Origin of the sequence: Ancylobacter crimeensis, assembly GCF_023016805.1 — a bacterium.
GTDB classification, from domain to species: domain Bacteria; phylum Pseudomonadota; class Alphaproteobacteria; order Rhizobiales; family Xanthobacteraceae; genus Ancylobacter; species Ancylobacter crimeensis.
The window spans coordinates 1-110386 of record NZ_JALKCH010000007.1; the positions used below are offsets into that span (position 1 = coordinate 1).

109 protein-coding genes, 1 tRNA gene and 2 pseudogenes (1 of these 112 cut by a window edge) are annotated in these 110386 nt (G+C 67.2%); 55 read left to right on the forward strand and 57 right to left on the reverse strand.

Going from position 1 to position 110386, the window contains the following annotated elements:
- Positions 1-85: 85 nt before the first annotated feature.
- Positions 86-698, forward strand: a pseudogene (locus tag MWN34_RS11620) (IS3 family transposase); the annotation flags it as partial.
- A gap of 99 nt (positions 699-797) precedes the next feature.
- Here MWN34_RS11620 and MWN34_RS19620 read toward each other — a convergent pair.
- Positions 798-1121, reverse strand: coding sequence for an Arc family DNA-binding protein (locus MWN34_RS19620; protein ID WP_281502989.1), 324 nt, complete (start codon positions 1119-1121; stop codon positions 798-800).
- A gap of 68 nt (positions 1122-1189) precedes the next feature.
- On the opposite strand from MWN34_RS19620, the gene MWN34_RS11630 reads away from it, so the two are divergent.
- From MWN34_RS11630 to MWN34_RS11640, 3 genes are read left to right on the forward strand one after another with little or no spacing between them, the layout of a single operon-like run.
- On the forward strand, positions 1190-1426 hold the full coding sequence (locus MWN34_RS11630; RefSeq protein ID WP_247029397.1) for an Arc family DNA-binding protein: 237 nt from the start codon (positions 1190-1192) through the stop codon (positions 1424-1426).
- A complete protein-coding gene (locus tag MWN34_RS11635) occupies positions 1426-1608 on the forward strand; it encodes a hypothetical protein (RefSeq protein ID WP_247029399.1) in 183 nt (60 codons plus the stop codon). The genes MWN34_RS11630 and MWN34_RS11635 overlap by 1 nt, the downstream gene beginning before the upstream one ends.
- A 4-nt stretch (positions 1609-1612) precedes the next feature.
- On the forward strand, positions 1613-2692 hold the full coding sequence (locus MWN34_RS11640; RefSeq protein WP_247029401.1) for a tyrosine-type recombinase/integrase: 1080 nt from the start codon (positions 1613-1615) through the stop codon (positions 2690-2692).
- Positions 2693-2717: 25 nt separating this feature from the next.
- Here MWN34_RS11640 and MWN34_RS11645 read toward each other — a convergent pair.
- Positions 2718-2802: transfer RNA gene (locus MWN34_RS11645), tRNA-Leu, on the reverse strand.
- A gap of 166 nt (positions 2803-2968) precedes the next feature.
- Here MWN34_RS11645 and lipB point away from each other — a divergent pair.
- Positions 2969-3751, forward strand: a complete 783-nt coding sequence (gene lipB / locus MWN34_RS11650) for a lipoyl(octanoyl) transferase LipB (RefSeq protein WP_425532097.1) — start codon at positions 2969-2971, stop codon at positions 3749-3751.
- Between the two features lie 200 nt (positions 3752-3951).
- On the opposite strand, the gene MWN34_RS11655 is transcribed toward lipB, so the two are convergent.
- Positions 3952-4245: an acylphosphatase gene (locus tag MWN34_RS11655; RefSeq protein ID WP_247029403.1), complete on the reverse strand. Its 294-nt coding sequence runs from the start codon at positions 4243-4245 to the stop codon at positions 3952-3954.
- 268 nt (positions 4246-4513) lie between these two features.
- Here MWN34_RS11655 and mgtE point away from each other — a divergent pair, with 268 nt between their 5' ends.
- The 3 genes from mgtE to MWN34_RS11670 all read left to right on the forward strand — a co-directional run bounded on the left by mgtE (position 4514) and on the right by MWN34_RS11670 (position 9179).
- Positions 4514-5914, forward strand: a complete 1401-nt coding sequence (gene mgtE / locus MWN34_RS11660) for a magnesium transporter (protein ID WP_247029406.1) — start codon at positions 4514-4516, stop codon at positions 5912-5914.
- A gap of 141 nt (positions 5915-6055) precedes the next feature.
- Positions 6056-8278: a putative bifunctional diguanylate cyclase/phosphodiesterase gene (locus tag MWN34_RS11665; protein WP_247029408.1), complete on the forward strand. Its 2223-nt coding sequence runs from the start codon at positions 6056-6058 to the stop codon at positions 8276-8278.
- Positions 8279-8381: 103 nt separating this feature from the next.
- Positions 8382-9179, forward strand: a complete 798-nt coding sequence (locus MWN34_RS11670; RefSeq protein WP_247029410.1) for a YdcF family protein — start codon at positions 8382-8384, stop codon at positions 9177-9179.
- Positions 9180-9225: 46 nt separating this feature from the next.
- Here MWN34_RS11670 and MWN34_RS11675 read toward each other — a convergent pair whose 3' ends face one another.
- Together MWN34_RS11675 and MWN34_RS11680 are read right to left on the reverse strand one after the other, a co-directional pair.
- Positions 9226-9591: a DUF3253 domain-containing protein gene (locus MWN34_RS11675; protein WP_247029412.1), complete on the reverse strand. Its 366-nt coding sequence runs from the start codon at positions 9589-9591 to the stop codon at positions 9226-9228.
- The gene (locus MWN34_RS11680) at positions 9588-10286 is read right to left on the reverse strand and encodes a DUF599 domain-containing protein (protein WP_247029722.1); all 699 of its coding nucleotides are present in this window, start codon (positions 10284-10286) and stop codon (positions 9588-9590) included. The genes MWN34_RS11675 and MWN34_RS11680 overlap by 4 nt, the downstream gene beginning before the upstream one ends.
- Before the next feature lie 223 nt (positions 10287-10509).
- On the opposite strand from MWN34_RS11680, the gene MWN34_RS19625 reads away from it, so the two are divergent.
- The 4 genes from MWN34_RS19625 (at position 10510) to MWN34_RS11695 (ending at position 12312) form a co-directional block, all read left to right on the forward strand.
- A complete protein-coding gene (locus MWN34_RS19625; protein ID WP_281502990.1) occupies positions 10510-10635 on the forward strand; it encodes a hypothetical protein in 126 nt (41 codons plus the stop codon).
- A 191-nt stretch (positions 10636-10826) separates the two neighbouring features.
- A complete protein-coding gene (locus tag MWN34_RS11685) occupies positions 10827-11501 on the forward strand; it encodes a glutathione S-transferase family protein (RefSeq protein ID WP_247029414.1) in 675 nt (224 codons plus the stop codon).
- Positions 11502-11555: 54 nt separating this feature from the next.
- On the forward strand, positions 11556-11993 hold the full coding sequence (locus MWN34_RS11690) for a DUF1489 family protein (RefSeq protein WP_247029416.1): 438 nt from the start codon (positions 11556-11558) through the stop codon (positions 11991-11993).
- 88 nt (positions 11994-12081) lie between these two features.
- Positions 12082-12312: a hypothetical protein gene (locus MWN34_RS11695; RefSeq protein WP_247029417.1), complete on the forward strand. Its 231-nt coding sequence runs from the start codon at positions 12082-12084 to the stop codon at positions 12310-12312.
- A 39-nt stretch (positions 12313-12351) separates the two neighbouring features.
- On the opposite strand, the gene panC is transcribed toward MWN34_RS11695, so the two are convergent.
- Complete coding sequence (panC, locus tag MWN34_RS11700) at positions 12352-13209, reverse strand: pantoate--beta-alanine ligase (protein ID WP_247029418.1); 858 nt, start codon at positions 13207-13209, stop codon at positions 12352-12354.
- Positions 13210-13320: 111 nt separating this feature from the next.
- On the opposite strand from panC, the gene MWN34_RS11705 reads away from it, so the two are divergent.
- A complete protein-coding gene (locus MWN34_RS11705; RefSeq protein WP_247029420.1) occupies positions 13321-14043 on the forward strand; it encodes a VWA domain-containing protein in 723 nt (240 codons plus the stop codon).
- Positions 14040-14750, forward strand: coding sequence for a DnaJ domain-containing protein (locus MWN34_RS11710; protein ID WP_247029422.1), 711 nt, complete (start codon positions 14040-14042; stop codon positions 14748-14750). The genes MWN34_RS11705 and MWN34_RS11710 overlap by 4 nt, the downstream gene beginning before the upstream one ends.
- An 8-nt stretch (positions 14751-14758) precedes the next feature.
- Here MWN34_RS11710 and MWN34_RS11715 read toward each other — a convergent pair whose 3' ends face one another.
- On the reverse strand, positions 14759-16507 hold the full coding sequence (locus tag MWN34_RS11715; protein WP_247029424.1) for a serine hydrolase: 1749 nt from the start codon (positions 16505-16507) through the stop codon (positions 14759-14761).
- Positions 16508-16833: 326 nt separating this feature from the next.
- Between MWN34_RS11715 and MWN34_RS11720 the strand changes: the two genes are divergently transcribed.
- From MWN34_RS11720 to MWN34_RS11740, 5 genes are all read left to right on the forward strand, one after another.
- Positions 16834-17169: a phasin family protein gene (locus tag MWN34_RS11720; RefSeq protein ID WP_247029426.1), complete on the forward strand. Its 336-nt coding sequence runs from the start codon at positions 16834-16836 to the stop codon at positions 17167-17169.
- Between the two features lie 311 nt (positions 17170-17480).
- Positions 17481-17852 carry an ATP-dependent Clp protease adapter ClpS gene (gene clpS, locus MWN34_RS11725; RefSeq protein ID WP_425532098.1) on the forward strand — a complete coding sequence of 124 codons (372 nt, stop codon included), beginning with the start codon at positions 17481-17483 and terminating at the stop codon, positions 17850-17852.
- A 31-nt stretch (positions 17853-17883) separates the two neighbouring features.
- The gene (clpA, locus tag MWN34_RS11730; protein WP_247029428.1) at positions 17884-20307 is read left to right on the forward strand and encodes an ATP-dependent Clp protease ATP-binding subunit ClpA; all 2424 of its coding nucleotides are present in this window, start codon (positions 17884-17886) and stop codon (positions 20305-20307) included.
- Positions 20308-20421: 114 nt separating this feature from the next.
- The gene (locus tag MWN34_RS11735; protein WP_247029429.1) at positions 20422-21174 is read left to right on the forward strand and encodes an AzlC family ABC transporter permease; all 753 of its coding nucleotides are present in this window, start codon (positions 20422-20424) and stop codon (positions 21172-21174) included.
- A complete protein-coding gene (locus MWN34_RS11740) occupies positions 21171-21518 on the forward strand; it encodes an AzlD domain-containing protein (RefSeq protein WP_247029431.1) in 348 nt (115 codons plus the stop codon). Before MWN34_RS11735 ends, MWN34_RS11740 begins: the two co-directional genes overlap by 4 nt.
- Before the next feature lie 9 nt (positions 21519-21527).
- Here the strand turns inward: MWN34_RS11740 and MWN34_RS11745 are convergent, their stop codons facing one another.
- The 4 genes from MWN34_RS11745 to MWN34_RS11760 all read right to left on the reverse strand — a co-directional run bounded on the left by MWN34_RS11745 (position 21528) and on the right by MWN34_RS11760 (position 24635).
- Positions 21528-21953 (reverse strand): HIT family protein, encoded by a 426-nt coding sequence (locus tag MWN34_RS11745; RefSeq protein ID WP_247029433.1) that lies wholly within the window; start codon positions 21951-21953, stop codon positions 21528-21530.
- Positions 21954-22017: 64 nt separating this feature from the next.
- Positions 22018-23259, reverse strand: a complete 1242-nt coding sequence (locus MWN34_RS11750) for a GNAT family N-acetyltransferase (RefSeq protein WP_247029435.1) — start codon at positions 23257-23259, stop codon at positions 22018-22020.
- Between the two features lie 127 nt (positions 23260-23386).
- Positions 23387-24142: a glycerophosphodiester phosphodiesterase family protein gene (locus tag MWN34_RS11755; RefSeq protein WP_247029437.1), complete on the reverse strand. Its 756-nt coding sequence runs from the start codon at positions 24140-24142 to the stop codon at positions 23387-23389.
- A gap of 31 nt (positions 24143-24173) precedes the next feature.
- Positions 24174-24635: a RidA family protein gene (locus MWN34_RS11760; protein ID WP_247029439.1), complete on the reverse strand. Its 462-nt coding sequence runs from the start codon at positions 24633-24635 to the stop codon at positions 24174-24176.
- A 156-nt stretch (positions 24636-24791) separates the two neighbouring features.
- Between MWN34_RS11760 and MWN34_RS11765 the strand changes: the two genes are divergently transcribed.
- A complete protein-coding gene (locus MWN34_RS11765) occupies positions 24792-25619 on the forward strand; it encodes a cell envelope integrity EipB family protein (RefSeq protein WP_247029441.1) in 828 nt (275 codons plus the stop codon).
- Here MWN34_RS11765 and MWN34_RS11770 read toward each other — a convergent pair.
- The gene (locus MWN34_RS11770) at positions 25576-26910 is read right to left on the reverse strand and encodes a DNA polymerase IV (protein ID WP_247029443.1); all 1335 of its coding nucleotides are present in this window, start codon (positions 26908-26910) and stop codon (positions 25576-25578) included. The two genes, MWN34_RS11765 and MWN34_RS11770, sit on opposite strands and share 44 nt — an antisense overlap.
- Before the next feature lie 9 nt (positions 26911-26919).
- Positions 26920-27237 (reverse strand): DUF3572 domain-containing protein, encoded by a 318-nt coding sequence (locus tag MWN34_RS11775; protein ID WP_247029445.1) that lies wholly within the window; start codon positions 27235-27237, stop codon positions 26920-26922.
- A 124-nt stretch (positions 27238-27361) separates the two neighbouring features.
- On the opposite strand from MWN34_RS11775, the gene MWN34_RS11780 reads away from it, so the two are divergent.
- Positions 27362-27733 carry a response regulator gene (locus MWN34_RS11780; protein WP_247029447.1) on the forward strand — a complete coding sequence of 124 codons (372 nt, stop codon included), beginning with the start codon at positions 27362-27364 and terminating at the stop codon, positions 27731-27733.
- Between the two features lie 327 nt (positions 27734-28060).
- On the opposite strand, the gene rpmG is transcribed toward MWN34_RS11780, so the two are convergent.
- The 5 genes and pseudogenes from rpmG to rnr form a co-directional block, all read right to left on the reverse strand.
- Positions 28061-28228, reverse strand: a complete 168-nt coding sequence (gene rpmG / locus MWN34_RS11785; protein WP_213341975.1) for a 50S ribosomal protein L33 — start codon at positions 28226-28228, stop codon at positions 28061-28063.
- 110 nt (positions 28229-28338) lie between these two features.
- Positions 28339-29499: an MFS transporter gene (locus tag MWN34_RS11790; RefSeq protein WP_247029449.1), complete on the reverse strand. Its 1161-nt coding sequence runs from the start codon at positions 29497-29499 to the stop codon at positions 28339-28341.
- Positions 29500-29645: 146 nt separating this feature from the next.
- Entirely contained in the window at positions 29646-30401 is a 756-nt protein-coding gene (locus MWN34_RS11795) for an NUDIX hydrolase (protein WP_247029451.1), read from the reverse strand.
- 103 nt (positions 30402-30504) lie between these two features.
- Positions 30505-30912, reverse strand: a pseudogene (locus tag MWN34_RS11800) (DUF983 domain-containing protein); the annotation flags it as partial.
- Positions 30909-33251 carry a ribonuclease R gene (rnr, locus tag MWN34_RS11805; protein ID WP_343311930.1) on the reverse strand — a complete coding sequence of 781 codons (2343 nt, stop codon included), beginning with the start codon at positions 33249-33251 and terminating at the stop codon, positions 30909-30911. The pseudogene MWN34_RS11800 and the gene rnr, both read right to left, overlap by 4 nt.
- A gap of 231 nt (positions 33252-33482) precedes the next feature.
- Between rnr and MWN34_RS11810 the strand changes: the two genes are divergently transcribed.
- Positions 33483-34991, forward strand: a complete 1509-nt coding sequence (locus tag MWN34_RS11810; RefSeq protein ID WP_247029453.1) for an MDR family MFS transporter — start codon at positions 33483-33485, stop codon at positions 34989-34991.
- Positions 34992-35088: 97 nt separating this feature from the next.
- On the opposite strand, the gene topA is transcribed toward MWN34_RS11810, so the two are convergent.
- Positions 35089-37809: a type I DNA topoisomerase gene (gene topA, locus MWN34_RS11815; RefSeq protein WP_247029455.1), complete on the reverse strand. Its 2721-nt coding sequence runs from the start codon at positions 37807-37809 to the stop codon at positions 35089-35091.
- Between the two features lie 251 nt (positions 37810-38060).
- Here topA and MWN34_RS11820 point away from each other — a divergent pair, with 251 nt between their 5' ends.
- Positions 38061-38267, forward strand: coding sequence for a hypothetical protein (locus MWN34_RS11820; RefSeq protein WP_247029457.1), 207 nt, complete (start codon positions 38061-38063; stop codon positions 38265-38267).
- A 42-nt stretch (positions 38268-38309) separates the two neighbouring features.
- On the opposite strand, the gene dprA is transcribed toward MWN34_RS11820, so the two are convergent.
- From dprA to MWN34_RS11840, 4 genes are read right to left on the reverse strand one after another with little or no spacing between them, the layout of a single operon-like run.
- On the reverse strand, positions 38310-39443 hold the full coding sequence (dprA, locus tag MWN34_RS11825; protein WP_247029458.1) for a DNA-processing protein DprA: 1134 nt from the start codon (positions 39441-39443) through the stop codon (positions 38310-38312).
- Between the two features lie 16 nt (positions 39444-39459).
- Entirely contained in the window at positions 39460-40062 is a 603-nt protein-coding gene (gene plsY / locus MWN34_RS11830; protein ID WP_247029460.1) for a glycerol-3-phosphate 1-O-acyltransferase PlsY, read from the reverse strand.
- A 30-nt stretch (positions 40063-40092) separates the two neighbouring features.
- Positions 40093-41391 (reverse strand): dihydroorotase, encoded by a 1299-nt coding sequence (locus MWN34_RS11835; protein WP_247029462.1) that lies wholly within the window; start codon positions 41389-41391, stop codon positions 40093-40095.
- Complete coding sequence (locus tag MWN34_RS11840) at positions 41384-42337, reverse strand: aspartate carbamoyltransferase catalytic subunit (protein ID WP_247029464.1); 954 nt, start codon at positions 42335-42337, stop codon at positions 41384-41386. The genes MWN34_RS11835 and MWN34_RS11840 overlap by 8 nt, the downstream gene beginning before the upstream one ends.
- A gap of 265 nt (positions 42338-42602) precedes the next feature.
- On the opposite strand from MWN34_RS11840, the gene MWN34_RS11845 reads away from it, so the two are divergent.
- A complete protein-coding gene (locus tag MWN34_RS11845; RefSeq protein WP_247029465.1) occupies positions 42603-42986 on the forward strand; it encodes a hypothetical protein in 384 nt (127 codons plus the stop codon).
- A gap of 44 nt (positions 42987-43030) precedes the next feature.
- Here MWN34_RS11845 and MWN34_RS11850 read toward each other — a convergent pair whose 3' ends face one another.
- Together MWN34_RS11850 and ruvX are read right to left on the reverse strand one after the other, a co-directional pair.
- Positions 43031-43975, reverse strand: coding sequence for an AEC family transporter (locus MWN34_RS11850; protein WP_247029466.1), 945 nt, complete (start codon positions 43973-43975; stop codon positions 43031-43033).
- Between the two features lie 12 nt (positions 43976-43987).
- Positions 43988-44482 carry a Holliday junction resolvase RuvX gene (gene ruvX / locus MWN34_RS11855; protein ID WP_247029467.1) on the reverse strand — a complete coding sequence of 165 codons (495 nt, stop codon included), beginning with the start codon at positions 44480-44482 and terminating at the stop codon, positions 43988-43990.
- 196 nt (positions 44483-44678) lie between these two features.
- Here ruvX and MWN34_RS11860 point away from each other — a divergent pair, with 196 nt between their 5' ends.
- Positions 44679-45383, forward strand: a complete 705-nt coding sequence (locus MWN34_RS11860; protein WP_247029468.1) for a metal-dependent hydrolase — start codon at positions 44679-44681, stop codon at positions 45381-45383.
- A 54-nt stretch (positions 45384-45437) separates the two neighbouring features.
- On the opposite strand, the gene MWN34_RS11865 is transcribed toward MWN34_RS11860, so the two are convergent.
- Positions 45438-46400 (reverse strand): helix-turn-helix domain-containing protein, encoded by a 963-nt coding sequence (locus MWN34_RS11865; RefSeq protein ID WP_247029469.1) that lies wholly within the window; start codon positions 46398-46400, stop codon positions 45438-45440.
- Between the two features lie 358 nt (positions 46401-46758).
- Here MWN34_RS11865 and MWN34_RS11870 point away from each other — a divergent pair, with 358 nt between their 5' ends.
- The 5 genes from MWN34_RS11870 (at position 46759) to MWN34_RS11890 (ending at position 50474) form a co-directional block, all read left to right on the forward strand.
- Positions 46759-47064, forward strand: coding sequence for a hypothetical protein (locus tag MWN34_RS11870; protein WP_247029471.1), 306 nt, complete (start codon positions 46759-46761; stop codon positions 47062-47064).
- A 333-nt stretch (positions 47065-47397) separates the two neighbouring features.
- Positions 47398-47685, forward strand: a complete 288-nt coding sequence (gene gatC / locus MWN34_RS11875; RefSeq protein WP_247029472.1) for an Asp-tRNA(Asn)/Glu-tRNA(Gln) amidotransferase subunit GatC — start codon at positions 47398-47400, stop codon at positions 47683-47685.
- 5 nt (positions 47686-47690) lie between these two features.
- Positions 47691-49175, forward strand: coding sequence for an Asp-tRNA(Asn)/Glu-tRNA(Gln) amidotransferase subunit GatA (gene gatA / locus MWN34_RS11880; RefSeq protein WP_247029474.1), 1485 nt, complete (start codon positions 47691-47693; stop codon positions 49173-49175).
- Positions 49175-49471, forward strand: a complete 297-nt coding sequence (locus MWN34_RS11885; protein ID WP_247029476.1) for a chorismate mutase — start codon at positions 49175-49177, stop codon at positions 49469-49471. Before gatA ends, MWN34_RS11885 begins: the two co-directional genes overlap by 1 nt.
- An 85-nt stretch (positions 49472-49556) precedes the next feature.
- Positions 49557-50474, forward strand: coding sequence for an EamA family transporter (locus MWN34_RS11890; RefSeq protein WP_247029478.1), 918 nt, complete (start codon positions 49557-49559; stop codon positions 50472-50474).
- Between the two features lie 9 nt (positions 50475-50483).
- On the opposite strand, the gene MWN34_RS11895 is transcribed toward MWN34_RS11890, so the two are convergent.
- The 3 genes from MWN34_RS11895 to MWN34_RS11905 form a co-directional block, all read right to left on the reverse strand.
- Positions 50484-51050 (reverse strand): glyoxalase superfamily protein, encoded by a 567-nt coding sequence (locus MWN34_RS11895; protein ID WP_247029480.1) that lies wholly within the window; start codon positions 51048-51050, stop codon positions 50484-50486.
- A gap of 287 nt (positions 51051-51337) precedes the next feature.
- Positions 51338-52291 carry a threonine dehydratase gene (locus MWN34_RS11900; RefSeq protein ID WP_247029482.1) on the reverse strand — a complete coding sequence of 318 codons (954 nt, stop codon included), beginning with the start codon at positions 52289-52291 and terminating at the stop codon, positions 51338-51340.
- A gap of 216 nt (positions 52292-52507) precedes the next feature.
- Positions 52508-53053: an acylphosphatase gene (locus MWN34_RS11905; RefSeq protein ID WP_247029484.1), complete on the reverse strand. Its 546-nt coding sequence runs from the start codon at positions 53051-53053 to the stop codon at positions 52508-52510.
- A gap of 256 nt (positions 53054-53309) precedes the next feature.
- Here MWN34_RS11905 and MWN34_RS11910 point away from each other — a divergent pair, with 256 nt between their 5' ends.
- The 3 genes from MWN34_RS11910 (at position 53310) to MWN34_RS11920 (ending at position 57075) form a co-directional block, all read left to right on the forward strand.
- A complete protein-coding gene (locus MWN34_RS11910; RefSeq protein ID WP_247029725.1) occupies positions 53310-54770 on the forward strand; it encodes an esterase-like activity of phytase family protein in 1461 nt (486 codons plus the stop codon).
- A 186-nt stretch (positions 54771-54956) separates the two neighbouring features.
- Complete coding sequence (gene gatB / locus MWN34_RS11915) at positions 54957-56432, forward strand: Asp-tRNA(Asn)/Glu-tRNA(Gln) amidotransferase subunit GatB (RefSeq protein WP_425532099.1); 1476 nt, start codon at positions 54957-54959, stop codon at positions 56430-56432.
- Positions 56433-56577: 145 nt separating this feature from the next.
- The gene (locus MWN34_RS11920) at positions 56578-57075 is read left to right on the forward strand and encodes a GNAT family N-acetyltransferase (RefSeq protein WP_247029486.1); all 498 of its coding nucleotides are present in this window, start codon (positions 56578-56580) and stop codon (positions 57073-57075) included.
- A 124-nt stretch (positions 57076-57199) separates the two neighbouring features.
- Here MWN34_RS11920 and MWN34_RS11925 read toward each other — a convergent pair whose 3' ends face one another.
- Together MWN34_RS11925 and MWN34_RS11930 are read right to left on the reverse strand one after the other, a co-directional pair.
- Complete coding sequence (locus tag MWN34_RS11925; RefSeq protein ID WP_247029487.1) at positions 57200-57673, reverse strand: hypothetical protein; 474 nt, start codon at positions 57671-57673, stop codon at positions 57200-57202.
- Between the two features lie 11 nt (positions 57674-57684).
- Positions 57685-58122: a hypothetical protein gene (locus MWN34_RS11930; protein ID WP_247029489.1), complete on the reverse strand. Its 438-nt coding sequence runs from the start codon at positions 58120-58122 to the stop codon at positions 57685-57687.
- A gap of 318 nt (positions 58123-58440) precedes the next feature.
- On the opposite strand from MWN34_RS11930, the gene MWN34_RS11935 reads away from it, so the two are divergent.
- Positions 58441-59151: a glutathione S-transferase N-terminal domain-containing protein gene (locus MWN34_RS11935; protein ID WP_247029491.1), complete on the forward strand. Its 711-nt coding sequence runs from the start codon at positions 58441-58443 to the stop codon at positions 59149-59151.
- Between the two features lie 4 nt (positions 59152-59155).
- Here MWN34_RS11935 and MWN34_RS11940 read toward each other — a convergent pair whose 3' ends face one another.
- From MWN34_RS11940 to MWN34_RS11960, 5 genes are all read right to left on the reverse strand, one after another.
- On the reverse strand, positions 59156-60400 hold the full coding sequence (locus MWN34_RS11940; RefSeq protein ID WP_247029493.1) for a sensor histidine kinase: 1245 nt from the start codon (positions 60398-60400) through the stop codon (positions 59156-59158).
- Between the two features lie 123 nt (positions 60401-60523).
- The gene (locus MWN34_RS11945) at positions 60524-60730 is read right to left on the reverse strand and encodes a YjiS-like domain-containing protein (RefSeq protein ID WP_247029495.1); all 207 of its coding nucleotides are present in this window, start codon (positions 60728-60730) and stop codon (positions 60524-60526) included.
- Positions 60731-60885: 155 nt separating this feature from the next.
- Entirely contained in the window at positions 60886-61632 is a 747-nt protein-coding gene (locus tag MWN34_RS11950; RefSeq protein WP_247029727.1) for an ATP-binding cassette domain-containing protein, read from the reverse strand.
- Between the two features lie 80 nt (positions 61633-61712).
- The gene (locus tag MWN34_RS11955) at positions 61713-62813 is read right to left on the reverse strand and encodes an ABC transporter permease (protein ID WP_247029496.1); all 1101 of its coding nucleotides are present in this window, start codon (positions 62811-62813) and stop codon (positions 61713-61715) included.
- A 111-nt stretch (positions 62814-62924) separates the two neighbouring features.
- The gene (locus MWN34_RS11960; protein WP_247029498.1) at positions 62925-63962 is read right to left on the reverse strand and encodes a sugar ABC transporter substrate-binding protein; all 1038 of its coding nucleotides are present in this window, start codon (positions 63960-63962) and stop codon (positions 62925-62927) included.
- Between the two features lie 202 nt (positions 63963-64164).
- Between MWN34_RS11960 and MWN34_RS11965 the strand changes: the two genes are divergently transcribed.
- A complete protein-coding gene (locus tag MWN34_RS11965) occupies positions 64165-65421 on the forward strand; it encodes an ROK family transcriptional regulator (protein WP_247029499.1) in 1257 nt (418 codons plus the stop codon).
- 3 nt (positions 65422-65424) lie between these two features.
- On the forward strand, positions 65425-65859 hold the full coding sequence (locus MWN34_RS11970; protein WP_247029500.1) for an RbsD/FucU family protein: 435 nt from the start codon (positions 65425-65427) through the stop codon (positions 65857-65859).
- A gap of 49 nt (positions 65860-65908) precedes the next feature.
- Here the strand turns inward: MWN34_RS11970 and MWN34_RS11975 are convergent, their stop codons facing one another.
- Together MWN34_RS11975 and MWN34_RS11980 are read right to left on the reverse strand one after the other, a co-directional pair.
- Positions 65909-66202, reverse strand: coding sequence for a YciI family protein (locus tag MWN34_RS11975; protein ID WP_247029501.1), 294 nt, complete (start codon positions 66200-66202; stop codon positions 65909-65911).
- 51 nt (positions 66203-66253) lie between these two features.
- Positions 66254-66676, reverse strand: a complete 423-nt coding sequence (locus MWN34_RS11980) for a VOC family protein (protein WP_247029502.1) — start codon at positions 66674-66676, stop codon at positions 66254-66256.
- Between the two features lie 46 nt (positions 66677-66722).
- On the opposite strand from MWN34_RS11980, the gene MWN34_RS11985 reads away from it, so the two are divergent.
- From MWN34_RS11985 to MWN34_RS11995, 3 genes are all read left to right on the forward strand, one after another.
- The gene (locus MWN34_RS11985) at positions 66723-67505 is read left to right on the forward strand and encodes an SIR2 family NAD-dependent protein deacylase (RefSeq protein WP_247029503.1); all 783 of its coding nucleotides are present in this window, start codon (positions 66723-66725) and stop codon (positions 67503-67505) included.
- 120 nt (positions 67506-67625) lie between these two features.
- A complete protein-coding gene (locus MWN34_RS11990; protein WP_247029504.1) occupies positions 67626-68243 on the forward strand; it encodes a cold-shock protein in 618 nt (205 codons plus the stop codon).
- A gap of 196 nt (positions 68244-68439) precedes the next feature.
- Entirely contained in the window at positions 68440-68805 is a 366-nt protein-coding gene (locus MWN34_RS11995) for a DUF192 domain-containing protein (RefSeq protein WP_425532100.1), read from the forward strand.
- A gap of 117 nt (positions 68806-68922) precedes the next feature.
- Here MWN34_RS11995 and gltA read toward each other — a convergent pair whose 3' ends face one another.
- Entirely contained in the window at positions 68923-70233 is a 1311-nt protein-coding gene (gene gltA, locus MWN34_RS12000) for a citrate synthase (RefSeq protein WP_247029507.1), read from the reverse strand.
- Positions 70234-70496: 263 nt separating this feature from the next.
- The gene (gltX, locus tag MWN34_RS12005; RefSeq protein ID WP_247029509.1) at positions 70497-71930 is read right to left on the reverse strand and encodes a glutamate--tRNA ligase; all 1434 of its coding nucleotides are present in this window, start codon (positions 71928-71930) and stop codon (positions 70497-70499) included.
- 272 nt (positions 71931-72202) lie between these two features.
- Between gltX and MWN34_RS12010 the strand changes: the two genes are divergently transcribed.
- The gene (locus MWN34_RS12010; protein WP_247029510.1) at positions 72203-74623 is read left to right on the forward strand and encodes a ComEC/Rec2 family competence protein; all 2421 of its coding nucleotides are present in this window, start codon (positions 72203-72205) and stop codon (positions 74621-74623) included.
- 76 nt (positions 74624-74699) lie between these two features.
- Here MWN34_RS12010 and lexA read toward each other — a convergent pair whose 3' ends face one another.
- From lexA to MWN34_RS12055, 9 genes are all read right to left on the reverse strand, one after another.
- A complete protein-coding gene (lexA, locus tag MWN34_RS12015) occupies positions 74700-75416 on the reverse strand; it encodes a transcriptional repressor LexA (RefSeq protein ID WP_247029511.1) in 717 nt (238 codons plus the stop codon).
- Positions 75417-75515: 99 nt separating this feature from the next.
- On the reverse strand, positions 75516-76217 hold the full coding sequence (locus tag MWN34_RS12020) for a GntR family transcriptional regulator (protein WP_247029516.1): 702 nt from the start codon (positions 76215-76217) through the stop codon (positions 75516-75518).
- A 91-nt stretch (positions 76218-76308) separates the two neighbouring features.
- The gene (locus MWN34_RS12025) at positions 76309-77520 is read right to left on the reverse strand and encodes a molybdopterin molybdotransferase MoeA (protein ID WP_247029518.1); all 1212 of its coding nucleotides are present in this window, start codon (positions 77518-77520) and stop codon (positions 76309-76311) included.
- 19 nt (positions 77521-77539) lie between these two features.
- Entirely contained in the window at positions 77540-78031 is a 492-nt protein-coding gene (gene moaC / locus MWN34_RS12030) for a cyclic pyranopterin monophosphate synthase MoaC (RefSeq protein WP_247029520.1), read from the reverse strand.
- 3 nt (positions 78032-78034) lie between these two features.
- Entirely contained in the window at positions 78035-78865 is an 831-nt protein-coding gene (gene trpC / locus MWN34_RS12035; protein WP_247029522.1) for an indole-3-glycerol phosphate synthase TrpC, read from the reverse strand.
- Positions 78866-78915: 50 nt separating this feature from the next.
- On the reverse strand, positions 78916-79929 hold the full coding sequence (gene trpD / locus MWN34_RS12040) for an anthranilate phosphoribosyltransferase (protein ID WP_247029524.1): 1014 nt from the start codon (positions 79927-79929) through the stop codon (positions 78916-78918).
- Positions 79930-79952: 23 nt separating this feature from the next.
- Positions 79953-80558, reverse strand: coding sequence for an anthranilate synthase component II (locus MWN34_RS12045; RefSeq protein WP_247029526.1), 606 nt, complete (start codon positions 80556-80558; stop codon positions 79953-79955).
- Positions 80559-80740: 182 nt separating this feature from the next.
- Positions 80741-82267: an anthranilate synthase component I gene (trpE, locus tag MWN34_RS12050; protein WP_247029527.1), complete on the reverse strand. Its 1527-nt coding sequence runs from the start codon at positions 82265-82267 to the stop codon at positions 80741-80743.
- 10 nt (positions 82268-82277) lie between these two features.
- Positions 82278-84173: a peptidylprolyl isomerase gene (locus tag MWN34_RS12055; protein ID WP_247029529.1), complete on the reverse strand. Its 1896-nt coding sequence runs from the start codon at positions 84171-84173 to the stop codon at positions 82278-82280.
- A 182-nt stretch (positions 84174-84355) separates the two neighbouring features.
- On the opposite strand from MWN34_RS12055, the gene tpiA reads away from it, so the two are divergent.
- The gene (gene tpiA / locus MWN34_RS12060) at positions 84356-85117 is read left to right on the forward strand and encodes a triose-phosphate isomerase (protein ID WP_247029531.1); all 762 of its coding nucleotides are present in this window, start codon (positions 84356-84358) and stop codon (positions 85115-85117) included.
- Between the two features lie 19 nt (positions 85118-85136).
- On the opposite strand, the gene MWN34_RS12065 is transcribed toward tpiA, so the two are convergent.
- The gene (locus MWN34_RS12065) at positions 85137-85427 is read right to left on the reverse strand and encodes a hypothetical protein (protein WP_247029533.1); all 291 of its coding nucleotides are present in this window, start codon (positions 85425-85427) and stop codon (positions 85137-85139) included.
- Between the two features lie 248 nt (positions 85428-85675).
- On the opposite strand from MWN34_RS12065, the gene secG reads away from it, so the two are divergent.
- The 3 genes from secG to MWN34_RS12080 all read left to right on the forward strand — a co-directional run bounded on the left by secG (position 85676) and on the right by MWN34_RS12080 (position 88920).
- Positions 85676-86068: a preprotein translocase subunit SecG gene (gene secG / locus MWN34_RS12070; protein ID WP_247029535.1), complete on the forward strand. Its 393-nt coding sequence runs from the start codon at positions 85676-85678 to the stop codon at positions 86066-86068.
- 107 nt (positions 86069-86175) lie between these two features.
- Entirely contained in the window at positions 86176-87804 is a 1629-nt protein-coding gene (pyrG, locus tag MWN34_RS12075) for a CTP synthase (RefSeq protein ID WP_247029537.1), read from the forward strand.
- A gap of 234 nt (positions 87805-88038) precedes the next feature.
- Positions 88039-88920, forward strand: coding sequence for a VOC family protein (locus MWN34_RS12080; RefSeq protein ID WP_247029539.1), 882 nt, complete (start codon positions 88039-88041; stop codon positions 88918-88920).
- Positions 88921-89000: 80 nt separating this feature from the next.
- Here the strand turns inward: MWN34_RS12080 and MWN34_RS12085 are convergent, their stop codons facing one another.
- Together MWN34_RS12085 and MWN34_RS12090 are read right to left on the reverse strand one after the other, a co-directional pair.
- A complete protein-coding gene (locus MWN34_RS12085; RefSeq protein WP_247029541.1) occupies positions 89001-91628 on the reverse strand; it encodes a glycosyltransferase in 2628 nt (875 codons plus the stop codon).
- Positions 91629-91824: 196 nt separating this feature from the next.
- The gene (locus MWN34_RS12090) at positions 91825-92304 is read right to left on the reverse strand and encodes a hypothetical protein (RefSeq protein WP_425532101.1); all 480 of its coding nucleotides are present in this window, start codon (positions 92302-92304) and stop codon (positions 91825-91827) included.
- A gap of 266 nt (positions 92305-92570) precedes the next feature.
- Between MWN34_RS12090 and MWN34_RS12095 the strand changes: the two genes are divergently transcribed.
- On the forward strand, positions 92571-94190 hold the full coding sequence (locus MWN34_RS12095; RefSeq protein WP_247029545.1) for a glycoside hydrolase family 17 protein: 1620 nt from the start codon (positions 92571-92573) through the stop codon (positions 94188-94190).
- On the opposite strand, the gene MWN34_RS12100 is transcribed toward MWN34_RS12095, so the two are convergent.
- Positions 94153-94530: a hypothetical protein gene (locus tag MWN34_RS12100; protein ID WP_247029547.1), complete on the reverse strand. Its 378-nt coding sequence runs from the start codon at positions 94528-94530 to the stop codon at positions 94153-94155. The genes MWN34_RS12095 and MWN34_RS12100 overlap by 38 nt on opposite strands.
- Positions 94531-94598: 68 nt before the next feature.
- Positions 94599-95513: a DMT family transporter gene (locus MWN34_RS12105; protein ID WP_247029549.1), complete on the reverse strand. Its 915-nt coding sequence runs from the start codon at positions 95511-95513 to the stop codon at positions 94599-94601.
- 393 nt (positions 95514-95906) lie between these two features.
- On the opposite strand from MWN34_RS12105, the gene glmU reads away from it, so the two are divergent.
- Complete coding sequence (gene glmU, locus MWN34_RS12110; RefSeq protein ID WP_247029551.1) at positions 95907-97289, forward strand: bifunctional UDP-N-acetylglucosamine diphosphorylase/glucosamine-1-phosphate N-acetyltransferase GlmU; 1383 nt, start codon at positions 95907-95909, stop codon at positions 97287-97289.
- A gap of 79 nt (positions 97290-97368) precedes the next feature.
- On the forward strand, positions 97369-99195 hold the full coding sequence (glmS, locus tag MWN34_RS12115; protein WP_247029552.1) for a glutamine--fructose-6-phosphate transaminase (isomerizing): 1827 nt from the start codon (positions 97369-97371) through the stop codon (positions 99193-99195).
- A 231-nt stretch (positions 99196-99426) separates the two neighbouring features.
- Here the strand turns inward: glmS and queF are convergent, their stop codons facing one another.
- Complete coding sequence (gene queF, locus MWN34_RS12120) at positions 99427-99888, reverse strand: preQ(1) synthase (RefSeq protein WP_247029554.1); 462 nt, start codon at positions 99886-99888, stop codon at positions 99427-99429.
- A gap of 122 nt (positions 99889-100010) precedes the next feature.
- On the opposite strand from queF, the gene eno reads away from it, so the two are divergent.
- The 7 genes from eno (at position 100011) to lpdA (ending at position 107746) form a co-directional block, all read left to right on the forward strand.
- On the forward strand, positions 100011-101294 hold the full coding sequence (gene eno / locus MWN34_RS12125; protein WP_247029556.1) for a phosphopyruvate hydratase: 1284 nt from the start codon (positions 100011-100013) through the stop codon (positions 101292-101294).
- 141 nt (positions 101295-101435) lie between these two features.
- Positions 101436-101771: an FtsB family cell division protein gene (locus MWN34_RS12130; RefSeq protein ID WP_247029558.1), complete on the forward strand. Its 336-nt coding sequence runs from the start codon at positions 101436-101438 to the stop codon at positions 101769-101771.
- 222 nt (positions 101772-101993) lie between these two features.
- Positions 101994-103064 carry a pyruvate dehydrogenase (acetyl-transferring) E1 component subunit alpha gene (gene pdhA, locus MWN34_RS12135; protein WP_247029559.1) on the forward strand — a complete coding sequence of 357 codons (1071 nt, stop codon included), beginning with the start codon at positions 101994-101996 and terminating at the stop codon, positions 103062-103064.
- Between the two features lie 21 nt (positions 103065-103085).
- Positions 103086-103394 (forward strand): hypothetical protein, encoded by a 309-nt coding sequence (locus MWN34_RS12140; RefSeq protein ID WP_247029560.1) that lies wholly within the window; start codon positions 103086-103088, stop codon positions 103392-103394.
- A gap of 38 nt (positions 103395-103432) precedes the next feature.
- Positions 103433-104839 carry a pyruvate dehydrogenase complex E1 component subunit beta gene (locus MWN34_RS12145; protein WP_247029561.1) on the forward strand — a complete coding sequence of 469 codons (1407 nt, stop codon included), beginning with the start codon at positions 103433-103435 and terminating at the stop codon, positions 104837-104839.
- Between the two features lie 22 nt (positions 104840-104861).
- A complete protein-coding gene (locus MWN34_RS12150; protein ID WP_247029562.1) occupies positions 104862-106244 on the forward strand; it encodes a pyruvate dehydrogenase complex dihydrolipoamide acetyltransferase in 1383 nt (460 codons plus the stop codon).
- 80 nt (positions 106245-106324) lie between these two features.
- The gene (gene lpdA, locus MWN34_RS12155) at positions 106325-107746 is read left to right on the forward strand and encodes a dihydrolipoyl dehydrogenase (RefSeq protein WP_247029563.1); all 1422 of its coding nucleotides are present in this window, start codon (positions 106325-106327) and stop codon (positions 107744-107746) included.
- A gap of 546 nt (positions 107747-108292) precedes the next feature.
- On the opposite strand, the gene hspQ is transcribed toward lpdA, so the two are convergent.
- On the reverse strand, positions 108293-108622 hold the full coding sequence (hspQ, locus tag MWN34_RS12160; protein WP_247029564.1) for a heat shock protein HspQ: 330 nt from the start codon (positions 108620-108622) through the stop codon (positions 108293-108295).
- 215 nt (positions 108623-108837) lie between these two features.
- Here hspQ and MWN34_RS12165 point away from each other — a divergent pair, with 215 nt between their 5' ends.
- A complete protein-coding gene (locus MWN34_RS12165; RefSeq protein ID WP_247029565.1) occupies positions 108838-109815 on the forward strand; it encodes an AEC family transporter in 978 nt (325 codons plus the stop codon).
- Between the two features lie 4 nt (positions 109816-109819).
- On the opposite strand, the gene MWN34_RS12170 is transcribed toward MWN34_RS12165, so the two are convergent.
- On the reverse strand, positions 109820-110386 hold the 3' end of the coding sequence (locus tag MWN34_RS12170; RefSeq protein WP_247029566.1) for a UbiH/UbiF family hydroxylase. Its footprint extends 669 nt past the window's final position; 567 of the gene's 1236 nt are visible here — the last part of the coding sequence; the start codon falls outside the window, past its right edge; it ends in the stop codon at positions 109820-109822.

Sequence of the window (110386 nt, forward strand, 5' to 3'; positions counted from 1 at the left end):
AGAGAGCTGGCTCGGGAAATTTGGACAGGTCGGATAAGTGGAGTTTCTGCCTGAAGGCGGCATGATGGCCGCGACAGGAGAGACCATGGCGAAACGACCGCGGCGGAACCATACGCCGGCCTTCAAGGCGAAGGTGGCCCTTGCAGCCGTGCGGGGCGAGAAGGCGATCGTCGAGCTGGCGCAGCAGTTCGATGTGCATCCGAACCAGATCACGCAATGGCGCAATCAGCTCCTCGATGGGGCAGCGGGCGTGTTCGACGGCGAGGCGAAGGCCGCAGCGCCGGTTCCGACGGTCGACGTGAAGACGCTGCATGCGAAGATCGGGGAGCTGACGCTGGAGAATGATTTTTGTCCGGCGCGCTCGAGAAGGCCGGCCTTCTGAGCGCAAAGCGATGATCGACCGCCATCATGACCTGCCGCTCAACCGGCAGGCGAAGGTTCTGGGGATCAGTCGAGGCAGTGTTTACTATCTGCCTCGCTCGGTTCCGGCTGCCGATCTGGCCCTGATGCGCCGGATCGACGCCCTGCACCTGGAATATCCCTTCGCCGGCAGCCGCATGTTGCAGGGCCTTCTCAATGCCGAGGGTCATGTCGCAGGGCGCCTGCACGTCGCCACGCTGATGAAGCGCATGGGGGTCGAGGCGCTTTATCGCAGGCCGAGGACCTCGAAACGGATGCCGGGGCACGCGATCTTCCCCTGAGCGAGGAGCAGGCCGAAGCGCTGCGGTATTCGACCTACCATCTTCGAACGATCGTCAGGAAGCTGTGCGCCCACTATTTCGCGGAGCACGACGAAGCTAATCGCCTCTGTCAGGCATCCTCCTGACTTCCTGCGTAAGCTCCCGCACCTGGTACTCAAGATCCTCGACACGTCCCCACAGCTCGCGAGATTGCTCGACCTCTTCAACCAACTGTTCAAGCGTCTTGAACTGGTCGAGCGACTTCTCCAGCCGCGAAACAATCTCCGCGTTCATGGAGCGGCCATTCTCGCGCGCTGCCTCGGCAAGGCGGTCCCGCATCCCGTCAGGCAGGCGGAGCATGACCTTGTCGGCAAGGTCGCTTGGGGCAGGTGTTTTAGCCATGGAATGAGCAATCTCGCGCGCTTGCAACTCGACATACATTGACAGCATGCCGCCATCAGAGGCAATGTTGTCGTGTCGCTTCTAGTCGACATATCGGAGAATTTCGCATGCCTGAGGGAACTGACCGCAAGGGCCGGCGCGGCCTGTCGCTTCGTCTGCCGCCTGAGATGAAGCGTTGGCTCGACGAGCGTGCTGAACGAAACGGCTCTTCGATTAACTCCGAGGTCGCGCGTTGCATCCGGGCCAAGATGGATATGGAGCCCATCGAGCGCGCCGCCGCCGAACGCTTCGTCCGAGATATTGCAGAGATCCGTATTGCTGCCGAGGATATGGAGCGCATCTGATGCCACGCGGTCCCGCCACCTTCCGTCAGCGCGACCTCACTGCCGCGATTCGCGCCGTCAAGGCAGCCGGCGAGGGCGTCGCGCGCGTGGAGGTGGACCCGGACGGCAAGATCATCATCGTCGCCGGCACGCCGTCTCCGGTCGAACCCGAAACGGGCGCAGTGCCCGACCTCGTGCTCTAGCGCCATGCCGCGTCCCCGTCCGCCTCACCTCCACCGGGAGACCACCCGCCACGGCACGACCGTGTGGTATGTGCGAAAAGGGCAGGGGCCTCGCATCCGCATCCGCGCTGCCTTTGGAACACCTGAGTTCGAGGCGGAATATCAAGCCGCGCTGGTTGGCGCTCCGCGTCAGAAGCGGGGAGAGCCTGAAGCAGGTACTCTTGCGTGGCTACTGGCGCGCTATCGCGAAACGACGGATTGGTCCGCTCTTTCACCGGCAACGCGACGCCAGCGCGACAACATCTTCGTGCATGTGCTCGACAAGTCCGGGCACCATCCGGCATCGAAAGTCACCACCGAGCACATTCTCAACGGTAAGGAGCGCCGTGCGGCTACGCCAGCGCAGGCGCGTAACTTCCTTGATGCCATGCGCGGCCTGTTTCGTTGGGCGAAGAAGGCGAGGCTGGTAAAGGTCGATCCGACCGCAGGTGTCGATAATCCTCCGCGCAAGGCAGGGGAGGGGTTCGTCGCCTGGACGGAGGACGATGTCGCCGCCTTCGAGGCGCATTGGCCGATCGGGACGCGGCAACGGGTTTGGCTCGACGTGCTGCTCTACTCCGGCCTCCGGCGCGGCGATGCGGTGCGGCTCGGGCGGCAGCATGTGCGGGAGGGCGTCGCCAGCCTCAAGACCGAGAAGAGCGGCGGTACGGTTGAGGTGATGCTGCCGGTCCTCGATGTGCTTCAGGCGACTTTAGATGCCGGCCCTTGCGGTGACCTGACGTTCATCGTCGGGGCCAATGGCCGGCCGCTCACCAAGGAATCATTCGGCAACGAGTTTGCGGCGGCTGCCCGCTCTGCCGGCATCGTCAAGTCCGCGCATGGCGTGCGGAAGATCGCAGCGACCCGCGCGGCCAATGCAGGTGCGACGGTGGCGCAGCTCGAAGCGATCTTTGGTTGGACCGGAGGAACGATGGCCTCGCTCTACACGCGAAAGGCAGATCGGAAGCGGCTGGCAAAGGCCGCGATGCATCTTCTGGCGAACGATGCCGGAACATCTATTCCCGCACCTTTGCATCCGGTGCGGGAGAAAGGGGAAAAAGGCTAATGAAATCAGCACCAAATCAGAAGAATGGTGCGGTCGAGAGGACTCGAACCTCCACGGTGTTACCCACTGCCACCTCAAGGCAGCGCGTCTACCAATTCCGCCACGACCGCATCATCCGCGCCGGTTTTGCTGAAGCAGCAGTGCCCGGCCGGCGGCGCATCGTCTAACAGATCGGTTTCGCGTCGACAAGGCCCGTCGCGCGCTTCGTCGGCCGGCGGCGGCGCAGCCTGTGGATCATTCGAGACAGATGGATCTGGAATGATTATGTGAACGCCCATGAGCGAGCCTTCCACCCTTCCGCGATCCGTCGTCCCCGAGGCCAATGCCGAGGCGCCGCGTCCGCAGACGGCGCGCGGCGAGCTGCCGGCCCGGATGCTGCCCGTCGCTTCGTCGCCCCCGGTTTGCTGGCGCGTCTCGTCCGGGCTCATAGCCTATCCCGATGCGCTGGTGGAGATGGATCGTCTCGCGGCCGCGATCGCCGAAGGGACCGAGCCTGAAACGGTGTGGCTGCTGGAACACCCCCCGCTCTACACCGCCGGCACCAGCGCGCAGGCGCGCGATCTGGTCGAGCCGGACCGTTTTCCGGTGTTCGAAAGCGGACGGGGCGGGCAGTTCACCTATCACGGGCCGGGCCAGCGCATCGCCTATGTGATGCTGGATCTCAAGCGCCGCACGCCGGACATCCGCCGCTATGTCGCCGCGCTGGAGGCATGGATCATCACGGCGCTCTGGTCCTTCCATGTGCGGGGCGAACGGCGCGAGGACCGAGTGGGGGTTTGGGTGCGCCGCCCGGAAAAGGCCGGCCCGACGCCGCAGGAGATGGCGGAAGACAAGATCGCCGCCATCGGCATCCGCGTACGGCGCTGGGTGACGATGCATGGCATCTCGCTCAATGTGGAGCCCGACCTCTCCCATTTCGGCGGCATCGTGCCCTGCGGGGTAAGCGAGCACGGCGTCACCAGCCTGGTCGATCTCGGCCTGCCGGTCGGCATGGCGGATGCGGACCTCGCCTTGCGGGCGGCTTTCGAGGACATCTTCGGGCCTACGGCCGAAGAGTAGGGAGGCGGGCCGGCAAAGGGCGCGGTGACGGGCATGCTCCTCGGCCGGCGCCTGTTTCCTCGGCCGCATGTCGGCAGCCGGCACGGCTCCGCAGCGGGCCATGGATGGACCCTGCGGGGGGATGTTTCGCGCGGGCCCGTTCCGGGCCGGTCGCCCGCAGGGCGTGCCCGCTTCGACGGGCCGCTGTATCGGCTGGCGGGTCACACCGTCGGCAGCACCGCGACGCCGGCATCGTCATGGGCGGGCACCTCGGTCGCGCTTTCGGCCGGCAGGGTGTCGATGTGCGAGACGCGGGCGGCCAGCGGGCCCTCGCGACACAGTTCGACGATGGCATCGAGCGCCTCGCGCTGGCCCTCCAGCACGCACTCCACCCCGCCATCGGCGCGGTTGCGCACCCAGCCCGTCAGCTTCTTCGCACGCGCCTGCCCGGCGAGCCAGACGCGATAGCCGACGCCCTGCACATGCCCGTGAATCATCAGGCGAATCCGTGCCATGGCCGACCTCCTCCGTTGTCGCCTCGACCCGGCCGGCAAAGCGGGGGAGGGCGTGTGATCCAGCCTCGTGCCCAGCCTACTTGTTGCCGATGCACCGCGCCCCTCGAATAAAGCACTGCGCGGGCCACGGGCGAATTGCCTTGGCGGGCGGCGCTTCCTAAGGAGGGAACCGTCGCCGGGTATTCTTCCGGCGGCGCCCCTCGACATTCCCCTGCGCACCGGTCCGGTCCCGGCGGCGCGTCGCCCTTCACCCCTCGCGGGAGAGCCCATGCGCGACGACCAAGACCTCGCCGCTCCGGTCGCAGCCCGCCTGCAGGAGGGCGTCGATCACGAGTTCGACCCGGCGCTGGTGGAACGCGCCCGCGAAGCCGTCGATTCGGGCGACCGCGAAACGCTGCGCGGCCTCGTCGTCGACCTGCACGAAGCCGATCTCGCCGCCCTGCTCGAGGCGCTCGACCCGCAGGAACGGCCCCGCCTCATCGAATTGCTGGGCAGCGACTTCGATTTCACCGCGCTGACCGAACTCGACGAGACGGTCCGCGTGCAGATTCTCGAGGCCCTGTCGGTCGAGACGGTGGCGCAGGGCGTGCGCGACATCGATTCCGACGATGCCGTCTACATCCTCGAAGACCTCGACGACGACGACAAGCAGGAGATTCTCGGCCAGCTTCCGATGCCCGAGCGCGCCGCTCTGCAGCGCAGCCTCGACTACCCGGAGGAGAGCGCCGGCCGGCGCATGCAGACCGAGTTCATCGCGGTGCCGCCGTTCTGGACCGTGGGGCAAACGCTGGACTATGTCGGCGAGACCGAGGGGCTGCCGGAAACCTTCTTCGAGGTCTTCGTGGTCGATCCCACCTACCGCCTCACCGGATCGGTGCCGCTCGACCGGCTGCTGCGCACAAAGCGCATGGTGAAGCTCTCCGAGGTGGTGACGCCGGACCGCCATGTGGTGAAGGCGACCGACGACCAGGAGGACGTCGCCCGCGTCTTCGAGCGCTACAACCTCATCTCGTCGCCGGTGGTGGACGATGTCGGGCGGCTGGTCGGGGTCATGACCATCGACGACGTGGTCGACGTCATCCAGGAAGAGGCAGACGAGGACCTGAAGGCGCTCGGCGGCGTCGCCGGCGACGAGGAGCTTTCCGACAGCGTCTGGGCGATCGCGAAGAGCCGCTTCGCCTGGCTGCTGCTTAACCTCATTGCCGCCAATCTCGCCTCCTTCGTCATCTCGCTGTTCGAGGGCGAACTTCAGAAGATGGTGGCGCTCGCGGTGCTGATGCCGATCGTGGCAAGCCAGGGTGGCAATGCCGGCACGCAGACCATGACGGTCGCGGTGCGCGCGCTGGCCACCCGCGAATTGCGCGGCAGCAACGCCCGCCGGGTGGTGGCGCGCGAGGTGCTGGTCGGCCTGTTCAACGGCGTCGCCTTCGCCGTCATCATGGCGGTGGTGGTGTTCGCCCGTTTCGGGCTGGCCGATCTCGGCGCGGTCATCGCGCTCGCCATGATCATCAATCTCGTGGCGGCGGCGCTGGGCGGCATCCTCGTGCCGCTGGGACTGCAGAAGCTGAAGGTCGATCCCGCGGTCGCCTCGGGACCCTTCGTCACGACCATCACCGATGTGGTGGGCTTCTTCGCCTTTCTTGGTATTGCGGCGCTGTGGTTCGGATGAGATTCGATCGGAATTGCAGGCAGTTCGTCCTGCGATGTTGTGCCGCTGCCTTCCGGCCGTGGTGACATGTTGGGCAAGGTCGTGGACATTAAGGAGGAGCCCGACTCCCTGTCGGGCTTGGAACCCGTATATCGAGGACAAATGGCGCGCTCGTCCCGCCCGACCGATCGCATGATCCTTGCGGTGGCGCTCGTCATCATGGCGACGGTCGTCGCCATGGGTGCGTTCTCGCTGGTGGTCGCCGAGCGGATCGACAGCAATGCGCGCGAGCGTTGGGCCGGGGTGGTGACGGACGCGCTGGCCCGCCATGGCGAGGACATGCGGCGCGATCTCGCCGGCTTCGCGCATTGGGACGAATCGGTGCTGCGCACCGCCTATTTCCTCGACGCCGACTGGGTGCACCGCAATTTCGGCAAGTGGCTCTACGACACCCGTCGCCATGACCAGTCCTTCATCGTGATGGAGGACCGCGTGACCTACGCCGCGGTGGGCGGCGAGCTGGTGCGGCCCGATACGCCGGCCTTCGACGCCGCGGCCATCATGCCGGTCGTGCGCCGGATGCAGCAGGCCTTCGCCACGCAGGCGGCCAATGGTCCGCACCAGGGCGGGGCCGCCGCGCAGGACACCGTGTTCCGCTCGGCCTATGTGTCGATCGAGGGCAAGCCGGCGCTGGTCGGTGCCATCGGGATCACGCCCGATTATGGACGGGTGGTCTCGCCCAACCGCGACGGGCCGGTCGCGGTGACGGTGCAGTTTCTCGACCGCGGGTTTCTCGACGAGCTGGTCGCGGAGCTGCATCTGATCCGGCCGATGATTTCCATGACGCCTCCGGACAAGAACCGTCAGGGCGTGCTCGTTCCCTTCGCCGATCCGGCGACGCCGCCGGCCTGGCTGACCTGGGTCGCGCAGAAGCCCGGCGAGAAACTGCTGCAGGCCCTGCTGCCCTCGCTCATCGGCGTGGCCCTGCTTCTGCTCGGTGCGGCGGCGGTGGTGCTTTGGTATGCGCGCCGGGCGACCGCCGATCTCGCCGAGAGCGAGGCGCTGGCGCTGCGCCTCGCCTATGTCGATCCGCTCAGCGGGCTGCCGAACCGCGCCGGATTCGTGCGCCGGCTCACCTCCCGCCTGCCGCAGGTGGACGAGGACCACCCGCTGCTGGTGCTGTTCGTCGACCTTGATCGCTTCAAGGACATCAACGACACGCTCGGCCACCAGCTCGGCGACTTGCTGCTCGCCGCGGTGGGCCATCGCCTGCAGGAGGTGGCCGGCCCGAACGGCATGGCGGCGCGCTTCGGCGGCGACGAATTCGTGCTCATGAAGCCGCTCGACCGGAGGCCCGATGCGCAGGCCGAGGCCTGCCGTGAGGTGCAGGAGGCCCTTCGTCAGCCCTTCCGCGTCGCCTCGCATTCGATCATCGTCGGCGGCTCGATCGGCGCGGTGATCGCCCCCATGGACGGCAACGCGGCCGAGGAGCTGATCCGGCTGGCCGACATTTCGGTCTACCGCGCCAAGGCGGACGGACGGGGGAGCGTGCGGCTGTTCGAGCCGGCGATGGAGGCGGAGGTGCGCCGCCGCCGCGAGGTGGAGCTGGAGCTGTCGGCGGCGCTGGAGAATGGCGAGATCCGCGCCTATTTCCAGCCGCAGATGGGCGCTGACGGCACCACGGTCGTAGGCTGCGAGGCGCTGGTGCGCTGGCTGCACCCGCGCCGCGGCCTTGTTTCTCCCGGCGAGTTCATCCCGGTGGCGGAGCATTCCGGCCTCATCACCCTGCTCGACATGTATGTGCTGCGCGAGGCGTGCCGGACGGCGCGGGCATGGCCCGGCATCAAGCTCGGCGTCAATCTTTCGCCCGCCGATTTCCTCTCCCACGACCTTGCGGAGCGCATCGCCGCCATCCTCGCGGAGACCGGGTTCGATCCTTCGCGGCTCGAGGTGGAGATCACCGAGAACCTGCTCGTCGGCAATCAGCCCGAGGCCATCTCGATCCTCGCCCGGTTGCGAGCCATGGGCATGCGGATCGCGCTCGACGATTTCGGCAGCGGCTATTCCTCGCTCGGCTATATCCGGCGTTTCCGCATCGACAGCCTCAAGATCGACCGCAGCTTCACCCAGAATATCGGGCAGACCGACGATGCGCCGGCCATCATCGATTGCGTGGTGCGGCTGGCGCGTGCCCTCGGCGTGAGCGTGACCGCCGAGGGCGTCGAAACCCGCGAGCAGCTTCGCTACCTGAAATCGGTCGGTTGCCACAACATGCAGGGCTTCCTGTTCGGCCCCCCCATGCCCGCGGCGGATTTCGAGGCCTTCGTGCGCCGGCAGGGCAGCGCCGACGACCGCATCCCGCACCGCACCTTCGCCGGCGCATGAACGCGCCGTGAGCGGCCCCGTCGGCCGGCCGGCCCGCGTGCCGGCACCCAGATCCTGCCCCCTCCATCCGACGATCCGGCAGGCCGAATGAGGTGAAGCCAGCGTGTTCTTTCCGATCTCCAAGCTTGCCTGGTTCCTGCTCGTGCCGTCCACCTTCGTCCTCGTGCTGGTCGCGTTCGGCCTCCTCGTCGCGCTGCGCTGGCGGCGCTCGGGGTTGGGCATTGCCGCTGCCGGCAGCGTGCTGGCGCTTCTGGCGGCTTTCAGCCCGGCGGCCACGCTGCTGCTGCGCCCGCTGGAGGATCGCTTCCCCGCCTTTCACGGCGACGGCCGGCCGGTCGACGGCGTGATCATGCTGGGCGGGGGCGAGGAGACGCTGATCTCGGCCTATCGCGAGCAGCCGGCGTTCAGCGGGGCAGGGGAGCGCATCATGGCGCTGTCGCTGCTGGCACGCACCTATCCGCAGGCGCGTCTCGTCTTCTCAGGCGGCAGCGCGCGCCTTGCGATGCCCCCTCCGGGCGAGCGGGAGGCGGATGTGGTGAAGCGCACCTTGCCCTGGCTCGGCATTCCGGTGGACCGGGTTGCGCTGGAGGGACGCTCGCGCAACACGCGGGAGAACGCGCTCTTCACCAAGGACCTGATGCAACCGAAGCCGGGCGAGCGCTGGCTGCTGGTGACCTCGGCCGTCCACATGCCGCGCGCGGTCGGCTGTTTCCGCGCCGCGGGCTTTCCGGTTGAGGCGTTCCCGGTCGATTACCAGACGGGCGGGCCGGGCGCTCCGTGGACGGGTCCGCGCACCGCGGCGGAGGGGTTGCAGACGTTCGACACCGCGCTTCGCGAATGGGTGGGGCTCGCGGTCTATTACTTCACCGGCCGCATCCCGAACCTGTTTCCCGCCCCCTGAGCAGGGTACCGGCGTCAGGTTGGCCAGGCTTCCGCCGGGCTTCACATCATCCCTCGCCGGTTTCCGCCGGTTTGCCGAGCCGGTAGACACCGCGAAAGCCGGAAGGATCCACGGGCTTGCCCTTCCGGTAGATGGCGATGCGCCCTTCTCCCGCAAGCCGCACCGCCGCGCGGCGCACCAGCGGCAAATGGCGCTGCCAGTGGTCGCCGGCTGGCGTGCCGGCCCCCTGCGCAGCGGCGTCGCCGGCTTTCGCGCCGATCTCCCGCGCGGCATCGGCGGGGTCGATGGAGCGCCCCTTGGGCGCCGCGGCGATCAAGGCGAGGATGATGCGCGCGGCATCGTTCTCGGCCGCGTCCGTGGCGGTGTCGGCGCGTGTGCGGGCGGCGTCGGTCATGTCGGCGGCGTCGGTCATGTCGGTTCGTCTTCCTCGTCGAGCACCCAGTGCGAATCCGGGCCGAACTGGCGGTTCATCATCACCAGGAACAGCGCGAGGGTGGTGGCGATGAACACCCAGCCGTTCACATACCAGCCGAGATAGCCGAGCGCGAAGAAGAAGGCACGCTGCCCCCGGTTGAAATGCCGGCCGGCCAGCGTCGCCATGCGCGCGGCCTTGACCACGTGGCGCTGCGCGGCCGGGGTGTCGGCCTCCTGCGGCGGCGGCGTCGATCCGAGCAGGATGGTGGTGTAGTTGAAAAGCCGGTAGGCCCAGGCGAACTTGAAGAAGGCGTAGGAGAAGATCACGGTGATGCCGAAGGTCTTGAGCTCCCACCCCTCCCGCGTGCCGTTCGCCAGCATCGGCAGGTGGGAGAAGATCGCCATCACGTCTTCCGACGCCCGCAGGATGGTGAGGGAGGCGCCGATCGCCAGCAGCGAGGTGGAGGCGAAGAACGCCGTGCCGTTTTGCAGCGCCGCGATGATCTGGGCGTCCACGATGCGATTTTCGCGCTGCACCATGTTCCGCATCCATTGCATGCGGAACACGTCCATCCGGCGGTTGAGCGAACGCCGCTCCGACCACCCGCCTTCCATCAGACGATGATAGGCCAGCCACGCGACGACGAAGAAGCCGAGCGCGATGCAATCAAGAAGGGAGAAGCCGAGACTCATGGTGCGCCCGACATGCCTGTGGGTCAGTTCCGCGTCTTGCGCATCGCGCAAGCCGTGAGCCACGCGCTGAGTGCATGACAGGGTTGCGGCGCCAGAAGGAAATATGACGTTTTTGCAATTGCGAGCGTGTTCACGTTTTATTAGCCTTGATAACAGTTGGCGCCGGCCCGGGGATGGCGCGCCACATGGGCGGACTTCATCCTAATCATTCCGGAACCTCATTATGAATTCCCTTACCGAGCGCTCCTGCTGGGGCGTTGCCCGATGGGCCGTGGTCCTCTTTCTGGTGATCGTCGGCCTCGTCTATCTCTTTGGCGGCTTCGAGGCGACCACCGTCGCAAGCCTGTAAACATTGGGGGCGTTCCCCTCTGTCCCTGCCGGCGGGCCCGGCGGGACGGGCACAAGCACCGGATTCCAGGCCCGGATTTCACACGCCGGCTTCCAAGTGCCAGCTTCGTTGATGGGGATCATCAACGCTCTGCATTTGCCCTGGCTGCCCCGCGCCGGACATGATGCCGGCCTCACAGGCGGGAGAGGGCCATGGCGCTGACGCTCATCATCGGCAACAAGAATTACTCCTCGTGGTCGATGCGGCCATGGCTCGCCATGACCGCCGCCGGCATTCCCTTCGAGGAGGAGGTCGTGTGGCTCGATACGCCGGAGTTCAGCGCCCGGCTTGCCGGGATCTCCCCGGCCGGCCGCGTGCCGGTGCTGATCGACGGCGATGCGGTGGTGTGGGAAACGCTCGCCATCCTTGAGCATCTGGCCGAACGTTTTCCCGATTCCGGCCTGTGGCCGCAGGAGAAGGTCGCCCGGGCCCATGCCCGCGCGCAGGCCGCGGAGATGCATGCCGGATTTACCGGGCTGCGCCGGGATGCGCCGATGAATCTGTGGCGCCCGGTCGAGCCGTTGGCCCTCAGCGAGCGGGGCATGAAGGATCTCGCCGACATCACCAAGGGCTGGCGGACCGCGCGGGAGCGTTTCGGCGCCGGCGGGGATTTCCTGTTCGGTGCCTTCAGCGCGGCAGACGCCATGTATGCTCCCGTCGCCAGCCGCATCCGCACCTATGCCCTTCCGGTTGACCCGGTGAGCGCGGCCTATGTCGAGGCGATCCACGCCCATCCGGCTTTCCGTGCGTGGCATGACGCCGCGCTGAAGGAGACGCGAACGGTCGAGGCCGACGAGGTCGACTGGCCGGTGGTGAAGCGGGTCTGACCGCAGCGGGCCGACGGCACTGGCGGTCCACCCTTCCCCATGTTAGCGAGCGCCATGGCTCTCCATCTGCTCAAGCTCTGCGTCGGCGCCGAATCGATCCAGGATCTCGAGGACTGGATCGCGGAACGGCTCGCCGAGCAGGCCGCGAGCGGGCAGCCGGTACAGCAGACCCATACCACCCGCATGGTGCCGACCCGGATCGACGAGCTGCTCGACGGCGGCTCGCTCTATTGGGTGGTGAAGGGAGAGGTCGCCTGCCGGCAGAAACTGCTGGGTGTGACGCCCTTCGTCGATGGCGACGGCATCCGGCGCTGCCACCTCGTGCTGGAGCCGGTGGTGTACCGCGTCGAGCCGCGCCCGAATCGTCCCTTCCAGGGCTGGCGCTATCTCCAGCCGAAGGATGCGCCCGGCGATCTGTCGGGGGATGCCGGCGGCGGAGAGGCGATGCCCGAGACGCTGCGTCGCGAACTGCGCTCGCTCGGCCTGATCTGACGCATTTTCGGACTCATTACCCACCTCATCGGACCCATCGGCCACTCTCGTGCGTTGTCCCTGCGGAAACCCGCGGAGGGATGAAGCGATGGTTCAGAATCTGGAAATGGAACGCCGTGTCGACAGCCGCCCCGACGGCATCGCGGTGAATGCCGATGGCACGAGCCGCGAGCGCGTGGTGGTCGAGGACGGTGAGGTCGGTGTCGAATCCGCCCCGGCTGCCCGGCAGAGCGTCGAGGTGCGCCCGATGCGCTACGTGCTCGGCATCGGGTTGCTCCTGGTGATCATCGGAATGGTGGTCGCCTATCTCAGTATCTAGATGAGAAAGCGTCCATATATTGTTGCTGGAGAACGTCTTTCAGTGTGACGATACCGGAATGTTGTCGATCAGCCGCGTGCGGCCCAGCTTTGCGGCTGCCAGCAAGCGGATCGGCTCGATCTCGCCGACGCCCAGCGGTGCGAGAGTCTCGGCGTTCCGGGCTTCGATATAATCCACGACGAAACCTGCTTCCGCGACCACGTCCCGGGCACGAGACGTGGCGATGGCGGGCGTGATGCCGCTCGCAATGTCGGCGGCGGCCTGCAGCAGGGCGCGGTGGAGCGCCGGTGCTACCACCCGCTCCTCGGTGCTCAGATAGACGTTGCGCGAGGACAAAGCGAGGCCGTCCGCCTCCCGGATCGTCGGCACGCCGACCACCTCGACCGGCAGGTCGAGATCGCGCGCCATGCGCTTAACCACTTGAAGTTGCTGGTAGTCTTTCTCGCCGAAGAAGGCGACATCCGGTGCCGTCTGCGTGAAGAGCTTGCACACCACGGTCGCGACGCCGGCGAAATGGGTGGCACGGAAATCCGTCTCCAGACCAAGCGCCGGGCCCCCGACGGTGATGGTGGTGGCGAAGCCGTCCGCGTACATCCCGGCGACATCGGGCGTATAGACGGCATCGGCACCGGCGGCAGCCAGCTTTTCCATGTCGGCCTCCAGCGTGCGCGGATAGCGGCTGAAGTCCTCATTCGGCCCGAACTGGGTCGGGTTGACGAAAACCGAGGCGATCACACGGTCTGCCCGGGCCCGAGCGGCCTCGACGAGGGCGATGTGACCGGCGTGGAGCGCGCCCATCGTGGGAACAAGGCCGATGCGCTCGCCCGCCAGCCGCCATGCCTTCACCTGTTCGCGAAGAGCCGCGACCGTTCGAATCCGCTTCAATCCGTCATACATTGCCGGCACCGCCATTTTGGCCCGCAGGTTGAGCGGGCGGCGGAACCTAGCAAAGGCGGCACTCGGGTCAACCGCGGTGCCGCCTGCGGGCAGGCAGGTGCAAGGGCTTTCATGGTGTCGTCGAAGATCACGAGAGGCAGCAGAGCGGTTACCGGCGAAGGCGCACTCGATGCCTTTCTGCAGGCGGTCGGCCGGCATGTTCCGATGCCCGGCAGAGACACGCGCCGCAGGCTTATCTTCGGGCTCGATGCGACCATGAGCCGCCAACCGACCTGGGATCTTGCCTGCTCGCTCCAGGCCGGGATGTTCGAGGAAGCCGAGGCGTTGGGCGGACTCGATATCCAGCTCGTCTATTACCGCGGCCTTGATGAATGCCGGGTCTCCGGATGGAGCGGCAGCGCGGAGCATCTCGGCCGGCTGATGGCGCGGATCGATTGCAGGGGAGGCCGCACCCAGATCGGCCGGATGATCCGGCATGTAGGCCGCGAGGCGACGAAAGGACCCGTGAAGGCATTCGTCTTCGTGGGCGACGCGCTGGAGGAGCCGGTCGACGCCCTTTGCGCCGAAGCGGGAGAACTGGCGCTGTTGGGCGTGCCGGCCTTCCTATTTCAGGAGGGGCACGACCGTGCCGTCACCCGAGCATTTCGAGAGGTGGCTCGCATGACGGGCGGTGCCTGGAGCCGTTTCGACGCGGGATCGGCACACCAGCTGCGCGACTTGCTGCGCGCCGTTGCCGCCTATGCTGCAGGCGGGGAGGAGGCGTTGCTCGCCCTTGCCGCCGCAGGCACGGGCAGCGCACGGGCGCTCATCGGCGAGATGCGATCACGCTCATGATCAGTCTTCTGGCCGGTGCGCTCGTCCTGCTGGGCGGCGTCTATCTTCTGAAGCTGATCTCGCGATCGAATCCAGAGCGGCTGGCAAGGTTGCTGCGACGTATCGGCGGCTGGTTGCTGCTCGCCGTTGCGGCCCTGCTCATCTTCCGCGGACACATCGAGGTTGCGATCCCGCTCGGCGTGTTCGCGCTGTCGCTCATCGGGTGGCGGGCGATCAAGGGGCCGGGAGCCTTGGGCGGCACGCGTTCGGCGCAGGACCGACGGTTTAGCCGGATGCAGACGAGCCTGCTCGACATGAAGCTCGACCGGGTGAACGCCCGCATCGAGGGAAGGGTGCTGGCAGGCCCCTTTGCCGGGCGCGCGCTCGACAGCCTGGCGCGCCCGGAACTGCTGCAGCTCTATCGGGATGCGGACGTGGAGAGCCGACGGCTACTCGAAGCTTATCTTGACCGCCGCGCGCCCGGATGGCGTGAAGACACGCAGCGCGACGCGGGCCGGCGGTCCGCCGACCGGCCGGAGCGCGGTGGATCGATGACGGAAGAGGAGGCCTACCAGATCCTGGGGCTTCAGCCGGCGGCGGATGTGGCCAGCATCACGCGGGCTCACCGCAGCCTGATGAAGAAACTGCATCCCGACCAGGGGGGGTCGAACTACCTCGCGGCGCGGGTCAATGAAGCCAAGGACATCCTGATGCGTCGTCATCGGTGACACCGTTCTCAGTTCCGGAACACCATGCAGGAAATGGCGCCGCGCTTTAGCGACTTGCAGGCGCCACGGGCGGAAGATTCGGCGTCGAAGCCGGCAAAGCGGGCGCGGACCATGCCGTTCTGCGTGGTTTCAGTGTAAGGCTCGGCCTTCTTCAGCGCCGCACCGCCCAACGACTTGGCCTTGCTCATATGCGCACGGGCATCCTCCTCCGAGCCGAAGGCGCCGATCTGGATGCCCCAACCCGTGCGGGCGACGGCAGCCTGGATAGCGGCCTGCCGGGCGGTCGACTTGGCCGGCGGCAGTGTGGAGGCGGAGGCAGGCAGGGTGATCGGCCCCGCACTCGCCACCTGAACCGGAGCGCGAGCCGGGCGGGCGACGGGCTGGAGGCTGCCGCCCATGCTGGCGGCGGCGAAGGTGAGGGTGCCGAGCGTGCCAGGCGCGCCGCCCATGGTGGCGACCGGCCGGCTCGGACGCGGTACGGCGACCGTCTTCACGGGAGTGGGAACGATGGGGGCGGCCGATCCTGCTTCCGGCAGGGGCTTGGACGGCGCGACATACATTACGCGGGTCGCGGCGGCGGTCGGGGCCGGAGCCGCGGCCTGAACCTGTGCGGCCGGAGCGGCGTCGTCCTCGGACTCGCCTTCATCCGTAGCGTCGTCGGTCTGTGCGCTGGCAACCCGGGTCGGGGGTAGGGTCGCCGTGACGGAGGGCTCGCGCTCGGCGACGGCCGGGGCGGGAAGCGGCGCGACCTCAGCGGCGCGTGCCATCGGCAACGGCATCTGGGTCGTGCTGTTCTCGGCGATCGGCGCGACGGTCTGCCGCCCGGCATAGGCGCGCGGCAGATAGGAGGCGACAAGCTGTGTCATCTTCTGGTCGCGGGAAACCGCCGTGGCGCCACCCAGCACCACCGCGACCAGATGCCGGCCATCGCGGCGCACATTGGTCAGCAGGTTGAAGCCGGAGGCATTGGTGTAGCCGGTCTTGATGCCGTCCACGCCTTCGACCTTGCCGAGCAGGCGATTATGGTTCCCGATCGCTGCGCCGCGGTAATAGAAGGTCTTGGTCGCGAAATAGGGGTAATAGCGCGGGAAACGCTCCTGGATGGAGCGCCCGAGGATCGCGAGGTCGTGCGCCGTGGTCACCTGCTGCGGGTCGGGCAAGCCATTCGGGTTGCGGAACACGGTGCGGCTCATACCGAGCGAGCGCGCCTTGCGGGTCATCATCGCCGCGAAGGTTTCGGAATCGCCGGCAAGATTCTCGGCGATCACCATTGCGGCGTCGTTGGCCGAACGGGTGACGATGCCCTTGATGGCATCCTCGACACTGATGGTGGTGCCGGGGCGCAAGCCGAGCTTGGTCGGGCTCTGGGCCGCGGCACGCTGCGAGACGGTGAGTTCGCTGTCCAGGCGCACCTTGCCGGCGCCCAACTGCTCGAACAGCATGTAGAGGGTCATGACCTTGGTCAGCGACGCGGGATGGCGCAGCGCGTCGGCATTCTCCGCGTGCAACACCTCGCCGGTATTGGCGTCGACCACGATGTCCGCATAGCCGCGCTGCCAGACGCGGGTGTCGACGACTGCCGGGCGAGAGGCGGTCGCGCGCGGGGTCGCCGCCACGTGCCGGGTCACGGCGGGGTGGGATACCGCCTTCCGCTTCTTGGTCTTTGCCTCGGCGACACCGGTGCCAGCCACTGCCAGCGCCATCAGAACCGCACCGGCACGCAGGCAATACGTGCCGAATTTCGCCGGAACCCGCATGAAACCGTCCCGCTCCGTGCGCCGCAATGCAGCGCCCCACTGTCCACGGCTGACGTTCAGCCGCCTATTCTGGATTGTCCGGGCCAACGCGACGTTGCGCGCCAGCCACAATCCCGATGTTACGGAGAGCGCGGTTACGGAGTCGTAAATCGGGCGGCACTGCGGCAGGACATGGTGGATAAAACCGCCCGGCCTCTTGCGATTTTGCGTCGCACAATTTTGTTGACGGTGATGGTGCGTTGCAGTAATTTAACCGTGCGTTGACCGGGGGTCGGCAACGCGGTGCCGCGCAGGCGGCCGGGAAACGCAATCAGGGAGATACCCCAATGCTGCAGAACATCGAAGAGATGCAGAAGCTCGGGAAAGAGAACGTCGATCTCGCCATGAAGAGCTTCGGCACCGTGTCGAAGGGCGTGCAGGCCATCGCGGTCGAGTTCGCCGATTATTCCAAGAAGTCCTTCGAGGAAGGCACCGCCGCTGCCGAGCAGCTTTTCGGCGCGCGCACCCTCGACAAGGCCGTCGAGATCCAGTCCGCCTACTTCAAGAGCGCCTATGAGGGCTTCGTCGCCGAGGCGACCAAGATCGGCGAACTGTATGCCGATCTCGCCAAGGAGACCTACAAGCCGTATGAAGGCATCATCGGCCGTTTCTCGGCGAAGTGATCCTTTCCGGTCGAGCGACTGCTGAAGTCGTTCCCGTATGTGACGAGGGCTCGGCCGCTGGCCGGGCCCTTTTCGTTTGGCGGTTGTCACGTGCCGCGAGGGGCGGCGGATCAGCGCAGGCGGCGTGCCGTGAGCTGCGGATCGGGGCGGATGCGTCTGATCACGCTGAGGTGAGGCCGCGTCCTTTGGCGACCTCCACGGCCTTTTGCGCCGCGTCATTCGCATCGCCCGGTCTGGCGAAAGCGGCACGTCGACCATATTATATCTGTCATCAATCCCACCCCTCCGGTCGGGATGAGGATAGGAACGCGATGCCCGCTGACGTGCCCACCAGCCCATTCAGCGTCATGATGGCCGATGAAGAGCGGCGCCGGCGTGGAGACAACACGCCCGGCACGGCGGTCATCACGCGCACCAAGCCGCAGGTGAAGCGGCCCAGCCTGTATCGCGTGCTGCTCATCAACGACGACTACACGCCAATGGAGTTCGTCGTGCATGTCCTCGAGCAGTTCTTCAACAAGAACAGGGAGGAAGCGACCACCATCATGCTCCATGTGCATAAGCATGGGGTCGGGGAATGCGGCGTCTTCACCTATGAGGTGGCCGAAACCAAGGTCACGCAGGTGATGGACTTCGCGAGAAAACACCAACATCCTTTGCAGTGCGTCATGGAGAAGAAGTGACGCATAGCGGCGGTTAAACGAAGAGGTCCCGATGCCCACCTTCTCCCGCAGCCTCGAGCAGTCGCTTCACCGGGCCCTCGCGCTCGCCAACGAACGGCACCACGAATACGCCACCCTTGAGCACCTGTTGCTCTCGCTGGTCGATGATCAGGACGCCGCCGCCGTCATGCGGGCCTGCAATGTCGACCTCGAAAAACTCCGTCGGAATCTCGTCGAGTATATCGATACCGAACTCGACAATCTGGTGCAGGACGCCGGCGACGATTCCAAGCCTACGGCTGGTTTCCAGCGCGTCATCCAGCGCGCCGTTATCCATGTGCAGTCCTCCGGCCGCGAAGAAGTGACCGGCGCCAACGTGCTCGTCGCTATTTTTGCCGAGCGGGAGAGCCATGCGGCCTATTTCCTGCAAGAGCAGGACATGACCCGCTACGATGCGGTCAATTACATCAGTCACGGCATCGCCAAGCGCGCTGGCCTGTCGGAAAGTCGTCCCGTCCGTGGCGCGGAGGAGGAAACGGAGACGAAGACCGGGGAGGACAGCAAGAAGAAGGCTGATGCGCTCGATGCCTATTGCGTGAACCTGAACAAGAAGGCACGCGAAGGCAAGATCGACCCGCTGATCGGCCGCGATGGCGAGATCCAGCGCACCATCCAGGTGCTCTGCCGCCGTTCCAAGAACAATCCGCTGTTCGTCGGCGATCCCGGCGTCGGCAAGACCGCGATTGCGGAAGGCCTTGCACGGCGCATCGTCAATGACGAAGTGCCGGAAGTGCTGCGCGGTGCCACCGTCTTCTCGCTCGATATGGGCGCGCTGCTCGCCGGAACCCGCTATCGCGGCGATTTCGAAGAGCGGCTCAAGCAGGTGGTGAAGGAGATCGAGGCTTATCCCAACGCCATCATGTTCATCGACGAGATCCACACCGTCATCGGAGCGGGCGCGACCTCGGGCGGTGCGATGGATGCCTCCAACCTGCTGAAGCCGGCCTTGGCCTCGGGCACTCTGCGCTGCATCGGTTCGACCACCTACAAGGAGTACCGTCAGTACTTCGAGAAGGATCGCGCCCTCGTGCGCCGCTTCCAGAAGATCGACGTGCCGGAACCGACCGTGCCGGATGCGATCGAGATCCTGAAGGGGCTCAAGCCTTATTTCGAGGACTATCACCGCCTGCGCTACACCAACGATGCCATCAAGGCCGCGGTCGAGCTGTCGGCACGCTACATCCATGACCGCAAGCTGCCCGACAAGGCGATCGATATTATCGACGAGTCGGGTGCGGCCCAGATGCTGCTGCCCGAGGCCAAGCGCAAGAAGACCATCGGTGTGAAGGAGATCGAGGCCACCGTCGCCTCCATCGCCCGCATCCCGCCGAAGACGGTCTCCAAGGACGACGCCGAGACGCTTGCCAATCTGGAGACGACGCTCAAGCGTGTCGTCTACGGCCAGGACAAGGCGATCGAAGCGCTCGCCGCCTCGATCAAGCTGGCGCGCGCCGGCCTGCGCGAACCGGAGAAGCCGATCGGCTCCTACCTGTTCTCCGGTCCGACCGGCGTCGGCAAGACCGAGGTCGCCAAGCAGCTCGCCTCCACTCTCGGCGTGCAGCTCCTGCGTTTCGACATGTCGGAATATATGGAGCGGCACACCGTCTCCCGCCTCATCGGCGCGCCTCCCGGGTATGTCGGCTTCGATCAGGGCGGTCTGCTGACGGACGGTATAGACCAGCATCCGCATTGCGTGCTGCTGCTGGACGAGATCGAGAAAGCGCACCCCGACCTGTTCAACATCCTGCTGCAGGTGATGGACCATGGGAAGCTGACCGACCACAACGGCAAGCAGGTCGATTTCCGCAACGTGATCCTCATCATGACCACGAATGCGGGGGCGGCCGATCTGTCGAAGTCGGCCTTCGGCTTCACCCGCTCCAAGCGGGAGGGTGACGACGTGGAGGCGATCAACCGCATCTTCGCGCCGGAGTTCCGCAACCGGCTCGACGCGATCATTCCCTTCGCGCATCTCACGCCCGAGATCATCGGGCTGGTGGTCGAGAAGTTCGTGCTTCAGCTCGAGGCGCAGCTCGCCGACCGCAACGTCACGATCGAGCTTTCCGACGAGGCGACGGCTTGGCTGGTGGAGCGCGGTTACGACCAGCAGATGGGTGCGCGTCCCATGGGCCGCGTGATTCAGGAGCACATCAAGAAGCCTCTGGCGGATGAAGTGCTGTTCGGCCGTCTCAAGAATGGCGGGCATGTGCGCGTCGTGTTGCAGGAAGAGGATGGCGAGACCACCCTCGGCTTCGAATTCCCGGACGGGCCGGTTACGCCCAAGCCGGAGAAGATCGACCCTGTCGCCAAGGCGCCGCGCCGCAAGGTCGCCGGGGCTGCGGCGGGCAAGGCCAAGCCGCGTAAGGCGGGTGGCGCGTCGCGCGGCAGTGCCAAGCCGCCGCTGATCAAGGCTTAAGGACCGGACAGAGCGACTGAAGACGTCGGCAGCCGGCATCCCACGATGCCGGCTGCTTCTTTTTGCGCTTGATCCGGCGGCGTTGCGGGCCCATCAACGGCCCGGAAGCAGAGCATGTCGCATTTGTCCCGACCGATTTCCGATGGCGGCGCATCCACGATGCGCTGGTTCTTTGCCGGCACACGTGGGGCGACCGCAGTGCCTGGGCTCGTGCTGATCGCGTCCTATGCCGGTTTTGGCGGCCTTGCTCATGGCGTGGGACTGCCGGCGATCGCGACGGTTCTTTCCACCATTTTTATCTGGGCACTGCCGGCTCAGGTGATTCTCGTGGGCGGAATCGGTGCGGGAGCGTCGTTGCCGGCGCTCGCGCTGGCGGTCTGCCTTTCCGGCGTGCGCCTGCTGCCCATGGTGGTATCGCTGCTCCCGCTGATGCGTGGGCGACGCCCGAATCTCATGCGGGAGCTGATCTGCGCGCATTTTGTCGCCGTCACCATGTGGGCGGAGGCGATGCGGCAATTGCCGGGCGTGGCGCCGGAGGGCCGCACGGCCTATGCGATGGGGCTTGGCTGCGGGCTGGTATCATTGAGCGTCGGCGGCACGCTCTTCGGTTATTTCCTCATGGGCGCGCTACCGCCGCCGCTCGCCGTCGCCCTGCTGATGCTTACGCCGCTGTCCTTCACAATCCTTCTGGTCCGCAATGCGCAATTGCCGATGGATTGGCTTGCGATCGCCTTCGGTGCCGTGCTGGCGCCCTTCGTCGCCAATGCCCCGGGGGGGCTCGACCTGTTCTGGAGCGGGGTCGGCGGGGGAACGCTGGCCTTCCTTGCCGCCGAGATGATCCGGCGGATGAAGGGCGCTCAGGCGTGAGCGTCGTCGACGGCGAATGGGCCGCCATCTTCATTGTGCTGGTCGTCGGCTTCCTTCCCAATGAGATGTGGCGCGTGCTCGGCGTGCTGCTCGGGCGGGGCATGGACGAGAATGGTGCGCTGATGCGCTGGGTCCGGGCGGTCGCGACGGCTTTGCTTGCCGCCGTCGTCGCCCGGCTCGTGCTCGTTCCCTCGGGCGATCTGGCCAAGCTGCCGCTGGCTCTCCGCCTTGGCTCGCTGGCGCTCGCCGTTGCGGCCTTCCTGCTCGTGCGCCGGTCGGTCCTCGCGGGTGTGCTCGCGGCGCAGGCGCTGCTCATCGGCGGCGCCTGGTGGCTGGGCCTCTGAACGGTTCATTCAGCCGGCGAGAGCGGCGCGCAGGCGTTCGGCGTGCTCGGCGAGAATTTCCGGCTTCTCCATATCGGACTGCGGCGGCTTCAGCGCCACGCCCTCATGGCGTGGAATGATGTGCATATGCAGATGGAACACCACCTGCCCACCCGCCGTCTCGTTGAACTGCTGGACGGTGATGCCGTCGGCCGCAAACACCTTCATCTGCGCCCTGGCGATCCGCTGCGCGACCTGCACGACATAGGCGAGGTCATCCGTCTCGATGTCGAGAATGTTGCGCGCGGGCGCCTTGGGAATGACGAGAGCGTGGCCGGGGGCGCGAGGCATGATGTCCATGAAGGCCAGCGCGCGGCCGTCCTCATAGATGCGATGGGCGGGCAGTTCGCCGCGCAGGATCTTGGCGAAGATGTTGCTCGGATCGTAATGCGGCATGGCAGGACTCCTCACACAGGCTCCTGCTTCGATGGCAACGAACGGTGCGAAGGTCAAGCGCCGCTCACGGTTCTTCCTCGATCGGCTGGCTGCCACGCCGGAAGGGACCGAGTTCGGCAAGTTCGGCATTAGCCTGCGCGACATAGGCGCGTTCGCGCACGAGATAGTCGGCAAAAGCGCGCCTGAGACCGGGATCCGCGATCCAGTGCGCGGAATGGGTCGTCACCGGCAGATAGCCGCGTGCCAGCTTGTGCTCACCCTGCGCGCCCGCCTCGACGGTCTTCAGGCCGTGAGCGATCGCATAGTCTATGGCCTGATGGTAGCAGACCTCGAAATGCAGGAAGGGATGATGCTCGATCGCCCCCCAATGACGGCCGAAGAGCGTATTCGCGCCGATGAAATTGATGGCACCGGCGATCCAGCGCCCCGCCCGCCGCGCCATGACGAAGAGAATCTGCTCCGGCATGGCTTCGGCAACCAGAGAGTAGAACGAGCGCGTAAGATAGGGGCGGCCCCATTTGCGCGAGCCGGTCTCCATGTAGAAGCCGAAAAAGGCGTCGAGGATCTCCTCGGTGATGTCGGATCCGGTGATCCAGCGAATTTCGATGCCGCTTTCGAGTGCTTCGCGTCGCTCGCGGCGGATCACCTTGCGCTTGCGCGAGGCGAGGGCGGCCAGAAATTCCTCGAAGGAAGCATATCCGGCGTTGTGCCAATGAAATTGCTGGTCGGTTCTCGAAAGATAGCCGGCTTCCAAAAAGCTCCTGGCATCCGTTTCGGTGAGGAAGGTCGCGTGAACCGAGGAAGCCTCGCGGTGTCCCGCAAGCTGGGTCAGTCCTTGCGCGAGCGCGGGGCGGGCGAAGTCGGCATAAGGACCATTGCGCACCAGCAGGCGTGGGCCAGTGGCCGGAGTGAAGGGAATGGCGACCTGTAACTTGGGATAATACTCGCCCCCGGCCCGCTCATAGGCCTCGGCCCAACCCTGATCGAAGACGTATTCGCCACGTGAATGACTCTTCAGAAAGGCTGGACAGGCGGCATGGATGATGCCGTTTTCGTCTTCCAGCAGCAGGTGCTGGGGCAGCCATCCCGTCTGCGCCGTCGCCGAACCGGACTCCTCCACTGCCCGGAGGAAAGCATGGGAGAGGAAGGGATCAGGGGACGCCGAATTGATCGTGTTGTCGAGCGAGCTTAATTGCTTACCGGCCGTGGTTGATATCTGGCTTCCGCGCGCGCAGCTATCCCAGATATCGGCCGGAATGTCCGCGATGCGGCTTTCGACGCGGATGCGCAGGGCAGCTTCAGGCATGAAGGCATGATCTTCGTCGGCTGGCCGCGACGGGCGAGGGCCCGGACGCAGGAAGAAGCGGGTCTTCAGTGTGGCGCGCCAAGGCGCGTCATGAAAGCCCGTTCACGTGCTTGCGAAGGCCGTCGTCTCAGGGGCGGAAGCCTTCGAAGATGATCTGGTCGGCGTGGCGCCGCGCCATCTGGCGGTCCTGGTCGGTGCGCACGGTCCAGGTCAGCACCGGCATGCCGCTCACCGCACGCGCCATGGTGGCGACGGGCGAATCAAGTTCCTTCACGTAGTGCGCCAGGAAATGCGGGCGCGTTTCCGGCGCATGGCGCAACTGGCCCCAGGCGAACTTCGTCTCCGGACTGAGGAAGTCCCATTCGGGATCCTCGTAGTGGTGTTCCATGGTGATGCCGCGGGGCATGTGCGGCGCGATGCGGCGCAGGGCGGCAACCAGTACCGGATCGAACGACATCATCGCTACCGGGCCGCGATAACCGGCGAGCCGGGTGCAGGCGCGCTCGACAACGCTGATGTCGCCGTCGAACCCGCTCTTCAGCTCGATAAGCAGCGGGACGCGTCCCTCCACCCGCGTCAGCAGGTCGGAGAGCGTCATCATCGTCTCCGTCGTGCCACGAAAGGTGAGGCTCTGGAGCTGGCGCCCGGTGAGTGCCTTCACGGGGCCCGTCGCGGTCGTGAGCCGATCGAGGTTGTCGTCGTGAAAGACCACGACCTCGCCATCGGCGGCGAGCTGCACGTCGACCTCGATGCCGTAATTGCCCTCGATGGCGGCATCGACCGCCGAGGGCATGTTCTCGATCCGGCCCGCCGCGACGTCGTGCAGGGCGCGATGAGCAATCGGGCGGGCCAGCAGCCAGCCGAGCGAGGGCGTGCGTTCCATGGTTGCGAGGGCCGCCTTGGGGTATGTGGCGTCAGGCGATTTCGACGATCGCCTCGATCTCGACGCTGACATTGAAGGGCAGGGCGGCGACGCCGACGGCAGAGCGTGCGTGGCGTCCGGCATCGCCGAACACCTCCACGAACAGGTCGGAACAGCCGTTCACGACCTTAGGCTGGTCGGTGAAGTCCGGCGTCGAGTTCACGAAGGCGACCAGCTTCACCACCCGCTTCACGCGATCCAGATCCCCGATGGCGGCCTTGATCTGGGCGATGAGATTGATGCCGCACTGGCGCGCCGCGGCGCGGCCGGCTTCGAGATCGACGTCAGCCCCGAGCTTGCCGGTCAGGAGCGTGCCGTCAGCGATGGAAATCTGGCCGGAGATGAAGAGCAGGTTGCCGGATTGCACGCTCGGCACATAATTGGCGGCCGGGGCGGTCGGGGTCGGGATGATGAGTCCCAGGGTGGCGAGCCTTGCATCCACGGAACCGGACATCTTTGATCTCCTGTGGGCCGGGAACGCGACCGTTCCGAATTTTGCCCTTGTTGTCGCCTGTGTTCGGGCGGGATGTTTGGACGATCGTCCGCCGGCTGGCAAGCGGTGTCCGATGTCGGATCGACTTGCCAGTGTCAGATGAGGGAGTTCGTGCCCATGACCGCTGCCAGCCGCCTCTTGCGCCACGCTCACCTGTCCCTGGCAGGGGGCCTGCTGCTGGCGTCGCCGATCACTGCGCAAGCCGCCGATCTGATTCCCCATCGCGCGGTCTACGCCCTGTCGCTGGACGGCTCGAAAGCCGCCAAGCGAGTGACCGATGCCGATGGCGAGATCGTGTACGAGATTCGCGGCAGTGCCTGCGCGGGCTATTCGGTAAAGCTGCGCCAGCGCACCGATCTCGATACCGACGGCGACGGCGACATGTCCAACGACCTCACTACGACGACCTGGGAAGACGCACAGGCGAATACCTATCGATTCCGCATCACCAACAGCGTCGGCGACGACAAGAGCGACGACACGGACGGTGTTGCCGAGCGCAAGGGCAACACGCTTGCGGTCAAGCTTAGCAAGCCGGATGTAGCCTCCTTCAATGCCGGCTCGGATATTGTCCTGCCGACGCAGCACATTGCGAAGATGCTGGCCGCCGCCCAGCAGGGCGACGCGACGCTGGAGGCGCGGGTCTTCGACGGCTCGCCGGATGGGCGCAAGGTCTATGACACACTGAGCATCATCGGAAAGGGCACACGTGACCAGAACGGGGTCGAGGCGCCGTTGGCAGGCCTCGCCGCGCATGCGCGCTATCCGGTGACGGTGAGCTATTTCGAGCATGGGGGGAAGACGGATACCCCTGATTACATCATCAGCTTCGATCTCTACGACAATGGCGTGAGCCGGGCGCTGAAACTCGATTACGGCGATTTCGTCCTGCGCGGCACTCTTACCGCGTACGAGGAACTGCCGGCGGAGCCTTGTCCGAAATAGGAGTTTCCGGCTTTGCCGCGTTCCGGCGCCCGTCGAGGAGAATGCCGGGCGTGATGGCATCGCCGCCGAACTTGCTGCGCAACGCGTCCATGGCGCGTTCCGCGGCGCTGCGCTTGGCCTGGCCGGGGTCGATCAGATCCGGCGGATCGGCCAGCGCCGGGTCGCAGAGTTCGGACAGGCCGACACCGATGAGGCGGTAGCGGGTCACGCCCGTCGCCTCGCGGATGAGAAGATCGCGTGCCGCTGCGAAGATGCGATGGGCGAGTTGGGTCGGGTCCTCCAGTGAGCGCGCGCGCGTCAGCAGGCGAAAATCGGAGGTCTTCAACTTGAGCGTGACGGTGCGGCCCGCAAAGCCCGCTTTCTTCATGCGGCCGGAAACCTTCTGCGCAAGGGCGAACAGATGCTGCTCCAATGCGCGGAAATCGACGACGTCGCTGTCGAACGTGGTCTCCGACGATATGCTCTTGGTCTCCCGTTCCGGGTTGACCCGCCGGCTGTCGTCGCCTCGCGCGAGACGGGCAAGGCGCAGGCCCTCGGCGCCATAGCGGCGGGCCAGTTCCGCCTCGTCGGCCGACTGAAGATCGGCGATCAGCCGGTAGCCGTCCCGACCGAGCCGCTCCTGTGTCGCGCGTCCCACGCCCCAGATCGTGCCGACCGGGCGAGGGCCCAGGAAAGCGCGCGCCTCCGCCTGGCCAATCACGGCGAAGCCACGGGGTTTGTCGAGGTCGGAAGCGATTTTTGCAAGGAACTTGTTGGGCGCGAGGCCGACGGACAGCGTAATGCCGATCTCCCGTTCGACTTCGCCGGCGAGACGGGCGAGGGCGATGGCGGGCGGCTCGCCATGCAGCCGCTCCGTGCCGGCAAGGTCGAGGAAAGCCTCATCGATGGAGAGCGGCTCTACCAGCGGGGTGAGGTGCAGCATGCGCTCGCGCACCTCCCGCCCGACGGCGGCGTATTTCGCCATATTGGGTCGGATCACCACGGCGTCCGGGCACAGTTGGAGCGCCTTGAACATCGGCATGGCCGAGCGCACGCCGTAGATGCGCGCAATGTAGCAGGCGGTCGAGACGACGCCCCGCCGGCCGCCGCCGATGATCAGCGGCTTGTCCCGCAGCGAGGGATCGTCCCGTTTCTCGACGGCGGCATAGAAGGCGTCGCAGTCGATATGGGCGATGTGGAGATCGAACAGTTCGTCGTGCTGCACCGCCCGCGGGCTTCCGCACGCTGCGCAGCGCCCGTTCCGGATGGAGCGGGCGAGGCAGTCACGGCAGAAGCCCGGCTGGCCCGCCATCGTTGATCCTCAGGATTCGCGCCGTCCGGCGCTCTGGTTGGCGAGAATTTCGCGCGCCGCGACGACATGGCCGGGATCGATGCCGGCGTGGCCGGCATATTCGATCAGCAGGTCCTGCCGGGTGATGAGATAGTCGAGCACGCCGACCTGGAATGCCGGCGAACTCACCGCGCCACGCAGATCGCCCGGCGAAAGACCGCTTTCGGCGAGCATGGGGCCGATTCGCTCGGGATCCGAGATCAGGAAGGTGATGGCGCCGATCGCCACCTCACGCGCGGCGAGCGCAGTGGAGATGGGCTTTCGGCCGGTTGGACGTCCAAGGGCCATTTGCGGTTCCGTAAGGAATGGCAGGTAAGGTTGTCATGCTGAAAAAGCTCGCGCAGGCGTGGCTTTCCCGGCAAGTCTTATAGCAGCCGGGCGCCATTGCGGCGAACGGCCGGGGGCGGGCGCCATGCCGAAAACCGTGATGATCGTGGAAGACAACGAGCTTAATATGAAGCTCTTCCATGACCTGTTGGAGGCCCACGGCTATGCGACGGTGGAAACGCGTAGCGGAGTCGAGGCCGTGGAGCTGGCGCGCCGGCACCGCCCGGACCTGATTCTCATGGACATCCAGCTTCCCGAGCGTTCCGGCCTGGAAGTGACGCGCGAACTGAAGGCCGATCCCGAGCTGAGGGCTATCCCGGTGGTCGCCGTCACTGCCTTTGCGATGAAGGGTGACGAAGAGCGAATCCGCGAGGGCGGCTGCGAGGCCTATCTCTCAAAGCCGATCTCGGTAGCGAAGTTTCTGGAGACCGTGCGCCATTTCGTGAACGAAACGTGATCCTGCACGGTATCGCGCCACGGCCCACGAATCGCCACCGCCCTCCGAAAAGCCCGGTTTTCCGTTGCATTCGCTGCAGGTTGGATTAGCGTTGCCCCTGATCGCTAGCCCTGCGGAGTGCTCAGGTCCGCCGCATCTCCTGGGTCCGTAGGGTCTGATCGGCGGACGGCGTCCCGGGTGGCCTCCCTGTGGCGTCGTCCGCCGATCGCCTCATCCCATCCATAGACATCCGACACGGACTGACGGTGTCGCCGCAGCGCCGTTCTGCAGGCAATAAAAAAGGCGCCCTTGCGGGCGCCTTCGATGAGCAGGCCTGAAAGGCTCAGCTCACTTGATCTTGCCTTCGCGGAACTCGACATGCTTCTTCGCGACCGGGTCGTACTTCTTGACGACCAGCTTGTCGGTCATGGTGCGCGAGTTCTTTTTGGTCACGTAGAAAAAGCCGGTGTCGGCGCTCGACACGAGCCGGATCTTGATGGTCGCCGCCTTGGCCATGGCCGGTCTCCTTGATGGCGAGGGGGACGTCCCACGCCGATATACAACGGATCGCGCGACCAGTCAGAGGCCGCTCGTTGCGGCTCGTATCGGGGATCGCGCGGCAATTGTCAAGGAACACGCGCGACACGCCACGCCACGACGCCCACATAAAACAGGAAGAACGCCGCCAGCGTATAGGCGAAGCCATGCGGATCAATGGCGTCCATGCCGATCCCGACGAGCGGCGGGCCAATGGTGAGGCCGATCGCATAGAGCATGACGAAGACCGAATTCGCCGCGGCGAGCTCCGCGCCATGGAATCGGGCACCCAGATGCGCGAGCCCGACGGTGTACAGGCCTGCGACGACACCGATCGACACGAACAGCACGCCTCGGATCGTCCAGCCGTCGATGGAAAGGAAGGGCAAAGCAAGCACCCCGGCAAGGCCGGTGAGGCCGCAGGCGAGAAGCAATTTGCGTCGGTTCATGCGGTCGCTGAGCAGGCCCAACGGCAACTGGAACATCACGCCGCCCAGCAGGGCCAGGGTCATGAGCAGCGCCGCCTCCGGTTCGCCGAGGCCGCGGCGCATGCCGTATATCGCAAGGAAGCTCATCTCGCCGGTCTCGACCGCGCCGAAGATGAAGCCGGCGAGGCTCGCACTCGGGGCGATGCGCAGAAGGGCGAAGATGCTGAGGCGGCTCTTCTCATGTACCTCGGGAGCGCCTGCCGCACCGAAAAACACAGGCAGGGTACCGAGAGAGAACACGACGGCGCCCGCCAGATAGGGTGCCCAGCCGTCTATGCCGACAACGCCCAGTATGGCCGGGCCCGCTGCGACCGCGATCGACATGGCCGTGGCATAGATGCCCATAACCAGCCCGCGTCGCTCCGGCGGTGCGGCCGCGTTGATCCAGAATTCACTGACCACGAACAGGACGCAGAAGGCGGACCCGGCGATCGCCCGGAGCAGGCACCAGACCAGATAATTGTCCGTGAGAGGGAAGGCGAGCAGCGTCAGAACGGTGAGGGCAAGGGCGCCATGCAGCATGGTACCCACTCCGAACCGCCGGACCAGCCCCGTTATGAAAGGGGCCGTCACGATGTTCGCAATCCCGGCGACGGCGGTGTTGACGCCGATGAGCGTGCGCGAGACGCCCCGCCGTTCCATCTCGATCGCAAGCAGCGGCACCGTCAGGCCGAGACCGATGCCGACGACGGAAATGGTGCCGATGGCGGCCGCGATGGACGCGGCCCGCGATTGCCGGGATGTTTCGGAAGGGGCGAGCATGATGCCCGCCTTCTAGAGCATGGGTCGCGAAAACTGAATGACTTTCGCGCGCCCCGCATGCCTCGCCGTCCAGGGAAGGTGCAGGATCGAAACCGGGAGTCTTTCCGTTGCACAGAAAGGAGGCGCGGGCCGCGGCACGCCCACGGTCAGTCGAGGACCTCGCGATAGAACCGGCTTCCACGCATGTAATAGAACGGCACGCCGCGCCGGGCGTAAGGTGGAGCGGACAGGCTGGCCTCGACGTCGTCCAGCACCGCCTGCGTAATGGCGAGAAGGTCCAGCCTGCGTGCCTCGGCGAAGCTCACCCACGCCAGTTCGGTCAGTTCCGCCTCAGGCCCGACGATGCCTTCGATGCGATGGGCGACGGAAGACGCCTCCGCCATGAAGAAGCGGGTGTCGAAGCGGCGCGAGAGGCGCGGTGGTGTGATGGCGCGGGCGACGAAACGCACGGCCTCGAGGTCGGGATAGAGCCCGGCCTCGGCGAAGGACTTCCAGCCCGGCGGCGCCTGTTCCGGGGAGCCGGCGTCGCGGGTGCCGATCAGCAGGCCGGTTTCCTCGCAGGTCTCGCGGATTGCGGCGAGCGCGAGGGCTCGCGACCGCGCCATGCTCGGACGAACCATGCGCGCGGCCAGGCGCCGCTCGCTATCGGCATCCAACATGCCGTAGACAGCCATGCGCCGGTCGCCGGGATCGACACGCCCGCCCGGAAAGACGAACTTTCCCGGCAGGAACACCGTGCGCTCGTGGCGCCGTCCCAGCAGCACGCGCGGCACGCTGCGTCCACGATCGACAAGGATCAGCGTGGCGGCGTCGACCGGACGGCGGTTCGGATGTTCGCCGATGAGCCTTATGTCGGACAGTCGTTCCGCGAGGGTACGTTCGGGCAAGGCGGGACCATTCATGCGGTGGACGCGTCCGTCGAGAGAGATGCCGGCTGGGCGGCACGGGATCGTATTCGTCGCTGTGCTTGTCGAAGCCGTGCATGTAGACGGCCCACTGGTAGCCGATCAGCGCGCCCTTCAGAGGCGGCAGCAGGACAAGACTGAGAATGAGCGTCAGGGGCAGCCACACCACGAGATGCAGCCATATCGGCGGGTGCCAGGCCATCTCGACCGCCAGCAACGCCGGCACGACGATGTGGCCAACCACGGTGATCGTTGCATAGGGCGGCGCGTCGTCGGCGCGATGATGCCAGAGCTCTTCACCGCATTCGGGGCAATATTCGTTGATCTTGAGATAGCTGTGGAACAGTGCACCCTTGCCGCAGGCGGGACAGCGCATGCGAAAGCCGCGCGACACCGCCTCGCCGACGGCGCGCGGCGGCAGCCCGGCGCGCCTTGCAGCCATCGCCCCGGCCGGCACGGGGTGGGGCGGCAGGGCAGCCGTTTTCTCGGTATTCGGCAATTCGGTCATCGGCGTTTCCCCGGACGAGGCGGCCCGCGGCGGGTGGGGGCCGGGCCACGGCCCTTGCGACCACGTGGAGGGCGCCCGCCTCCCGCTACATAGTGGCCATCCGACAGAAGCTCAAACCGCAACGCGCCGGCGACGGGCGCGGCTTCGACAAGCCGCACCTCGACCCTGTCGCCCAACTGATGGGTTTCGCCCGTGCGCTCGCCGATCAGGGCGTGGCGGGCCTCATCAAAGCGGAAATAATCCAGTCCCAGCGTTGCCGCGGGCACGAACCCGTCCGCGCCGGTATCATCCAGCGCGACGAAAAGGCCGACTTTGGTGACGCCCGCGATGCGGCCCTTGAACACCGCACCGATCTGCTCGGCGAGATGGTGGGCGATCAGCCTGTCGATTGTCTCCCGCTCTGCCGTCATTGCGCGGCGCTCGGCTGCCGAAATGCGCGCGGCGATCTCTGCGAGCTGCTCCGGATTGGCGTTTTCGGGCAGGCCGTCGGGGCCGAGATGCAGCGCACGGATCAGGGCGCGATGCACGATCAGATCGGCATAGCGTCGGATCGGTGAGGTGAAATGCGCGTAGCGGCGTAGGTGCAGGCCGAAATGGCCGTAATTCTCATGCGCATATTCGGCCTGCGCCTGCGAACGCAGGATCACCTGGTTCACCAAGGGGGCAAATTCGGTCTCGGCGAATTTCGCAAGGATGGTGTTGAAGTGGGCCGGGCGCACGACATCCACCTTCGGCAGCTTCATGTCGAGCGTCTGCAAGAACTCGCGAAGCGCCGAAACCTTCTCCAGAGAGGGCGCGTCATGGACGCGGTAGAGCAGGGGCGTGCGCTTTTCCTCCAGCGTCTCCGCCGCGGCGACATTGGCGAGGATCATGCACTCCTCGATCAGCCTGTGGGCGTCGAGGCGGTCCGGCACGATGATGCGGTCGACCGTGCCGTTGGCCTTCAGCAGCACCTTGCGCTCCGGCAGGTCCAGCTCCAGCGGCTCGCGGGCGTCGCGCGCCTTTTTGATCAGCGCGTAGGCGGTGTAGAGCGGACGGATCACCTCGTCCAGCAAAGGCGCGGTGGTTTCGTCCGTGCGGCCCTCGATGGCGGCCTGCGCCTGCGCGTAGGCAAGCTTCGCGGCTGAGCGCATCATGATGCGGTGAAAGCTGTGGCTCTTCTTGCGCCCATTGGCGCCGATGACCATGCGTACGGCCAGCGCCGGCCGGTCTTCCAGCGGGCGGAGCGAACACAGATCGTTCGAGATGCGTTCCGGCAGCATCGGCACGACGCGGTCAGGGAAATAGACCGAATTGCCGCGCACCAGCGCTTCCCGGTCCAGCGCGGTGCCCGGACGCACATAATAGGCGACGTCGGCGATGGCGACGGTGACGATGTAGCCGCCCTCATTGGACGGATCCTCGTCGGCCACGGCATGGACCGCGTCGTCATGGTCCTTGGCGTCGGGCGGGTCGATGGTGATGAGGGGCAGCGCCCGCCAGTCCTCGCGATGGGCCATGCTCGCCGGCCGCGCCACCTCGGCCTCGGCCAGCGCCTCGCGGCGGAAGACGTGGGGAATGCCGTGGGCGTGCAGGGCGATCAGGCTCAGCGCCTTTTCGGTGGAGACGGAGCCGAGCCGCTCGCGCACCTTGGCTGTGGGAAGCCCATAGGCATGGTGGCGCATGATCTCCGCCGAGACCAGATCGCCGTCCTGCGCGCCGTTTTCCTGGTCCGGTGGAATGGCCAGTTCGCGGCCCATATTGCGCTTGTCGACCGGCACGAGCCGGCCGTCCTGTCCGTCCGCAGCCTTGCGATAGATCCCGAGCACCTGACTCTTGGACTTCTCGATGAGCTTCAGCACGCGGCCGCTGTGAAGAACCTCGCCCTCCGCATCGGCTATTTCTTCCGTACGCAGCAGCACGCGATCCCCGATCGTCGGCGCAGGGCCCGCAGGACGTCCGCCGATCCGCGTGCTGCGGGCCAGCTTGACGAGGATCTTGGGGGCCTCGCCGTGGGTTTCACTGTCCCAATCGATCGGCTGGGCAATGAGTTCGCCGTCCTCGTCGCGCTCGACGATCTCGGCGAGCACCGCAGCGGGCAGGGCGCCGGGAACGTGCAGCCTGCGCCGCTTGCGATTGACGATTCCCTCGTCGGCCAGTTCGCGCAGCATGGCCTTCAGCGCAATGCGGTCCTGTCCATCCAGCCCGAAGGCGCGTGAAATCTCGCGCTTGCCGACATCCCCCCCATGAGCGGCGACGAAGGCGGTCAGTTCCTCCTTGGTCGGAAGGCCGCGCGGAAGACGGGGTGTTGCGGGAGCCTTTGGCCGGAAAGGCGCCTTGGGCTTGGAAGGCTTGCGCACGGGTGGGAACATCCTCGGGAACGATGGATTGACGCTAGCCGAGAGCGTCATCCGCGTCGACCGGGCGACGCATCGGCGAAAGCGGTGGCGACCATCGGATTGCGTGATGGATGTGCGCTTTCCATCGATGAAGCGCAAGTTTTTGATCGCAGCGCCCTTGCATTCACACATGCGACAAGCATGGTGCGCGGGTCGTGGCGGACGACGCTCAAAATCCCAACGGACAAGAAAATGGACGCCCGCACTCCTCCCGAGCCTTTCGCCGATCCCGCTTCTACCGCCGATGGTCGGCCGCAGCTCGATCACAGCGAGATTCGCACCATCCTGATCGGCGTCATGCTGGCGATGCTGCTGAGCGCGCTCGACCAGACCATTGTGGCGACGGCGCTGCCGACCATCGGCCTCGCCTTTGGCGACGTGGCGAACCTGCCCTGGATCGTGACGGCCTATCTGCTGACGGCAACTGCGGTGACGCCGCTCACCGGCAAACTCGCCGATATCTACGGACCGCGCCCCGTGCTGCTGGCCGGCATCGGGTTGTTCCTTGTCGGCTCGGTTGCCTGCGCGCTGGCACCCGGCATGTTCTGGCTGGTGCTGGCGCGGGCGCTGCAGGGAATCGGCGGTGGCGGGCTCATCTCGCTGGCTCAAACCATCGTCGGCGTCATGATCGCACCGCGGGAGCGCGGTCGCTATCAGGGTTATTTTGCAGCGGTCTTCATTTCCTCCTCCATCGCCGGGCCTGTGCTAGGCGGCTTTTTTGCCGAACATCTGCACTGGTCCCTGATCTTCTGGATCAATGTGCCGCTCGGCATCCTTGCCGCCCTCATGAGCGAACGGGCGCTGCGCCGCCTGCCACCGCATCACCACAAGCATCGGATCGACCTTCTGGGTGCGCTGCTGATGGCAAGCGCGACGGTCGCGCTGCTGCTGGCGCTAAGCTGGGGCGGCGCGCGATTCGCGTGGCTGTCCATGCCGGTGATCTCGCTGATCGGTGCGTCGGTGCTGCTGTGGTCGCTCTTCGGCGTGCGTGTCGCGACGGCCGAGGAGCCGCTGCTGCCGCTCTCCGTGCTCGGCAACCAGGTCGTGCGCACCGGCGTGGTGGCAGCCGCCTTCGCCATGGGCACGCTGATCGGCCTTTCCATCGAGATTCCGCTTTATCTCGAAGGCGTCATGCATTTGACCGCGAGCCAGTCAGGTCTCGCGCTCATTCCGCTGATGGCCGGCGTCGTGGTCGGAGCGACGGGCACGGGGCGCGCCATGGCCCGCGTGATCCACTACAAGCGCATCCCGATCTTCGGTCTGAGCATCAGCATCATCGCGCTCGGTGTGCTGACGCTGGTGGCGACGGGGCTGCATGTCGGCGTGCTGGTGGTGCTGCTGGGCGTGGCCGGCATCGGGCTTGGCACCGTGCTCCCCGTCTCCACCGTCGCGATCCAGAATGCGGTGCCGCTTGCGCAGATCGGCACGGCGACGGCGGCGATGAACTTCTTCCGCTCGCTGGGCGGGGCGGTGCTGACAGCGGGTTTCGGCGCGCTCGTCATCGGGATGGCCGGCGGGCAAAGCGGGGGGCTCGGCGAGCGCCTGCTGCTGCATCATGGCGACGACCGGATGCTGGCCACGGCCTTCCAATGGGTGTTCGGCGCCGCGGCACTGGCGCTTGTCGGCGCGTTGATCGCGGTCCTGATCATGGAAGAGCGTCCGCTACGCACGAGCGTTCATGCCACACCGGTGATGGACTGACGCGAGGGGTAAAAACCTTCCCCCGTGGGAACAAGGCGTTCCCGCGCGGATGAGGCTTCGCCGCGCAGGTCTAGTCCGCCGCCGTCGACGCGGCGGACTACGGCCTCCAGCCTTCAGCCGCCTTCCGCGCGCGCGGCTTGGCTGCGGTCTTTGCAGTGCCGCTCTTGGATGCGGGCTTGGCCTTGGCGGCCGCCGGCTTCTTGGCCGTGCTCGCCTTCTTGGCCTCCCCAGTGCCATCGCTCGTCTTCGCCGCGGCCTTACTGGCGCGCGTGCGTGTGGGCCGCGCAGGTGCCGAACCGGCTTTCGCGGCGAGCAGGGGAAGCGCCTGTTCGAGCGTTACGGTCTCGGCCGGCATGTCTTTCGGCAGTGTCGCATTGACCTTGCCGTGATTCACATAGGGTCCGAAGCGTCCGGGCCGAACCGTGACCATACCGCCCAGCGTCGGATGCTCGCCGATCTCGCGCCCCGCCGGCGTGCCGCGACGACCCGGACCGCGATTCTGCTTATCCGCGATCAGCGCCACCGCACGGTTGAGGCCGATGGTGAGCACGTCGTCATTGGCGTCGAGATTGGCGTAGGTCTTGCCGCTCTGCACATAAGGGCCAAACCGGCCGATGCCGGCGAGAATAGGGTCGCCGCTGTCCGGATTACGACCGATCTCGCGCGGCAGGGACAGCAGTGCCAGCGCGGTTTCGAGGTCGACATCGGTTGGCGCAAGGCCCTTTGGCAAGCTGGAGCGCTTGGGCTTTTCGCCATCCTTGGCCTCGCCGAGCTGCAGATAGGTGCCGAAGCGCCCGTCGCGCAGCGAAACCTCCAGCCCCGTCTCGGGATCCGTGCCAAGCATCCGGGTACCCCCGGCGCCCTGCGCATCTCCGTCGCCGCCCTCGTTCTGCATGGCGAGTGGGCGGGTGTATTTGCATTCGGGGTAGTTCGAGCAGCCAATGAAGGCGCCGAACTTGCCCATCTTGAGCGACAAACGCCCGGTGCCACAGGTCGGGCAGATCCGCGGGTCGGCGCCGTCCTCGCGCGGCGGGAAGACGTGGGCGGTCAGCATCTCGTCGAGAGCCGAGAGCACCTCGGAGACACGCAGATCCTTGATCTCGCCGACTGCTGCTGCGAAGTCGCGCCAGAAATCGCGCAGCACGTCCTTCCAGTCGAGCTCGGCGGCGGAGATGCGGTCGAGCTTCTCTTCGAGGTCTGCGGTGAAGTCATATTCGACGTAGCGGTCGAAAAAACTCTCGAGGAAAGCCGTGACGAGCCGGCCCTTGTCCTCGGGTACCAGACGGCGCTTGTCGAGCCGGACATATTCACGGTCGCGCAGCACGCCGATGACGGAGGCGTAGGTCGAGGGCCGCCCGATGCCCAGCTCTTCCATGCGCTTGACGAGCGAGGCTTCCGAATAGCGCGGAGGCGGCTCGGTGAAATGCTGGTCGGTCTTGATGCCCCTGTTCGCCAGCGCCTCACCGGCCTCCATCGCGGGCAGGCGGCGGTTTTCCTCGTCGTCTCCCTCGGCGGCGTCGTCCCGGCCTTCACGGTAGAGGGTGAGGAAGCCGTCAAACTTCACAACCGAACCGGTCGCGCGCAATTCGAGGTTGCGTCCGCCGGCGTGGGCCGAGATGTCGACCGTGGTGCGCTCGATTTCGGCCGATTCCATCTGGCTTGCGATGGTGCGCAACCAGATGAGCTCATAGAGCTTCGCCTGGTCCGGTTCGAGCTGCCGAGCGACATCCTTCGGCCGACGCGTGAGGTCGGTCGGGCGCACGGCTTCGTGGGCCTCCTGCGCGTTCTTCGCTTTTGCGGTGTATTTGCGCGGAGCGGACGGCACGTAGCGTGGGCCGTAGTCACGGCCGATCACCGAACGCGCGGCGGATACCGCCTCGGGTGCCATGTCCACGCCGTCGGTACGCATATAGGTGATGAGACCCACCGTCTCGCCGCCGATATCGATGCCCTCGTAGAGGCGCTGGGCGACGCGCATGGTGGTCGCCGGGGCGAGGCCCAGCTTACGGCTCGCTTCCTGCTGCAGCGTGGAGGTGGTGAAGGGCGGGTAGGGGTGCCGGCGGCCGGGCTTGGCCTCCACGCTCTCCACCTTGAAATTCGCCGCTTCAAGCGCCTGTCGGAAAGCGGCGGCTTCCTCCGCCGTGCCAACATCCAGCCGGCCGATTTTCTTGCCGTCGGCGCCGACGAGCCGAGCCTCGAAGGTTTCCTGACGGGGCGTGGCGAGGGCGGCGGCAATGGACCAGTATTCGCGGGTAACGAAGGTTTCGATCTCGCGCTCGCGGTCGCACACGAGGCGAAGTGACACCGATTGCACGCGGCCGGCCGAACGCGCGCCCGGCAGCTTGCGCCACAGCACGGGAGAGAGCGTGAAGCCCACGAGATAATCGAGCGCTCGGCGCGCGAGATAGGCGTCGACCAGCGCCGCGTCGATCATGCGCGGGTTCTTCATCGCTTCGGTCACCGCCTGCTTGGTGATGGCGTTGAACACCACGCGGGAGATGGGCTGGTCCTTGAGCGCGCGCTTTTCCTTCAGGATCTCCAGCACGTGCCAGGAGATGGCCTCGCCCTCGCGGTCAGGGTCGGTGGCGAGGATCAGGCCGTCGGCGGCCTTCACGGCGCGGGCGATGTCGGCAAGGCGCTTCTGCGCCTTGGGATCGACATCCCAGAGCATGCGGAAATCCTGCTCGGGGTCGACCGAGCCATCCTTGGCCGGCAGGTCGCGCACATGGCCATATGAGGCGATCACCTCATAGTCCGGGCCGAGATACTTGTTGATCGTCTTCGCCTTGGCAGGCGATTCGACGATGACGACCTGCATGCGCGTCCGCCATGTCCAGTGATTGGGAATGGATCCCGTGAGAAGGCCGGGAAAATGGGGGACCGCTTGGCCCGTGTCAAATGGCCGACCTCATTTGTGCGCGGCCTGGCGACATCCGGGCAACACCACCCGTCGGTTTGTGTCGTGCATAAAACTAATGGTTGTGTTTATTCATATTTGATCGCTAAGGTAGCGCGACAGGGATCGAAATGGTATGGTCCCGCATCTGAGTATGGTCGGGTTGAAGGCGAATGACGGGACAGGTCGAGGATCGATACGCGACGGCCCAGTACATTGCGAGCCTCGTCAGCGAACTCTCTCAGATCGCGAAGAAGCAGCGGTTCGACATGCTGCATTACCTGCTGCAGATGGCATGGCAGGAAGCGCGTGGCCTCACCGAGACGCCGGCGGTGGAGGATCGGTTGCATGGCGGCCCGGCAGAGCGTCGCTCGCGCTGACGCCGGGCGACCGGGCGATCTCCCTTGCCGCGCAACGCGGGTTCACGCCTTCAGCGCCACGCGCCCGGCCTGCCGCTCCAGCCGTCCGGCCAGTTCGAGCTCCAGCAGGATGACCTGAACGTCCGCGGTACGAGCTCCCGACAGGGCCACGAGATCATCCACCGGCACCGGCGTCGGGCCGAGAAGCTGGAGGATGCGCAGCCGCGCATCCTCGCTCGGCTCGCTGTCGTCGATCCCGATATCGGGCTCATCCATGTCCTTCGGCGCCGGCGGACGCTCCAGCATGGGCAGCAGTTCCTCGATCACGTCCTCAGCGCTGCGTGTGAGCGTCGCGCCCTCCCGAATCAACCGGTTGGCTCCCGCCGCACGAGGATCGAGCGGAGAGCCCGGCACGGCGAAGACGAGGCGCCCCTGTTCACCCGCAAGCCGCGCAGTGATCAGGGAGCCCGAGCGTTCCGCCGCTTCCACGATGACCGTGCCCAGTGCCACACCGGACACCAGCCGGTTGCGGCGGGGAAAATCCTGCGATCGTGGCGTCCACCCCATCGGCATCTCGGTGACGACCACGCCATCGGCGAGGATCCGTTCGAGGAGCGGCAGGTTCTCGGGTGGATAGGGCTTGTCATGACCACCGGCCAGCACGGCGAGCGTACCGGTGGCAAGGCTGGCGTCATGCGCCGCCGCGTCGATGCCGCGGGCAAGACCCGAGGCAATGACCCAGCCGGCGAGGCCGAGGTCGCGGGCGATCCGGGCCGTCATGGTTCGCCCCGCAGCGGAGGCGTTGCGTGAACCGACGATAGCGACCATGGGTCGGCGCAGGAGATTGATCCGCCCGCGCACCGCGAGGAGGGGCGGGGCATCGTCGGGTTCGCGCAGCGCGGCGGGATAGTCCGCCTCGCCCAGTGCGACGAAGCGTCCACCCAGCCGGTCGAGCGTCGTCATTTCGCGCTCCACCTCGTCGATGGATGGAATGCGCGGGGGCACCAGCCTTCCGCCACGACGGGCGAGATTCGGCAGGGCCTCAAGCGCCGCCGCGGCGCCGCCGAAGCGGTTGATCAGGCTACGAAAGGTGCGTGGGCCGACATTCTCGGTGCGGATCAGGCGCAGCCAGTCGCGGCGCTGGATATCGTCGAGCCGCACGCCGGAAGCCGGGGATGGCGGAAGCGCTGTGGACATGCGGCGACCCGTCCCGTCACTTCTTTCCGATCTTGCCTTCAGTACCCGCCAGGAGACGCCGGATGTTGGCGGCGTGCTTCATCCACAGCATCCCGGTGAGGATGGCGAGCAGCAGCCCGGTCTGCGTCCCGGCGAAGAAGGCCCCGGCGGCTACGGTTGCTACGCTGGCGGTCAGTGCCGAGAGCGAGGAATAGCGCAGCGCATAGGCGAGGGCGAGCCACACCACGGCGAAGACCAGTGCCGCCGGCCATGCGAGGGCGATGGTGACGCCGAGAAAGGTCGCGACGCCCTTGCCGCCGCGAAAGCCCAGCCAGACAGGGTAGAGATGGCCGAGAAAGGCGCCCAGCGCAGCCACCAGTGCAGCCTGCTCGCCATAAAGGTAGCGCGCCAGAAGCACGGCGAACGTCCCTTTCAGCGCATCGCCCAACAGCGTCGCTGCAGCGAGCCCCTTGCGGCCCGTGCGCAGCACGTTGGTGGCGCCGATATTGCCGGAACCGATGCTGCGGATGTCCTCGGTACCTGCCGCCCGCGTCAGCAGCAGGCCGAAGGGGATGGAGCCAAGGAGATAGCCGATCGCCAGTGCGATGAAGCCCGGGACCAGCGGCAGCGACCAGTTCATAGAAAGCCTTCCATCGGCGCCGTCGGGCGATCAAACGTATTCATACACCGTCCGCCCGGCAACCAGCGTGCGCACTACCCGACCTTCGAAGCGGGCCTCGTCGAACGGCGTGTTGCGGCAGCGCGATTTCAGCAGGGCGGCATCGAGAACCCAGGCCTCGTCGGGCGCGATCACGGCGATGTCCGCCACCGCACCGGGACGCAGGGTTCCCGCATCGAGGCCGAGGAGCTGCGCGGGACGCGTCGACATGGCGCGTATCAGCGTCATCAGGCTCACCGTGCCGCTTCCGACGAGTCGCAGGCCGGCGGCGAGCATCGTTTCCAGCCCGATGGCACCGAAGGCGGCCTCGGAGAAAGGCAGGCGCTTGACCTCGACGTCTTGCGGGTTGTGATCGGAGACGACGACGTCGATCAGGCCTTCGGCCAGCGCGCGCACCAGCACCTCGCGATCGGGCTCGCTGCGGAGCGGCGGGGCAACCTTGAAAAAGGTCCGGTAGCCGACCACATCGCGCTCGTTCAGGCAGAGATGGTTGATCGAGGCGGAGGCAGTCACCGCATGGCCCTCATCCTTCGCCCGCCTCAGCACGTCGAGTGATTCGGGGCAGGTAAGGGAGGCCGCGTGGTAGCGTCCGCCGGTGATCGCCGCGAGACGCACATCGCGTTCGAAGACGATGGTTTCCGCCGCTTTCGGCGTGCCGCCGAGACCGAGGCGCGAGGCGAGTTCGCCTTCGTTCATCACCCCGCTGCCGGTCAGAGTCGCGTCTTCGGTGTGGTGGACGATCAGCGCATCGAAGTCGCGGCCATAGGTCAGCGCCCGGCGCAGCACCTGCGCGGAGGCGATGGAATGGGCGGCGTCGGTGAAGGCGACCGCGCCGGCCGAGGCCAGGAGGCCGATCTGCGTCATCTCGCGGCCTTCGAGCCCCTTGGTGAGCGCGGCCATCGGGTGCACATGGACGATGGCCGTGTCGCGGGCGCGGCGCTTCACGAAATCGACAATGGCGGGATCGTCGATTACCGGATCGGTGTCGGGCTGGCAGACGATCGTCGTGACACCGCCGGCGGCAGCGGCCTGGCTGGCGGAGGCCAGCGTTTCGCGATGCTCGGCGCCGGGTTCGCCGATAAAGGCACGCATGTCGACGAGGCCGGGAACCACCATGAGGCCCGAGCAATCGACGATCTCGGTGCCGTCCGGCAGGCCGGTATTGCCGAGATTGGCGGCGATGTCCTTCACCACGCCATCGGCCACCAGCACGTCGGCAGGACGGTCGAGATCACGCGAGGGATCGAGGACGCGCCCACGGGCGAGCAGGATCGGGCGATCGTCACGCATTGGGCAGGTTCCTCGACAGCGCGTCCAGCACCGCCATGCGCACGGCGACACCCATCTCCACCTGTTCGCGGATCAGCGACTGGGCACCGTCCGCGACCGCCGAATCGATCTCGACCCCGCGATTCATCGGGCCCGGATGCATCACCAGCGCATCCGGCTTCGCGAGGCGCAGCTTGGCCTCGTCGAGGCCCCAGTAGTGGAAATATTCCTTCACCGACGGCACGAACGAGCCGCTCATCCGCTCGCGCTGGAGACGCAGCATCATCACGATGTCCACGTCCTCGAGCCCGGCGCGCATGTCGCGATACACATCGACGCCGAAGCGCTCGATCTCCTTGGGCAGCAGGGTCGAGGGGCCGATCACCCGCACCCGCGCACCCATGGTGTGCAGCAGCAGGATGTTGGAGCGCGCGACGCGGGAATGCAGGATGTCGCCGCAGATCGCGACGGTCAGTCCCTCGATCCGGCCCTTATTGCGGCGGATGGTGAGCGCGTCGAGCAGCGCCTGTGTGGGGTGCTCATGCGCGCCATCGCCCGCATTCACCACGGCGCAGTCGACCTTGCGGGCGAGGAGTTCCACGGCGCCCGAGGCACTGTGCCGCACGATCAGCATGTCGGGATGCATCGCGTTCAGCGTCGCCGCGGTGTCGATCAGGGTCTCGCCCTTCTTCACCGAGGAATTGCCGATCGACATATTCATCACATCCGCCCCGAGTCGCTTGCCGGCGAGCTCGAAGGAGGATTGCGTCCGTGTGGACGCTTCGAAGAACAGGTTGATCTGGGTACGGCCCCTGAGGGTCGCCCGCTTCTTCTCCACCTGCCGGTTGAGCGTTACGAACTCCTCGGCAAGGTCGAGAAGTCCGGTGATCTCTTCGGCGGACAGGCCCTCGATGCCGAGCAGGTGCCGGCGCGAAAGGCTGAAGGATGCTGTCGGGTTCGATGTCATATCGAAGTCGGCTGGTTAGACGCTGCACGGCCGCGGCGCAAGCCATTAGGCTTCATCGAGATGCCTTTCCGCCTTGCGGCATGTGGAAAGGGAACCACGCGGGACATGCCGCGTTTCCCAACGTCAATTCGGCGCCCGACCAGTAGCGGATTTCGCCGAATATGGGCCATGAAAGAGTCACGGTCTATTCAGACGGCGTTCACCCGATCCGGCACAGGATTGTATCCAGTCAGGTCCAGACGGCGCTGATGAAGGAGTAGTTCCCATGATGAATTCGCGTTTCGGCAAGGCGCTTGCCGGTGCCGGCGTTGCTGCCGTCCTTGTCGGCGCGCTTGCCGCGCCGGCCTCGGCCGGTCCGCTCGGGGCGGTGAATATCGGGGCGGCCCCGATGGTCCCCGCCCAGCTCGATCAGGTGCGCTGCAATGGCTGCGCGGTTGCCGGCGGTCTTGCCGCCGGACTGCTGGCGGGTGGTCTCATCGCAGGCGCAGCCGCGGCCGACCCCTACGGTCCGCCCCCGCCGGCCTATTATCCCCCGCCTCCGCCGCCGCCGGCCTATTACGCTCCGCCCCCGCCGCGCGCCTATGCCTATGGCCGCTGCTGGGTCCAGACCGGCCCGTATCAGGGCGATGGTTATTACGGCCGTTGCTGACGACCGAATCCATTTTTCTGAGAAAATGGCCATAGTCCGTTGATTTATAGATAAGACTGGATGCGCTCTACCGCCGCGATGACCATAGGCATGGTGATCGCGGCGGAAAGTGTTTGCAGCGTCAGCATCTCGGCGAGCAATGGTGCGTCTCCGCCCATCTGTCGCGCCAGCACATAGCCATTCGGCGCCGAAGGAACGGAGGCCGCAACGGCGACGACGGTAAGGTCCACGCCGCTCAGACCACAGGCGAGCCCAAGTGCCACGGCAAGAATCGGCAGCACCACAAGCTTGAGCGCGCAGGAGACGAACGTCGCGCGATGCGGGTGCCGAAGGCTGCGCAAATCGAGCCCCGCGCCCACCACCAGAAGCCCCAGCGCCAGGGACGAGCGACCGAGGATGTCACCGAAGGTCATCAGCACCGGTGGGATCGGCAGGTGAATGGCATTGATGATGGCCCCTGCCGCGCAGGACCAGATGAACGGATTGCGGAGAACCTGCGCCATCATGTTGGTCCATCCGGGGGCGGCATTGCGGCCGTGACGGGCCAGCACCATGACGCTCATCGTGTTCAGCGTCGGAATCATCACGGTCAGCGCGACCGCTGCGACCGCAAGTCCCGCCGGTCCCGCGAGGCTGCCGGAGACGGCGAGGCCGACATAGGTGTTCCAGCGCAGGGCGCCCTGGAACAGCGAGGTGTAGCTCGGGCCCGACAGCCGCAGCCGTCGACACCACCAATCGCGCGTGAAAATCAGCGCCGTACCCATGAGCGCGATGGCGCCGAGCAGGGCGATGCACACGCCCAGAACCGCAACGCCGCCGAGATCGGCGCGCGCGATGCTGATGACTAAAAGTGCAGGAAAAAGAATGTAGTAGCTCAGTCGCTCAAGCGCCGCCCAGTGGACATCGTCGGGCAGGAGACTGCGGCGCAGTACGGCGCCGAGCCCGATGATGAGGAAGACCGGGAGCAGCGCCGACAGCACGTTCCCCATGATGCGTCGCCTTCAGCGGGCCGCCGCGAGATGGCGCAGCCGATCGATCGCGCCTTGCAGGATGAAGGCGGCGGCGTGCAGGTCGATCACCGCGGCGCGCTTGGTGCGGCTGACGTCGGCGCCGATCAGGTCGCGCTCCACGGCGGCGGTGGAAAGCCTTTCATCCCAAAGACATATCGGCAGAACGGTCAGCTTGGCGAGATTGCGCGCGAAGGCGCGGGTGGCCTGGGCGCGGGGGCCTTCGGTGCCGTCCATGTTCAGCGGCAGGCCGAGCACCAGCCCGACGGCATTGCGGGCCTGCGCCAGCGCCAGCAGCTTGCCGGCATCGGGCGTAAACTGTTTGCGGGCAATGGTTTCCACACCCGTCGCGATCGTCCGGTCGGGATCGCAGCTCGCCACGCCGATGGTCTTGGTGCCGAGGTCGAGGCCGATCAGCGTGCCGCGCGCGGGGAGTATGCCGAGGGCGTCGGCGAGCGGCAGGACGGGGGCGGGGGGCGTGGCTGTCATGCGCCTGCGCTAGCACGGACGCGGGCGGCGCGCCATCGCCGCGGAATGCCGCGTAAGGCGCGGTCCGATGAGTGCAGTGTGGTGGATGATGAGTCCAGCCACGCGGCCCGCGCTCCGTGGATGGTGAGCGACGTCTCCCTTGTGTCGCGAACGGCGCGCCCTATTGTCGCCCTCCGAACCCGCAACGGAGATGCCGATGAAGATCACCTGGTACGGTCATGCCGCCTTTCGGCTCGATTTCGCGGACAAGGTCGTGCTCATCGACCCGTTCCTGTCCGGCAACCCCGGCTTCAAGTCGAGCCGCGACGTCGCCATTCTCGGCACCACCCACATCCTGCTCACCCACGGCCATGGCGACCATGTCGGGGACACCGTCTCCATCGCCGAGGCGACGGGGGCCGCGGTTGTTGCCAATGCCGACCTTGCGAACTGGCTCGGCGCGCAGGGCGTGAAGAGCCTGCAGCCGATGAACACCGGCGGCACCATCGAACTCGACGGCTTCACCGTCACCATGGTCCGCGCCGACCATTCCTCCGGTCAGCTGGTGGATGGCGCCTCGGTCTATCTCGGCAACCCGAACGGGCTCATCGTCCATGCCCCCGGGGAGCCGACCGTGTGGCACATGGGCGATACCGACATCTTCTCCGACATGGGGCTGATCGCGGAGATCCACCAGCCGGAGATCGCGCTGGTGCCGATCGGAGACCGGTTCACCATGGGGCCCCGCACCGCGGCGCTTGCGGTGCGGCGCTATCTGCCGGGCCTCACCATCGTCCCGTGCCACTACGCCTCCTTCCCGCCGCTGGTGAAGGATCCGGCCGGCTTCGTCGATCTCGTCGGCGGGGAAGCCACCGTCAAGGTGCTGGAGAGCGGCACGCCGGTCGATTTCGCCAAGCCCTGAGCGGGTCGTGAAGATTCCCGGCCCTGCTTCGAACGGGGCCGGGAATGTCCTTTTTCAGAACGGGTTGGCGCCGATTCCTGCCATGCGGTCTTCGCTGCCGGCGCCATGCAGGTCCTGCCGCGCGGCTGCGATCTGGCGGGCCATCAGCGCGGCGATGAAGCCGTGGGATGCCCGGACCAGAGCCGGCGTGGCGATGAAACCCAGTCGCGGATCGGGCCGGACGACCAGCCCGGCGTCTTCGGCGGTTTCCAGCAGCTTCTGCACATGCGAGCGCGAGACCCCGAAGGAGCGTGCCAGCCCCGCCACGCTCATCGGCGCCGCCCCATAGGCCGTCTCCAGCAGAGCGAGCGGGATGATGGCGCCCATGTTGCGATCCGTGAGTGCCGACAATTCGGGGGTGGCATCGGCGGCGCGCCAGCCCTGATAGATCGGCGCCAGCAGAGCGCGGACATAGGCGGCGGCGAAGCGCGAATCGTGAAAACGGCGTGAGGCGCCGCGCAGGTCCGGCGCGATCTCGGCCAGGACCGCGAACAGCGCCTCCCAGCGGGTGCGGTGAAGCGCCATCAGCTTTTCCGTGACCATGAGGCGACGCCGCCGCCGGTCGTCATCTGGCACGGGCGCAAGTAGCCCGAACAGCCGCAGCGTGGCGAGAAAGGCATCGACGCGGCCGGCGCTGCACAGCCCGAGCCTGGCGGCCTCCGCCTTCATTTCGGTCGAGGTGAAACCGATCGGCGCGTTTTCGCGATGGGTGAAGTCGACGACGAGCAGGCCGAGGCAGAAGCGGCCGCGATCGCTGATGATCTGGTTGACGATGAACCGCCCGCGATAGCTGTCCGCGATCACCGTCGCGGCCTGGCGGGCGGTGGCGCAGAACCGCGGATGGGCCATGATCTCGCTGCGCAACGCCGCATCGACGGAAACGCTGTCCGGCAACGCCGGACGGATGTCCGATCCCGCTTCCCAAGCGTGCGCCGGCAGAAGCGCGACGGGCAGCGCAGGCTGGAATGGGGCGGTCACCGCATTCTCCTTCCGTATGTCAGGCTATCCAAAAGAATCGTGTTCATGCTTCAAAAGGATAATACCCGCAGCACTTATGGGTGGCGTCTCGCATGGGCGGCCGGAACAAGCAAGCGTGCGCGGGAGGCCGTTTGACAGGAGCCTGTCGCAGCGGGGCGTGCGTTCGGCGGGAGGTGCCGCGTCGGGGCGTCGCCTTCACCCATGCGGGTGCGACGATGGCGGTGATGCCATGTCGGGGGGCAGCCCGGACGGTCTCGATGGCGTCCCATTTCGGCGGATGGTAAGCTGCTCCCGTATCCGCCCGGCCCTGCGCGCCTCTTGCGCCGTTCCGGGCTCCGTCCTGCGTCGGGAGAAACCGGTGTCCGCTCGCCTGATGTTCACACGCCGCCTCGCGGCCGGGTTCGCCGTCCTGACGCTGACCGGCCTTGCCGCCGCTCCGGCCCTTGCCGACCGCAAGGGGGCCGATGCCTGCGCCGGGAAGCTCTCCGGCGACGGACGCATGATCTACGACCAGTCGGTGGACAGGATCGCCGCGGGTGCGGATGTCGAGGATGTGGTGACCGAGGTCACCAAATCGCTGGCCTATGGCGGCAAGATCGGCCGCCTCAGCGCCCGCAGCAATGCGGAGGCCGCGGGCGCCTGCCTGGTGAAGATCGGGCCCTGACGGACATTGACCGAGGCCCGGACGTTTTCGGGCACGATGGCCTTCCGGTTCCCTGTGCCTTTGCCGTCATTCTGGACACGCCGCAGGCGCGATCCGAAGATCGCGCGCGGTCGCGAGGGCCCTATGCGCGAGCAGCGTCGCCCCGGGTGCGGGCGATCCCGGCTCTGCCGCTGCGCCTCCGGCCGGGAGGACGAGGCAGCGAGCGCTTGCCTCCGGCTGGAGTGGTGGCCGGCGCCGCCTTTCCTGCACCCGATCCCGCCCTCGCGCGTTGCGGTGCGGCGCGCGGCCCTGCTATAGGGCGCGCGATTGGTTTCATGTTTTCAGGATGTCGGGATGTCGGTCGATCAGGCGACGGTTCGGCGCGTGGCGCATCTGGCGCGTATCGCGGTGACGGACGACGAGGTGGCCCATCTGCAGGGTGAGCTGAACGCCATCCTCGCCTTCGTGGACGAGCTGGCGCAGGTGAACGTGGACGGCGTCGAGCCGATGACCAGCGTAACCCCGATGCAGCTTCCGCTGCGGGCGGACGTCGTGAATGACGGCGACTGCGCCGCCAAGGTGCTCGCCAATGCCCCGCTGGCCGAGGACGGCTTCTACGCGGTGCCCAAGGTGGTGGAGTGATCCCGATGTCGAACGAACTCACCCGCCTGACGCTGACCGCCGCCCGCGAAGGCCTCGCGCAGGGCCGCTTCTCCGCCGTGGAGCTGACCGAGGCCTATCTCGGCGCCATCGATTCCTCGGCCGCGCTCAACGCCTATGTGCTGGCGACGCACGACAAGGCGCGCGCCATGGCGCAGACGAGCGACGAGCGCCGCGCGCAGGGCGATGTCGGACCGCTGGAGGGCATCCCGCTCGGCGTGAAGGACAACTACGCCACCGACACCGTGCGCACGACCGCGGGTTCGAAGATCCTCGGCAATTTCGTGCCGCCTTATGAATCGACCGTCACCGGCAAGCTCTGGGCGGACGGCGCGGTGCTGCTCGGCAAACTGAACCAGGACGAGTTCGCCATGGGCTCCTCCACCGAATCGAGCGCCTTCGGCCCGACGGTGAACCCCTGGCGCAAGACCGGCTCGACCACGAAGCTGGTACCCGGCGGCTCTTCCGGCGGCTCGGCGGCGGCGGTCGCGGCGCAGCTCTGCGCCGGCGCGGCGGGCACCGACACCGGCGGCTCGATCCGCCAGCCGGCGGCCTTCACCGGCACCGTCGGAATCAAGCCGACCTATGGCCGCTGCTCGCGCTGGGGCATCATTGCCTATGCCTCCTCGCTGGACCAGGCTGGCCCGCTCGCCCGCTCGGTGAACGATGCGGCGATCCTGCTGCGCTCCATGGCCGGGCACGACCCGAAGGATTCGACGTCAGCCCCGATCGCGGTGCCGGACTACGAGGCCGCGGTCGGCGCCTCTGTGAGGGGCAAGCGCATCGGCATCCCGGTTGAGTACCGGGTGGACGGCATGTCATCCGAGATCGCCATGCTGTGGGATCGCGGCGCGCAGATGCTGCGCGACGCCGGCGCCGAGGTTGTCGAGATCAGCCTGCCGCACACGAAATATGCGCTGCCGGCCTATTACATCGTGGCGCTGGCGGAGGCCTCCTCCAATCTCGCCCGTTATGACGGCGTGCGCTATGGCGAGCGCGTCGCGGGGCGGGACATCGTCGAGATGTACGAGAAGACCCGCGCCGCCGGCTTCGGCCCGGAGGTGCGCCGGCGCATCATGATCGGCACCTATGTGCTCTCCGCCGGCTATTACGACGCCTATTACGTGCGCGCGCAGAAGGTGCGCACCCTGATCAAGCGCGACTTCGAGAACGCCTTCGCCGAGGGCATCGACGCGGTGCTGGCCCCGGCGACGCCGTCCCCGGCCTTCGGCATCGGCGAGAAGTCGGGCGCCGATCCGGTCGAGATGTATCTGCAGGACGTATTCACCGTGACGCTGAACATGGCCGGCCTGCCGGGCATCTCGGTGCCGGCGGGGCTGTCCTCGGAAGGGCTGCCGCTCGGCCTGCAGCTCATCGGCCGGCCCTTCGGCGAGGAAGGCCTGTTCTCGCTGGCGCAGGTGATCGAGGAAGCCGCCGGCCGCTTCCCCGTTCCCGAGGCGTGGTGGGCGTGATGGTACGGCCGCTGCCCGAGGAGGAGCGGCCGCTGGCGCCGTTCCGCGCCGAGATCGACGCCATCGACGCCGAGATCGTCACCCTGCTGGCCCGCCGCTTCGAGGTGGTGCAGCAGGTGGTGGAAGTGAAGAAGGCGGAGGGCCTCGCCGCCCTGCTGCCCGAGCGCGTCGAGGACGTGGTCGAGAAGGTGCGCGCCGAGGCCGAGACCAAGGGCGTGCCGCCCGAGCTGGCCGAGACGCTGTGGCGGCACATGATCGCCTTCGTCATCGCCTATGAGGAGGAGCGGCTGGGCTGAGGCTCGCCGCGTCCTCCCAACGCCGCATGGACGGCGCTGCGGCGGCGTGCTTTAGAGCGCGCGTTTTCTTTCAAGGCGCTTTCCCGTGTTCCTGCCCGAGATCATGGCCGTCGGCGCGGCCGCCTGCATCGCGCTCAGCGCCATGTTCATCAGCGAGCTGAACGGAAGGGTGGGGCTGTTCCGGCTCACCCGCTGGCAGATGAGCGCGGCCTTCCTGATGACCAGCGCGCTCGCCTCCCTGCTGGGAGGATGGGGCAGCATCAGCCTGCACGGCTTGGGGCTGCTGGCGGCGTCCAGCGTGTTCGGCATCATGATCGCCACGACGGCCTATTTCGCCACGATCTATGCTGCCGGCCCGCGCGTGACGGCGCTGCTGTTCTCGCTGACCTCGCCCTTTGCGCTGGCGTTGGGCTATGTGGTGTTCGGCGAGACCGTGACATTGCGCCAAAGCGTGGGCGTCGTGCTGGTGTTGAGCGGGGTGGCGCTGGCGATTCGTGCGCGCAGCCCTGCGCCGGCGGTCGCCGCGGCGGCGGCGGATGCGCCGCCCGTGCCGGCCCCGGCGCGCGCGCGGGTGAACTGGACCGGCATCGGGCTCGGCGTGCTCACGGCCTTCGGGCAGGCGCTGGGCAATCTGTTCGCGCGCCCGGCCATGGCGGCGGGGGTGGAGCCCTTCGCGGCGATGGCGGTGCGCTCGGGGCTCGCGGCAGCCTTTTTTCTGGCGCTGGCGGTGTTTCCCTTCGCCCGTACCGACCGCTCGCCGGTCAAGGCGCGCAATGTGGGCCTGGCGGTGACCTCCGCGCTGTTCGGCACCGTGCTCGGCATGTCGCTGCTGATGGCGGCGCTGCGCGAGGGCGATGTCGGGGTGATCTCGACACTGTCCTCCATGGCACCTGTCGTGATCCTGCCGATGGTGTGGATCCGCACGCGCACCGCCCCGCGGCCGATGGCCTGGCTGGGGGCGGGCGTGGCGATCCTTGGCACGGCGTTCATCAGTATCGGGTGAGGCGGCGCCTCAGCCGCCGTGACGCTGCTCGCAGAAGCGGATGCGGTTGGCGAAGGGGTCGGTGACCTCCATCTGGATGCCCCAGTCCAAGCGGTCGAGCCCGGGACGCATCTGCGGGTTATCCTTCGCCGTCAGTTCGGCGTGGAACAGGGCGATCTGCTCCATGCCGACGAACACGGTCGCGCCCGGGGTGGCGTCGCCGTGATGGGCGGACAGATGCAGCAGCAGTCCGGCCCGCGAGACCTGCGCATAGAGCGGCGCATCGGGGGCGAAGCGATGCTCCCAGTCCAGCCGGAAGCCGAGAAAATCCAGATAGAAGGCACGGGCCTTCGCCTCGTCGAAGATGCGCAGCACCGGGCAGGTGCGCAGGAAGCGCGGGGCGCCGGGCGGTACTTGCTCCGGCACCAGTGCGGCGAGGTGGTTCCAGTCCCGGCAGCCGAACTGGCGGGCGACGAGATCGAGGGCCTGGCCGTGGGCGATGGCGATGCCGCGCTCGGCCAGCGTGCCGCGCAGAACGGCGGCGAGGGCCTTGGCGTCGTCGCGCGAGGCGACATGGGTGTTCAGGGGTGGCGGCATGGTGCGTTCCGCGTCTGCGGCGGTGCGGGAGGTCAGTGCTCGCATTGCTGACGGCATCGCCGGTGGGACGGGGACGACGACTGGGGGAATGTGGTGCGTTCACCATGCCCGGAAGGGCGCGAGCGGCCGGCCGCACCAGCCAAGCCTGACGGTAGGCAGGGCTGGCGGGAGGGTCAAGCGCGGCGCACGGTCGTGGCCGGCGATGCCGGCACGTTTCGTCTCCGTGGCCGGCGATGCCGCGGGTTGCGCCGTGATCGGGCCGGCCTGTGCCGCGCGGTCTTTACCGGCTATGCCGGCACCCAGTCGCGGAACGTCGCGAGGTCGATATTGCCGCCGGAGAGCATCACCCCGGCGCGCCGGCCCCGAAGCGTCGCCCTGTCCTGAAGCAGCGCGGCGAGCGCGGCGGCGCCGGCCCCTTCCGCGAGATTGTGGGTGTCGGTCCAATAGATGCGGATCGCCTGCGCGATCGCTTCCTCGCTCACCGTCACCACCCGCTCGGCGCCCTCGAGCATGATGGCGAGCGCGTCGGGCGAGGGCACACGGACGGCGAGGCCGTCGGCCCGGGTGTCGGCGTGCGCGCTCTCGACCGGGCGGCCGGCGGCGAAGGACAACGCATAGGCCGGTGCACCCTCGGCCTGCACCCCGACGATGCGGGTGGGCAGCCCCAGCAGGTCGCGCACCAGGATCGCCGCGCAGATGCCCGAGCCGAGGCCGATCGGCACATAGAGCACGTCGAGCGGCGGGGCGCCGCGGAACAGTTCCAGCGCCGCGGTGGCGACGCCGAGAACGAGATCGCGGTGGAAGGAGGGGGCGAAGGTCAGGCCGTCGCTCCGCGCCAGCGCCATGGCGTGGGAGCGCGCGGCGTCGAAATCCGCGCCGTGCTCGATGAGCCGGGCGCCGAGGGCGGCCATGGCGGCATTCTTCTCGGCGCTGTTGCCCTGTGGCACGACGATGGTGACCGGGATGCCGACCCGCCGCCCGGCATAGGCGAGCGACTGGCCGTGATTGCCGCGGGTGGCGGAGATGATGCCGGCCTCCGCCCCGCCCTGCCGGGCCAGCCGATCCAGATGCACCAGCCCGCCGCGCACCTTGAAGGCGCCGGTCGGGGTGTGGTTCTCGTGCTTTACCCAAACCTCCGTCCCGGCGCGGGCGCCGAGCAGCGGCCACGCATAATGCGGGGTGCCGGGAAAGGCGGCGCGGACGAGGGCGTGGGCGGCTTCGAGCTCGGCAAGCGTGAACATGCGGGGGTCCGTGAGATGCGGGGCAGGCGAGGGGTCATCCTGCCGCGCCGGGCCACGACGAGCGCCCCGGAACGGCACGGGCGAGCGGGAGGGTGCCGGCGCCTTCACAGAACCGTCAAGGAAGGCTCCTAGCTTCCCGGGCCGTCCGTCGGGTCTGCCCCTTCGGGAAGCGGGCTTGTCGGCGCGTCATTGCGGAGGATTTCATCTGTGAGGCGATCAATCGTCCGGCCCGAGCTTGCGGAGGTCGTCATCCGCCAGCGTGGTCCTGAGGATCGCGTGCCAGGCGTTCCTTGCCTGCGCCATCGGGATGGTTTCGTCCACGCTCCTGACCGTGAAGACGAGTGTGTAGGGTTGCGTGATGTTCCGGCTCGTCGACGTCCAGTCGAAGACCGTGAACGTGCCGAGCGCCGGGTCGACGGCGGTCGGTTCCGTCGCGACCTTCACATCGGACGATGTCCGCGTGCCATCGCGGATGGTTTCGAGCGCCTTATCGATCCGGCCCGGCCGGCCCTGAAGCGTGAATTCCACACTGCTGTCCGGGTGGTTCCGGGCCGTGCCCGCGAGATTGTGCTTGATGGCCTGCTTCATCACCATCGCCCGGAAGCCGACCTTCTGGACATTGCCGGTGACGATGCCGCGTACCGCGACGATGCCGGGCGGCGCGGCAATGCCGATCGGAGCGGTCTGCGCCGGCGCGCCCGCGGACAGGATGGCGATGGCGGACAGGGCCGCCCGGCAGAGAGGCGAGGGGATGCGCGCCATGGCGGCCGGTCCTCGGTGAAGGCATTGCGAATGCTACGCAGCGGAAAGAGAAGGTGCTGCTGCGCGGAGATCTTCCCGAGCAAACCGGCCGAATTGTGGGCTTTCGCACGAACACGGCAGGTTGATGGGAAGAACGGCTGAAGATGACGTCGGGCGCCTCCGGCGGTCGATCGGGCTGGCAGCGTCCTGACAGTGTTCTGCGCGGTGTCTCGGCGCCGCCCCTATTTGTTCCTGCTGGAGATCACACCTCATGAAAATGCTGCCGCTCCTGCGTGCGCGTGCCGCCCGCCGCCCCTCTGCCACATGCCGAATCTTGGTGGCCGGCACTGCCGCGCTGCTGCTCGCCGGGGGCCTCGTGCCCGCCGCGCAGGCGCAGTCGCTGCCGGTCAATAAGGGGCTTGTCGCCATGGGCCGCCTGCCCGGCAGCCTGCGCGACAGCTTCGGCGAGACCTTCGGCTCCGGCTCCGGCATGGCGACGATCGACTGGCAGAAGACCCCGACCGGATATGCCGGCTCGTTCCTGCTGCTGCCGGACCGCGGCTACAATGTCGAGGGCACGACCGACTACAGCACGCGCGTCAACACCCTCTCCGTCGCCTTCGACATGCCGGAGGACGGCACGGCGGCCCAGGCGGCGCTGAAGCTGGACGGCACCTTCCTTTTGACCGACACCACCGGCAAGCCGCTGACCGGGCTGGACCCGGTGACCATCAACACCGCCAACGGCACGCCGCAGGGCGGCCCCGGCCTGCCCGGCGCGGTGACCGGCGCGGTGAGCCTCGATCCCGAGGCGATCGTGCGCCTGCCCGACGGCTCGCTGATGATCTCGGATGAATACGGCCCGGCGATCTACCATTTCTCCGCTGAGGGCAAGATGCTCTCGGCGACCCTGCCGCCGCAGGCCTTCCTGCCGATGCGCAAGGGCAAGCTCGACTTCTCCTCCGACAATCCCGGCCCCGGCGCGCCGCATCCCGACCCGAAGGATCCCGACACCGGGCGGCAGAACAATCAGGGTTTCGAGGGCATGGCCTATGACCCGGCCACGAAGCAGTTGACCGTCGTGCTGCAGAGCGCGACCCGGCAGGACGGCGGCGACAGGAAGTCCACCCGGCAGGACAGCCGCGCGCTCGTCTATGACGCCGCCGATCCCGACCATCTGAAGCTCACGGCCGAATATGTCGTGCCGCTGCCGGTGTTCAAGGACGACGACAAGACGCTGGTCGCGGCGCAGAGCGAACTGACCGCGCTGGGCGACGGCCGCTTCCTGCTGCTCTCGCGCGACAGCAACAATGGCTGGGGCGTGAAGGGCGCGACGTCGCTCTATCGCCGGGTCGACCTGCTCGATCTCAACGGCGCCACCAACATCGCCGGCACCCGCTTCGACGGCCTAGAGCCGGTCGCGCCCAAGGGCGTGCTCGACGCCGCCGTGACCCCGGCCCGCCTCGCCGGGCCGGTGGTGGACATCAACGACAATGCCCAGCTCGCCCGGGTCGGCCTGCACAATGGCGAGCCCCACGACCCCACCGACCTGCCGGAGAAGTGGGAATCCATGGCCATCGTGCCCGCGCTCGACCCCGCCAACCCGAAGGACGTGTTCCTGCTGGTGGCGAACGACAACGACTTCCTGACGAAGACCGGCCATCAGGCCGGGGCCGACTACGACGCCGGCGCGGATGTCGACACCCTCGTGCTGGTGTATCGCCTGACGCTGCCGTGAGAGGCGGGGAGGCCGGGCGACATCCCGTTTCGCCACGTCATGCCCGGTGAAGGCCGCGCCAAGCCCGGCCATGACGCCGTGCGGGCGGGGCGGTTTGCCTTTGCCGTTTACCTCATCCCAAAAACGGGATAACCCGCCTGCGATAGAGACGGCCCGTCCGTTCCGACCCTGCCGAGAGACCGCGCCATGAACATGCATGCCCGCCCCGCCGACCCGAAGAAGCTCATCAAGGGAGCGACCGGCGACTGGGAGGTGGTGATCGGCATGGAGATCCATGCGCAGGTCACCTCCAACGCCAAGCTCTTCTCCGGCGCCTCCACGGCCTTCGGCGGCGAGCCGAACAGCCATGTCTCGCTGGTCGACGCGGCAATGCCGGGCATGCTGCCGGTGATCAACGAGGAATGCGTGAAGCAGGCGGTGCGCACCGGGCTCGGACTCAAGGCCGAGATCCACCTGCGCTCGGTGTTCGACCGCAAGAACTATTTCTACCCGGACCTGCCGCAGGGCTACCAGATCAGCCAGTACAAGAGCCCCATCGTCGGCGAGGGAGTGGTGCTGGTCGACACCGCGGACGGCACCATCGAGGTGGGCATCGAGCGGCTGCATCTGGAGCAGGACGCCGGCAAGTCGATCCACGACCAGAACCCGACCATGTCGCTGGTGGACCTCAACCGGTCCGGCGTGGCGCTGATGGAGATCGTCTCCAAGCCCGATCTGCGCTCCTCGGAGGAGGCGAAGGCCTACGTGACCAAGCTGCGCACCATCCTGCGCTATCTCGGCACCTGCGACGGCGACATGGAGAAGGGCAATCTGCGGGCGGATGTCAACGTGTCGGTGCGCAAGCCGGGCGATGATTTCGGCACGCGCTGCGAGATCAAGAACGTCAACTCCATCCGCTTCATCGGCCAGGCCATCGAGATCGAGGCCCGCCGCCAGATCGGCATCATCGAGGATGGCGGGGTGATCGAGCAGGAGACCCGGCTGTTCGATCCGGGCCGCGGCGAGACGCGTTCCATGCGCTCCAAGGAAGAAGCGCACGACTACCGCTATTTCCCCGACCCGGACCTGCTGCCGCTGGAATTCGACCAGGCCTTCGTCGACGCGCTCGCCGCGCATCTGCCGGAGCTGCCGGACGAGAAGAAGGCCCGCTTCGTGAAGGTCTACGGCCTCTCCGCCTATGACGCCGACGTGCTGGTGGCGGAGAAGGAGACGGCGGCCTATTACGAGGAGGTGGCAGCCGGGCGCGATGCGAAGGCGGCCGCGAACTTCGTCATCAACGAGCTGTTCGGCCGGCTGAACAAGGAAGGCAAGGACATCGCCTCCTCGCCGGTCTCGGCGGCCCAGATCGGCGCCATCGTCGATCTGATCGCGGACGGCACCATCTCCGGCAAGATCGCCAAGGATTTGTTCGAGATCGTGTTCACCGAGGGGGGCGATCCGCGCCAGATCGTGGAAGCGCGCGGCATGAAGCAGGTGACCGACACCGGCGCCATCGAGGCGGCGGTGGACGCGATCATCGCCGCCAATCCCGACAAGGTGGAGCAGGTGAAGGCGAAGCCCACCATGCTCGGCTGGTTCGTCGGGCAGGTGATGAAGCAGACCGGCGGCAAGGCCAATCCGCAGGCGGTGAACGACCTGCTGAAGGGCAAGCTCGGCATCTGAGCCGGACGGGTTCTTTGCCGGTGAGGGGCGCGCATTCCTTGCCGGCAGGGTGGGCGCGAGGCGCCCTTGCGCCTAATCTGGGGTGAGGGGGCGCGCAGACCGCGCCCTCACCGGACGCTTCCCTACCCATGAGGTGCCGCCTTTCATGAGCTCGACCCCGGAAAATGCCGCTGCCTCCTCCACGGATGCGCTCCGTTTCGAGCGGGCCAGCCGGGCCGATGTGCCGGGCATCGTCGCGATCCTCGCTACCGACCGGGTGTTCGGCGAGCGGGACAGCGACGACCCGGCTTATGCCCATCATTACGAGGCGGCCTATGACGCGATCGTGGAAAACGGTGCGACCACGCTCTATGTGGCGCGGCTCGGCGAGCGGATCGTCGGTACGTTCGAATTGATCGTGGTGCACGCATTGTTGCGCCATGGCCGCTGCCTCGCCATCGCGGAGGCGGTGCACGTGGCCCCCGACATGCGCGGGCGAGGGGTCGGCAAGGCGATGATGGAGTTCGCCAAGGCGGAGGCAAAGCGGCTGGGGGCCGGCTCGCTGCAGCTCACCACCCATCTCCAGCGCTACGATGCCCACCGCTTCTATGAGGCGGCGGGCTTCGAGCGGCGCCATCTCGGCTTCAAGGTCGAGCTGATATAGAGCGTTTAGAAAACGCTACAATTCCTTGAATTGAAAGACTTTTCCTGTCAGCCAGGTGATGTCGCCTGGTCGAAATGGCTCTCTGAGGGGCGGGCGGGCGCCCGCCCGCCTCGCAACCGTTTCCTTACGGCAGGCATTTGGCCATGAAGACGTGCCAGGCCTTGGCGCCCTTCAGGTCGTTGGCGGCCTTGTAGGCCTTCCACTGCTCGTTGCAGGCCTTGGTGGCCTGCCGGTCGGCGGCCACCTCAGCGCGGGGCATGCGCGTCGTCTTCTTCGGCGCATCGGAATCGGCGGTGGCGGGCTTGGCCGGCGTCGGCGCGGCGTCGGCCGGCTTTGCTGCGGGAGCTGTGGTGCTCGTCGAGGTGGAGGTCGAAGCCTTGCCCTCGGAAAGGCACTGTTTCGAGAAATCGCGATAGACCATGTCGCCGGTCTGATTCTTCGCCTTCATGTCGTTCCAGCGCGTCGCGCATTCCTGAATCGTGGCGGCTTTGGCCGGGGTGGCGGCAAAGGCCGCGGCGGCGAGAAGGACGGCGAGGGCGGGTGTGCGCCAGGCCCGAAGATCGGGGCGAATCTCGGCTCGAAGAATGCTGTTCGTCATGTGACCTCTCATCATCGCATGCAACTCATCATGAACTGATGCCATTTCTTGGCGGCCTTGCTGTTGCCGCCGTTCTCCGCGATCTTGGCGCGCCATTGCGCCGTGCAGGCCTGCTCCTTTGCCGGATCGAGGCCGGACACGCTGCCGGGCGCCACGGCGAGCGAAGCCGGCGCGAGCGGCGCGCCGTTGCCGTCGGGATCGCTGCTGTCCTTGCCGGAGCGGCCCGATTTGCCACCGCCCCCACCGTGACCGCCCCCGCCTCCACCACCCTTGGCAAGCAGGATGGGCGCGGCGGTTGGCGCGGCCGGCGCCTGATCGACGATCTTCAGGGATGCGGGAGGTTCCGGCGCCACGGCGACGGCGGCGGAAAAGGCCGGCGCAGCGGCGAGCAAAAGAAACGCCAGCGCGGCGGAAGCGCGGCACGGGCGCAAGCCAACATTCCCCAGCATGGAAGCGAACCTTTGCGGCTGTCCCGCGGCCTGGGAAGCGCACGGCCTTCCGTCGCCCCGCGAGGCAACGTTCCGACCCTGCTGCCGCCCCCCGCGTGCAGAGATCTGCCAAAAACATCCGCCCGGCACGGGGAGGCTGTCAATAGGCACGGAATGGGCCGCACGGGTGCCTGCGCCGTCGTGTGGAAGGGGATCGGCCCCGGCTCTCCGCCGCTTCCGGCGCGGGGCGTGGCTTGCCAGCCGCCCCGCCGCGGCCTACCTCTTGTCACCAGGGTGCCGCGGTGCACCGGACCGAGGCGATTTGAAGGCTAGAACAGCATGGCCCAGCCCCAGACCCAGCCGATCGAGCTTCACTACTGGCCGACTCCCAATGGCTGGAAGATCACCATCATGCTGGAGGAGTGCGGCCTGCCCTACACCGTGCATTCGGTGAATATCGGCAAGGGCGAGCAGTTCAAACCGGACTTTCTCGCCATTTCGCCCAACAACAAGATGCCGGCGATCATCGATCCCGAGGGGCCGGACGGGGCGCCGATCTCGATCTTCGAATCGGGGGCCATCCTGCAATATCTCGGGCGCAAGACGGGGCAGTTCTATCCCCGCGACGAGCGCGGCCGGGTGGAGGTGGACCAGTGGCTGTTCTGGCAGATGGCCGGCCTCGGCCCCATGGCCGGGCAGGCGCACCATTTCCGCATCTATGCGCCGGAGAAGATTCCCTACGCCATCGACCGCTACACCAATGAGGTGCACCGGCTCTACGGGGTGATGAACACCCGGCTGAAGGACCACGAATATCTGGCCGGCGCCTACTCCATCGCCGACATCGCCTGCGTCGGCTGGGCGAAGCTGTGGCAGCGGCAGGGGCAGGACATCGCCGAATTCCCCCATTTCGCCCGCTGGCTGGAGGCGGTTCTGGCCCGCCCGGCGGTGAAGCGCGGCCTTGCCGTGAATGCCGAGGATCGCGGCAAGCTGGACCTCGCCACCGACAAGGACGCCCAGAAGGTGCTGTTCGGCCAGCGCGCGCGCTGAAGGCTCACGCTGCGGGCAGGTTCGCTTCCGCGGGGTTCGCTTCCGCCGGCTTCGCTTCCGGCTGGGCGAGCCCCAGCGGCGGCAGCATCATGCGGAAGGTGAAGCGCGTCTCGCGGGAATCCGAAGCGACATCGAGCGTGCCGCCATGGGCCTTCGCCACCTGCGTGGCGATATAAAGGCCGAGGCCGAGCCCGTGATTCGTGGTGCGGCTGCCGCGATAGAAGGGCTGGAACAGCCGGCCGAGGGCTTCCGGCGGGATGGGTTCGCCGCCATTGGAGACGCTGAGTTCGAACACCCCGTTCGTCGCCTGTGCGCCAACGCGGATCGGCTGGTCCGGCGCGCCATGGGTTGCGGCATTGGCGAGGAGGTTCGCCAGCATCTGTGCGATCCGCTGGTGATCGACCGGCACCGGCCGGTCGATCCGGCATGTCGTCTCGATGACCCGCTCGGGATGGGCGGCACGGACTTCGGCGACCACCTGCTCCAGCGTGTCGGTGATGTCCCGCGAGCCGTCCGGGTCCACCGTAATCCCGCCGGCAAGGCGGCCACGGGCGAGGTCGAGCAGATTGTCCACCAGCGCGGCCATGCGTCCGGTAGTCTGGCGCATGGCATCGAGGATGGAGGCCGACTTCGCTCCCACCTGCTCGCGCGCAAGAAGCCGGATCCCGCCCTGCAGCGCCGCGATCGGATTGCGCAGATCATGGCCGAGCACGGCGATGAACTGTTCGCGCAGCTCCGTCGCCTCGCGGGAGGCGGCGAGCTGGGCGTGGCTCTCATGCAGGAGCAGCCGATCCTCGACATGGCGGGCGACGAGCTGGGCAAAGAGGCGGAACATCGCCACGGTGGGCGTGTCCTTCAGCGCCGTCGGCCGCGTGTCGAGCGCGCAGAGCGTGCCGAAGAAGCTGCCGTCCGAAAGCACCACCGGCACCGAGAGGTAGCTGGTGATGTTGTAGAGCTTGGGAATCGGGTCGTCGGCATAAGCGGGGTCGGCGGCCGCATCGTCGAACACCACCTCGCGGCGCGTGGCGCGCACCCGGTCGCAGAAAGTGGTCTCGATCGGGATCTCGTCGCCGGCGACCATGCCGAAGCCAAGCTCGTCGCGCGTGGCGCAGGCGACCCAGCGGGTATCGGTGACGCACGCTACCGCGGCAAAGCGCATGCCTGTCGTCGCGCAGGCCACTTCAAGAATGGAAGGGATGGCCGAGATGGTCGCGACCGCCGCCACCTGAGCGTCGACGTCCAGCGTCACCGCATCGCTCCTGCTAAAGGGCGATCACTCTAGCGATGACGCGGCGCAATAGCCAGCCTTCCCTCGCGACGGCGTAGACAGCGCAACCTCGCGGCGTGGACCGCGAGGCCGGGACGGCGAAGGTCAGGCCGCCGAAGCAAGGCGCAGCGCCGGCGCGGCGCGTTCGACCTCGGCAGCCTTCGCCGCCTCGCGGGCGAGCGGCTCGATGTCGTAGCGGCCGAGGCCCAGCTCGCTCAGCTCGCGATCGTTCAGCGAGGTCAGCTCGCGGCGGATCTGCTCATAGCGGCGATAACGGGCGACAAAGGTGTTGAAGCTGTCGATGATGCGCATGGCACGGGTCTCCTCGATCGACGGCAGCCCGCGGGCCGCCGCCTCATGTCGAGGGGAAAGTTAGTGTGCATTGCACCATAACAGAAGTGCATACGCTGCACAGCAGCAATGCGCCACGCGAGACATGCGTTTAACGCATTGTCATCCGATCCGTATCAGGCGGCGAGCTGCTCCTCCGGCAGCTTGGCGCCCGTCATATAGGCCACCGCGTCGGACATGGTGTGCGCCTTCGGGTCGATGACGCAGAGCCGCCGTCCCAGCCGATGGATGTGGATGCGGTCGGCGATCTCGAAGACGTGGGGCATGTTGTGGCTGATCAGGACGATGGGCAGGCCGCGCCGGCGCACCTCCAGGATCAGTTCCAGCACGCGCCGGCTTTCCTTCACGCCGAGCGCCGCCGTCGGCTCGTCCATGATGACGACACGCGAACCGAAGGCCGCCGCCCGCGCCACCGCCACGCCCTGCCGCTGGCCGCCGGACAGCGTCTCGACCGGTTGGTTGATGCTCTGCACCGTCATCAGGCCGAGCTCGGTCAGCTTGTCGCGCGCCACCTTCTGCATCGCCGGGCGATCCAGCATGCGGAAGACGGAGCCCATCACGCCCGAGCGGCGGATCTCGCGGCCCAAGAACATGTTGTCGGCGATCGACAGGCTGGGCGAAAGGGCGAGGGACTGGTGGACGGTCTCGATGCCGGCCTTCTGCGCGTCGAGCGGGGAGCCGAAGCGCACCGGCTGGCCGTCCATCAGGATCTCGCCGTCGTCGGGAACCAGCGCGCCGGAGAGCGCACGGATCAGGGAGGACTTGCCGGCCCCGTTGTCGCCGATCACCGCGAGGATCTCGCCCGGATAGAGGTCGAAATCGGCGTGGTCCATCGCCGTGACGCGGCCATAGCGCTTCACCATTCCGCGCGCGGCCAGCACCGGAACGGGCGCGGCGGTGTGCAGGGCGGTGGGGGGTGCGGGTTGGGTGTGGGAAAGCGTGCTCATGCCGACACCTTGCGGATCCACTGGTCGAGGGCGACCGCCACGATGATGAGAATGCCGACGGTGAATTCCTGCCACAGCACATCCACGCCGGAGAGCGCGAGGCCGTTGCGGAACACGCCGACGATGAGAGCGCCGATCAGCGTGCCGACGATGGATCCGCGGCCGCCGAACAGGCTGGCGCCGCCGATCACCACCGCGGTGATGCTGTCGAGATTGGCGGTCTGCCCCGCCTGCGGGGAGATGGAGCCGATGCGCCCGATCAGCGCCCAGGCGCCCAGCGCGCAGACGATGCCCGCCGCAACATAGACCTTGAACAGCACCCGCTGGGTACGGATGCCGGAGAGCTCCGCCGCCGCCGGATCGTCGCCCACCGCATAGATGTGGCGGCCAAGCGCGGTGCGGTTCAGCACGTACCACACCACTGCGATGAGAAGCAGCATGAAGAACGAGCCATAAGTGAAGCGCGCGCCAAGGATATCGACCGGCGTTCCGAGCACCTGCAGGAACGGCGCAGCCTTGGCGACATCCTGGGAACGCAGCGTCTCGGACCCCGAATACCAGAGGTTCAGGGCGAAGAAGATCGACCAGGTGCCAAGCGTCACGATGAAGGGCGGCAGCCGCAGCCGCGTCACCAGCAGGCCGTTGATAGCGCCGCAGCCGCCGCCGACCGTGAGCCCGGCGAGGAAGGCGAGGGGGGCCGGCACGCCGAGCGTGACCGCCAGCTTGCCCATGACCACCGAGCACAGCACCATGATGGCGCCGACCGACAGGTCGATGCCGGCGGTGATGACGATCAGCGTCTGGGCGATGCCGATGATGCCGATGATCGTGACCTGCTGGATGATCAGCGACAGGTTGAAGGACGACAGGAAGCGTCCGCCGACGATAAAGCTGAAGCCGATCACGCCCAGCGCCAGAACGATGGCGGGCACGGCGGTCGGGTTTGCGTGCAGCAGGTGCTGGAGTCGTCGAAGCGGTGATTTCGGCGTGCTGTCGAATTCCGCGACGCGGCTCTCGCGCTTCTCGAGAACCTGTTCGAAGCTCTGGATCGGCGGCCGGCCTTCGGCTGGCGCGGATGAGCTGGTGGTGTCGGTCATCGCCATGTCCTCCCGCAAGCCGGCTGCGTACTGGCGTGGCGCGCGCAGCCGGGAGGGCGCAGCACGCCCTCGCAACGGATCACGTTACGGCTCGGATGAGGATGCGGGGGCTCAGCCCCAGCACTTCTTGAGGCCTGCGACCGACGGGGTGGAGGGCAGGCCCTCGACCGGCTTGTCGGTGATCAGCTCGACGCCGGTGTTCACGAAGTCGAGGCCTTCGCTGGGCTTCGGCTTGGCGCCGCTATCGGCGAAGGCCTTCACTGCCTCGACGCCCTTGGCGGCCATCAGCAGGGGAAACTGCATCGAGGTCGCGCCGATCACGCCGTCCTGCACGTTGCGCACGCCGGGGCAGCCGCCGTCGATCGAGACGAGCAGCACGTCCTTCTCGCGTCCGACCGAGCGCAGCGCCTCATAGGCGCCTGCGGCGGCGGGCTCATTGATGGTGTAGACCACCGAGATCTCGGGGTCCTTCTGCAGCAGGTTCTCCATCGCCTTGCGACCGCCCTCCTCATTGCCGAGGGTGACGTCGTGGCCGACGATCCGGGGATCCTTCTCGTCGCCGATGGCGGCAGGGTTGCCGAGATCTACGCCGAAGCCCTTCAGGAAGCCCTGGTCCCGCTGCACGTCGACCGAGATCTGGTTCACGTTGAGGTCGAGCAGGGCGATCTTGGCGGAGCCGGCCTTCTCGCCGAGCGTCTTCGCCGCCCACTGGCCGACCATCTCGCCGGCGAGGAAGTTGTCGGTGGCGAAGGTGGCGTCGGCGGCGCTGGCCGGGTCGAGCGACGTATCGAGCGCGATCACCAGGATGCCGGCGGCGCGGGCCTTGTCGATCGACGGCACGATGGCGCGGGAATCGCTTGGCGTGATGAGTATGCCCTTGGCCCCGGCGGCGATCAGGTTCTCGACCGCGGCGACCTGGGAATCATTGTCGCCATCCAGCTTGCCGGCGAAGGAGCGCAGCTCCATGCCGAGCTCCGCGGCCTTGGCCTCGGCGCCTTCGCGCATCTTCACGAAATAGGGGTTGGTGTTGGTTTTGGTGATGAGGCCGACGATCGGCTTGTCGGCGGCGGAGCCGATGCCGATGCCGGCCATGGTGGCGATGCCGAGCGCAAGCGCGGACACGGCCGCGCGACGGAAAGTGCGACGCATTCTTCCCTCCCTTGGGGACTGTTGAGGAGCGCACGGTTGAGCCCGTGTCATCTTCTTCGATGCATTCCATCAAGCCGCACTCCCGCGTCCGTGTCAATTATTAAATCAACTGGATTTAATAATTGACCATCGGTCTTGTGCGGGCCATGCTTTCCCCGGTAAACCGTCGCCGGAAAATGGACGATGGAGGAGGCGCCAGGGAATGGACGAGTTTGCACCTCCCGTCAGGTCCGCGGGCGACATGCCGGGCGACGCCACGCCGGTTTCCTTCGGCGGGCGCGGCACCAACCAGACCGGCGTCCGGCTCTATAATGAGCGATTGATCCTGTCGCTGATCCGCCGTCACCGGGCGCTGGCCAAGGCCGAGATCGCGCGCCTGACCGGGCTTTCGGCCCAGACCACCACCGTCATCATGAACCGGCTGCAGGCGGACGGCCTGCTCCTTGCCGGGGAGCGCCTGCGCGGGCGGATCGGCCAGCCTTCGGTACCGTTCTCACTGAACCCCGACGGCGCCTTCGGCATCGGGCTGATGATCGGACGGCGCAGCTGCGACCTCGTGCTGATGGACTTCCTCGCGGGGATCCGGGCGCGCGCGCGCATCACCTATGCCTATCCGCTGCCTGCGACGCTGATCGACTTCGCCCGCGCCGAGATCCCGCGCCTCATCGCGGTGCTCAGCGAGGAGCAGCGCGCCCGCATCACCGGCATCGGCGTTGCCATGCCGTTCGATCTGTGGAGCTGGGAGGCCGACCTCGACACGCCGCCGGGCGCGCTCGCGGTCTGGCACGACAATGACATCGCAGCCGAGCTCGGGCTTATCTTTCCGCAATGGCCGGTGCGGATGTGCAATGACGGCACATCGGCCTGCGCCGCGGAACTCACCTTCGGGCGCGGGGCCGGGTTTGCCGACTTCGCCTATTTCTACATCGGCACCTTCATCGGCGGCGGCGTGGTGCTGGGCGGTACGCTGTTTCCCGGCCGCAGCGGCAATGCCGGCGCACTCGGCTCCATGCCGATCCTCTGCCGTGACGGGGCCCGCGGGGGGAGCGTGCAGCAGCTCATCCGCAGCGCCTCGATCTACCGGCTGGAGCGGCGGCTGATCGCGCGCGGGCTGAATGGGACCGATATCTGGCTCTCGCCGGACGACTGGTCGAGCTTCGCCGAACCGCTGGATGAATGGCTGGACGAGGCGGCGGACGGTCTGGCCCAGGCGATCGCGGCGGCGCTTTCGGTGATCGACTTCGAGGCCATCGTGATCGACGGCGCCTTTCCGGTCGCCGTCCGCGAGGCGCTCTTGGCGCGCACGCGCGAGCGCTTCTCCGCCATCGACCGGCAGGGCCTTACGCCGGCACAGATCGTGGAGGGCTCGGTCGGGCGCGATGCGCGGGCCATCGGCGGCGCGGCGCTGCCGCTGCTCGCCACCTTCGCCCGCGATTTCGATGTTCTTTTCAAGGAATGACGGATGCTGAAAGGTCTTGATCCGCTGCTCGGCCCCGAGCTGCTGATGACGCTGCGCGCCATGGGGCATGGCGACGAGATCGCCATCGTGGACGCCAACTATCCCGCCTGCGCCCACGCCCGGCGCCTCGTGCGCATGGACGGGCACGGCGGGCCGACGATTCTCGACGCGATCCTTTCGGTGATGCCGCTCGACCGCGACGTGCCGCAGGCGGCGTTCCGGCCATGTGCGTTCGGCGATTGCGGGCGGATGGAAGAGGTGTTCCGCGATTTCGAAGCGGCGATCGCCCGCCACGAGCCGGGCATCGACCTGGTGCCGATTGCGGGGCCGCCCTTCTATGAGCGGGTGCGGGGAACTTACGCCATCGTCGCCAGCGGCGAGCGTCGGCTCTATGGCAACATCATCCTGCGCAAGGGCGTGGTGCCGCCGGTGGCGTGAATGCCCTGCAGAAAAAGCGGCGAGGCGCGAGCGCCTCGCCGATTCCGGTTCAGCCGGCGACCACGCCGTCCTTCACCACGGTGCGGAAGCCGCTGATCTCGGTCTTTGCGAACAGCCCCGCCTCTGCATAGGGATCGGCCGCCGCAAGGGTCTCGGCGGAAGCGAGGTCAGGCGCCTCATAGACGATGATCGACCCGCGCGGCTTGCCCTCGCCATCCAGCATCGGGCCCGCAAAGGCGATGCTGGCGGCATTGGCGCGCAGATAGTCGAGATGGGCCGGTCGGGTCTGCGCACGCAGCGCGAGGCCGTCGGCGCGGTCATAGGCGGTGAGAACGAACTGCATCGTTCAAGGCTCCGGTAGAGAGGTCGGGACAGGCGGTCGGAAGGCGGCGGCTCACCATTTGCCGGTGTTGGCCATCGAGGCCCAGGGCTCGGCGGGCGCCTTGGCGCCGCCCTTCTGCAACAGCTCGATCGAGACGTTGTCCGGCGAGCGGACGAAGGCCATGTAGCCGTCGCGCGGCGGACGGTTGATGGTGACGCCGGCGGCCTGCAGCTTCGCGCAGGTGGCGTAGATGTCGTCGACCTCGTAGGCGAGATGGCCGAAATTGCGGCCTTCGCCATAGGCTTCCGGGTCCCAGTTGAAGGTCAGCTCCAGCTCGGCGACGCCGGCCTGTCCGGGGGCGGCGAGGAAGATGAGGGTGTAGCGACCCTGCGGAACCTCCTTGCGGCGGACCTCCTCGAGACCCAGCTTGTTCACATAGAAGTCGAGCGACGCGTCGAGATCGGTGACGCGGACCATGGTGTGCAGATATTTCATCAGACGTCCTCGCGATGCGGGGCGGAGCGGGTAGGGTGGCCAACATATGACGGTGGGCGCGGACATCAAGGCGGCACGGGCGGCATTGGCCGAGCTTCTCGGGAATATGCGCGCCGGCATCGCCTTCACCGGAGCCGGCATCTCCACCGAATGCGGCATTCCGGACTTCCGCTCCCCCGGCGGCCTGTGGTCGCAGAACAAGCCGATTCCCTATGACGCCTTCGTGTCCAGCCGCGCCGCCCGCAACGAGGCGTGGCGCCGACGCTTTGCGATGGAGGAGGCCTTCGGCGGCGCCCGCCCCGGCCGCGGCCATGCGGCGGTCGCCGGCTGGCTGGCGGACGGGCGGCTTCTGGGGGTGGTGACGCAGAACATCGACGGGCTGCACCAGCTTTCCGGCGTTCCGGACGAGCGACTGGTGGAGCTGCATGGCAACAGCACCTATGCGGTTTGCCTCGATTGCAACTGCCGCTATTCGCTCTCCTGGGTGCGCAAGGAGTTCGACGACGCCGGTGGCGTGGCGCCCGACTGCATCCATTGCGACGGCCCGGTGAAGACCGCCACCATCTCTTTCGGGCAGGCCATGCCCGCCGGCGAGATGATGCGTGCGCATGAATGGGCGATGGAATGCGACGTTTTCGTCGTCCTCGGCTCTTCGCTGGTGGTCTATCCTGCGGCCTATCTGCCGATCGAGGCGAAACAGGCCGGTGCCCGTCTCGTCATCGTGAACCGCGAGCCGACGGAACTCGATCCGCTGGCCGATCTCGTGATCCACGCCGATATCGGCGACGTGCTTGATGGAGTTTTGCCACACCCGGCGGCTTTTCGTTGAGGGAGGCGAATCAAAGACTCTTTGCGCGCGAGGGGTGGGTGTTATCCTGATCGCTCGCGTGCGGAATGGCGAAGGGTGCGTTGTGGGGACGCGTCCGCAAGTTGCAGGGGCGTGGGGCTGATGTCGTCCGATGGATCTGGATCCCGTTACGAGCCGAGGGGGCGAGGCAAGGACATCCGGTCCGCCGAAGACCTCGGTTCTGACGTCGAGAGCGGAGCCGACGGCCCGTTCGTCGAGATTGCCGGCACCATCAAGTGGTTCGACGTCTCCAAAGGCTACGGCTTCATCGTGCCGGATGCGGGCGGCGGCGATGTCCTGTTGCATGTGACCTGCCTGCGCCGCGGCGGCTTCCAGACCGCTCAGGAAGGTTCCCGCGTCGTGGTGGAGGCGATCGCGCGCGAGCGTGGCTTCCAGGCCATGCGCGTGCTCTCCATGGACGAAAGCACGGCGGTCCACCATTCCCAGCTTCCGCAGGCGCGCACCCATGTCACGGTGCAACCCGTGGGCGGGTTCGAGCGTGCGGTGGTGAAGTGGTTCAACCGGCTGCGCGGCTTCGGCTTTCTCTCGCGCGGCGAGGGCACGCCCGACATCTTCGTGCATATGGAGACCCTGCGCCGCCACGGCTTGACCGAACTGCGCCCCGGGCAGATCGTGCTCGTGCGCTTCGGGCCGGGCCCCAAGGGGCTGATGGCGGCCGAGGTGCGGCCGGATGGTTCCGCGACCCCGTCGTCGCATTGAGGGAGAGCGCCGCAGGGCGCCCGTATTCCTGATGATGTTTCCGTCTTTCTCCCTTCCGCGCGTTTTCGCGCGGCAGTCCGCCGGTACGTCGCGCGTTTTCGGGCGGGTCGCTCCCGCCGGGATCAGGCTTCTTGCGGCGTTTTTTCTTTGCCTGGGCCTCGGCCTGCCGGCGCGGGCGGCGACGGTCGAGCCCCTCGTGATCGATACGGCTGCCGGCGCGGTGCGGTTTTCCGTCGAGATCGCGGTGACGCCGCAAGAGCGCGAGCGCGGGCTGATGTATCGCACGGAGCTCGCCTCCAATGCCGGCATGCTGTTCGATTTCCGCACCCCGCAGCCGGTCTATATGTGGATGAAGAACACCTACATCCCGCTCGACATGGTGTTCATCCGCGCTGATGGCCGCATCGGCCATATCGCCGAGAACACCACGCCTCTGTCGACAGATGTCATCGAGAGCGGCGGACCCATGCGGGCGGTGCTGGAACTGGCGGGCGGCACGGTGAAGGCGAAGGGCATCGCGGTGGGCGATCGCGTCGAGCACAAGCTGTTCCCGCCGAAGTGAGGGCCGTGGAGCTTCTTGCGGCTGCGTGCTGGTCCGGGTTTCGACATGAAAAACCCCGGTGCATCGCACCGGGGTTTTGTCGTTCCCGAAGATTGCCGTGCCTTACGGCGCCTCATCTTACTTGCGGCGGGCGATCGGCACGTAATCGCGCTGGGCGGCGCCGGTGTAGAGCTGGCGCGGCCGGCCGATGCGCTGGCCCGGATCCTCGATCATCTCCTTCCACTGGCCGATCCAGCCGACCGCGCGGGCAAGGGCGAACAGCACCGTGAACATGGAGGTGGGGAAGCCGAGGGCGCGCAAGGTGATGCCCGAATAGAAGTCGATGTTCGGGTAGAGCTTGCGCTCGATGAAATACTCGTCCTGCAGCGCGATGCGCTCCAGCTCGACCGCGATGTCGAGCAGCGGGTCGTCCTTGATGCCGAGCTCGCCGAGCACTTCGTGGCAGGTGCGCTGCATGATCTTGGCGCGCGGATCGTAGTTCTTGTAGACGCGGTGGCCGAAGCCCATCAGGCGGAACGGATCGTTCTTGTCCTTGGCGCGCTTGATGAATTCCGGGATGCGGTCGACCGAGCCGATCTCGCCCAGCATCTTCAGCGCGGCCTCGTTGGCGCCGCCATGGGCGGGTCCCCACAGGCAGGCGATGCCGGCAGCGACGCAGGCGAACGGATTCGCGCCCGACGAGCCGGCGAGGCGCACCGTCGAGGTCGAGGCGTTCTGCTCGTGGTCGGCATGCAGGATGAAGATGCGGTCGATCGCGCGGGAGAGGATCGGGTTCGCCTTGTACTCCTCGCACGGCACCGAGAAGCACATGCGCAGGAAATTGGAGGCGTAGTCGAGGTCGTTCTGCGGGTAAACGAAGGGCTGGCCGATATTGTATTTGTAGGCCATCGCCGCCAGCGTCGGCATCTTCGCGATCATGCGGATCGAGGCGATCATCCGCTGCTGCGGATCGGAGATGTCGGTCGAGTCGTGATAGAAGGCCGAGAGCGCACCGACCGAGGCCACCATCACCGCCATCGGGTGGGCGTCGCGGCGGAAGCCGTGGAAGAAGCGACTCATCTGCTCATGCACCATGGTGTGGCGCGTGACGCGGTAGTCGAAATCCGCCTTCTGGGCGGCAGTCGGCAACTCCCCGTAAAGCAGCAGGTAGCACGTCTCGAGGAAGTCGCCGTTTTCGGCGAGTTGCTCGATCGGGTAGCCGCGATAGAGCAGGACGCCGGCATCGCCATCGATATAGGTGATCTGGCTCTCGCAGCTCGCGGTCGAGGTGAAGCCCGGATCATAGGTGAACATGCCGGTCTGGCCGTACAGCTTGCCGATGTCGATGACGTCGGGGCCGATGGTGCCGGACAGCACGGGCAGATCCCAGCTCTGCTCGCCGACACTCAGTTTTGCGGTAGCCGGCGATGTTTTGGAAACGGCATCCATACGGGAATCTCCCACCTGCGATGATCGAAAAATCGGCGTCGTGCCCTGTGCGGACCGGCGTCTCCTCCTGGCAAGGGTTCTTGGGAGCGTCCCGCACCGCCCCGGTCCAGCCTTGCTTTTGACCAAGTCGTAACCCTTTCACCCCCTGCTCGCAAGCGCAGCGCGCGCGGTATCGGCATGCGGGCGAAAATCCTTTGCGCGCAAGGCTTCGCGCCCTTCGGGAGAGGGCGCGGCAGCCTTCGCGTCCGCACAAAGTCGCAGGATCAGGTGGCGATGGCGCCAGCCTGGTCTGCGAGTCTTGCAAGGCTCTCCTCACGACCGAGCACCGCCAGGACATCGAAGATGCCCGGCGACGTGGTGCGTCCGGTCAGCGCCGCGCGAAGCGGCTGCGCCACCGCGCCGAGCTTGACGCCTGCCGCCTCCGCCACCTTGCGCACTTCTGCTTCCGTGGAAGCAGCGGACCACTCTTCGACGCCGGCCAGCGCCTCCCCGACCCGGCCGAGCAGGGCGCGCGCCTCCGGGGTCAGAAGGGCCGCGGCCTTCTCCTCCATCTTCAGGGGGCGATCGTCGGTGATGTAGGCGGCGCTGTCGATCAGTTCCACCAGCGTCCTGGCGCGCTCCTTCAGCCCCGGCATGGCGGCGAGAAGCTGCGCCTTCTTCTCCGGCGTGAGCCGGGCGGCGAGCGCCGGGCCTTCCGGCAAATAGGGCAGGAGGTCCTCGATGGCGGTCATCAGCTCGGCATCCGGCGTCTGGCGCATGTAGATGCCGTTGAGGTTCTCCAGCTTGGCGAAGTCGAATCGTGCCGCCGAGCGGCCCACCTTGTCGAGGTCGAACAGGCTGGCCATCTCCTCGGTCGAGAAGATTTCCTGGTCGCCATGGCTCCAGCCGAGCCGCACCAGATAGTTGCGCAGCGCCGCCGGCAGGTAGCCCATGGCGCGGTAGGCATCGACGCCCAGCGCCCCGTGGCGCTTGGAGAGCTTGGCACCGTCCGGCCCGTGGATCAGCGGAATATGCGCCATCTTCGGCACGTTCCAGCCGAGCGCGGCATAGATCTGCGCCTGCCGGGCGGCATTGGTGAGGTGATCGTCGCCGCGGATGATGTGGGTCACGCCCATGTCGTGGTCGTCCACCACCACGGACAGCATGTAGGTCGGCGTGCCGTCGGAGCGCAGCAGCACGAGGTCGTCGAGATCCTTGTTGGGGAAGACCACCCGGCCCTGCACCAGATCCTCGATCACCGTCTCGCCCTCGCTGGGCGCGCGCAGCCGGATGGCGGGCTTCGCGCCCTCCGGCGCCTCGGAGGGATCGCGGTCGCGCCAACGCCCGTCATAGCGCGGGGGGCGTCCCTCGCGGCGGGCGGTCTCGCGCATCTCCTCCAGCTCCGCGGCGCTGGCATAACAGCGATAGGCCCGCCCCTGGCCGATCATCTGCTCCACCGCCTCGCGGTGCCGCGCGGCGCGGGCGAACTGGTAGACGACGTCGCCCGACCAGTCGATGCCGAGCCATTTCAGCCCGTCGATGATCGCCTCGATCGCGGCATCCGTGGAGCGCTGGCGATCGGTGTCCTCGATGCGCAGCAACATCTTGCCGCCCTTGGCGCGGGCGTACAGCCAGTTGAACAGCGCCGTACGCGCCCCGCCGATGTGCAGGAAGCCGGTGGGCGAGGGGGCAAAGCGGGTGACGACGGGTTCGGACATCAACGGTTCTCACGGAGCCCGCCGGGGCGGGCGAAGAGGTGGCGCGATCGCGATGGCGCGCAGCGCGCGGAAGGAGCGCGGCATCGGCCACGCAGCCGGAACTGGTGGGCGGGAGCGGAGCGTGTAGCATAGGAACCGGCAGGGGAAAACACACCGGAGCCGCGGCGGGCGCGCGGTTCGCCGGCGACGTGTCAGGGGATGCGGGGTTGGACGGGCGAGGGCGCGCGGGCCGCGGCGAGAGCACGGCAGGCAAGGCAGGGGCGAGCCGCGTGATGGCGCTGGCCGCCCGTGCCGGTGTCGGCACGGGCGCGTGGCCGCTGCCCGGGAGGCTGCTGCCGGCCTGGTCCGGCGGCGGCACGGTTTGGAGCTGCCTGGCCGGCGCCCTGGCGCGGGAGGTGGATGGCCGGCGCGGCTTCGCCTTCCTGCCCGTCGCCTTCGGGACGGGAATCGGGCTGTATTTCGCCGCCACCCACGAGCCGTGGCTGATCGCCGGGGCGGCTCTCGCTTTGCTGCTCGGCGGCCTCGCCTGTCTCGCCCGCGAGCGGCCGGGCCTTTTCCATGCGCTGGCGCTGATGACGGCGGTCGCGGCGGGATTTGGCGTGGCGACGCTGCAGGTGGCGCGCATGGCGCATCCGGTGCTGCCGCGGGCCTATGAGATGATCGGGGTTTCCGGCTTCGTCGAGCGCTCCGAGCAGCGGCCGAAAGGCGGCCGGATCGTGCTGCGCGTCACCGCGCTGGAACGGGCGGAGGTGTGGCCGGTGCGGGTGCGCATCGCCATTACCGGAGCCGCGCCGCCGCCGGTGGGGAGCCATGTGCTGCTGCGCGCGACTCTCGCGCCTCCCGGCGGGCCGGCCTATCCGGGGGGTTATGATTTCGGCCGCGATGCCTGGTTCGACGGCATTGGTGCCACCGGCTTTTCGGTCGGCCGGGTGCAGGTGACGGAGCCGCCGGAGCCGCCGGACCTCGCCCTGCGTCTGCGGGTGGCGGTGGACGCGGTGCGGCAGGCGATGGATGCGCGGATCCGTGCGGCGTTGCCCGGCAGCACGGGCGCCATCGCCACCGCGCTGGTGACGGGCACGCGCGACGCGGTGCCCGCATCGGTCGAGGAGGCGATGCGGATCTCGGGCATCTACCATGTGCTCTCGATCTCCGGTCTGCACATGGCGCTGGTCGTGGCCGCGCTGTTCTGGGGCAGCCGCGCGCTTCTGGCAGCGGTGCCGGGCCTTGCCCTGAGGGTGCCGATCAAGGCCTGGGCGGCGGTGCCGGCGATCGCCGGGGCGAGCTTCTACCTGCTGCTGTCCGGTGCCGAGGTGGCGACGCAGCGCTCCTATCTCATGGCGGTGCTCGTGCTGGCGGGGGTGATGCTCGGCCGGGCGGCGGTGACGCTGCGCACGCTGGCGCTCGCGGCACTGGTCGTACTGGTGCTCTCGCCGGCGGCGCTGCTCGATCCCGGCACGCAGATGTCCTTCGCCGCGACGCTGGCGCTGGTGGCCGGGCATGAGCGTTTTGCCGGCGCCATCTACCGGCTGGGCGGCACGCAACCTGCCGGAAAGGCGCTGCGCTGGGTGGTGGGAATCCTTATTTCCTCACTGGTCGCCGCGCTGGCGACGGCGCCCTATGCCGCCTATCATTTCCACCGCGTCGCGCCGCTGAGTCTGATCGCGAATCTCCTGACGGCGCCGGTGATCTCTTTCGTCATCATGCCGGCAGGTCTGTTCGGGGCGCTGCTGATTCCCTTCGGCCTCGATGCGTGGATGTTCCGCATCATGGGCTGGGGCATCGACGTCATGGTTCGCATCGCAGCCAAGGTGGCGGCGATTCCGGGGGCGGATGGCGGGTTGCCGGCCTTCTCCGCCGCCAGCCTCGTTCTGATGACGCTTGGCCTGATCGCCCTGTGCGTGCTGCGCAGCCGCCTGCTTCTCGCAGGGCCGGCGCTCCTTGCGGCGGGTCTGTTTCTGGCGATGACGACGCGACCTCCCGATATCTTCATCGACGCGGACGGCACGACCGTCGGCGTGCGCGGCCCGGATGGGCGCCTCGCCTTGATCGGCGACCGGCCCGCCGCGACGCTGGCGAACCGTTTCGCCGTGACCCAGTGGAGGGCCTCGCTCGGCGAGCGACCTACATCGGCCACCGTTCAAGGCGGAACGGCCTCGCCGGCAAGCGGTGCGGCCAACACATCCTGCGATCCGCTCGGCTGCGCGCTGCCACTGCCGCATGGCGGGCGGATCGCCTATCCCCTCCGTCGCGAGGCGCTGATCGATGATTGCCGGCTTGCCCGCATCATCGTGACCTCCTTTACCCCTCCGCCGGATTGTGCCGCGACGGTGATCCCGACGCAGAAGGGAAGTCGGCAGGGGGCGCTGGCGTTCTGGGTGGATGCGGTTCAGTCGGATACCGTTCCGTCGGATACCGTTCAGGCTGATGCGCTTCAGGAGGCGAGGGCGCAAGCGGACGACGGTTCCGGAAACATTCACGCCGAAGATGCCGCTCTCTCGAACTCCATGTCCGACGCATCGGGCCTGTCACCTCTTCCGACCGAACCGGCGCCGGCACCAGCCATCCAGATTGTGATGGCCCGACCGGACACATATCAGCGTCCATGGCTGCCTCAACCCCCTCTCCGAGCTCCCGCACCTGCGAGTTCAGAGGACACCGCCGGGCAAACCGAGACTTCCACGATCGAGCCCTAACCCTAATCGGATTTCGGCGGCGCGACATCGAATGTCGCCAGACGGAACGGCGCCGATTGCGCCCCGTCGCCGGGCCTCAATAGCGTCGGAACAATCCCACCAGCCGGCCCTGGATGCGCACACGGTCCGGGCCGAAGATCCGGGTTTCATAAGCCGGATTCGCGGCCTCCAGCGCCACTGACGCGCCCTTGCGGCGCAGGCGCTTCAGCGTCGCTTCCTCTTCGTCGATCAGCGCCACTACGATCTCACCCGTCTCGGCCGTCTCGCAGCGGCGGATGAGGGCAAGGTCGCCGTCGAGGATACCGGCTTCGATCATGGAATCTCCTCGCACTTCCAGCGCGTAGTGCTCGCCGGTGGAGAGCATTTCGGGCGGCATGGTGACAGTGTGGCTGCTCGACTGGATGGCGGAGATCGGCGTGCCGGCAGCGATACGCCCCATGACCGGGACCGGAATCGGCCGGTTGCCGTCATCCTCGACGGGTGCGGCGGCGGGAGTGGGCACCGGGCGCTTGCCGAGACTGCCCTCGATGACGCTGGGCGCGAAGCTGCGGGCGGGCGTCGGGCGAATCGGCTGTACGCTCTCCGGCAGCTTCAGCACCTCTAGCGCGCGCGCGCGGTTCGGTAGCCGGCGAATAAAACCCCGCTCCTCGAGTGCCGTGATAAGCCGATGGATGCCGGATTTCGAGCGAAGATCCAGCGCCTCCTTCATCTCCTCGAAGGAAGGCGGAACACCGCTCTCTTTCAGGCGCTCATGGATGAAGCGCAGCAATTCATGCTGTTTGCGGGTGAGCATGACGGCTCCCTGACCGGCGCGAACGAAAACAAATCACGAACAAACACTAGTCGTTCTTTGTGTGTTCCACAACGGCAATTTTACCGTCCAGCGCAGGGATCACAGGCTCTGCGTATAGGCCTCATAGGCATCGTGCACCACGGAGATGTGCTCGCGCATGGCCTGGCCCGCCCCTTCGCGATCGCCACGCAGAATGGCGGTGACGACGCGCTCATGCTCCTGGTGGGAAAGCGCGAGCCGGCCGAGCGCGCCGATCTGCGCGCGGCGGAAGGGTGAGAGGCGATGGCGCGTCCCGCTCGCGAGCTCGGCGAGATAGTCATTGTGGGCGCCGGCATGAATGGCGGCGTGGAAGGCTTCGTTCCTCTCGCGATAGGCAGTGAAGTCGCCCTGCCGCATCAGGTCCCCCATCTCGGCATGGAGCATCTCCAGCGCGTGGCGCTCCGGTGGAGTGATGCGCGTGGCGCACAGGCCGGCGCAGAGTGCTTCCAGCTCCGCCATGACCTCGAACATGGCCTTCAACCGTTCGAGGCTCGGCCGCGCGACCACGGCGCCCCGATGCGGGCGGGTGTCGACCAGCCCGGAGGCGGCCAGTTCCCGGATGGCTTCGCGGACCGGGGTGCGGGAAACGCCGAAGCGCGCGGCGAGCGCCGTCTCGTCCAGCGTGGTGCCGGGCGGAAGCTGTCCGCGGGTGATCTCGTCGGCGATCTGCACCCGCAGTTCTTCCGCGCGGGTGGTGTGCGGCCGGCCGGCCGGCGCGTCTGGCGCACCGTCTGAGGCACTTCGGGGGGAGGAGGCGATCATGTGCGGCGAAGGATCCCAGCTTTTGGCGAGTCGGGGATGCGTCGGCCAGCATAGCCGGCGGCTTCTGGCGCGTCAGCCCGTCGCGCCGCGCTCAATCCTCCAGCCGGATGATATCGCACCGATCACCCTCCATCCCCGCCGAGGCGAAGGGCGCGCGTACCAGCAGACAGTCGGCGCGGGCGAGGACGCTGAGCATGGAACTGTCCTGGACCGGCAGCGGGCGCACCAGCGCGATGCCGTCTTTCTCGCCGAGGATTTCGGCGCGCATGAAATCCATCCGCTGGTCGTTCGCCTTCACCCCGGCGGCAAGGCGGCCGGGCGCGAGCGGTAGGCACGGCGCGGCGGCATGGCCGGCAAGGCGGCGGATGAGCGGCACGAGGAACAGCAGGGCGCAGACATGGGCCGATACCGGATTGCCCGGCAGGCCAAGGATGCGGCTCGCGCCATGGCGACCGAACATCAGCGGCTTGCCAGGGCGCAGCGCCACCTTGTGAACGGCAAGGTCAACACCCAACGCCGTCAGCGAAGGCGCGACGAGATCATGGTCGCCCACCGAGGCGCCGCCGGTGGTCACGAGGATGTCGACCTCGGCATCGAGAGCGGCGCGCAGTGCCTGACGGGTGGCGGCGTCGTCGTCCGGCAGGGTGCCGAGGTCGCGCACCTCCGCGCCCGCTTCGCGTGCCAGCGCGCCGACCGAATAGATGTTGGACAGGATCACCTGATGGGCGTTGGCCCCGGTGCCGGGGCGCACGAGCTCGTCGCCGGTGGAAACGAGGCCGACGACAGGGCGGCGGATCACCTCGACCTCCGCACGGTCCGCCGCGGCGGCCAGCGCGAGATCGCGCGCGGACAGGCGCCGGCCAGCGGGCAGCACGACCGAACCCGCGGCGAAGTCGCCACCGGCGCGGCGTATGTGGCGGCCGGGCTGGGCGGCTTCCAGAACGGTAACGCGATCCCCGGCGCGGGTCGTGTCTTCCTGAATGACGATGGCATCGGCGCCCGCCGGCAGCACCGCGCCGGTGAAGATGCGCACGGCCTGCCCGGGTTGCACCGCGTGCGGCCAGGGTCGGCCAGCGGCGGATTCGCCGGCCAGGTTCAGCACCGCGCCGACCCCCGCATCGACCGCGCGCACCGCATAGCCGTCCATCGCCGAAACATCGGCGGCCGGCGTCGATCGGCCCGCGATCACCGGGCTCGCGAGCACACGGCCATGGGCGGCGTCGAGCGGTTCGCGTTCCGCTTCGAGGGGAGCAGCGTCCGCGAGGATTTGCGCGAGGGCGTCGGCTACCGGCATCAGGGCCATGGTCGGGTCTCCTTGCCGGCTATGCGCTGGCCTGCCAGTGACCGGAGCGTCCGCCGGCCTTTTCCAGAAGCCGCACCACCTCGATCCGCATACCGCGATCGACCGCCTTGGCCATGTCGTAGATGGTGAGGCAGGCGACGGTGACAGCGGTCAGCGCCTCCATCTCCACCCCGGTCTGCCCTGAGGTGCGCACCATCGCTTCGACGCGCAGGCCTGGCAGTGCTTCGTCCGGGGTGATGTCGACCGCGACTTTCGAGAGCAGCAGCGCGTGACAGAGCGGGATCAACTCGTGGGTTCGCTTGGCCGCCATGATGCCGGCGAGGCGCGCGGTGCCGATGACGTCGCCCTTCTTCGCATTGCCGGCGAGGATGAGGTCGAGCGTGGCCCGTTCCATCGCGACGCACCCCTCCGCCCGCGCGATGCGGTCGGTCACCGCCTTGTCGGCGACATCGACCATGTTCGCGGCGCCGGATGCGTCGATATGGCTGAGGGTCTTCGGATCTTGGGCCATGGCCTAACCGGCGGCGCGCAGCGTATCGGAGGCCGTTTCGGATCGCGCGAGCAAGGTGCGCGTCGCCGCCGCGACATCGGCCTGCCGCATCAGGCTCTCGCCGACGAGGATGGCGCCGACGCCCACCGTGCGCAGGCGCGCGACGTCCGCTGGCGTGAAGATGCCGCTTTCGCCGACCAGCACGCGATCTGCCGGCACTTTCACGGCCAGCCGCTCGGAGGTTTCCAGCGAAACCTCGAAGGTGCGCAGGTTCCGGTTGTTGATGCCGACGAGGCGCGAGGGCAGCGCCAGGGCGCGGTCCATCTCGGCGTCGTCATGCACCTCGACGAGGGCGTCCATGCCGAGGCCCTGCGCGGTTTCGATCAGGTCGCGGGCCAGCGCATCATCCACCGAGGCGAGGATCACGAGAATGCAGTCCGCCCCCCAGCTCCGCGCCTCGAACACCTGGTAGGTGTCGTAGAGGAAATCCTTTCGCAGCGCCGGCAGCGAGGGAGCGGCGGCGCGGGCGGCGGTAAGGAACTCCGGCGCGCCCTGGAAGGAGGGCGTGTCGGTGAGCACCGAGAGGCAGGTCGCCCCGCCGGCCTCATAGGCACGGGCCAGCGACGGCGGGTCGAAATCGGGCCGGATCAGTCCCTTGGAGGGGCTCGCCTTCTTGATCTCGGCGATCAGCGCGGTGCCGCCGGCTGCGATGCGGGCCTCGATGGCGGAGAGGAAGCCGCGTGCGGCGGGCTCGGCCTCCGCGCGCGCGCGGACCTCGGCGAGCGGACGTGCGGCCTTGGCGGCGGCGATTTCCTCGCGCTTGTAGGCGCCGATCTTTTCCAGAATGTCAGCCATGGCGAGCCTTCCGCGCGGGTCAGTCCATCAGTCTATCAGGTTCGCGCCGTTCAGGCGTTGGAGACGGCGATCAGCTTTTCCAGCGCCGCGAGGGCCTTGCCGCTCGACAGGCTCGTGCGCGCGCTCGCAAGGCCAGTCGCGAAGTCGGGCACGGTTCCGCTCACCAGCAGCGCGGCGGCGGCGTTCATGAGCGCGACATCGGCATAGGCCGAAGGCGTCCCCTCCAGCACCGCGCGCAGCGCCCTGGCATTGGCGACGCCGTCGCCGCCGCGAAGCGCTTCCGGCATGGCGCGGGCGATGCCGAATTGTTCGGGCGTGATCTCGAAGCTGCGCACCTCGCCGTCTTTCAGCTCGGCCACCGCCGTGGAGCCGGTCGTGGTGATCTCGTCAAGCCCGTCGGAACCGTGCACCACCCAGGCGTGGGAGGAGCCCAGCGTCTTCAGCACCTCGGCCAGCGGTTCGACCCAGGTGCGGGCGAACACGCCGATCATCTGCCGGTTGACCCCGGCCGGGTTGGACAGCGGGCCGAGCAGGTTGAAGATGGTGCGGGTGCCCATCTCAACGCGCGTCGGGCCGACATGCTTCATCGCCGGGTGGTGCGCGGGCGCGAACATGAAGCCGATCCCGGCCTCGGCGATGCAGGTGCCGATCTGCTCCGGCGTCAGGTCGATCTTGACCCCCAGACCCATCAGCGCGTCCGCGGCACCGGATTTGGAGGACAGAGCGCGGTTGCCGTGCTTGGCCACCGGCACGCCGGCGCCGGCCACGATGAAGGAGGCACACGTCGAGATGTTGTAGGAGCCGGAGGCGTCGCCCCCGGTGCCCACCACATCCACAGCGCCGGTCGGGGCTTTTACGGTCAGCATCTTGGAGCGCATGGTGGAAACCGCGCCGGCGATCTCCTCAACCGTCTCGCCGCGCACCCGCAGCCCCATCAGCAGCGCGCCGATCTGGGAGGGCGTGGCCTCGCCCGACATCATGATGTCGAAGGCGTGGGCCGATTCCTCACGGGTGAGCGACGCGCCGGTCGCGACCTTGCCGATCAGGGCCTTGAGATTTTCCATGTGTCGTCGGGTCCCGGATCGGTTCAGGCGGCGCGGGAGCGGCGGGGGCCGGCATTCCAGGCGCGGGCGAGATCGAGAAAGTTCCTGAAGATGGTGTGGCCGTGCTCGGAGGCGATGCTTTCCGGGTGGAACTGCACACCATGCACGGGCAGATCGCGGTGAGAGAGGCCCATGATGAGGCCGTCCTCAGTCTCCGCCGTCACCTCAAGGGCGCTCGGCAGGGTGTCGCGCTTCACCAGCAGGGAGTGGTAGCGCGTCGCCTGGAAGGCGCCGTTGATGCCGCGGAACACGCTCCCGCCGCGGTGATGCATGGTCGACATCTTGCCGTGCATGGGCACCGGTGCGCGCACCACCTCGCCGCCGAACACCTGCCCGATGGCCTGGTGGCCGAGGCAGACGCCGAAGGTGGGAATCTCCGGCGCGGCCCGGGCGATGAGATCGAGGCAGATGCCGGCTTCGTTCGGCGTCGCAGGGCCCGGCGAGATGACGATCGCCTCGGGACCCATGGCGATGGCCTCGTCGACGCCGATCGTGTCGTTGCGGCGCACCTCGACGCTGGCGCCGAGCCCGCCAAGATAATGGACGAGGTTCCAGGTGAAGCTGTCGTAATTGTCGACGAGAAGGATCATCGCAGGTCCGTTCGGGCGGAGAGCTTACCTGTGGCGGCGTCGCTGCCGGAGTGGAAAAGCTCTAGGGGGTGAACCGGCGCAAGGTCAAGCCGTGCGCCACCGGCGCCATCCCGCTGGGTCGGAATGGCGATGAAGGTTTCACCAGCCACGCCATCGCAGCCCGCCGCGCATCCCGTCCATTTTCACTGCCCCCGGCCCGCGCGCGCCGCGAAGCGCACGGCTTCCTCGCCGGCACGGAACAGGGCCTTCGCCTTGTTCACGCATTCCTGCTGCTCGCTCTCGGGCACCGAGTCATAGACGATACCGGCGCCAGCCTGCACATACATGTGGCCGTCCTTCACCACGGCGGTGCGCAGCACGATGCAGGTATCCATCTCGCCGTCGGCACCGAAATAGCCGATCGCCCCGGCATAGATGCCGCGCTTGTCGCGTTCCAGCTCGTCGATGATCTCCATCGCCCGCACCTTGGGCGCCCCGGACACGGTGCCGGCGGGAAAGCCGGCGGCCAGCGCGTCGAGCGCGTCGTGCTTCGGGTCGAGGTCGCCCTCGACATTGGAGACGATGTGCATGACCTGGCTGTAGCGCTCGACGAAGAAGCTGTCGGTCACGCGCACGGTGCCGATCTGCGCGACGCGGCCGACATCGTTGCGGCCGAGATCGAGCAGCATCAGGTGCTCGGCGCGCTCCTTGGGGTCGGCGAGCAGTTCGTCCTCCAGCGTCTTGTCCTCATGCGGACTGGCGCCGCGCCGCCGTGTGCCGGCGATGGGGCGGATGGTGACGGTGTCGTCGCGCAGCCGGACGAGGATTTCCGGGCTGGAACAGACGAGGGCGAAATCGCCGAAGTTGAAATAGACCAGGAACGGGGCGGGGTTGACCCGGCGCAGCGCCCGGTACAGCGAGAAGGAGGGCAGGGCGAACGGCGCTTCGAAGCGCTGCGACAGAACCACCTGGAAGATGTCGCCGGCGCGGATGTATTCCTTCGCCCGGTCCACCATGGCGAGATAGTCGCCCGGCGGGGTGTTCGACACCGGCTCGACCTGCTGGTGGAACGGATCCTCTGCCGGAGTATTGGGCAGCGCCGCGTCCAGCGCGCGGATCACGGCCTCGATGCGCTCATGCGCGCCCTCTTCCGCCGCCTGGGCGGAGACGCCCGGCTGTGGGCGCACGGGCGTGACCACCGTCATCTCGTTGCGCACGGCGTCGAACACCACCATCACGGTGGGGCGGATGAAGATGGCGTCCGGCACGCCGAGCATGTCGGGCTTGGGCGCAGGCAGGCGTTCCATCTGCCGCACCATGTCGTAGCCGAGATAGCCGAAGACCCCGGCCGACATGGGCGGGCTGCCGACCGGCAGTGCGATGCGCGATTCTTCGACAAGCGCGCGCAGCGAGGCGAGCGGTGCGTCCGGGCACGGCTCGAAGCGGGTGGCGTCCGCCTGCGCCTGCCGGTTGATCTCCGCGGCGTCGCCGTGGCAGCGCCAGATGAGGTCCGGCTCGATCCCGATCATGGAATAGCGCCCGCGCGTGGCGCCGCCTTCCACGGATTCGAGCAGGAAGCTGTTGGGTCGCTCGGCGGCGATCTTGAGGAAGGCCGACACCGGCGTTTCCAGATCGGCGACGAGGGTTTGCGTCACCACCTGCGCCTCGCCGCGCCCATAGGCGGCGGCGAAGTCGGAGAGCGGGGTGCGCTGGGCGGCTGAAGAGCTCATGTCGTCCGCCTCAATTCGTCGCCGTGCCGCCGCCGACGATGGCGTCGAGCGCCGCGCGGTTGACCTTGGCGCCGAGATCGGACTGGAGCTGCACCAGATAAGCGGTCATCAGATCTTCCTGCATCCGCTGGCGGATGGTGGCCAGCACCTGCTCGTCCTCGCCCATGCTTGCGGGGATGACGGCCTTGGTCACCTCGAACAGGATGCGCCCGTCGCCGACATCCGTCGGGGCCGAACCGACCTGGCCCTGCGCGGTCTCGAACACGGCGTTCAGCGCGCCCTGCGGGATGCCGCCATCATTCGCCCGGCCGCGCCGCAATCCGGCGGCCACTTTCACCTGCAAGCCGGCATCGGTCGCCGCCTTGTCGAAGGGCGTGCCGTCGGCGATCGCCTTCTTCAGCGCCTCGAGCCTGGCGTCGAGCTGCTTGGAGGCCTCGTCCTCCTTGAAGCGCTCGAGCGCCTGCGCCTTGGCCTCGTCGAAGGTGCGGTCGCGGGCAGGCGTGATGTTCTCGACCTCGTACCAAACGTATCCGCCATTGTTCGGCAGCGTCAGCGGATCGTTGGAGGCGCCGACATCGGCGGCAAACGCCCCGCGCAGCACATCGGAGCGCGAGGGAATCTCCTCGATCGGCGTGCCGTCCGGGGTCTTGCCCGCACTGTCGGTGTTGAGCTGGATGAGCTGCAGCCCGAGCTTCTGGGCGGCCTCGGGCAGCTTGGCGCCGCCGGCGAGCTCGTCCTCCACCTTGTCGTGCATGTCGGCGAGCTGCTGCTGGGCGCGCTGCTTCTGCAGGTCGGTCAGCAGCTTGGCGGCGACATCCTGGAACGGCTGGGTGGTGCCGGCGGTGATCGTTTCGACATGCACGATGACCGGCCCGAACCGGCCGTTCACCACGCCGCTGGTGCCGCCCTGAGGCAGGCCGAAGGCGGCGTCCGCCACCGCCTTGTCGAAGATGGCATCGCGCGCGACGTTGCCGAGATCGACGTCGCCCGGGGTCAACTGGCGCGCGCTCACGATGTCGGCGAAGGTGGCGCCGCCCGCGATCTTGTCCGCCGCCGCCTTGGCCTCATCGGCGTTCGGGAAAACGACCTGCTGCACCACGCGCTTTTCAGGCGTGCCGAAGCGGGCAAGATTGGCCTGATAGGCGGCCTTCAGATCGGTGTCGGACACCTGCACGGAGGCCGCCAGCGCGTCCGGGGTGAGCGCGAGCACCGCGACATTGCGGAATTCCGGCGAGCGGAACGCCGCCTTGCGGGCGTCGAAGAAGCTCTTGAGCTGTTCGTCGGTCGGGCTGGCGATGGTGTCGAGCGCCGCCGGCTCCAGCACGACATAGGAGACGGTGCGCTCCTCGGTCTCGTAGCGCCGGAAGGCGTCGCGCATCGCCTGCGGCACTTCAAAGCCGCCGCCGAGCGATTCGATGAGCTGCTGGCGCAGCGCGAGGCGGCGTTCGGCCTCGACGAATCGGGCTTCCGTATAACCGTTGGAACGCAGGACCTGGTTGAAATAGTTGGGGTCGAACGTGCCGCTGGGCCCGCGGAAGGCCGGGTTCTCCGAAATGCGCCTCGCCATCTCCTCATCCGACAGCGCGAGGCCGAGCTTGCGGGCGCGCTCGTCGAGGCTGGCTTCGGCGAGGCGCTCGTTCAGCACCTGGTCGGGCAGGCCGAAGGAACGGGCCATGTCCGGCGTGATGCCGCGCTTGATCTGCTGGCTGATCTGCTGGACCCGCTGCTGATACAGGTTGCGGAATTCGGGGATCGTGATCTCGGTCGAACCGACCTGCGCCAGCGTCTGGCCGCCGAAGCCGCGAAACACATCCGCGATGCCCCAGATGCCAAAACTGACGATGAGAAGAGCCATCAGGATCTTGGCGATGAAGCCGGAGGCGCTTTTGCGCAGCGTCTGCAACATGGAAACGTTTCTCGTTATGTGGCGGCGGGGCGGCCCCCTCCGCGAAAGGCGCGCATCATAGGGATGGCGTGGTGCGGTCGCAACGTCGCAGATGCAGGCATTTGCAGCCACCTCCGGGCTTTGTTACCTCGGGGTAGCCAGGGGAACAGGCGGCAAGGCCGCACAGAGGTGAGGAAACGCTAATGAGCACCAGACGTCCGCTTATCGCCGGCAACTGGAAGATGAACGGCCTCGCCGCTTCGGCTGCCGAAGTCGAGCGGATGATCGGCGGCGCCGGCCCCATCGCCTCGGCGGGCGTCGATCTCCTGATCTGCCCGCCCGCCACCCTGATCGCCCGCCTTGCGGCGCTGACCACCGGCTCGCCCATCGCCATTGGCGGGCAGGACTGCGATCCGCGGCCGAATGGCGCGCATACCGGGGATATCGCTGCGGAAATGCTGGTCGATGCCGGTGCGGCTGCCGTCATTCTCGGCCATTCCGAGCGCCGCGCCGACCATGGCGAAACCGACGCCGTCGTGCGCGCCAAGGCGGAAGGAGCTCATCGCGCCGGGCTGCTGCGCATCGTCTGCGTCGGCGAGACGCAGGCGGAGCGCGATGCAGGGCAGGCGGTCTCCGTCGTCGCGCGGCAGCTCGCGGAATCCGTTCCCGACACGGCGACCGGCGCCGATCTCGTCATCGCCTACGAACCGGTTTGGGCGATCGGCACCGGGCTGACGCCGACGCCGGAGGACATCGTCGAGATCCATGCAGCCATGCGCGGCCTGCTGCGCACGCGCTTTGGAGCAGAGGCGGAAGGCATGCGGCTTCTGTATGGCGGGTCGGTGAAGCCCGACAATGCGGCGGTGATTCTGAACCTGCCGGATGTAGATGGCGCACTGGTGGGCGGGGCGAGCCTGAAGGCGACGGACTTTCTCGCCATCGCTGGCGCCTGCGCCGGCCGGTGACAGGCGGCGCAGGCCGAGCTCAATCCTGCGGGCGGGAGCGGGCGGCGCCCGGCGGCAGGTCGTCCAGATAGACATGCGCGATCCGCAGCGTCGCGGCGTGCCCCGCCTCAACGGCTGCCCACATCTCGGCGATGGCGGCATCGAATGCGGCGCGCTGGGTCGGGTAGGGTGAGCCGCGGTCCCCGTCGTGAACCACATGCCAGTGGTCACGGTGCGGCTGGATGCAGAACATCTCGTCCTGAGCCGCGTTGCTCTTGCGCAGCGGGGCGGCATTCTCCATCTCGGTGGCGGTGAGAACGATCTCGTCCATCGGCACTCCTTTCGAGGTTCCTTCCCTGCCGTCATGCGGCAAGGAAAAACGTCCGGCCCCGCGAGCGGTTCCCGAATGGGGTCCGGTGAAGCCTCATCCTGGGGGTTATTGCCCGGGTGGGCGCGAGAGCGGGCGGTCCAACTGGAAATGCCGGCCGGGATCGTGTAGGAACCCGCCCGACCCCTGCCGGCAGTCCTGTCGGCGTCGGCCGCCCCGGCGTGCCGCATCCGGAATTTCGAAGGCAGAAGATGCAGACCGTACTGATCGTCATCCACCTGATGGTGGTGCTCGCCTTGATTGGCGTCGTGCTGATCCAGCGCTCGGAAGGCGGTGGCCTTGGCATCGGCGGCGGTGGCGGGGGAGGCGGCGGCTTCTTTTCGGCGCGCGGCACGGCGAACGTCTTGACGCGAGCGACGGCGATTCTGGCGGCGCTCTTCTTCCTGACCAGCATCGGGCTCACCGTGCTGGCCGGCTGGGGCCGTGGCCCCACGACCATCTTCGCTCCCGCCGCGCAGCCCGGCCCTTCCGCTCCGACTCCGGGCGCGACCCCTGACGGAGCTGCGCCGTCCGGTACGGTTCTCGACCAGCTCAAGGGCATCCAGCCGGCGCCGTCCTCGCCGCAGGTTCCCCAGTCCCAGTGATGTTTGCCTTATCGCCGTGTCCGCACGGCGATACCGATCCGTCCGACGAGGGGCCGCTTGCGCAGCCTCTCGTCGAATCGCGTTTTTGCAGCTAGAGATCGAATTCCATGGCGCGCTATATTTTCATCACCGGCGGCGTCGTGTCCTCGCTCGGCAAAGGTCTGGCTTCCGCCGCCCTCGGCGCGTTGCTCCAGGCTCGTGGTTACAAGACCCGGCTGCGCAAGCTCGACCCCTATCTGAACGTCGATCCGGGCACCATGAGCCCGTATCAGCACGGTGAGGTCTTCGTCACTGACGACGGGGCGGAGACCGATCTCGATCTCGGCCATTACGAGCGGTTCACCGGGCGGTCCGCCAACCGGCAGGACAACATCACCACCGGCCGGATCTACCAGGACATCCTTTCCAAGGAGCGCCGCGGCGATTATCTCGGCGCCACGGTGCAGGTGATTCCGCATGTCACCAACGCCATCAAGGAATTCGTGCTCTCCGGCAATGAGGGCTACGATTTCGTGCTGGTGGAGATCGGCGGCACCGTGGGCGACATCGAGGCGATGCCCTTCCTGGAGGCCATCCGCCAGATCGGCCACGAGCTGCCCCGCAAGCACTGCATCTACATCCACCTCACTCTGCTGCCCTTCATCCCCTCCGCGGGCGAGCTGAAGACCAAGCCGACCCAGCACTCGGTGAAGGAGCTGCGCTCCATCGGCATCCAGCCCGACATCCTGCTGTGCCGCACCGACCGCGAGATTCCGCGCGAGGAGCGCCGCAAGCTCGGCCTGTTCTGCAATGTGCGCGAAAGCGCGGTCATCGAGGCACGCGACGCCGACAACATCTACGCCGTGCCGTCCGCCTATCACGAGGCGGGGCTCGACGGGGAGGTGCTGGCCGCCTTCGGCATCGAGCCGGCCCCGGAACCCGATCTCGGACGCTGGAAGAAGGTCGAGTCCGGCATCCGCAACCCGGAAGGCACGGTGACCATCGCCGTTGTCGGCAAATATACCGGGATGAAGGACGCCTATAAGTCGCTCATCGAGGCACTCGCCCATGGCGGGCTCGCCAATAATGTGCGGGTCAATCTCGACTGGATCGAGAGCGAGATCTTCGAGCGAGAGGATCCCGCTCCCTTCCTCGAGCATGTGCACGGCATCCTGGTGCCCGGCGGCTTCGGCCAGCGCGGGGCGGAAGGCAAGATCCGCGCGGCGCAGTTCGCCCGCGAGCGGCGCGTGCCGTATCTCGGTATCTGCTTCGGCATGCAGATGGCGGTGATCGAGGCGACCCGGAATCTCGCCGGCGTGGCGGCCGCCAATTCGACCGAGTTCGGCCCGACGGACGAGCCCGTGGTCGGCCTGCTCACCGAGTGGTTGCGCGGCAACGAACTGGAGAAGCGCGGCATCGACGGCGACCTCGGCGGCACGATGCGGCTTGGGGCCTATCCCGCATCGCTGGCGGAAGGCAGCCGGGTCGCGGAAGTCTATGGCACCACCGAGATTTCCGAGCGCCATCGCCACCGCTATGAGGTCAATCTCGGTTATCGCGACCGGCTGGAGGCCTGCGGCATGCGCTTCTCCGGCGTCTCGCCGGACGGGCTGCTGCCGGAGATCATTGAATACCCGGATCATCCCTGGTTCATCGGCGTGCAGTTTCACCCGGAGCTCAAGTCGCGCCCGTTCCAGCCGCACCCGCTTTTCGGCTCCTTCATCGGTGCCGCGGTGGTGCAGAGCCGGCTCGTCTGAGACGACGAAGGGTCGGAATCTGAAAAGGCCGGGCATCGCCCGGCCTTTTTCATGCGTGGGGCGATTGCGGCGCAGCACTGTGCCCGGCAGGCCACGGGCGGCGAGGATGTAGCGGATTCAACCTTCGCATCCGTCGCGCAGGCCGAACTCTGTCGTATTCATACCGTTCCGGAGGCTTTGCCGGCTCGAACGCGTTGAGTCGCTTCGCCCCCTGTTTGAACAGGAGGAGACCCGATGGCCCGCGGCCTCGATCATGTGGTGCATGCCGTTCGCGACCTTGAAGCCGCCGGCGAGCTTTACGACCTGCTCGGTTTCACCGTCGGCAGCCGCAACCGTCACCCCTGGGGTACGCATAACCGCATCGTCCAGACGCCGGGCTTCTTCATGGAGCTTCTGGAGGTTGCCGAGCCCGAGCACGTTCCTGAAGCGACCGAGACCTTTTTCTCCTTCGGTGCCTTCAACCGGGACCTGCTGGCGAGCGTCGGGCCGTGCCTGTCCATGCTGGTGCTCGAGGGCAAGGATCCCGCGGCGGAAAAGGCGGAATTCGACGCCGCCGGTTTCGGCGGGCTCGACCTCTTCGATTTCCAGCGCACCGGGCGGCGCCCGGACGGAAGCGAGGTCGAAGTGGCGTTCTCGCTGGCCTATGCCCGCGACCCCTCATCGCCGCACTGCGGCTTCTTCACCTGCACCCAGCACCGTCCGGAAAATTTCTGGTCGCCCGACATGCAGCGCCACATGAATGGCACCACCGGCGTCGCCGGCGTCATTCTGGTGGCGGACGATCCGGCAGCGCATGTCCCGTTCCTGTCCACCTTCGCCGGCGTCGCCTTCCGCCGGGCCGTCGACGGCTGGCACATCGCGCAGACCCCGCGCGGAGCGATCGAGGTGATGACGCACGATCTGTTCACGCAGCGCTTCGGGGCGGCGCCGGCCGCCGATGCGGGCCTGCGGCTCGCCGCCGTGCGTTTCGCCGTGAAGGACATCGAGCAGGCCCGCAAGCGCCTAGCCTCCAGCCGCATGGCGGCCGAGGAGATCGAGGGCGTGATCGTCATCGGCCCGAAGGCGGCGCTCGGCGCGACGCTGGTGTTCGAGCCGCAGGCGACGCCGGGAGCCTGACTGGCTCTGAACAACGTCTCGGCAGGCAAAGAAAAACGCCCGGACCGCGAGGTCCGGGCGTTTCGTATGCCGGGGGCTGATCAGTCGGTGACCGCAGGAGCCCGCTCGCCACGGACGGGCAGAAGCGCGGTGACACGATTGCGCAGCCCGATCCAGGTGGCGATGTTGTTGTAGGTCGAGCCTTCCAGCCAGCCGATGACTGCAGCGGCCACGAAGGGCAGGGACTGCACCGCGAGCGCGAAAGCGAAGAGGTCGATCTCCGTCACGTGGTGCCAGTTGGTGACGCGCAAGCCGATGGCCGAGAGCATGAGCCCGCCGCCGACGATCGCTTCCGGCAGGGCCGGGAAGGCGCGGGCGGCGCCGGCCAGCCAGGAACCCTTGGCGGTGCGGGCGAAGGCGAGGTCCTTGTAGCGGAACCCGTCATAGACCGCCTTGGCGACCGTGAACTGCACCGCCATGGCCGCGACGGCGGCGCCGATCATGCGCAGCGGCGTGGTGGCGACGCGCAGCCGGTACAGCGCGCAGAAGTGCAGCACATAGATGCCGAAGCAGAAGATGATCGGCACGGTGAGGATGCGCTGCGGCACCGCGATGCCGAAGCCGAGCACGAAGGGCACCCACAGCAGCGAGAGGATGGCGACCAGCGCTCCCACGCTTTCGGAGCCGAGCCAGCTCACCCAGCCGATGGTGAATTCGCGGCGCTGGGCATTGGTCAGGCGGGTGTGGCCCGGCAGCATGCGGCGCCAGTGCTTCTTCACGATCTGCATGCCGCCATAGGCCCAGCGATGGCGCTGCTTCTTGAACGAGGCGAAGTCGTCCGGCAGCAAGCCCCAGCCATAGCGCTTGTTGGTGTAGTGACTCTTCCAGCCGAGTTCGATGATCGAGAGACCCAGATCGGTGTCCTCGCAGATCGTGTCGCTCGACCAGTCGCCCGCTTCCATCATGGCGGCGCGGCGCATCAGGCACATGGTGCCGTGCACGACGATGGCGTCATGCTCGTTGCGCTGGACCATGCCGATGTCGAAGAAGCCGGCATATTCGGTGTTCATCGCCTCGTGCAGCAGGGTGGCCTGCGGCTCGCGGTGATCCTGCGGCGCCTGCACGATGCCGACGGTGGGATCCTCGAACACCGGCACCAGATCGCGCAGCCAGTCCTGGCTGACGACGTAGTCGGCATCGATGATGCCGATGATCTCGGCGTCGGGCGCGGTGTGCTCCATGGCGACGCGGAGCGCGCCGGCCTTGAAGCCCTCGATCTTCGGCAGGTTCAGGAACTTGAACCGGTCACCCAGCAGTTTGCAGTGCTCCTGGATGGGCTCCCAGAACGCTGGATCCGGGGTGTTGTTGATGATGACGATGCATTCGAGGTTCGGCCAGTCGAGCCGCGCCACGCCGTCCAGCGTCTGCTTCAGCATCTCTGGCGGCTCTTTATAGGCCGGGATGTGGATCGACACCTTCGGGGTGCGCGCCGGCATCGGATGCGAGCCACGCAGCAGACGGCGCGGGCTCTGGCCGAAGGCGATCGTGGCCAGTTCCTCGACGCGGTACATCATCACGATGACGAGCGGCACAAGCAACACCAGCGAGATGACGAAAGTCACCTTGTTGCCGCCCACGACGTAATGGGTGAGCCAGTGGTCGGTGACCGTCGCGATCCAGTAGCCCACGAGATTGGCCGCCGCCGACATGACCGCCGCCTGCGGCACGGTGAGACGGGCGAAGCGGAACAGCGGCAGCGAGAAGGCGATGCCGAGCAGAAGGGCGATGGCCGCCGTCGCGGAATAGGTCGCGGGGGTGAGCGGGCCCGACAGCGGGAATTTCAGGTGCCGGTTGGCGTCGAGCATGCCCCAATACTGGCCGACGCTGCCTTCGAAGCTCTTCCAGGGTGCGTCGAACGCTTCGATCAGATTGTAGTCGATGCCGAGCGCATCGGCGCGCGCTGCGAAGGTGCGGATGACCTTTGCCTGGATATCCTCGCCCGGGACCGCGGCGTCGCGGTTGTAGCCGGCGCTCGGCCAGCCGAACTCGGCGATCACGATGCGCTTGCCGGGATAGGCGGCGCGAAGGCGGTCATAGATCTCGATGGAGCGCTCCACGACCTGGCTGGCCGGAACGCCTTCCCAATAGGGCAGAATGTGGGCGGCGATGTAGTCAACGGCCGAGGCAAGCTCGGGATGGTCGAGCCATACGTCCCAGGTCTCGCCCGTGGTCACCGGTACGTTCACCTCCCGCTTCACCTCACGGATGGTGTTGATGAGCTGCTCGGGGGTGCGCTCGGCGCGCAGGATCGACTCGTTGCCGACCACGATACCGATGACGTTGGAATTCTTCTTCGCCGCATCGACCGCGTTGGCGACCTCGCGCTTGTTGCGGTCCTCGTTCTCGTCGAGCCACGCGCCGACGGTGACCTTCAGGCCCTTTTCCGCGGCGACGCGGGGAACCATCTCGAGGCCGCCGGTCGAGGCGTAGGTGCGGATCGCATGGGTGTAGGGCGCGACCGCGTCCACATCCTTGCGGATCTGCTCCTCGGTCGTTCCCTCGCCCTTGTCGGGATTGGCATCGCGCGCATAGGGCGCGAAGGACATGCTCTGGAAGCGGTCCGGCACGGCAGGAGCCTGCGTCTCTTCACGGAGAGCGAGCCACATGAAGGCATGCACGGACGTGACCACCGCGATGACAGCGGCCGCGACACGGACGGCGGGGCGCATGGACTTAACCCACAGGATGGAGTGAAAACGAGAAAGCGATAATACACAACGAACGCGTATGCAGCATAGCCGAGGATTTAGGCGCGCTCAAAACGTGTGCGCCCGATCGTCGCGAATGTGCCCAGAACGCTCGTGCCCCTGTATTTGTTCCCCGCTTGTGGCGAGCGCGTGACGCCCTCGCGGCTGCGGGGTGATATCACTGCGCTGCGGCAGGGGCAGGGGTGGCCGCTGCCGGCGGAGCCGGAGGCGGCGCGTCGGGATTCACCCAGCAGGCATGGACGCGCTCGGAGAGCTTTTCCTGTGCCTTGGGGTCGAGATTGCCCTGCCGCACCAGGCAGCGAAAGGCGATCTTCAGGTGCTCGGTCGGGCAGCCGAAGCGCTCATAGAGCTCCATGTGCCGGCGGGCGGTGTCGATGTCGTCGCGCCAGAGCAGCATGGCGATCCGCCTGCCGCTCCACACGCATTCGGGAAGCCCGGCATTGCCCGGAAGCTTTGCGGCTTCGGCATATTCCTCGATGGACCGGCGCTGGGCCTCCTTGGCCTGCTGCTCCGGGGTCTGCTCCGCCGGCTTCTGATCGCCGGTGGTGGACTGCGCCGAGGCCGGAAGGGCGCCGGCCGTCGCGAGAAGGAATCCGCTCATGAGGAGAGCGGCCAGGACACGTACGGAACAAGCCATGGGAAATACGTCACGCACCAGAGGACTGTGTGGAGCCTGACTTTAGGAGAAACTGCCGATTTTGTCAGCATGACGGCGCCCCTATCATCTTGTGCACAGGTCTCATGCAGTCCGGGCATGATAGGTATTCCGCGCGGCGCGGCAGAGGCGGATCGCACCTCGATGCAACTGCCCTCTTCACAGCGCCGTATTGCACGGCTATGCGGCGCGGTGGACCTTCGCGGCGGGCTTGTGTCCCGTCCTGACCAGATGGGGAGTTTTCCCGCATGCGCCTGCCTTTCGCGCTCGCCGGTCTCGTATTCGCGGCGATCCTCGCCGCCTGGGCGTGGCTCGGTGCCGCGGTTCCGGCCCCGCCGTCGCCGCTCGCCGCGGGGGAGAAGCTGCCCTGCGTCTCCTATGCGCCTTTCCGTCCCGGCCAGTCGCCGTTCATGGCGGGGCTGCACATTCCGCCCGAGCAGATCGACGACGATTTCGCCCATCTCGCCAAGATCACCCAGTGCGTGCGCACCTATTCCACCGAGATGGGGCTCGACGTCGTGCCCGCGCTGGCGCGCAAGCATGGCCTTACCGTGCTGCAGGGCATCTGGCTCGGCCGGGAGAAGGACAAGAACGCGATCGAGATCGAGCACGGCATCAAGGCCGCGACGGAAAATCGTGATGTCGTGAAGGCGCTCATCGTCGGCAATGAGGTGCTGCTGCGCGGCGAACTTTCCGCCACCGACCTCGCCCAGACCATCCGGCAGGTGCGCGAGACGTCCGGCATGCCGGTGACCTATGCAGACGTGTGGGAGTTCTGGGAGCGCAACCGCGATCTCGCCAAGGATGTCGATTTCGTCACTGTGCACATCCTTCCCTTCTGGGAGGACATCCCGGTTTCCGCCGACAAGGCCGCCGCCCACATCGCCGAGATCCGCGACCATGTCGGAACGGTGTTCGCCGGCAAGGACATCCTGATCGGGGAGACCGGCTGGCCGAGCGAGGGGCGGATGCGCGAGGGGGCCGAGCCGTCCGCCTCCAACCAGGCGAAGGTCATTCAGCAGCTTCTGGCGCTCGCCAAGGAGCACAATTACCGGGTGAACGTGGTCGAGGCCTTCGACCAACCGTGGAAGCGTGCGCTGGAAGGCACGGTGGGCGGCTATTGGGGGTTCCTCGACGCCTATTCCCGCGACTTCAAGTTCGGCTGGGGCGACGCGGTGTCGAACCATCCCCATTGGCTGCGACAAGCGCTGGCCGGCATCGTCTTCGCCGCACTGATCTTCGGCGCCGCGGTGCGGGGGGTGGATCGTCGCGGGCTGCCGCTCTCGTGCCGGCAATGGGGGGCGGTCGCCTTCCTCGCCTTCGCCTCGGGCATCGGCATCGGCTGGGCCTTCGCGCTGGTGCCGGTGCAGAGCCGCGACTGGGGGCTGTGGGTGCGCGGCATCGTGATGCTGCTTCTCGCGCTCGCCGTTCCGCTCGTGACCACCTACGGCATCGGCGCCGGTGCCCGGCAGGTTGGGCTCGTCACCGCGCTGGAGCCCACCGCGCGGCGCGCGGCGAGCTGTGTCGAGCGGGCGGTCGCGTTCCTCCAGGTGGCGGCTCTGGTGCTGGCGGCGCAGATCACGGCGGGGTTGGTGTTCGATCCGCGCTATCGGGACTTCGAGTTCGCCGGCCTGACGCCGATCCTCGTCGGCCTTGCCGCCTATGCCTTCGTTGCGCAGCCGCGTCCGGCGGGCGGGGAGCGTCATGCCGACTGGATCGCCGGCGGGTTCTTCGCGCTCGCGGGGCTGTTCGTCATCGTCAACGAGCGCCTCGCCAACTGGCAGGCGCTGTGGACCGGGACGCTGCTGGTGCTGTTCGGCCTCGCGCTGCTCAGGCTGGCGCGCGCCACGACCTGGCAAACGAAATGAGAAGAAGGCCGATGGCGAGACCCGCGGTGTTGGCGTTGTAGAAAACGACGCCCATCGCGCTCGCCATCAGCGCCAGGGTGAACAGCGACACCGAGGGCCGGACGAGGTGGAGCGCTGCGAGGATGAGCGCGGCGATCCCGAAGGCGGAAACCTCGATCAGCGAAAGCGTGGCCGCCCGCACCCGGCAGGTGCCGGTGACGACCGAGGCACAAGCTTGCCCCACCGCGGACTGCTCCAGCACGCCATAGCGCAGATAGGTCGCCCAGCCGAGCGCGCCCACGCCGAGCGCGACGACGAGGTTACTGATGCGGGGGCCGGGCAGGAAGGTGCGGGTGCTCACATCTCGTCTCCCGATGACGGCATTCGTCCTTCGATTGGCACGAACGCGGCGCGACGGCAATGTTTCCCTCAGCCTGATGCGGGCGGGCGCGGCAGGCGGGGCGGCCGGGTGGCGAGGATGACGCCGCCGAGAATGAGCACGAAGCCCGCCGCATGGAAGCCGTGCAGCCGCTCACCCAGCAGCAGCGCGGCCAGCACCACGCCATAGACCGGCATGAGGTAGCCGAACATCGCGGTGATGGTCGGCCCGGCCTCGCGCGTGCAGTACTGGAACATCAGGAACACCGCGACGGAGGGGATGGTGGCGAGGAAGGCGACCGCGCTCCACGCTTCGAACCCCACCGGGCCTGGGCGCGTGCCGAAGAAATGTTCCGCCAGCGCGAAGGGCGCCAGCAGGATCAGCCCGGCGATGTTGGTGGCGGCGAAGGTCGGCACCGGGCCGATCCGCACCAGGGGGCCGTCGCGCAGCATCAGCGCGTAGAACGCCCACGAGATCGCGCCGGCGAGGAAGGCGAGATCGCCGATGTTGAAGGAGAGATGCAGCAGGCGCCCCGGCTCGCCCTGCAGCGTGATCAGCACGATGCCGCTGAAGCCGGCGATGGCGCCGAGGATGCGCAGCAGCGGCAGCCGCTGACGCATCACGATCGCATCGAGCACCACCACCATGATGTTGGAACTCGCATAGATCAGCGTCGCATTGGTCGCCGTGGTGTATTCGAGGCCCCAATAGGAGTTGCCGCCGCAGAGCACCATGACGATGAAGCCCATCAGCACGATGGTCTTCCACTGTGCCGTCAGCACCGCGCGATGGCGAATCAGCGAGGGCAGGGCGATCGGCAGCAGGATGGCGAGCGCGAAGAACCACCGCCAGAAGGCGAGCTGCCACGGCGCGATCACGCCCCCGACGCTGCGCCCCACGATGATGTTGCTGGTGAAGAACAGCGGCGTCGCCAGCAGTGCCAGCAGGATGAGCGGCCGCCGCAACGGCGAGAGCCGGACGGGCTGCGGGGCGCAAGGCGTGGCCGGAGAGGCAGGCGAAGCGGCGGCAGCGGTCGGGGCCGGGCGCGTGAGTGTGGCGTCGGATGGCATCGGAATGTCTGGACAGAGAGGTGAGGGGCGCGGCCGTGCGCGTGCCGTGCGACGCTTGGATCAGCGTAGATCATTTTCGTGGTGGGCGGATACGGATTCGCGAGAAGAAAACACGATGCGTCCGCAGCCGGCCTCGCGTCCCTCGGTGTGGCTGGCGTCCCGCGGCAGTCTGGCGTCCGCGGTGGGTCCGGCTTGCGTGGATGGCCTGCCGGGGCGCGCTCTTCCACCCGGGCGCGGCGCGGGCTAAACACGCGGCCGGTCTTCAGGCCGGACAACCCAGAGGTTCCGATGCGCCAGCTTCTCGTCATCGTGCTCGCCGCCGGCGAGGGCACCCGCATGGCCTCCCGCCTGCCCAAGGTGCTGCACAAGGTGGCCGGCCGCTCCATGGTGGGCCATGTGATGGCGACTGCCGGCAACGCCGAGGCCGGCCGCATCGCGGTCGTGGTCGGGCCGGAGCGCGAAGACGTCGCCCGCGAGGCCCGCGCCGCCGCGCCGGAAGGGACGGGCGTCGACGTCTTCGTGCAGGCCGAGCGGCTCGGCACCGCTCATGCCGTGCTCGCCGCCCGCGCCGCACTGGAAGCAGGCGCCGACGATGTGGTGGTGATGTATGGCGACACTCCGCTGGTGCGCCCCGAAACCATCGCCGCGCTGCGCGCCCCGCTGGCGCAGGGCGCCGGCGTGGTCGTGCTCGGCTTCCGCCCGGAAGACCCGACCGGCTATGGCCGCCTGCTCACCGAAGGCGGCGCGCTTGCCGCCATCCGCGAGGAGAAGGACGCCAGCGACGAGGAGCGCAAGGTGGCGCTCTGCAATGCCGGGCTGATGGCGTTCGACGGCCGGATCGTGCTCGACCTGCTGGAGCGGATCGACGACGCCAATGCGAAGAAGGAATTCTATCTCACCGATGCCGTGGCCATCGCCCGTTCGCTCGGCCGCGACGCCGTGGTGGTGGAGGCGGATGCGCAGGAGGTGGCGGGGGTCAACACCCGTGCCCAGCTCGCCCAGGCCGAGGCAATTCTGCAGCAGCGCCTCCGTGCCGCCGCAATGGCGGCCGGCGCGACGCTCGTTGCGCCCGAAACCGTGTTCCTTTCCCCGGACACGAAGCTCGGTCGCGATGTCGTGATCGAGCCGAATGTGGTGTTCGGGCCGAAGGTGATCGTGGAGGACGACGTCACCATCCGGGCCTTCAGTCATATCGAGGGCGCCCGTGTAGGGCGCGGTGCGACGGTCGGCCCCTTCGCCCGCCTGCGGCCCGGCGCGGTGCTGGGGGAGGGGGTCCATATCGGCAATTTCGTGGAGATCAAGGCCGCGCAGCTCGGTGCCGGAACCAAGGTCAACCACTTGTCCTATATCGGAGATTCGACGGTCGGCACGAACACCAACATCGGCGCCGGCTCGATCACATGCAATTATGACGGCTTCGCCAAGCACCGCACCACGATCGGCTCCGACGTGTTCATCGGCACCAACACGCTGCTGGTCGCACCCGTCACGGTCGGCGACGGCGCCTATACCGCGACCGGCGGGGTGATCACCGATGACGTTCCGGCAGATGCTCTTGCCGTTGCCCGTGCCCGGCAGGTGAACAAGGAAGGTTTCGCAAGTCGTCTTCGTGCCCGACTTTCGGCCGGACTTTCGCCCAAGAAGGAAGACACGAAAGGACATCCGAAGTGATTTCGGATGTGAGGTGACGGTCGGTTAAATCCTGTCCGCGTAACTTCATCGGATTCTGACAGGAGCTGGCGCACAGACCATGTGTGGCATCATCGGCATCGTGAGCGATGCGCCCGTTGCGGACCGTCTGGTCGAGTCTCTCAAGCGCCTCGAATATCGGGGCTATGATTCGGCGGGCATCGCCACGCTGGAGGGCGGTCGCATGGATCGCCGCCGCGCGGAAGGCAAGCTGCGCAATCTCGAGGCGTTGCTGCTGGGCCAGCCGCTGAAGGGGCGCATCGGCATCGGCCACACCCGCTGGGCGACTCATGGCCGCCCCAGCGTCGCCAACGCCCATCCCCATGCCACCACGCAGGTGGCAGTGGTCCATAACGGCATCATCGAGAATTTCCGCGAGTTGCGCGAGGAACTCGGCGGAACGGGGTGCAATTTCGAGAGCGAGACCGACACCGAGGTCGTCGCCCACCTTGTCAGCCGCGAACTGCGCGAGGGCCGCACCCCGGCCGATGCCGTGGCCGCGACCCTGCCGAAGCTCAAGGGCGCCTTCGCGCTCGCCTTCCTGTTCGACGGCGACGAGGACCTGATGATCGGCGCCCGCCGCGGCAGTCCGCTCGCGGTCGGCTATGGCGACGGCGAGATGTTCCTCGGCTCGGACGCTATCGCGCTCGCGCCTTTCACCGACCGCATCGCCTATCTCGACGACGGCGACTGGGCCGTGCTGCACCATGACCGCGCGGATATCCGCAATGCCGCCAACCGGCCGGTGCGCCGTGAGATCCAGAAGACCGCGGCCACGAGCCTGATGATCGAGAAGGGCAACCATCGTCATTTCATGGCGAAGGAAATCCACGAGCAGCCGACCGTGGTGGCGCAGACGCTCGGCCACTATCTCGACATGGCGAACGAGACGGTGCATCTGCCGGGGGATGTGACGATCGACTTTGCGCGACTGGAGCGCATTTCCATTGCCGCCTGCGGCACGGCCTATTATGCCGGCCTCATCGCCAAATACTGGTTCGAGCGCTATGCGCGCCTGCCGGTGGAGATCGATGTCGCCTCCGAGTTCCGCTACCGCGAGGCCCCGCTTGGCGATAACGGGCTGACCATCGTCATCTCGCAGTCCGGCGAGACGGCGGACACGCTCGCTTCTCTGCGCTACGCCCGCGACGAGGACCAGAGCGTGCTCGCGGTCGTCAATGTCGCGACTTCCACCATCGCCCGCGAGAGCGACGCGGTGATGCCGACGCTCGCCGGGCCGGAAATCGGCGTGGCCTCCACCAAGGCCTTCACCTGCCAGCTCGCCACGCTCTGCGCCATCGCGGTCGCTGCGGGCCGGGCGCGCGGCACCGTTTCGGCGGAGGAGGAGCGGGCGCTGGTCGGCGCGCTGACCGAGGTGCCGCGCCTGATGAACGAGGCGCTGGGCCTTTCCGACGAGATCGAGACGCTGGCCCGCACCTTCGCCAAGACACGCGACGTGCTGTATCTGGGTCGCGGGACCTCCTATCCGCTGGCGCTGGAAGGCGCGCTGAAGCTCAAGGAAATCAGCTACATCCACGCGGAAGGTTATGCGGCGGGTGAACTGAAGCATGGGCCGATCGCGCTGATCGACGAGAACATGCCGGTCGTGGTCATCGCTCCGCACGACGCGGTGTTCGACAAGACCATGTCGAACATGCAGGAGGTCGCTGCGCGCGGTGGGCGGATCGTGCTCATCACCGATGCCAGCGGCGCGAAGCAGGCGGCGCTTCCCACCGAGGCGACGCTGGTGATGCCCGACATGCACCCGGCCATCACCCCGCTGGTCTATGCGCTGCCGATCCAGCTTCTCGCCTATCACACCGCCGTTCACATGGGCACGGATGTCGACCAGCCGAGGAACCTTGCCAAATCCGTCACCGTGGAGTGAGCGGGGAGGCGGGTTTCGTCACCTGTCGGATTGCGAGAGTGGCCGGGTTCGTCCCGGCCATTTTTCGTTGCGGCGAGGTGAGTTGTTAATCTTAACGAAACGTTAATAGCTGGCTATTGGTCGTGCACACACGCAGGAAATGAAAGCTCGCAAGCGATGTTGGCGGATCTTTCAGATCCATATTCTCGAACGTTTTTATCGTTAAGATAGCCGGCAAATGATAAACGTGTCTCAGCCCCGGCCACGATAGGCCGGCACGCCCTGGTCCGGCAGCCAGATGCCGTCCGGCACCGGCCCGCTCTGCCAGAACACGTCGATGGGGATGCCGCCGCGCGGATACCAGTAGCCGCCGATGCGCAGGAAGACCGGTTCGAGCAGCTCCGCGAGCCGGCGGCCGACCGCGACGGTGCAGTCCTCATGGAAGGCGCCGTGGTTGCGGAAGCTGCCGAGATAGAGCTTCAGCGACTTCGATTCGACGAGCCAGTCCTTCGGCACGTAATCGATGACGAGATGGGCGAAGTCCGGCTGTCCGGTCACCGGGCAGAGCGAGGTGAATTCCGGGCAGGTGAAGCGTGCGACATAGAGCGTGTCCGCCTGCGGATTGGGCACGCGGTCCAGCACTGCCTCCTCCGGCGAGGCGGGAAGCCGGCTTTCGTGACCGAGCTGCAGGGTGGAATCTGCGTATCCGTTCATGCGTTCGTCTCCGACGGATGGTGTTTTAGTGCGCCTCTGGCGTCCGGCACCTCTTTCGCATGTCATGGGGCTCGGCTAGAAGCGCCGGAACGTGAGATCGGGCCATCAGGGAGCCGAGAGACATGACTGCCATCGTCGATATCATCGCGCGTGAAATCCTGGACAGCCGCGGCAATCCGACCGTCGAGGTCGATGTCGTGCTCGAGGACGGCTCCAAGGGCCGCGCCGCCGTTCCCTCGGGAGCTTCCACCGGCGCCCATGAGGCGGTCGAGCTGCGCGACGGCGACAAGAGCCGCTATCTCGGCAAGGGCGTCATCAAGGCGGTCGAGGCGGTGAACACCGAGATCTTCGACGCCATCGGCGGCATGGATGCCGAGGATCAGGTGGCGCTCGACCATGTGCTGATCGACCTCGACGGCACGCCGAACAAGGCGCGTCTCGGCGCCAACGCCATTCTCGGCGTCTCGCTCGCCATCGCCAAGGCGGCGGCGGCGGCGCGCGAGCTGCCGCTCTACCGCTATGTCGGCGGCGTCAATGCCCGCATCCTGCCGGTTCCGATGATGAACATCGTGAATGGCGGCGCCCATGCCCACAACCCGATCGACTTCCAGGAATTCATGATCCTCCCGGCGGGTGCGGAGAGCTTTGCGGATGCGCTGCGCACCGGTGCGGAGATCTTCCACACGCTGAAGAAGGCGCTCAAGGACGCCGGCCACAACACCAATGTGGGCGACGAGGGCGGCTTCGCGCCGAACCTGCCGTCCGCCGACGCGGCGCTGGGCTTCGTGACGAAGGCCATCGAGGCGGCTGGCTACAAGCCCGGCGAGGACGTCTATATCGGCCTCGACTGCGCCTCGACCGAGTTCTTCAAGAACGGCAAATACGACTATGAAGGCGAAGGCGTGGTGCGCTCGATCGAGGATCAGGTGGCGTATCTCGCCGACCTCGTGGCACGCTATCCCATCGTCTCGATCGAGGATGGCATGGCCGAGGACGACTGGGCAGGCTGGAAGCTGCTCACCGACACCATCGGCTCCAAGTGCCAGCTGGTCGGCGACGATCTGTTCGTCACCAATGTGGAGCGCCTCTCGGCCGGCATCAACCAGGGCGTGGCGAACTCCATCCTGGTGAAGGTCAACCAGATCGGCTCGCTCACCGAGACGCTGAACGCGGTCGAGATGGCCCACAAGGCCGGCTACACCGCGGTGATGTCGCACCGCTCGGGCGAGACCGAGGATTCGACCATCGCCGACCTCGCGGTCGCCACCAATTGCGGGCAGATCAAGACCGGCTCGCTGGCCCGCTCCGACCGCACCGCGAAGTACAATCAGCTTCTGCGCATCGAGGACGAGCTCGGCCCGCAGGCCATCTATGCCGGCCGCGCGGCGCTGAAGGCGCTGCGCTGAGCGCCGGCCGCACATTCCGCATCCGCAAAAGGCCGGGCTCGTCCCGGCCTTTTTCATGAGCGGCCGTTTTCGTCGTGCTGAACGCCGTCTTTCCAAACGCGGTTAACCGGGCCTCAACCCTCGCGCGCTAACCTCGCGTGCATGATCATCCGTACGCGCTGGCGCGCCATCCTCCAGACCCTCACGCTCCATGTCGGAGCGGCCTCCCTCATCGGGTACTTCGCCCTGCAAGGCTATGGCGGACAATACGGCCTTGCCGCCAAGCGCGACCTCGAACAGCAGTACCAGTCGCTCAGCACGGAGCTGGACGGCCTGAAGACGCAGCGCGAGGCGCTGGCCTTCAAGGTGGACCTGCTCGCCACCAGCCGCATCGATCCCGACATGCTGGACGAGGAAGCGCGTTCGCTGCTCAATCTCGTCAATCCCAAGGATCTCGTATTGCTGCGCCAGAACGCCACGAAGAGCCGGCTGCAATAGGTTTTGTGCGGCGTTTGTACCGGGAAAGCGAAGGAAATGGCGTGCTTCCAAAAGGTTAACTTGATTTGAGGTAATCATTCGATTTAACTCAAATCGAGTTGATATATGAAAACCCCTGCGCCCGCAGCATGTTGTGCGGCGCAGCATTGCGTTGTTCGTGTAGCGTCCCGTCTCCGATTGCGCTAAAACCCTGCGACATCGGCCAATGATTGGGGATGCTTGATGGCTCTCGCCGCGAAGAAGTCTGCCGCCGGCACCGCCGCCGCAGGGAAACCTGCCGCCCAGAAGGCGCCCGCGCGCCGCTCCGAGAAATCCGCGGTCAAGTCGATCGCCGAATTCTCCAAGGCCGAGGAGCTCGAGGCCTATCGCGAGATGCTCGCCATCCGCCGCTTCGAGGAAAAGGCCGGCCAGATGTACGGCATGGGCCTGATCGGCGGTTTCTGCCACCTGTATATCGGCCAGGAAGCGGTCGTGGTGGGCATGCAGAAGGCCCTGAAGTCCGGCGATCAGGTGATCACCGGCTATCGCGACCACGGCCATATGCTGGCCTGCGGCATGGACCCAAAGGGCGTGATGGCCGAACTCACCGGCCGGCGCGGGGGCTATTCCAAGGGCAAGGGCGGCTCGATGCACATGTTCAGCGTCGAGAAGGGGTTCTTCGGCGGCCACGGCATCGTGGGTGCCCAGGTATCCCTCGGCACCGGCCTCGCCTTTGCGGACCACTACCGCCAGAACGGCAATGTCTGCCTGACCTATTTCGGCGACGGCGCCGCGAACCAGGGCCAGGTCTATGAGAGCTTCAACATGGCCGAGCTGTGGAAGCTGCCGGTCGTGTACATCATCGAGAACAACAAATATGCCATGGGCACCGCGGTGAACCGCGCCTCCGCCCAGACCGATTTCTCCCGGCGCGGCACCTCCTTCAACATCCCCGGCGAGCAGGTCGACGGCATGGATGTGCGGGCGGTCTATGCCGCCGGCCAGCGCGCGGTGGAGTTCGCCCGCTCCGGCAAGGGCCCCTACATTCTCGAAATGCTCACCTACCGCTATCGCGGCCACTCCATGTCCGACCCGGCCAAGTACCGGTCGAAGGAGGAGGTGCAGAAGATGCGCACCGAGCACGACCCGATCGAGCAGGTGCGCGCCCGGCTTCTCGAAAAGAAGTGGGCCAGCGAGGAGGATCTCAAGGCGATCGACGCCGAGATCCGCGACACAATGAACGCGGCGGCTGATTTCGCCAGCTCCGACCCGGAGCCCGACGCCTCCGAGCTCTACACCGACATCCTGCGCTGATCGCGTCGGCCGGGGGCAGCCATGCTGGTCGAACTGTTCTGGGCGCTGCTGGTGGCGGGGGTTTCCGCCATGGCGGTGTTGTGGGTCTTCTCGGCCCGCATGGCTTTTGATTTCCTGCGTGCCGCCCCGGCGGCGGAACGCAATCCCGGTCGCTGGCTTCTGGTGCCGTTCTGGCCTTTCGCACTGTCCGGCCTCGCCGGCGGCGAGGCGGAGCGGCTGAAATTCCAGAAGCTGCTCATCGGTCTTTTCGCCGCCTTTCTCGTCACCGCATCTTCGGCAGCCGTCTACAGCAATCTGACGTTCGTGCCGCCGGCACAAACGAATCAGTGACGCGCGATCTCGCCGCACGCCTTTTGGGGAACGCCGCCATGCCGGTCGAAATTCTCATGCCCGCCCTGTCGCCTACCATGGAGAAGGGCAATCTTGCCAAGTGGATCAAGAAGGAGGGTGATGCCGTCAAATCGGGCGACGTCATCGCCGAGATCGAGACCGACAAGGCGACCATGGAGGTCGAGGCGGTCGATGAGGGCACCCTCGGCAAGATCCTGATACCCGAAGGCACGCAGGACGTTGCGGTCAATACCCCGATCGCCGTGATCCTCGCCGATGGCGAGGATGCCGCCGCGCTCGACGCCGCACCGAAGGCCGCCGAATCGGCAGCTCCGGCAGTGGCGCAGCAGCCGTCCCCGGTCGCGGACGCGGCGCCCGCCGCACCGGCCAAGGTGGAATCGGCACTTGCCAATCCGCCGCAGCCTGCCGCGCTGCCCGAGCCGGATGTGCCGGCCGGCACGGAGATGGTCAGCCAGACCATACGCGAGGCGCTGCGCGACGCCATGGCCGAAGAGATGCGCCGCGACGGCGACGTCTTCATCATGGGCGAGGAGGTGGCCGAGTATCAGGGCGCCTACAAGATCACGCAGGGCCTGCTGCAGGAGTTCGGTGCTCGCCGGGTGATCGACACTCCCATCACCGAGCATGGCTTCGCCGGTGTCGGCGTGGGCGCCGCGATGGCGGGACTGAAGCCGATCGTCGAGTTCATGACCTTCAACTTCGCCATGCAGGCGATCGACCAGATCATCAATTCGGCGGCCAAGACGCTCTATATGTCCGGCGGACAGATCCAGTGCTCGATCGTGTTCCGCGGCCCCAACGGTGCCGCCGCCCGCGTCGCTGCCCAGCACAGCCAGGACTATTCCGCCTGGTATAGCCACATTCCGGGTCTGAAGGTGGTCGCGCCCTACACGGCGGCGGATGCCAAGGGCCTGCTCAAGGCGGCGATCCGCGATCCCAACCCGGTGATCTTCCTCGAGAACGAAATTCTCTACGGCCACTCCTCGCCGGTGCCGAAGCTCGATGACTTCGTCGTGCCGCTCGGCAAGGCCAAGGTGGCGCGGCCGGGCTCCGACGTCACGCTGGTGGCGTGGTCTATCGGCATGAGCTACGCCCTCAAGGCGGCGGAAGAGCTGTCGAAGCTCGGCATTGAGGCCGAGGTGATCGACCTGCGCACCATCCGCCCGCTCGACATCGCCACCGTCATCGCCTCGGTGCAGAAGACCGGGCGTTGCGTCACGGTGGAAGAGGGCTGGCCGCAGTCGGGCGTCGGCTCCGAGATCGTCGCCCAGCTCATGGAGAAGACGTTCGATTATCTGGACGCGCCGGTGTTGCGCGTTACGGGCAAGGACGTGCCGATGCCCTATGCCGCCAATCTCGAAAAGCTCGCTCTGCCCACCGTCCAGGACGTGGTCGAGGCGGTGCGCGCCGTCACCTATCGCTGAACGCTGAGGACGGAGATCGCCCATGCCCATCGAGATCCTCATGCCGGCCCTGTCTCCCACCATGGAGAAGGGCAATCTGGCGAAATGGCTGAAGAAGGAAGGCGACAAGGTCGCGCCCGGCGACGTGATCGCCGAGATCGAGACCGACAAGGCGACCATGGAGGTCGAGGCGATCGACGAGGGGACGCTGGCGAAGATCCTCGTGCCGGAAGGCACGCAGGATGTGCCGGTGAACCAGCTCATCGCCGTGCTGGCGGCCGATGGCGAGGATGTGAGCGCGGCGGCCTCCGGCGCCGGCTCCGCGCCGAAGGCCGAAGCGCCGAAGGAGGCGCCCAAAGCAGAAGCGCCGAAGCCAGAAGTGCCGAAGGCTGAAGCTCCCGCTCCTGCTCCCGCCGCGCCGGCGGCTCCTGCCGCTGCTGCGACTGCGGGCGGCAATCGCGTTTTCGCCTCGCCGCTCGCCCGGCGCCTTGCGAAGGAAAAGGGCATCGACGTCGCCGCCGTGAAGGGCTCCGGCCCGAAGGGCCGCGTCGTCGCCGCCGACGTCGCCTCGGCCAAGCCGGGCGCCGCGCCGGCCGCGAGCGCCCCCGCGCCGGCTGCAGCCAAGACTGCAACGGCTGCACCTGCAACCGCTGCACCTGCGGCCGCGACCCCGAGCGCCGCCGCGGTGCTGGAGCAGGCCAAGGCCTATTACGAGCCGGGCACCTATGAGGAGGTCCCGCTCGACGCCATGCGTCGCGTCATCGCCCAGCGCATGACCGAAGCCCGGCAGACCGTGCCGACCTTCTATTTGACCGTGGATTGCGACGTCGACGCGCTGATGAAGCTGCGCGAGGAGCTGAACAAGTCCGCGCCCGAAGTGAACGGCAAGCCGGCCTACAAGCTCTCGGTCAACGACTTCGTCATCAAGGCCTATGCGCTCGCCTTCCAGCAGGTGCCGGAAGCCAACATGGTGTGGGGCGGCGATCGCTACCTCAAGCTGAAGCATTCCGACATCGGCGTCGCGGTCGCGATCGACGGCGGCAAGGGCCTGCTCACCCCGATCATCCGCAAGGCCGAGACCAAGACGCTCTCCGCGATCTCCAACGAGACCCGCGACCTCGCCACGCGCGCCCGCAACAAGAAGCTGGCGCCGAACGAGTATCAGGGCGGCTCCTCGGCGATCTCCAATCTCGGCATGTTCGGGATGAAGCATTTCACCGCCATCATCAACCCGCCCCACGCCACCATCCTCGCGGTCGGCACCTCGGAGCAGCGGGCCGTGGTGAAGGGCGGCCAGCTCGCGGTCGCCACCCAGATGACGGTCACCATCTCCTGCGACCACCGGGTGATGGACGGAGCGATGGGCGCACAGCTGCTCAGCGCCTTCAAGGCGATCATCGAGAAGCCGATGTCGATGCTGGTCTGACGCGCCAGCTCCACCAAACCCGTATCGACCGGCCGGGCCCCGTGCCCGGCCCCTCGCTCCGCAAGGACGGAACCCGCGCCATGTCCCAGACCACCTATGACATTCTCATCATCGGATCCGGGCCGGGCGGCTATGTCGCCGCCATCCGCGCCGCCCAGCTCGGGCTGAAGGTCGGCGTGGTGGAGCGCCAGTATATGGGCGGCATCTGCCCGAACTGGGGCTGCATCCCGGCCAAGGCGCTGCTGCGCTCGGCGGAGATTTTCCACTATATCGAGCACGCCAAGGATTACGGCCTCGTCGCCGAGAAGGTGGGCGTGGACATCGCCGGCGTGGTAAAGCGTTCGCGCGGCATCGCGGCGCAGATGAGCGGGGGCGTCGGCTTCCTGCTGAAGAAGAACAAGGTCGACGTGATCTGGGGCCCGGCGACCATCACCGCGCCCGGCAAGGTTTCGGTGGCCGCTCCGGTCGAGCCGGGTCCGAAGGGCACGCTGCCGCCGGGCGACTATGCCGCGAAGAACATCATCATCGCCACCGGCGCCCGCCCGCGCGTGCTGCCCGGCATCGAGCCGGACAAGAAGCTCATCTGGACCTATTTCGAGGCGCTGGCCCCGGCGAGCGTGCCGAAATCGCTGCTCATCATGGGCTCGGGCGCGATCGGCGTCGAATTCGCCTCCTTCTACAAGGCGATGGGCTCCGACGTCACCATCGTCGAGCTGCTGCCGCAGATCCTGCCCGTCGAGGACGAGGAGATCGCCGATCTCGCCCGCAAGCGGTTCGAGAAGCAGGGCATCAGGATCCTCACCGGCGCCAAGGTGTCGAAGGTCGCCAAGGGGACGGACAACGTCACCGCCACCGTCGAGACCGCGGACGGCAACAGCCAGACCATCACCGCCGACCGGCTGATCGCCGCCGTGGGCGTGGTCGGCAATATCGAGAATCTCGGCCTCGAAAAAATCGGGGTGAAGACCGATCGCGGCTGCGTGGCGATCGACGGGCTGTGCCGCACCAATGTGCCGGGCATCTACGCCATCGGCGACGTCGCCGGCCCGCCCATGCTGGCGCACAAGGCCGAGCATGAGGGCGTGATCTGCGTCGAGGCGATCGCCGGCAAGCACGCGCACCCGATGAACAAGCTGGAGATTCCCGGCTGCACGTACTGCATGCCGCAGGTCGCCTCGGTGGGGCTCACCGAGAAAAAGGCGAAGGAAGCCGGCTACGAGATCAAGGTCGGCCGCTTCCCCTTCATCGGCAACGGCAAGGCGGTCGCGCTCGGCGAACCGGATGGTCTGGTGAAGACCGTCTTCGACGCGAAGACCGGCCAGCTTCTCGGCGCCCACCTGATCGGCGCGGAGGTCACCGAGCTGATCCAGGGCTTCGTCATCGCGATGAATCTCGAGACGACCGAGGAAGAGCTCATCAACACCATCTTCCCGCACCCTACGGTGTCGGAAACGATGCATGAGAGCGTGCTGGCCGCATACGGGCGCGCCATCCATATGTGAGGGACGGGCAGGGGCGGCTAAGGCTCGTGCCCTGCAACCCTGCACGCGGTCATCCCGGCCGCAGTGTAGCGGAGAGCCGGGATCGTCGGCGATTGTCCGGGTGCGCCTTCCTGTGCCGCAGGCACATCGTCCTTCGCACGCCCGAAGCTTCCGCATGCCGGAGGTCTGTGCGCTCCCGGATCGGCCTGCGGCCGTGCGGGATGATGACTTTCAGGAGCAGGTCGGGGACGGGCGCAGCCTCCGTGTCCATCGTCACGCTGTGACGCAATCCCCCAACGCTGCCGGACCCGCCGCACACCGTCATGCCCGGCGAAGGCCGGGCATCCATGATTCTGCACACAGGTCCTTTGCACGCGGGCGCTTTGCACCTCGCACTTATGAAGGCGTGGATGGCCGGGCCGGAGCCCGGCCATGACGGCGCGCAGCGGCTTGTAACGCGCTACGGGCGCCTCGCACCCTCATGCCGGCCAGTAGCCCGCTCTCACGGCCGCGCAAGTGGCCGCCAATGGCTCGTGTCCCTGCTGACGGCCGCCTGCTTCCCGGCTTTCACTGCAACCGGTCGGTTCGCACCCGCCAGCCGCCATCGCCGTCGGCGGCGAGCATCTCCGTGACCTGCGGATGGCGCAGCGGTTCGCCGGAGGTGTCGAGCTCGAGATTCTGCTCCGAGACATAGGCGACGTATTCCGTCTCCGCGTTCTCGGCGAGCAGATGATAATAGGGCTGGTCCTTGGGCGGACGGATACCCTCGGGGATCGATTCCCACCACTCGTCGGTGTTGGAGAATTCAGGATCGACGTCGAACACCACTCCGCGGAAGGGGTAGTGGCGGTGACGAACCACCTGTCCGATCCGATATTTGGCGTTGCGTTCTTTCATCTCCGCCTCCCGGACGGCGCGACCGGTTAAGAGAATGAGGGCCGCTTGTCAAACGGCCCATGCCTCGATCGTCATCCGCTCCCGTCGCCGCTGGAAATATGCAACCGCCATGCCCGGCCATGCAGCAGCGGAGGGCGACAGCGGGCCCGCTCCATGCGACACAGCGCGTAGCACTCCCGAACCCGCACGCCCCCGATTCACGCCTCACGATTCCCATGGCCGACGTTCTCGCGCTCGCATTGCCGTTCTTCGGCGTGATCTTTCTCGGCTTCGGCTGCGGGCGCTTCTCGCGCATCCCCGAAAGCGGACTCGCCTGGCTGAGCTTCTTCATCATCTACATCGCCTTGCCGGCGCTGTTCTTCTCGCTGGTGGCGAAGACCCCGTTCCACGAGTTGACCAATGGCCGTTTCATCCTGGCGACCACGCTCTCCACCGCCACCTGCTTCGCGCTGTCCTTCGCCATCGGGCTCTGGCTGCGGCGCGGGGATGTCGCGGAGGCATCGATCGCGGCGATTCTCGGCTCTTACTCCAATGTCGGCTATATGGGCCCCGGCCTCACCCTCGGCGCGCTGGGGGCGGCAGCCTCGGTGCCGACCGCGCTGATCTTCGTGTTCGACAGCCTGTTCTTCTTCACCATCGTGCCGCTGCTGATGGCGGTGAGCGGCCGCGACCGGCACGGGCTCGCCGCCACCGTCCTGCTGGTGCTGCGCCGCGTGCTGACGCATCCCTTCAACGTCGCGACCTTTCTCGGCGTGGCATCGGCCTATTTCGAGTTTCAGCCGCCGCTCGCCATCGAGCGCATGCTGGATTTCCTGCGCAACGCCGCCGCGCCCTGTGCGCTGTTCACGCTCGGCGTCTCGGTGGCGCTGCGGCCGATGGACCGGCTGCATGGCGAGGTGCCGCTGCTCATCGCCATCAAGCTGCTGCTGCACCCGGTGCTGGTCTTCGTGGTGCTGAGCGTGGTCGGCGCCGGCCATGGCGGCTTCCCGCCGGTGTGGCTCGCCACAGCGGTGCTGATGGCCGGCCTGCCGCCGGCGCTCAACGCCTTCATCATGGCGAAGCAGTACGACACCTATGTCGAGGCGGCCTCGGGAGGCGTGCTCATCGGCACGGTCGTCTCGGTCGCGACGGTGACGGCGCTGCTCTATGCCGTCCAGCACGGCATGCTGCCGGCCCCGCTGCTCGCGCCCTGAGGCTTCACAGCGGCTTGCCGGCGGCGAGGCGGGGAATGTCGCGCGTCGGGCCGACGCCCTGCCGCATCGCGGCGAGGCGCAGGCCCGGCACCTTGCCGAGCAGCCACAGGCCGAGGCCGCGCAGCCCCTGCACCGGTACGAGATCGCTCAGCAGCGAACGGTTGACGAGATCGACCGCCAGCGTTCGCCCGTCGATATCGCCGCGCCGGCGCCGCTCATAGCCCTCGCTCACCTGCGCCCCGCCGATGTCGGCGCCCGCGCGCACGGCGTCGGCCACGAGGTCGGCCAGAGTGGCGGCATCGCGGATGCCGAGATTGAGCCCCTGCGCACCGATGGGCGGAATGACATGGGCGGCCTCGCCCGCCAGCACCAGCCGCGGCGCCGACAGCCTGCGGGCGGTGCGCGCGCTCAGCGGAAAGGCGCCGCGCGGCGATTCGAGCCGCATGCGCCCGAGGATCGAGGCGGAGCGCCGTTCCATCTCGCGGCCGAAGGCGCCGTCATCCAGCCCCTGAAGGCGCTCGGCCTCCTCCGGGGAAACCACGCACACCACCGAGGATCGCTCGCCCGGTAG

Bases quoted from the DNA above. Each gene is read 5' to 3' on its own strand.
- dprA (WP_247029458.1), bottom strand. From the start codon at position 39,443: ATGTCCACAGCGCTTCCGCCATCCCCGGCTTCCGGCGTGCGGCTCGAC.
- MWN34_RS12095 (WP_247029545.1), top strand. From the start codon at position 92,571: ATGCGCCTGCCTTTCGCGCTCGCCGGTCTCGTATTCGCGGCGATCCTC.
- MWN34_RS12145 (WP_247029561.1), top strand. From the start codon at position 103,433: ATGCCGGTCGAAATTCTCATGCCCGCCCTGTCGCCTACCATGGAGAAG.
- MWN34_RS11745 (WP_247029433.1), bottom strand. From the start codon at position 21,953: ATGCCGCATTACGATCCGAGCAACATCTTCGCCAAGATCCTGCGCGGC.
- MWN34_RS11985 (WP_247029503.1), top strand. From the start codon at position 66,723: ATGACGGTGGGCGCGGACATCAAGGCGGCACGGGCGGCATTGGCCGAG.
- MWN34_RS12025 (WP_247029518.1), bottom strand. From the start codon at position 77,520: ATGGCCCTGATGCCGGTAGCCGACGCCCTCGCGCAAATCCTCGCGGAC.
- gatB (WP_425532099.1), top strand. From the start codon at position 54,957: ATGAACATGCATGCCCGCCCCGCCGACCCGAAGAAGCTCATCAAGGGA.
- MWN34_RS11850 (WP_247029466.1), bottom strand. From the start codon at position 43,975: ATGGGGAACGTGCTGTCGGCGCTGCTCCCGGTCTTCCTCATCATCGGG.
- MWN34_RS11900 (WP_247029482.1), bottom strand. From the start codon at position 52,291: ATGTTCACGCTTGCCGAGCTCGAAGCCGCCCACGCCCTCGTCCGCGCC.
- MWN34_RS11630 (WP_247029397.1), top strand. From the start codon at position 1,190: ATGCCTGAGGGAACTGACCGCAAGGGCCGGCGCGGCCTGTCGCTTCGT.
- lexA (WP_247029511.1), bottom strand. From the start codon at position 75,416: ATGCTCACCCGCAAACAGCATGAATTGCTGCGCTTCATCCATGAGCGC.
- eno (WP_247029556.1), top strand. From the start codon at position 100,011: ATGACTGCCATCGTCGATATCATCGCGCGTGAAATCCTGGACAGCCGC.
- MWN34_RS11640 (WP_247029401.1), top strand. From the start codon at position 1,613: ATGCCGCGTCCCCGTCCGCCTCACCTCCACCGGGAGACCACCCGCCAC.
- trpE (WP_247029527.1), bottom strand. From the start codon at position 82,267: ATGAGCTCTTCAGCCGCCCAGCGCACCCCGCTCTCCGACTTCGCCGCC.
- MWN34_RS11980 (WP_247029502.1), bottom strand. From the start codon at position 66,676: ATGAAATATCTGCACACCATGGTCCGCGTCACCGATCTCGACGCGTCG.
- MWN34_RS11945 (WP_247029495.1), bottom strand. From the start codon at position 60,730: ATGCGCATCATCGACAGCTTCAACACCTTTGTCGCCCGTTATCGCCGC.
- trpD (WP_247029524.1), bottom strand. From the start codon at position 79,929: ATGGAAAATCTCAAGGCCCTGATCGGCAAGGTCGCGACCGGCGCGTCG.
- MWN34_RS11920 (WP_247029486.1), top strand. From the start codon at position 56,578: ATGAGCTCGACCCCGGAAAATGCCGCTGCCTCCTCCACGGATGCGCTC.
- MWN34_RS12165 (WP_247029565.1), top strand. From the start codon at position 108,838: ATGGCCGACGTTCTCGCGCTCGCATTGCCGTTCTTCGGCGTGATCTTT.
- queF (WP_247029554.1), bottom strand. From the start codon at position 99,888: ATGAACGGATACGCAGATTCCACCCTGCAGCTCGGTCACGAAAGCCGG.
- mgtE (WP_247029406.1), top strand. From the start codon at position 4,514: ATGCGCGACGACCAAGACCTCGCCGCTCCGGTCGCAGCCCGCCTGCAG.
- MWN34_RS11990 (WP_247029504.1), top strand. From the start codon at position 67,626: ATGTCGTCCGATGGATCTGGATCCCGTTACGAGCCGAGGGGGCGAGGC.
- MWN34_RS11845 (WP_247029465.1), top strand. From the start codon at position 42,603: ATGATGAATTCGCGTTTCGGCAAGGCGCTTGCCGGTGCCGGCGTTGCT.
- MWN34_RS11715 (WP_247029424.1), bottom strand. From the start codon at position 16,507: ATGCGGGTTCCGGCGAAATTCGGCACGTATTGCCTGCGTGCCGGTGCG.
- MWN34_RS11685 (WP_247029414.1), top strand. From the start codon at position 10,827: ATGGCGCTGACGCTCATCATCGGCAACAAGAATTACTCCTCGTGGTCG.
- glmU (WP_247029551.1), top strand. From the start codon at position 95,907: ATGCGCCAGCTTCTCGTCATCGTGCTCGCCGCCGGCGAGGGCACCCGC.
- tpiA (WP_247029531.1), top strand. From the start codon at position 84,356: ATGAGCACCAGACGTCCGCTTATCGCCGGCAACTGGAAGATGAACGGC.
- MWN34_RS12090 (WP_425532101.1), bottom strand. From the start codon at position 92,304: ATGGCTTGTTCCGTACGTGTCCTGGCCGCTCTCCTCATGAGCGGATTC.
- MWN34_RS12045 (WP_247029526.1), bottom strand. From the start codon at position 80,558: ATGATCCTTCTCGTCGACAATTACGACAGCTTCACCTGGAACCTCGTC.
- MWN34_RS12080 (WP_247029539.1), top strand. From the start codon at position 88,039: ATGGCCCGCGGCCTCGATCATGTGGTGCATGCCGTTCGCGACCTTGAA.
- MWN34_RS12085 (WP_247029541.1), bottom strand. From the start codon at position 91,628: ATGCGCCCCGCCGTCCGTGTCGCGGCCGCTGTCATCGCGGTGGTCACG.
- MWN34_RS11775 (WP_247029445.1), bottom strand. From the start codon at position 27,237: ATGGCCCTTGGACGTCCAACCGGCCGAAAGCCCATCTCCACTGCGCTC.
- MWN34_RS12130 (WP_247029558.1), top strand. From the start codon at position 101,436: ATGATCATCCGTACGCGCTGGCGCGCCATCCTCCAGACCCTCACGCTC.
- MWN34_RS11895 (WP_247029480.1), bottom strand. From the start codon at position 51,050: ATGCCGCCACCCCTGAACACCCATGTCGCCTCGCGCGACGACGCCAAG.
- trpC (WP_247029522.1), bottom strand. From the start codon at position 78,865: ATGGCTGACATTCTGGAAAAGATCGGCGCCTACAAGCGCGAGGAAATC.
- MWN34_RS11970 (WP_247029500.1), top strand. From the start codon at position 65,425: ATGCTGAAAGGTCTTGATCCGCTGCTCGGCCCCGAGCTGCTGATGACG.
- MWN34_RS11790 (WP_247029449.1), bottom strand. From the start codon at position 29,499: ATGCTCGCCCCTTCCGAAACATCCCGGCAATCGCGGGCCGCGTCCATC.
- MWN34_RS11820 (WP_247029457.1), top strand. From the start codon at position 38,061: ATGACGGGACAGGTCGAGGATCGATACGCGACGGCCCAGTACATTGCG.
- MWN34_RS11665 (WP_247029408.1), top strand. From the start codon at position 6,056: ATGGCGCGCTCGTCCCGCCCGACCGATCGCATGATCCTTGCGGTGGCG.
- MWN34_RS11860 (WP_247029468.1), top strand. From the start codon at position 44,679: ATGAAGATCACCTGGTACGGTCATGCCGCCTTTCGGCTCGATTTCGCG.
- MWN34_RS11750 (WP_247029435.1), bottom strand. From the start codon at position 23,259: ATGCCTGAAGCTGCCCTGCGCATCCGCGTCGAAAGCCGCATCGCGGAC.
- clpS (WP_425532098.1), top strand. From the start codon at position 17,481: ATGCCCGCTGACGTGCCCACCAGCCCATTCAGCGTCATGATGGCCGAT.
- MWN34_RS11965 (WP_247029499.1), top strand. From the start codon at position 64,165: ATGGACGAGTTTGCACCTCCCGTCAGGTCCGCGGGCGACATGCCGGGC.
- MWN34_RS11705 (WP_247029420.1), top strand. From the start codon at position 13,321: ATGGTGTCGTCGAAGATCACGAGAGGCAGCAGAGCGGTTACCGGCGAA.
- pyrG (WP_247029537.1), top strand. From the start codon at position 86,176: ATGGCGCGCTATATTTTCATCACCGGCGGCGTCGTGTCCTCGCTCGGC.
- pdhA (WP_247029559.1), top strand. From the start codon at position 101,994: ATGGCTCTCGCCGCGAAGAAGTCTGCCGCCGGCACCGCCGCCGCAGGG.
- secG (WP_247029535.1), top strand. From the start codon at position 85,676: ATGCAGACCGTACTGATCGTCATCCACCTGATGGTGGTGCTCGCCTTG.
- MWN34_RS11635 (WP_247029399.1), top strand. From the start codon at position 1,426: ATGCCACGCGGTCCCGCCACCTTCCGTCAGCGCGACCTCACTGCCGCG.
- moaC (WP_247029520.1), bottom strand. From the start codon at position 78,031: ATGGCCCAAGATCCGAAGACCCTCAGCCATATCGACGCATCCGGCGCC.
- MWN34_RS12055 (WP_247029529.1), bottom strand. From the start codon at position 84,173: ATGTTGCAGACGCTGCGCAAAAGCGCCTCCGGCTTCATCGCCAAGATC.
- gltA (WP_247029507.1), bottom strand. From the start codon at position 70,233: ATGGATGCCGTTTCCAAAACATCGCCGGCTACCGCAAAACTGAGTGTC.
- MWN34_RS11795 (WP_247029451.1), bottom strand. From the start codon at position 30,401: ATGAATGGTCCCGCCTTGCCCGAACGTACCCTCGCGGAACGACTGTCC.
- MWN34_RS11840 (WP_247029464.1), bottom strand. From the start codon at position 42,337: ATGACATCGAACCCGACAGCATCCTTCAGCCTTTCGCGCCGGCACCTG.
- panC (WP_247029418.1), bottom strand. From the start codon at position 13,209: ATGTATGACGGATTGAAGCGGATTCGAACGGTCGCGGCTCTTCGCGAA.
- topA (WP_247029455.1), bottom strand. From the start codon at position 37,809: ATGCAGGTCGTCATCGTCGAATCGCCTGCCAAGGCGAAGACGATCAAC.
- ruvX (WP_247029467.1), bottom strand. From the start codon at position 44,482: ATGACAGCCACGCCCCCCGCCCCCGTCCTGCCGCTCGCCGACGCCCTC.
- MWN34_RS11735 (WP_247029429.1), top strand. From the start codon at position 20,422: ATGTCGCATTTGTCCCGACCGATTTCCGATGGCGGCGCATCCACGATG.
- MWN34_RS11885 (WP_247029476.1), top strand. From the start codon at position 49,175: ATGGTACGGCCGCTGCCCGAGGAGGAGCGGCCGCTGGCGCCGTTCCGC.
- MWN34_RS11655 (WP_247029403.1), bottom strand. From the start codon at position 4,245: ATGGCACGGATTCGCCTGATGATTCACGGGCATGTGCAGGGCGTCGGC.
- lipB (WP_425532097.1), top strand. From the start codon at position 2,969: ATGAGCGAGCCTTCCACCCTTCCGCGATCCGTCGTCCCCGAGGCCAAT.
- MWN34_RS11690 (WP_247029416.1), top strand. From the start codon at position 11,556: ATGGCTCTCCATCTGCTCAAGCTCTGCGTCGGCGCCGAATCGATCCAG.
- hspQ (WP_247029564.1), bottom strand. From the start codon at position 108,622: ATGAAAGAACGCAACGCCAAATATCGGATCGGACAGGTGGTTCGTCAC.
- MWN34_RS19620 (WP_281502989.1), bottom strand. From the start codon at position 1,121: ATGTATGTCGAGTTGCAAGCGCGCGAGATTGCTCATTCCATGGCTAAA.
- MWN34_RS11935 (WP_247029491.1), top strand. From the start codon at position 58,441: ATGGCCCAGCCCCAGACCCAGCCGATCGAGCTTCACTACTGGCCGACT.
- glmS (WP_247029552.1), top strand. From the start codon at position 97,369: ATGTGTGGCATCATCGGCATCGTGAGCGATGCGCCCGTTGCGGACCGT.
- MWN34_RS11960 (WP_247029498.1), bottom strand. From the start codon at position 63,962: ATGCGTCGCACTTTCCGTCGCGCGGCCGTGTCCGCGCTTGCGCTCGGC.
- MWN34_RS12150 (WP_247029562.1), top strand. From the start codon at position 104,862: ATGCCCATCGAGATCCTCATGCCGGCCCTGTCTCCCACCATGGAGAAG.
- MWN34_RS11755 (WP_247029437.1), bottom strand. From the start codon at position 24,142: ATGGAACGCACGCCCTCGCTCGGCTGGCTGCTGGCCCGCCCGATTGCT.
- MWN34_RS12140 (WP_247029560.1), top strand. From the start codon at position 103,086: ATGCTGGTCGAACTGTTCTGGGCGCTGCTGGTGGCGGGGGTTTCCGCC.
- MWN34_RS11765 (WP_247029441.1), top strand. From the start codon at position 24,792: ATGACCGCTGCCAGCCGCCTCTTGCGCCACGCTCACCTGTCCCTGGCA.
- MWN34_RS19625 (WP_281502990.1), top strand. From the start codon at position 10,510: ATGAATTCCCTTACCGAGCGCTCCTGCTGGGGCGTTGCCCGATGGGCC.
- MWN34_RS11780 (WP_247029447.1), top strand. From the start codon at position 27,362: ATGCCGAAAACCGTGATGATCGTGGAAGACAACGAGCTTAATATGAAG.
- MWN34_RS12010 (WP_247029510.1), top strand. From the start codon at position 72,203: ATGGCGCTGGCCGCCCGTGCCGGTGTCGGCACGGGCGCGTGGCCGCTG.
- MWN34_RS11695 (WP_247029417.1), top strand. From the start codon at position 12,082: ATGGTTCAGAATCTGGAAATGGAACGCCGTGTCGACAGCCGCCCCGAC.
- clpA (WP_247029428.1), top strand. From the start codon at position 17,884: ATGCCCACCTTCTCCCGCAGCCTCGAGCAGTCGCTTCACCGGGCCCTC.
- MWN34_RS11770 (WP_247029443.1), bottom strand. From the start codon at position 26,910: ATGGCGGGCCAGCCGGGCTTCTGCCGTGACTGCCTCGCCCGCTCCATC.
- lpdA (WP_247029563.1), top strand. From the start codon at position 106,325: ATGTCCCAGACCACCTATGACATTCTCATCATCGGATCCGGGCCGGGC.
- MWN34_RS11910 (WP_247029725.1), top strand. From the start codon at position 53,310: ATGCTGCCGCTCCTGCGTGCGCGTGCCGCCCGCCGCCCCTCTGCCACA.
- rpmG (WP_213341975.1), bottom strand. From the start codon at position 28,228: ATGGCCAAGGCGGCGACCATCAAGATCCGGCTCGTGTCGAGCGCCGAC.
- MWN34_RS11955 (WP_247029496.1), bottom strand. From the start codon at position 62,813: ATGACCGACACCACCAGCTCATCCGCGCCAGCCGAAGGCCGGCCGCCG.
- gltX (WP_247029509.1), bottom strand. From the start codon at position 71,930: ATGTCCGAACCCGTCGTCACCCGCTTTGCCCCCTCGCCCACCGGCTTC.
- gatA (WP_247029474.1), top strand. From the start codon at position 47,691: ATGTCGAACGAACTCACCCGCCTGACGCTGACCGCCGCCCGCGAAGGC.
- MWN34_RS12065 (WP_247029533.1), bottom strand. From the start codon at position 85,427: ATGGACGAGATCGTTCTCACCGCCACCGAGATGGAGAATGCCGCCCCG.
- MWN34_RS11810 (WP_247029453.1), top strand. From the start codon at position 33,483: ATGGACGCCCGCACTCCTCCCGAGCCTTTCGCCGATCCCGCTTCTACC.
- MWN34_RS11835 (WP_247029462.1), bottom strand. From the start codon at position 41,391: ATGCGTGACGATCGCCCGATCCTGCTCGCCCGTGGGCGCGTCCTCGAT.
- MWN34_RS12020 (WP_247029516.1), bottom strand. From the start codon at position 76,217: ATGATCGCCTCCTCCCCCCGAAGTGCCTCAGACGGTGCGCCAGACGCG.
- plsY (WP_247029460.1), bottom strand. From the start codon at position 40,062: ATGAACTGGTCGCTGCCGCTGGTCCCGGGCTTCATCGCACTGGCGATC.
- MWN34_RS11930 (WP_247029489.1), bottom strand. From the start codon at position 58,122: ATGCTGGGGAATGTTGGCTTGCGCCCGTGCCGCGCTTCCGCCGCGCTG.
- MWN34_RS11975 (WP_247029501.1), bottom strand. From the start codon at position 66,202: ATGCAGTTCGTTCTCACCGCCTATGACCGCGCCGACGGCCTCGCGCTG.
- MWN34_RS11680 (WP_247029722.1), bottom strand. From the start codon at position 10,286: ATGAGTCTCGGCTTCTCCCTTCTTGATTGCATCGCGCTCGGCTTCTTC.
- MWN34_RS11905 (WP_247029484.1), bottom strand. From the start codon at position 53,053: ATGGCGCGCATCCCCTCGCCTCTCTGCCGGGCGGCCCTGTCCGCCATC.
- gatC (WP_247029472.1), top strand. From the start codon at position 47,398: ATGTCGGTCGATCAGGCGACGGTTCGGCGCGTGGCGCATCTGGCGCGT.
- MWN34_RS11675 (WP_247029412.1), bottom strand. From the start codon at position 9,591: ATGACCGACGCCGCCGACATGACCGACGCCGCCCGCACACGCGCCGAC.
- MWN34_RS11710 (WP_247029422.1), top strand. From the start codon at position 14,040: ATGATCAGTCTTCTGGCCGGTGCGCTCGTCCTGCTGGGCGGCGTCTAT.
- MWN34_RS11925 (WP_247029487.1), bottom strand. From the start codon at position 57,673: ATGACGAACAGCATTCTTCGAGCCGAGATTCGCCCCGATCTTCGGGCC.
- MWN34_RS11760 (WP_247029439.1), bottom strand. From the start codon at position 24,635: ATGTCCGGTTCCGTGGATGCAAGGCTCGCCACCCTGGGACTCATCATC.
- MWN34_RS11720 (WP_247029426.1), top strand. From the start codon at position 16,834: ATGCTGCAGAACATCGAAGAGATGCAGAAGCTCGGGAAAGAGAACGTC.
- MWN34_RS11950 (WP_247029727.1), bottom strand. From the start codon at position 61,632: ATGGTGAAGCGCTATGGCCGCGTCACGGCGATGGACCACGCCGATTTC.